Consider the following 110,030-nt stretch of genomic DNA (forward strand, 5'->3'; position numbering starts at 1 on the left):
GACTTCCGACCTGGAGATGACACGATGACCACCATCGAGGGCAAGAACATCCTGGTGACCGGCGGGGCCGGCTTCATCGGCAGCCACCTCGTCGACGCCCTGCTCGAACACGCGCCCGCGCGCGTGGTGGCGCTGGACAATCTCGCGACCGGCTCCCGCGCCAACCTCGAGCAGGCGCTGCGCGACCCGCGGGTCATCCTGGTCGAGGCCGACGCTCGCGAGCGCGAGGTCTTGGACGTGCTCCTGGCCGAGGCGGATATCGTGTTCCACCTCGCGTGCCTCGGGGTGCGGCACAGCCTGCACGACCCCCGCGAGAACCACGAGGTCAACGCGACCATGACCCTCGAGCTGCTCGAGGGCGCCATGCGTGCCGGCATCGAGCGGTTCATCCACGTCAGCTCGAGCGAGGTGTACGGCACGGCGCAGTACGCCCCCATGGACGAGGGGCACCCGACGTTCCCGGAGACCGTCTACGGGGGTGCGAAGCTGGCCGGTGAGGCGTATGCCCGCGCCGCGTTCCGCACGCACGGGTTCCCCGTCACCGTGGCGCGTCCGTTCAACGCCTATGGTCCCCGCAGCCACTTCGAGGGCGACAGCGGCGAGGTGCTGCCGCGCACGATCGTGCGCGTGCTGGCCGGCGAACCTCCGCTCATCTTCGGCGACGGCGAGCAGTCGCGCGACTTCACGCACGTCACCGATACCGCCCGCGGTCTCGTGGCGCTCGCCCAGTCGGACGACGCCATCGGCCGCACGGTCAACATCGGCTCGGGCACCGACGTCTCGATCAACGCGCTCGCCCGCGCGGTTCTCGCCGCGGCCGGTCGTGACGACCTCGAGCCGGTGCACCTGGACCCCCGTCCCGGTGACGTGCGGGAGCTGCTCGCCGATTCGCACCTCATGCGGGCGCTCACCGGCTTCGAGCCGCGAGTGGCCTTCGCAGACGGTGCGCGCGAGCTCTACGGCATCTTCCGCGACAGCGGGGTGTCGCCCGAGGCGATGCTCGCGCAGGTCGAAGACCGCAACTGGGAGCGTCGGAGCGTGGCGCATGTCTGATGTCATGAGCGTCCTCGCCCCGCCGGCCGCCGGCCGCCGGATCAACGTCATGGAGCCGTGGCTCGGCCAGGAGGAGATCGACGCCGTGGCGGCGGCGATCACCAGCGGCTGGGTCGCGCAGGGCCCGCGCGTGGCGGAGTTCGAGAGCGCCTTCGCCGAAGCCATGCAGATCCCGTATGCCATCGCGACCAGCAGCTGCACCACCGCGCTGCACCTCGCGCTCGTCGTGGCCGGCATCGGCCCGGGCGATGAGGTCATCGTGCCGTCGTTCTCGTTCATCGCCACGACCAACGCCGTGCGGTACGTCGGCGCCACGCCGGTGTTCGCCGACGTCGAGGCCCTCACCGGCAACCTCACCGCCGACGGCGTGCGCGCCGCCCTCACAGCCCGGACGCGCGCGGTGATCGCCGTGGACCAGGGCGGTGTGCCGGTCGATCTGACCGGCATCCGCGCCGTGACCGACCCGGAGAGCATCGTCGTCATCGAGGATGCCGCGTGCGGCGCCGGTGCGACCCACCACGGCCGTCCGGTCGGGGCAGGCGCGCAGTTGACGGCATGGTCGTTCCACCCGCGGAAGGTGCTCACCACCGGCGAGGGCGGCATGCTCACGACCGACAACGAGGAGTGGGCCGCCCGCGCACGACGCCTCCGGGAGCACGGCATGACCGTGTCGGCCGCCGACCGTCACCGCGCCGTGCTGGCGCCCGCGGAGGAATACGGCGAGATCGGATTCAACTTCCGGATGACCGACATGCAGGCCGCCGTGGGACTGGTGCAGCTGCGGAAGCTCCCCGCGATCGTCGCGCGCCGCCGGGAGCTCGCCGCGCGGTATCAGGACGCCATCGCCGGCATCCCGGGCCTTCGCGCGGTGACCGATCCCTCGCACGGGACCGGCAGCTACCAGTCGTTCTGGGTCGAGGTGGAGGACTCCTACCCGCTGGATCGGGATGGACTCCTCACCGCACTCGCGAACGCGGAGATCTCCGGACGGCGCGGCATCATGGCGGCCCATCGCCAGCCGCCCTACCGTGAGATCGTGACCGACCGCGAACTGCCCGTCACGGCTCGGCTGACGGACCGAACGCTCATCCTCCCGCTGTTCCACGCGATGACCAGCGCCGACCACGACCGCGTCCTCGCGGTGCTGCGCGACCCGGAGGGGTGATCCGCATGGGGGAAGGAGTGCTGCTCGTGGGCGCGAGCGGCCTCGCGCGCGAGGTGCTGGCGGCCGGTATGTCCGGGGTCACCGGCATGCTCGATGACGACACGTCGTTGCACGGCACCGAGGTCGGCGGAGTGCCGGTGCTCGGGTCCGTCGCGGATGCGGCGGAGCGGGATGAGCAGCTCCTCGTCTGCATCGGACCCAGCGGCAGCCGCTGCGAGGTCGTCCGCAGTCTTGGCCGGCTGGGCGTCGAGGCGGGCCGTTACGCGACGTACGTCGCGCGGTCGGCCCGGGTCGGTTCCACGAGCGATGTCGGGCCCGGGAGCATCCTGCTCGACGGCGTCGTGGTGACCGCGGACGCGCGGATCGGCTCCCACGTCGTGGTGATGCCGAACTGCGTCATCACGCACGACGACGTCCTGGAAGACTTCGCCACGCTGACCTCGGGGGTCGCGCTGGCGGGCGGTGTGCGGGTGGGGGAAGCTGCATACATCGGAATGAATGCGGCGGTGCGGCAGGGGTTGTCGATCGGAGCCGCCGCGACGGTGGGGATGGGAGCAGCAGTGCTCTCCGATGTCCCCGCCGGTGAAATCTGGGCCGGTGTGCCGGCCCGCAAACTGGCGGAGAAGAAATGACCGAGAACGTGCCATTCCTGGATCTGTCCGCGCAGCAGGCGGAGATCATCGACGAGGTGCTGCCGAAGTGGCGCGAGCAGTTCCGCTCGGCCGCATTCATGGGCGGGCCCGAGGTCGCCGCCTTCGAGGAGGAGTACGCCGCGTATCTCGGCGTGAACTGCGTGGTCGGGGTGTCCAACGGCACCGACGCGCTCGAACTGGCGTACCGCGCCGCCGGTGTCGGCCCGGGCGACGAGGTCATCATGCCGGCCAACACCTTCATCGCCACCGCCGAGGCCGCCTCGCGCATCGGCGCGGTCCCGGTGTTCGTCGACGTCGAGGACGAGCACCTCCTCATCGATGCCGACGCCGTGGCGGCAGCCGTCACCGAGCGCACGCGCGCCATCGTTCCCGTGCACCTGTTCGGCCAGACCGCCCCGATCGAGCAGCTTTCCGCGATCGCCGAACGCCACGGCATCCCGATCATCGAGGACGCCGCGCAATCGCAGGGCGCCGCATCCGCCGAGGGCCGTGCCGGCTCGCTCGGCAGCGTGGCCGCCACGAGCTTCTACCCCGGCAAGAACCTCGGCGCCGCCGGCGACGGCGGGGCCGTCATGACGAACGACCCCGAGATCGCCCGCACCGTGCGCGACATGGCGGCACACGGCAGCGCCGTGAAGTACGTGCACCACCGGGTGGGATTCAACGCCCGCCTGGATGCGGTGCAGGCCACCGTGCTGCGGGCCAAGCTGCGGCGCCTGGACGCGTGGAACTCCGCGCGCCAGGAGGCAGCGGCCTGGTACCAGCAGATCCTCGGCGGCATCGAGGGCGTTCGCCTCCCGTCGGTGCGACCGGGCAACTCCGATGTGTGGCACCTCTACGTGATCCGCGTGGAGGGGCGCGACCGGGTGCTCGCCGAGCTCACCGCCGACGGCATCGGCGCGGGCATCCACTACCCGACGCCCGTGCACCTGAGCGAGGCCTACGCGCACCTCGGATACCGCCGCGGGCAGTTCCCCGTCGCCGAGGCCGCCGCCGACCGCATCCTGTCGCTGCCGATGTTCCCGCACCTGCTCGAGGAGCAGCAGGAACGGGTTGCCGCGAGCCTGGCCCGCGCCGTCGTGCGCGAGCCGGCCATCGTCGGGGTGTGACCGTGTCCGCGCGCCCGCTGCGGGTGCTGGTGTGCCCGCACGAGCTCGTCACCGGCGGAAGTCAGCTGACGGCGATCTCGGTCGCCGAGCGGCTGCGCGACCGGGGGCACGTCGTGGAGGTGTACGCACCGCGCGGCCCGCTCGTCGAGCTTCTCGAGCAACGAGGGCTTCGCTATACGGCGGCGCCGGCCACCGGCGCCGCCGGACCGCGCGCCGTCCTGTCGATGACGCGCGCGATCGGCCGGTTCGCCCCCGATATCGTCCACACCTTCGAGTCGTCACCCGCGGTGTCATCCGCGGCCGCGTCGCTCTTGCGTCCCCACCGGGCCGTGGCGACGATGCTGTCGATGGATGTCCCCGACTTCCTGCCCACGCACCGTCCGCTGATCGTCGGTACGGCGGCGCTCGCGACGGAGGCAGGCGCTCGCCGCGGCGACGTCCACCTCATGGAACCGCCCATCGACCTCGACGTCGACGCGCCCGGTGATCCCTCCGCAGCCCGCGCATTGCTCGGCATCGCGGAGGACGCGTTCGTGGTGTCCGTGGTCGGACGTCTCTCCGCCGAACACCACAAGGCACGCGGGATCGCGGAGGCCATCGACGCGATGGCCTCCGCACCCGACCTCCCCGCCACCGTGCTGCTCGTGGCCGGCGACGGTGACGAGGCCGAACGCGTCCGGGATGCCGCCACGCGTGCGGGCGCGGCATCCGACCGTCTCGACATCCGGCTGCTCGGAAACGTCGCCGACCCTCGGGCGGTCTACGACGCCGCAGATGTCGTCTTCGGCATGGGTGCCTCCGCGCTGCGGGCGATGGCCCACCACACGCCCCTCATCGTGCAGGGCCGCGAGGGGTTCTGGAAGCTCCTCACCCCCGAGACGGCATCGGTCTTCTTCGCGCAGGGGTTCTTCGGCGAAGGATCCACGGGCGAGGGGTTCCTCGACATCCTCGACGGGCTGCGCGATGCCGACCGTCGCGCCGGGCTGGCCGCCTTCGGGACCGCGCTCGTGCGCGACCGGTACGCGCTGGAGGCCACGGTGGACCGGCTCGAAGCGCTCTACGCCGACGAGCTCGGCCGCCGCCGTCCGCGGATGCGCTCCTTTCCTCCGGTGGCGGCGTCGCTGCTGCGCTTCGGGCGGTACCGGGTTGCCCTCGCGGCCCCCGGCGTCCGGCGCAGCTACCGACGTCTGAGGGGGCGCGCAGCATGACCGTCACGGTGGGGTGGGCAGCCCGCGCCACACGGGGCGCTATGTGGAGCGGGCTCAACACGATCATCCTGCGGCTGGGCGGACTGGTCGTCGGCATCGTGCTCGCCCGACTGCTGACACCGGAACAGTTCGGTGTGTACGCCGTGGCGCTCACCGTGCAGGCGATCCTCATGACCGTCGCCGACCTCGGACTGTCCGCCGACATCATCCGCACCGAAGACCCCGACCGGATCGCGCCGACCGTCGCCACCCTCGGGCTCGTCAGCGGCGGCGTGCTCACTCTCGTGGCCGCCTCCTCCGCCGGCCTGCTCGCCGACGCGATGGGGAGCCCGTCGGCGGCACCGGCCATCGCGATCCTGTCGGTCACCCTGCTCCTGGGGGGACTGACCGTCGTGCCGTTCGGGATGCTGCAACGTCGCTTCCAGCAGCGCGAGCTGTTCATCATGGGTGTCGTCGACTTCGTCATCTCGACCACCGTGACCCTCGCCCTGGTCGCCGCCGGCTTCGGGGTGCTGGGTCTCGCGATCGGACGCGTGTCGGCACAGGTCGTCTCCAGCATCCTGCTCTTCGTCCTGGCCCGTGTTCGCCCCCGGTTCGGAATCGACCGCGGGCAGCTGGGTCCTGTTCTCGCGTTCGGGCTGCCGATCGCGGCCGCGAACCTCCTGTCCTGGGCGCTGCTGAACGTCGACAACGTCGTTCTGGCACGGGTGGCGGGGGCCACAGCGCTGGGGTTCTACGTGCTCGCCTTCAACGTGTCGAATTGGCCCATGAGCGCGCTGTCCCAGGTGGTGCGCTCCATCGCGCTGCCGTACTTCTCGCGCGTCGAGCGGCCCGCAGACGGCCTGCCGCAGGTCGTCTCCTTCGCGTGGGCGGGCGCGCTCCCGGCGGGGGCGGTTCTCGCTCTCCTCGCGGCGCCGGTGATCGAGATCCTGTACGGGCCGCGGTGGCTTCCCGCTGCGGCGGTGCTGGCGGCCCTGGGCCTCTACGGCGGGCTCCGCGTCGTCTTCGACGTGTTCGCCGGGTACCTCTACGCGCAGGGCCGTTCGCGTCCGGTGCTGTGGGTGCAGCTGTCCACGCTGCTGCTGCTCACGGCCACGATGATCGTGGCAGTGAACCTGTGGGGGATCGTCGGTGCGGGGTGGGCGCACCTCGTCGTGGGAGTGGTCGTCATCCTCCCCGCCTACCTTCTCGTGCTGCATCGGTCAGGGGTGGCGGTGGCGCCCATCCTTCGCGCGGCGGTCCCGCCGACCCTGGCCGTCATCCCGGCGGCGGCGGTCGCGCTCGGTGCGCGGGTGCTGCTTCCCGACCCGCTCAGCGCTCTGCTGGTGGGTGGGGCAGGATTCGGGGTGATGTACCTGCTGGTGCTGGGTCCGTGGATACTGCGGCGCGTTCGCACGCTGCGAGCGGGAGACATCCGAGAGCCGGGAGAGGCCTGACATGCGAGAACGTCGCCCGGCCGTCACAGCGGCCACCGCGCACGCTCCCCAGCCTCCCGTGCCGGGCGCGCGGGTGAGCGTGGTGATCCCCTGTTACAACTACGCGCGCTTTCTGCCGCAGGCGGTCGCGAGCGTGCTGACCCAGTCCGGCGTCGAGGTGGACGTCGTGGTGGTCGATGACTGTTCGACCGATGACAGCGTCGCCGTGGCCGAGCGGATCGCCGCGGAGGATCCGCGGGTGCGCGTGCTGCGAAACGCGGGCAACCGCGGGCCCGTCCACACCTTCAACAGAGGGTTGGCCGAGTCCACGGGGGAGTACCTCGTGCGACTGGATGCGGACGATCTCCTGACCCCCGGTTCACTCGAGCGCGCGGTGTCGGTCATGCAGCGGTTCCCTGGGGTCGGCCTCGTGTACGGGCACCCCCTGCACTTCACGGGGGATCAGCTTCCGCCCGCACGGACGCGGGCGACCTCGTGGATCGTCTGGGCGGGCAGGGAATGGCTGGCGGCGCGAGCTGCGGCGGGGACCAATGCCATCACCTCGCCGGAGGTCGTGATGCGGCGAAGCGTCGTGGATGTCGTCGGCGGGCAGCGGCCCCTCGCGCACACGCACGACATGGAGATGTGGCTGAGGATCGCGACCCGCGCCGACATCGCTTATGTGGCCGGGGCCGATCAGGCGTGGCATCGCGACCACGTCGCGAGTCTGTCGATGAAGGCCGCCGATCCCCTGGTCATTCTGGGGGAGATCCGCGACGCCTTCGACATGCTCTTCATCGACGGCGGCGCCCCCGGAGACCGGCCGCTGTGGCTGGCAGCCCGGCGAGCCGTGGCCATGCAGGCACTGGACCAGGCCGCGCGCTGGATCGACCGCGGGATCGGCGGGGACCAGGCCGGCGCCCTGCTGGCCTTCGCTGCCGCGACGGATGCGACGATCGAGCGCACCCGCAGCTGGCGCCGGTTGACGCAGGCACGGGGGAAGACGCTCGCGAGGTTGTCCGGGGCGGTGGCCCGGCTGGAGCGGCGCGTGCAGTTCGATCGCGCGCAGAGACGCTGGCACCGTACCGGTGTCTACGAGCGCGTGCTCCTGGCGAACCGCTGACCCTGACGCGGTCTCGTCACGAAGCCCGCAGCACGGAGGGCGACCACGCGTGCTCGAGGAACAGCTCGGGAGCGCCGGAACCGTCGGCTCTCAACGCCCACACATCGCTGTCGCCGGGGTCACCGGGGCGCGGCATCCCATACAGGATGGTGTCGTCGTCGAGCCACTCGATCTGATCGTCGATCGAGCGCGACTCGGCCAGGAGCTCGATCCCACCCGTCGCGATGTCGTAGACCGCCGGGGTCCAGTGAAGGTCGGTCCCGGCGCCGCCGGTGACCCGCTTGAAGGCGATCCGCGTCCCGTCCGGTGAGATCGACGGGCACTCGACGTTCTCGGCGAGCGCCGTCAGGGTGCGCGAGGTGATGTCGCCACGGACGAGGTAGGTCTTCCCCGCGCTGGTCAGACCGGCGGTGGCGTAGAACGAGCCGTCGCCGACGAAGGTGACGCCCCAGTAATTCCGGTCGACGGGCGTGCTGGGCTGGCCGTCGATCAGCAGCGTCCACTCCTCGAGATTGCCGAAGCTCTCGCCGGATCGGGATCGGATGACCGTCTCGGTGGAGAATCCGATCGTCGCGTAGGAGTGGCCGGTCACGAAGGAGGTCGACGCGACCATCGATCCGTCGGGAGACAGCCGCGTCCGGCTCGGGATGCCGGGCAGCGGCCACTGGGCGACCTCGCCGGCGTCGGCGTCGTGCACCGTGGCGCTGTAGGAGGGGACGATGCCCCGTTCGGTGCGCAGGCACGCCAGCTCGTCCATCGTGGCGTCCACGCGATCGCACACGATATCGGCGACGTCACGCGGTCCCGCGGGGTCGGCCAACGGGACGCTCGCCACATGGCCGTAGCCGGCGCCGGAGGCGGTGTTGCGGAACACGAGGCGCTCGTCGCCGGTCCAGGAGACGGTTCTCGTTATCTCGGCCTGACTCGGTGCGGCGCTCCGGGCCTGATACTGCTGCCACGCGACCACCCCGACGACGGCGGTGGCGCCCAGCGCGAGCGCCGAGATGAGCGCCACGATCACCCACTTGAGCCGATCGGTCACGAGGCCACGTGTGCAGGCCGGGCCATCAGGGGGCGCAGGAGCACCGCCACGAGCGGGATGGCGATCGCCAGCAGGATGGCGACCACGATCATCGACTGCTCACGTCCGATCGCGAACCACAGCACGCCGAATCCCGCCGCGGAGAAGAACCGCGTGGCCGCGACGACGGTCTGCGCCGCGGCGATGCCCGTACCCCGCGTCTCCGGCGTCGTCAGCTGCGACGCCAGGGCCGCCAGAACTCCGTCGGTGGCCGCGTAGAAAGCGCCGAGGAAGACCAGGCACAGGATCGTCGCGGCGATGTCGGCGAGTGGGAGGAACGCGACCACATACGCGCCCAGCAGGGCGAGGTGGCCGAAGACGAAGACGCGCGTGCGTCCCACCCGGTCGGCGAGCCTCCCGAGCGGGATCGCGAAGGCGAGGAACGCGACGTTGGTCCCGACGTAGAGCAGCGGGAACCACTGCGCGGCGAAGTCGCTGCGCGACTGCAGGACGAGGTAGACGAACCCGTCGCCGATGGTCATCAAGCCGAGGATTCCGGCGGCGGCCAGAACGCGACGCATCGGCCCGGCGCTGATGACCTTCCAGTCGAACTTCCGGCGCCGCGGCCGCATCGCGCCCTCTTCGCGGGCGACCTTCGCCCGCGTGCGGACGTTGGGCACGACGAGCCCGAGGATCACGACGCCGACCAGGGCGAAGGCGAGGGACGCCACGAACACCGTGTGGAAGCCGTCGGGGATGACCAGGAGGATGAAGAAGGCCAGCAGCGGCCCGATCGCCGCGCCGATGTTGTCGAGCATGCGGTGCACACCGAACGCGGTGCCGAGCCGCTCGGGGTCGCTCGTGGCGGTGATGAGAGCGTCGCGCGGCGCCGTGCGGATGCCCTTGCCGATGCGGTCGGCGGTGATCACGGCGGAGAGGGCGGCGAAACCGGAGCCGAAGAGGAGCCCCACCCGGGCGACGGCAGCCAGGGCATACCCGGTGAACGCGACCCATTTGGGCTGGTCCATCCGGTCGGAGGCGTAGCCTCCCGCGATGCGGACGAGAGCGCTCACCCCCTGGTACAGGCCGTCGAGCACCCCGAAGGCGATGGTGGAGAGGCCGAGAACGCCCGTGATGTAGAGGGGCAGGATCGCGGCCACCGACTCCGACGAGATGTCGGTGAGCATCGAGACGACGCCCAGGGTGATGACGGTGGAGGAGACCGTCCGCGTGCCGGCAGAGCCGCGCCGGCCCCGACGCGCCTCGCTCGTCCGCCCGTCTGTCTCAGGGTTGCCCAGGGAGATGTACATCCCGGCTCACCCGGCTCTCAGGACGCCGTGGATCGTGTACACGGTGCCGGTTCCCGAGGATTCGATCGCGAGCGAGAGCGAGGTGAACGCGTCGGAGAACGCGACGGCATCGGTGCCGGTGCCCGGTGCCACCAGACCCGCGCCCGCCCACGCGCCGGCGTAGTGCGCGCGCACGTCGTCGGCGGCCGCATCCGTCCGCGCCGAGAGGGTGAATTGGAGAGTCACGCCTTCAGACGCGACCGAACTGTGGAGCACCTCGGAACCGGAGGTGGGCGCGGCCAGCTCCGTGGGGTAGCCCTCGACCAGCGTGCCCTGTGCGCTGGCCGGCACGGGCAAGGGGAGGGTGATGCGCGGCGCCGTGTTCTCACGGGCGGGAAGGCGGTCCAGCGGCGCCTCGGGATCGGGTGCCTGCACCTCGCTGCCCGTGGTCGGTTGCGCTCCGGCCACCGGGCCCGGCGTGGATGCTGCCGTCTGCCCGGCCGGCGATGAGCCGGCCTCCGGAGCCGGGGTCGGCGACATGATGACCACCGCAATGGCTATCAAGCTCGCAACGACGACGAGAGCCGTCCCGGCCAGGACCCCGCGCATGCGCGGGGTCAACGTGCGCCACAGCGCTGACTTCCCCATGAGCCATCCCCAGATCCCACGACGAACTGCTCAGGCCCGCCGTGATTCCCCCGGTGTCGGCGTCGCTTTCCCCAGGACGCCTTCCACCTCTTGCACTGCACTCTACCCGCTTTCCTCCGTCAGGAGAATGGCTGTCAGGTGCTCCGGTCCACTTCGCTGCGGAGGATGTCCACGACGGCCTCTTCGGTCTCTCCCCACCCTCGCCCGGAGACCGACGCGGCGGCCTGCACGGCGTGCGCGTGCCGGTCGGGTCGGTCTACCGCCTGGCCGAGCGCGTCGGCGAGGCCTCGCGGAGTCGGCCGCGCCCAGACCGCGGACGGGTTCGGCAGGTCGGCGCGGGCGTGCGTTGAATCGTTCACGACCGGCACGACGCCGGCGGCGAGCATCTCCTCCGCGACGAGGGAGATGTTCGTGAACGACAGCGCCAATCCCGCCACCACCTCGTTGTAGAGGCGGTTCAGGCGTTCCGGCGAGACGCTGCCGTGGGAGATCGTCGGGAAGGGTGCATCCGACACGTCGTCTCCGCACACATGGATGGGTTCGTCCGGGTGCTCGGTATGGAAGTGCGCCAGGGCCCGCATCGCCAGGTCGAACCCGCGACGGTCGTTCCCGCGCTTGGCGTAGAAGACGACGCCCGACCGTGGAGCGGCGGGCTCCAGCAGCCGGTAGGTCTCGGTGTCGCACCCGAACGGTACGAGCTCGCTCGCGACGCCCGTCTCCCCGGCCAGACTGGCATGCACCATCGCGCCGAGGGCGATGTTGCGGAACCCGAACCGGTAGGTGTCTTCGGCCAGGGCGTAGGTCGCGCCTCGCGGGAAGAAGTACGGCTCGAAGTCCTGAATGAAGTAGAGCCGCCGATCGCTCGGCTGTGAGCGGGCCGCGAGGACATGGGCCGTCGGCCATGACGACGCCACATACGCGTCGAACCCGCTCAGCCGGTCGCGAACCGGGGCGATGTCACAGGTCAGCCAGGGCCACGCCGAGCGCACCGTGGCGGCGTTGGCTGCGAAGTCGCCGTTGTAGCGGTCGTAGAGGAGGAGGGTGTTGTCATATCCGGCGTCCTGCGCGGCGCGGATCATCCGGAAGAGGGTCGTGTGACCGCCCGACCCGGCGCGCGGAGGGACGGTCAGCCACCCGATCCGCGGGCGTGCCGCGGGGGGCGCGAACGGACGCTCGCGCGGCGGCAGCGCAAGCGAATCGGCGACGTCGGACGGCAGCAGCGGGAAGTCGAGCTCGGCGGCGCCGGTGAGATGCGTCAGCCGCAGTGCTGCGTACTGGGCCACCTGCCGTGGCGTCTTCGCCCGGAGTTTCTTCGCCCACGACGACACCGTGCTCATTCGTCCCCCGCTTCCTGATCAGCCGGCCGCATCCAGCGCGATCCGGTACACGCGATAGTCGTGCTCGTTCTCGAACACGTCGACGAAGGCGCCGCGCGTCACATCGATCGTGCGGCCCTCTCCGATCACTTCCACGACCGTCCCATCGATGTCCGGTGGAAGCTCGAAGGCGCGCTCGCCGGTCGTCCCATCCGACATCGCGAACACATAGGCGGATCCGTCGTGAGTCTTCAGCATGGTTCGGAGGTTCGGGCCGAACTCCCACCGGTAGGACTGCGTGTTGATCACGGGGGCGAGGTCGGAGATGAACCGGTTGACCGCGCCCATCGCCTCGATCTGGGCCGCCCCGCACCACTGCGGCCCGTCGACCTGCGCCGCGCGTATCGCGTTGCTCGTCTGGCACTCGCCGGTGAACGACTGGTTGAACCACACGAGCCCGCGGGCTTCACTGATCACGGAGGCCATTGCGGCCCCGGCGATCTGCTCCGGCCGGATCTCGGCGATGTGCTCCTGGCCGGACAGCCCGTTGAGATTCTCAATGAACTGCCATCGGGGCTGCATCCGGCCGTCGACGGCGTCCCGCAGGGTGAGCGCCTCCAGGCTCCTCCCGTAGCTCGAGGCCGTGCGACAGGTCTCCTCCGGAACGGGCACCGCGTAGCCGTCGCCCCGGTAGGGCTGCCAGTCGCAGAACGGCACGGTGTACCAGTACATGTCCAGCGAGACCGCATCGGTGAACGTGTTGACGTAGCGCTCCTGGACCTCGCGATCCAGATCCGAGCCGATCACCAGCTGGGTGAAGTTGGCGTAGCGGAATTTGCCCTGCCCTGCGGCGTCGTCGCTGAGCTGCTGCAGGTACGCCAGCCCTTCGTCCGGTTCGAACCGGCCGTCCACCTCGTCGTCGAGGACGACGCCGGGCCAGTGCGGCGAGTCGGGGTCGAAGGTGTCGTTCAGGCGCGCACCGATCCAGTACGCGTCGTTGTCCTCGAAGAGCGAGAACGGCGTTCCTTCCCACATGCCCATGTACGTGTTGATGCCGTGCCGCCGGTCCCACTCCACCTCCTCGGGCGAGCTGATCCCCGCGTACCAGATGCTGATCGGGAAGAACGACGGGTCCGTCCAGTCCGACGCGTTCTCGAACTGCGACCAGTACTCGGGCCCGCCCTCCCACGGAACGCGGGGGAGGTCCAGCTCGCCCGTCGCCTGCGGACTCTGCGCCGCACGCACGACGAGCAGGCCCGCGCCGGCGACGACGAGCGCGAGCACGATGGCCCCGACGAGGGTGAGGCCGCGGCGGCGGATCTCAGTCGACATAGGCGTCCCTCGTCCGAGTGGACTCGCGGGAGAGCGTCCGAGCGATGTTCCAGGCCGCCCCGCAGAGCCCCGGGATCAGCGCCAGCAGGCCGAACGCCTTCGGAAAGGAGAAGGAGTCGAAGAACACCGAGAGGGACACCGCGACCAGGCACCCCGCGGCGAGGGCGGCCGCGATGCCCGCGATCGCCGGTGGCGCCGTGCGGCACGCCGCGACACACGCGATGGACACGACGTAGAGACCCAGGAAGGCGACCGTCCCGACGATCCCCACTTCCAGAAGCAACGCGAGGAACTGGTTGTCGAAGATGCGATAGGCGGGCAGGAACGTGCCGAGACCGCGCCCCAGCCATGGACTCAGCGGGAACAGGGCCTCGAACACGCCGAAGCTGTCGGTACGCGACAGGATGCTCGTGTCGCTCCCGGCGTTCTCGAACATGTTCCGGAGGGTTCCCAGCATCCCGGGCACCGTGACGTAGACGAGCACGATGCTCGCCGCGCCCCCCAGGAGTGCGAGGAGACGTTCGCGCCGGCCGAGGACGACCAGGAGCGGCACGGCGCCGATCACGAGGCCCACGACCGCCGAGCGCGACCCGGCCAGCAGGAGGGCGACGCCGATGGCCGCCGCGCACGAGATCATGACCGCACGGATCCGGCCGTGGCTGCGGAGGGCGAGCATGAGGGCCACGGGGAACGCCACGGAGAGCATCGTGGCGTATTCCAGCGGGTGGATCGCGGTCGCCGAGGGGCGGAGGAACCCGGCGCGTTCCACGGCGCCGCCGCCACCGGTGGAGACCAGGCCGGGAATGACCACCGATGAGGCCAGCGGCATCCGCATCACGAACTCCGCGATTCCGAGGACCGCGATCAGGCCGGTGAGAACCGACAGTCGCCGAAGGAGCACGATGAGGCGCGAGAATCGGCCGATGCCGTCAGCGGCGACGAGCACCACGCCCAGGAACGACACCATCCGGAGCAGCCCGCGGTCGGCCGGCATGATCTCGTCCGGGGGGATCGCCCGGAGCATCCCGAAGACGTAGCAGAGCAGGACGGTGCCGAAGAAGACGAGCGCGGCGACGCTGACGGGCGACACCCAGGAGCGGGCGGCGGCGCGCTGACTCAGGACATGCCAGACCCACCACAGGAAGCACGCGAAACCCCACAGCACCGCAGGAGCGCCGAGGTTCCCCATGCCGGGGACGACCCGGTCGGAGGGGATGAGCAAGAGAAGGGCGAGGTAGACCGTCAGCACCGTGACTGCGTCGAAGCCGCGCCGGGGAGTCCCGTCGCCAGCGTATTCGCGCGCGTCGTAGGTGGAACGGGCCGCCTCAGCGCCCCGCGGCACCGCTCGCTGCGGCATGTGCCGGTCGCTTCCGCGCGGGAGTGCGTCGTGGGGATGCGGGGGCGTCAGCCGGCGCGTCGTCGTTGTCCACATCGTCAGGTGCCGCCGCGGGCCGCGGGAGGGGGAGTGGCTCCCGACCGACGATGTCGCTGGCGCGCAGCGGCTCTCGTCGTCCGCGCACGGGCGCCGTGGGGGCGTTCGCTTCCGCTCGGCGCCGCGAGCGAGCCGCGAGCAGGCCGTCCAGGGCTGCGGTGATGGCCACGGTGGCGACGAGACCGCCACCCAGAGCGGCGATCGTGACCTGGGTTCGCGTGGACGTGAGCGCGGTGGCCTCGATGTCGGTGGTCACGCCCATCATGCCGATGATCGATTCGGCGGGGATCGCGAGCTCCTCCTGCATCCGGGTCAGCTCCGCTGCCGCGACATCCTCGATCTCGCTCAGCAGGCGAAGCGCTGACGCCTCGCCGCCGGCCTGCGTGGTGATGACGAGAAATGGCGCCCCGGATGCGGTTTCCGCGGTGACGCCGTAGTCGAGCGAGTCGTCGTCGCCCAGCAGGGCATCCTGCGTCTCCGGCGCGTTCACCCGCGTGGCGAGCACGGCCAGAGCTTGGCCCATCCCGCCCAGCACCAGGTATGGGTTGCTTCCCTCCACCAGCAGCGTTTCCTGCGGTGGCAGGAGCATCATCGTCGCGTGCGCCTCGTGGCGGATCGGTACCGCCTGGAACACCGCATACGCGGCGGCCGCCGTGATGAGCGCGCCTGCCGCAAGAACATACCAACGGCGCAGCAACCCGCGAATGAGATCACTCAGATACATGGCTCCCCCTGCCAATGCTCGGCCATTTCCCCAGGACCGAACCCAGCTAGTCTCACCGGTCGGGGTCCCGCTGTCAATCCACGGTAGGATGCTGCAGTCACACGGAGGGGGCCGATGATGACGCTCTTGCAAGCACTGCGCGCCGTGGGGAGGCGCTGGTACGTCGTCCTGGTGGGCGTGATGCTCACCGCCGCCGCGGCCGCCGCTGCCGCCCAGGCAGGCGGGGTGTACACCGCGCGCACTTCCGTCACACTGATGCCGCCCGTCGGCTGGGCTGTGGCGGGCAACACCTTCACCGACAGCGCCGCCTCACTCGTGGGGTTCGCCAAGCTGGTGGAGGAGACGCTCACGGACGGCGACGGTGGCCAGGTCTTCGCCGCGGCGAGCACCCCGCTCTACGGTGGCGGGATGCGGGACGACGAGCTCGTCTACGTCCCGAACTTCGGCGGTCAGTGGGCGCCGAACTACAACCAGCCGGCTCTCATCGTGGACGTCGTCGCCCCCTCGGCCGCGGAGGTCGACGAGCGGGTGCGGGATCTGACGAGTCAGATCGAGGTGGTGGTCGCCGAGCGCCAGGACGAGATGGGCGTCTCGCCGGAGCAGCGCATCACGACCTACGCGAACCCGGCCGTTCCCGAGGTGACGTACGTGGCGCCCAGTCGGACGCGCGCGCTCGCCGGAATCGGGGCTCTCGGACTCGGGATCAGCGTGGCCGCGGCGCTCATCGTGGACGCAATTGCCACGCGCCGGCGCGAACGGAACCACACCTCTCTATAGGGGTCGCCGCCGGCGCCTTACTGCAGCGCCGCTGCGCGAATCACTCCGAACGGCTGAGGAGCAGCTTCATCCGGTCCAGGCCGTCCTTCCCCATGACGCCCAGCACCACGGTCTTCCCCATCGCGCGGACGCTCTCCTTCGCCCCGCGCGCCGGCGACCGCAGGTAGCGGTCGGCGGCGAGTTCGGCGGGGGACGGGTCGCGCAGGTCGCGAAGGAGCGAGGCGAAGCGTGCCCGGTAGGGCGCCGGCGCCACCCGGGTGCCGCGCACGCGGTTGCTCACATTGCCGCCGTGCACCACCTGCAGCCATGCGGGGCGCCCGTGCTCGACCACCACCGGGAAATGCGTCCCCAGCAGCGTGTGCCAGTCGCGCCACGCCGTCTGCGGGTTCTCCCACGGCTCGGCCACGCTGCAGAACGCGTTGTGGTCGTCGCGCCGACGGTACAGGGCCTCGCCGCTGGCGATGAGGCCGGAGCCGAGGTAGATCGCCGCCGATCCATGACGGCGAGCGAGATCCTGCAGGCGGGCGACGAAGTCGTCCGCGATCCCGTCGTCGTTGTCGAGGTTGGTCGTCAGCAGCACGTCGCGCGTCGCGCCGGTCTGCTCGCGGACATCCCGTGCCACGTCTTCCCACGTCGCCGTCTCGCGGTACAGGGGCATGAACACTCCGTCCGCGATGTACGGCTCGAGCCGGTCGCGGAGCCATGCAGGACTCTGCGGATCGAGGTAGACGATCCAGGTGAAGTCCTGAACCGACTGCCGGCGTACCGACGGGACGGTGTACTTCTCGAAGAGGTCGACCCGCTCCCGGAGCCACCCGTCCCGGGCGCGCACCAGGCTCTCCGGGCCCGGCGTGGGCAGGTTGAACCGGGTGAGCAGCACGTGGTCGACGGTCCTGGCCTCCGGAGCGGCCGCACGGGTGGACTCATCGCGCTCCCAGGACGTGGTGCCCCGAACGCTCGTCCGAGCCGCGCGACGCCGGGCCAGGATCGCGTACATCCCGTAGACGGCGGCATCGACCAGCGACACCGGCCCGCGCACGGTGCGGGCGAGTTCGCGGAGGCTCGAGGTGCCGGTGTCAACGCCCTGCTCCGCCGGCCCGCGGCGCGCTCGCGCGAGCACGCTGAGCAACGCCCGCGACTCGCGCGGCGCTGCCACGATGACGGGAGGGGTCTCCGGCAGCACCTTCTCCTCGGCGGAGAACAGCCGGTCGACGTAGAGGTCGTCCGCCGTGACCGATGGGAAGCTTCCCAGCCGCTCATGCCCCGCGCGACTGAGTGCATAGACGCCGGCGCCCCACAGGGCCTCCTTCGTGGAGGGCATGCGGTCGCGGGCGCGATGGTAGGAGCGGACCGTCGCCGACGCCCCCTGGAGGTCGGTGCGGAACGACGGCCGACCCGCCAGGGCCGTCCCCTCGGAGAGCGTCCGGATGACCGGTTCGAGCGCCGATGGATCGGCAGTGATGTCGGCGTCCAGATAGATCCGCGGCCACAGCGTGGCGTGGGCGTCTCCGAGGTTCAGTGCAGCGGTCTTGGAGGCCACGGCCGTCTCGACCACGCGGATGCCGGGAATCGCCCGGGCGCGCTCCGCCGTGTCGTCGGTGCACCCGTTGCACGCCACGATCACTTCGAGCCGGTCGGCGCGCACGAGCGGCGCGAGCTGATCGAGGGTCCGCTGGATGACGGCGGACTCGTTGTGGGCGGGGATCACGACGGACGCTCGCGGGAACGTCGACAGCGCCACCGGATCGCGTCGCGGCTGCGGGAGCTCTGACCACCGCGACCGCCGCCACAGCGCCCAGCGGGCTCGCGCATGCGTCGCGTCCCCCCGGCGGAGCTGTTCGCCGATCAGCACCGCGCCCCGGAACAGCCCCGCGCGGTGCGGCGCGTACTTGTCCATGTACCGGACACGGTTGACGACGGTGAGCGCGACGAGGTCGCCGCTGACGCCTGATCCGCCCTGCCGGTGCGTCGCGGCAGCGGCAGGGTCGAACCAGATGGACCAGCCGAGATCCCGCAGCCGCCGCTGGAAGTCGGTCTCCTCCGAGTACAGGAAGAAGCGTTCATCCCACGCGCCGACAGAGGCTGCTGCACGGGCGGAGATGAGGAGCGCTGCCCCTGTCGCCCAGTCGATGGGATGCGCCCACGCGTAGGCGCGAGGGTTGCGGACGTACTCCGACAGCGGCCGCGGCCGTTCCACCCAGCGGCGGCCGAGCACCGCGTCGGCGAAGGCGCGCAGCACGCCCGGTTCCCGGCGCAGCGACGGATAGAGCGCGCCCTCGGCGTCGCGCAGCAGCGGGACGACGGCGCCGATGCGGCGGTCGCTGCGGAGCCTGCGGAGCATGCGCGCGATCGCGTCCGGGTCCAGGCGCAGATCGGGGTTGAGGATCAGGATGGACTCCGTCTCGCCCACGCGGGTCATCGCGACGTTGATCGCGCCGGCGTAGCCGAGGTTCCCCCCGGTGGGGATGGCGATGACGTCGGAGTGGTCCGCCAGCCGATCGAGCGTGCCGTCGGACGAGGAGTTGTCGGCGATCACGACGCGGATCGCGGTGGATCGCGCCTCGCGGCGAAGGTCGGTGAGGAGGGCCTGCACATCGTCCGAGCTGTTGTAGGAGACCACGACCACCGCGACCTCGACGTGGCCTTCGCGATGGAAGGTGCCCCCGCGGACCTGCGGAATCTGACCGGTCATGATGAAACCTCTCGACGTGGGTTCCCCGAACGGGGAAGTGGGCGTGCCAGTGTGGTGGCATGAGGCGAGCCGTGCGACCGTGGGCCGCGTGGGCTTTGGCCGCCTACCTTCTGGCAGCTGTGGTGGTTCTGCTCGGTCCGGTCTCTCCCGGCTGGGTCGTCGAGCGGCTCACGGCGTGGATGCGGGACGACCTCGCCTGGACGGCGGTGCGCCAGGGGTGGGTCGAGTTCGGCGCGAACGTCGTCCTGTTCGTGCCGTTCGGCTTTCTCGTCACGGCGTTGGCGCAGCGCCTGTGGGTGGGTTTCGCGGCAGCTCTCGCGCTGTCGGTCCTGGCCGAAGTCGTGCAGATGCTGCTTCCGCAGCGGACGGCGAGCCTGCGTGACGTGGTGGCCAACGTGGCCGGGGCTGCGATCGGGGCGGCGGCAGCATGGATTCTGCTGCGGGCGCGGCGCGGACGGCGTGCCCGTGCCGCGACGTGACCCTCGGGTCTCATTCACGATCGCTGTCCCTTTCATCGGTACCAGAGCCGCTGTGCCGGCGTGGCGGATATCGCGCCTCTGTCGATCGCACGCGCTCTCGCGGGCCATCCGCGCTCGCCTGCTCCCCTGAGGAGGTCCGGGCGGGTGAGGGGCGCACCCGCCCGGACATTGAGCACCCCGGGTGGGTGAGGGGGACACCCACCCGGGGAGTTTCGTGGGCCCGTGCGGAAATCCCCTGCACGGGCGTGACGAGTGGCGGCTCACACCCGAGTGGGGAAGTGCGACCGCCGCACGGCCAGATAAGCCGGTGGTCCCTCGATGAGATACCGGCGGGCCAGTCGCCGTGGCTCGAGCATGAGCCGCCACATCCACTCGAAGCCGGCCTTCGCCACCCAGCGCGGGGCGCGCGACACGCGCCCGGCCAGGAAGTCGACGACGGCTCCGAAGGCCAGCAGCGTGCCTGCGCCGGTGGCCAAGCCATAGGTGTCGATCCATTGCTCCTGCCTCGGTTTGCCGAGGCAGACGATGAGGATGTCGGTGCCGGCGAGCCGGATTTCGGTCGCGATCGCCCGTGAGGCCTCCGCGTCATCCAGCACCTCGCGCGGAGGAGTCCAATGGCCCGCGAAGCGCGCGTTCGGCCAATCCCGGGCCATGCGGCCCCGCAGCGGCGTCGTCACGTCTTCGGACCCGCCGAGCACGGCGACCGAGAGTCCGCGTCGGTGGGCGTCGTCGAGGATCGCGGAGATGAGGTCGCTGCCGGCCAGGCGCGGCACGTCGGTGTGCACCAGACGCTCCGCGTGATGGGCGATCGGTGCACCGTCGACGAGGTGCAGCCACTCCACCCCCCTGCCGCCCAGCCGCCTCGGGCCGGAGCCGAAGTGGTGCACGTGGTCGAGGTTGATCGAGGAGACCGCCAGGGGCGCGGGATGCGGCCGGACGGCGGCCTGCGTGATGACGCGCAGCGCCCCGGCCTCGTCCGTGATGTGCACGGCGCACCCCGCGATGTCGATGCGCAGCAGATCGTCGAGCCGGTGTGAGGGAGCGACGGGTGCCGAACGCATCCCGCCGACGACGGAGCGGGAGCGATCCGTGGCAAGCGACCGTCTGGTCGCGAGCGGCGTGGGCTTTTCCAGCGTCATGTCAGTACGCTCCCGTTCCGCGCAGCATGACCTTCGCCGTACGGACGATGATCATGAGATCGGTCATGACCGACCAGTTCTCGACGTAATGGAGGTCGAGCCGCACGCTCTCCTCCCAGGACAGGTTGCTGCGTCCGCTGACCTGCCAGAGCCCCGTGATGCCGGGCTTGATGTACAGCCGTCGGAAGACCGGCTCGTCGTACGCGCCCACTTCGCTGGGCAGCGGTGGCCGGGGCCCCACGACGCTCATGTCGCCGCGCAGGACGTTCCAGAACTGCGGCAGCTCATCGAGCGAGTACTTCCGCAGCACCGCACCCACGCGGGTCACCCGCGGGTCTTTGCGGAGCTTGAACAGCGGCCCCGCGCCGTCGTTGACGGGAGTGAGCGCCCGCAGTTCGTCCTCCGCGGTGGTGCGCATCGTGCGGAACTTGACGATGTCGAATTCGCGTCCGTCCTGACCCACCCGGCGCTGACGGAAGAACACGCTGCCGGGCGAGTCGAGCGTGATCAGCAGCGCGACCAGAGGCGTGACCAGTGCGATCGGGATGAGCGCGAGGCCCGCCACGATGATGTCCAGGGCGCGCTTGTACGCGTGACGTGCGCCGTCGAAGGACGGGATCCGCACCGAGATCAACGGCAGCCCGACGACCTGGCGGAGCGAGATCCGTGGCCCCGCCACGTCGGTGAGCTGGCTGGACAGCACCAGATCGGCCGCCGTCCCCTCCAGCTGCCAGCCGAGCCGGCGGATGAAGTCGGGATTCTCGAGGTGACTGGCCACGATGATCGTGTCCGCGCCGAGGTCCCGGGCCACCTGGGCGGCCGTCTCCGGTGTGCCGAACGTGCGGTAGGTACGCGCGCTGACGACCAGCTCGGCGGCGGAATCGCCATCCAATGCCGTCCCCACGACCTGGAAACCGAGCTGACCGTCCCGTTCGAGGGTTCCGATGACGTGAGCGACGTCGGCGCGGCGGCCGACGACGATCGCGCGGGATACGTACCGGCCGGAGCGACGCTGCGCAACGAGCCAGCGACGCCAGCGCCACCGCGCCACCAGGAGGGCGATCAGGCCGACGGGCAGCGCGATGATCAACTGGCTGCGCAGGCCCTGCCATTGGAACAGGACGAAAGCGATCGCGATGATGCCGAAGGCGAGGCCGGTCGCGTGCGCGACCCGCTTGTACTCGCTGCTCCCGGCCCCGGTGGTGCGCGGCTCGCGGGACTGGAAGGCGGCGAGCATCAGCAGCCACACCGCGGCCGTGGCCAACGGGATGCGCGCCAGGATCCACGGATCCTGGGCGAGCGCACCGGCCGGAAGAGCCGAGACCTGCAGCACCGAGGCCAGGCCCGCGGCCGTCGTCACGACGATCGTGTCGGTGACGGCGAGGCGTGTGCGGTAGGCCCGCTCCCACGTGAGCCGGCGCTCCAGCGCCGGAGTCGCACGCGGTCCGACGGCCAGCCGCCAGGCAGGCGGTTGCAGCACCGAGAGGTCCGCGATGCCGGTGATGGATGCGGGCAGTCCGCTGCCGCGCGTGCCGATCTCCAGCGCGGTCATGATCGCGCCCCGATGCGGCGCGGTGACCCCTGTACGCGTTCCCGCGCACCGTCGACGGCGCACTGTCGCGCACCTCCGACGGTGCGCGGGTACGCCAAATAACGTCTCCCCATGGACGTCGTCCCCAATTTTCCCCAGTGAGCGGGCCTAATCCCGCTGTGTGCACCAGAGGTGACCGTGCTTCCGACCCCAGATCGGACAGTCCTCTACCGCCGACCCCTCGGCGGTACGACCTCGACATCTTTCGATGCCTGGTGCGGGATGAATACAACCACAGGTTCGGCCTCGGCGAAAGTCCCCCGCGATCATCGGCGTGTCGCGAAGGTTTGCATTCCGCCGGTTTCCCGGTACAGTCTCGTTCTTGCAGGCACTCCGCTGGGGAGTTGAGAGCCTGCGAAGCCTATTGGGGAGGGCAATCCGCATGCGAACAATCGCAGCGGCCATGCTCGTCGGGGTGCTCATGGGAGCACCGCTGGCGGCTGGCGTCGCATCAGAATCGAGATACACACCGGTCGACCCGTCGGCGGCAACGCTGGCCGGTTCGACCTTGGTGACCGAATGCCGGGCGGGCGATCCACGGATCGACTACCGCGTGCAGGTCACCGATCCAACCGGTCAGATCGTGAGCGGCAACGCCGTGCTCGATCTCGAGGTCGGAAGCCGCTCGACCACCGTGCCCCTGGGCGCGCTGGCCGACGGAACGGTTTCCGGCAGCGTGGCATGGCCGGCAGGCGCGGCGGTCGAGCCCGCTTCGGACCCGTCGATCACGGCGGTGCTCCGAGTCGAGCCCTCTGTCGCACCGCCGCTCAGCGTGCCGCTCACGGTGAGCGACTGCGAGCCCGCCGCGTCAGCGGCGACTCTGCCGCTCACCGGCCTCGCGGCCTGGGTGCCGGCACTCGGCGTGGTCGGCGGCGCCCTCGTGGCAGCCGGCGTCGCGCTCGGTGTCGTGCGCCGTCGACGCGCAGGCTGACGGCCGTGGCATCCGTCGCACCTCGACGGAGGCGACGGGCGGTGATTCTCACCTGCGGCGGCGCGGCGGCTCTGGTCGCCGTCGCCGTCGCAGGGGTGAGCACGCAGGCCTGGCAGGCGAAGGACGAGCTCACCGCCGTGGCTTCGCTGGCCGATGACCTCGCTGCTGCCGCCTCCGCCCGAGACCTCGACGCCGCTCAGGACGTCGCCGGCCGAATCCGCGCGCATGCCGATCGTGCCGAGCAGCTCACGGCCGGTCCGCTGTGGACCGCTGCGGGCGCCGTGCCCGTTCTCGGCGCCAACCTCACCGCCGTGCGCACCGCGTCGGTGCAGCTGGCGGTGCTGGGGGAGTCGGTCCTCCAGCCTGTCCTCAAGGTCGCGGGGTCGCTCGGCGACACCGTCGACACCACCGTTCTCACCGGCGCGCGCGAACCGCTCGCCGGGGCCGCAGCAGCCCTGACCTCTGCCCGCGACGCGATGCGGACGGTGGATGCCGACGGCGTCCTTCCGCCCGTCGCCGAGGGCATCACCCGCCTGCAGTCCGTCCTGGATGGCGCGGTCCCGGTGCTGGACGGGATCGCGCAGGCAAGCGCCGTCCTTCCCAGCCTGCTGGGCGCCGAGGGCCCGAGGGAGATCCTCGTGATGCTGCAGAACAACGCGGAACTGCGGACGGGCGGCGGAATCACCGGAAGCTTCGTGCAGCTCCACGCGGAGGCCGGAGCCATCTCGCTGGTTCAGCAGGCCGACTCCACTCGCTTCCCGATCCAGGCCGCGCCCATCGCGCCGGTGCCGGATGCGGCCTCCGCGCTGTACGGCGATGTCGTCGGGCGCTTCGTCCAGAACGCGACGATGACCTCCGACTTCGCCGCATCCGCCGGCCTCGCTTCGGCGTGGTGGCAGTCGCAGTACGGCGTCGCGCCCGACGCGGTGGTCGCGATCGACCCCCTGGTGCTGCGCGCCCTGCTCGCCGCCCACGGACCGATCCCGCTGCCCGACGGGGCGCCGCTGGGGGCCGACGACCTCGTGGAGCGGCTCCTCATCCACCCGTACCTGAACCTGGGCACCGATGAGCAGACGGCCTACCTGCAGCGGGTCACCTCTCTCGTGCTCGACGCGCTGCTGGCCGACGTCGATCCGGTGGCGTGGACCGAGGCGCTCGCACCCGTGGTCGCCGAAGGTCGCGTGTCGGTATGGAGCAGCGTGCCCGCCGAGCAGGCGGTGCTGGAGAACTCTGCCGTGGGCGGGCCGCGTGCGCGGCTGGACGCGATCGGAGACGCCGGTTACGGCGTGTATCTCAACGATGCGACCGGCGGGAAGATGGACACGTACCTCGACGTCGCCATCGAGGTGGGCCACGTCCGATGCGACGCGGGACCGCAGGAGGCGGTGGTGCGAGTGACGCTCTCGAACACCGCCCGCGCCGAGGGGATCGCCGAGCTGCCGATCAGCATGACCGGCGGGGGGCTGTTCGGCACGGCGGTCGGCGACATCGGCACCAACGTCACCGTCGCCGCTCCCGAGGGTGCAGCCTTCGGCGGGGTGACGGATGCGGATGGCTCGGTGGCATCCGCGGAGGCCATCGACGACGGTCGGCCTTCCACGGCGGTGCGGGTCAACGTGTCACCGGGTGAGAGCGAATCGGTCGAATTCCGCTTCCTGCTGACCGGTGAGGCTGCCGAACCCCCGACCGTGGTGCACACGCCCCTGCTGGAGCCGGTGCCCGTCTCCGCCCTTGCCGACGCGGCCTGCCGCGTCTGAGCAGCCCCGGCCGGTCCCCACGAGACAGGCGGCCGTCCGTGTCCGCCAGGGGGGACAGAATCCGTTCCCGCCGCGACGGGAAATTGCGGGGCGATTCTGCAGACACGCCGCATTCAAAGCTCCCGATCTCGCGAGAACAGTGTGCAGTACACTGGTCTCGCCTCCGGTACGGCGTCCGGGCTGTCCCCAGCAGTCTTTCTTCGGGTCGTTTCCCCAAGCGATTCCGCGGATCCGTGCCGGAGTAGTGGGCCCTCTCGTGTCACCCAGTCCCTAATGGGAAACTCGAGAGGGCCCGCGCCCTTCTCACCGGCGCCCCGTCTCCTCCGGAATACGCGCGCCGCGGTCGCCGTTGTCCCACCCCGTGCGCGCACTTTCACCCGGGGGAGGGATATGAGTCTCCCGCTCGTCCCCGCCGGTACGGCGCCTGACCCGGATGCGCGCGTCCGCACCGCGGTCCGCGTCCCGATGCGATCGCCCGACGGCTTCGCAACGGTCGCCGACATCCACACCTTCGACGGCCTGGTCGACGGCAAGGAGCATCTCCTCCTCGGCCTGGGCGACTGGCGAGGTGCGCTCGAACGCATGAGTGCCGGTGGCGAGGCGCCCCTGGTGCGCTTGCACAGCGAATGCCTCACCGGGGACGTCTTCGGGTCGCAGCGATGCGACTGCGGCCCCCAGCTGCAGGAAGCGGTCCAGCGGATCACCGCCGAGGGCGGCTTCCTGCTGTATCTCCGCCAGGAGGGACGCGGCATCGGGCTGTACGCCAAACTCGACGCGTACGCGCTGCAGGACGCCGGGCTGGACACCTACGAGGCCAACGTGGCGCTGGGACACGGCGAGGACGAGCGCGACTACTCCGCCGCCGCCCAGATGCTGCAGGCGATCGGCGTCGACCGCCTCCGACTGCTCAGCAACAACCCCGACAAGGCCGCGCAGCTGGAGGCGCTGGGGGTGCGTGTGGCGCAGAAGGTGCCCACCGGAGTGCACCTCTCCGCGGCCAACGCCCGCTATCTCGCGGCCAAGCGCGACCACACCGCGCACACCATCGTCCTTCCCGCGGCGTGATCCCCACGGGGCGCGGCCTGAGCCCCGCGGGCGCACGCCACGCACGCGGGCTGTGCTCAGCATCCGCCGTTTAGGATGAGGTCTCATGTGCGGAATCATCGGGTATGTCGGGCCGAGACAGAGTCAGGACATCCTGCTGGCAGGTCTGGCGCGACTGGAGTACCGCGGGTACGACTCGGCGGGCATCGCCGTGATCGACGGCGACGGAAGCCTCGGGATGCGCAAGCGCGCGGGCAAGCTCGCCGTGCTGCGCGACGACCTGGTGGACGAGCCCCTGCCCGACGGCACCACCGGCATCGGCCACACGCGGTGGGCGACGCACGGCGGCCCCACCGACGGGAACGCGCACCCGCACCTGGCCGATGACGACAAGCTGGCCGTGATCCACAACGGCATCATCGAGAACTTCGGCGAACTGAAGTCCGAACTGCTCGGGGAGGGCTACACCTTCCGCAGCGACACCGACACCGAGGTCGCCGCCGTCCTGCTCGGCCGCGCCTACGCCGCCTCCGGCGACCTCGCAGAGGCATTCCGCTCCGTGGTGGCGCGGCTGGAAGGCGCCTTCACGCTCCTCGCGATGCACCAGGACCAGCCCGGCGTCGTCGTGGGCGCGCGGCGCAACTCGCCCCTGGTCATCGGACTGGGCGACGGCGAGAACTTCCTCGGCTCCGACGTGGCCGCCTTCGTCGAGCACACCCGCAACGCCCTCGCCATCGGTCAGGACCAGATCGTCGTGATCACCCCCTCCGACGTGAAGGTGACCGACTTCTCCGGCATGCCGGTCGAGGTCGAGCCGTTCGAGGTCACGTGGGATGCGGCGGCCGCCGAGAAGGGCGGATGGTCCTCATTCATGGCCAAGGAGGTCTCCGAAGAGCCCGAGGCCGTCGCCAAGACCCTGCTCGGCCGCATCCGGGACGGCCGGGTCGAGATCCCCGAGCTGGACGGCATGGACGACCTGCTGCGCGGCATCGACCGCATCCTCGTCATCGCCTGCGGAACGGCCGCGTATGCCGGCATGGTCGGGAAGTACGCGATGGAGAGCTGGACCCGCGTTCCGGTGGACGTCGAGCTGGCTCACGAGTTCCGCTACCGCGATCCGGTGCTCTCTCCCTCGACGCTGGTCGTCTCCATCAGCCAGTCCGGCGAGACCATGGACACTCTCATGGCCGTGAAGTACGCGCGCGAGCGGGGCGCGAAGACGCTGTCGATCTGCAACACGCAGGGCGCCACCATCCCGCGGGAGTCCGACGCGATCGTCTACACGCACGCCGGTCCGGAGGTCGCCGTGGCCTCCACGAAGGCCTTCGTCGCGCAGATCACGGCCCTCTACCTCCTCGGACTGCACGTCGCGCGGCTGCGTGGATCGCTCACGGCCGATCAGATCGCCGACAATGCCGCCGAGCTCGAAGCGATCCCCGCGAAGATCTCGCGGGTGCTCGAGACCGAACAGGAACGCATCGAGCAGCTCGCGTACTGGATGGGCGACACCCGCTCGGTGCTCTTCCTCGGCCGTCACGTCGGATACCCCATCGCCCTCGAAGGCGCGCTCAAGCTCAAGGAGCTCGCCTACATCCACGCCGAGGGGTTCGCCGCCGGTGAGCTCAAGCACGGCCCGATCGCTCTCATCGAGGCGGGGCAGCCCGTCTTCGTGATCGTCCCCTCCCCGCGTGGCGCGGGCGACATGCACCGCAAGGTGATCTCCAGCATCGAGGAGGTCCGCGCGCGTGGCGCCCGGGTCATCGCGATCGCGGAGGAGGGCGATGTCGCGGTGCTCCCGGTGGCCGACGAGGTTCTCCGCATCCCCCTCGCCTCGCCGATGCTGGAGCCGCTGCTCGCCGTCGTTCCGCTGCACATCTTCGCGATGGGGCTCGCCACGGCAAAGGGTCTTGATGTCGACCAGCCGCGCAACCTCGCCAAGTCGGTCACCGTCGAGTAGGCGGGCGCGGGTCGCGGTGCCGCGGTGCCGTCGTGCCGCGGTGCCGTGCGGCGGTGCGGGGCGGGCGGATCACGCCGCGTGCGGGACGCGGCCCGGCCCTAACTCAGTCTGGATCGGGCGCGCTCCGGAGAGTGCCGCGGAATTCCGCGGCTCGCGCGCAGGCCGCGCCCGACGAGACTGAGTACGGTCCGCCCCGAGGCGCGTGCGTTGACCCCCGGACTAGGCTGAATGCGGGCGATTCGGGCGGGGGAGGAGACCGGATGATCGAGGGAATCGGCGTCGACCTGGTCGACGTCCCGCGGTTCGAGCGGTCGATCGCGCGCACGCCCAAGCTGCTGCCGCGCCTGTTCTCGCCGGCCGAGCGGATGCTGAAACCCCGGTCGCTCGCGGCCCGATATGCCGCGAAGGAAGCGCTCATCAAGGCGCTCGGCGGGTCGGACGGCGTGCACTGGACGGAGATCGAGATCGTATCGGAGTCCTCCGGGCGTCCGCGCTTCGCGCTTTCGGGGTCGACAGCCGCCGCGGTCGCGGCACGCGGCATCACGCGCGTGCACCTCTCGCTCAGCCACGACGCCGGCCTGGCCACCGCCTACGTCATCGTCGAGTCCGTCGACTCGCCACAAAACGTCGGGTTCCGGGCCGAGAACCCGACGGAAGATGGCGAGTCGACGGGGGCGGGGGCGGCATGAACGGGCTGCCGGACGGCGTCATGCGCGAGGCGCGCATCGACGTGACGGCGATCGCCGACAACGTGCGGCACCTACGCCGGGTGACCGACTCCGAGATCATCGCCGTCGTGAAAGCCGACGGGTACGGCCACGGGGCGCTCCGCTCGGCCGTCGCGGCGCTGGAAGGCGGCGCCGCACGCCTCGGGGTCGCCGACATCGACGAGGCGGTGCAGCTGCGCCGCGCCGGTATCAGCGCTCCCATCCTGGCGTGGCTGCACGCGCCGGGCTCCTCGTTCAGCGAGGCCGTCGCCCACGACATCGAGCTCGGCATCTCCGGCATCGACCAGCTGCGCCAGGCTGCGGCCGCAGCATCCGCCGACCATCCAGCCGCGGTGCACCTGAAGATCGACACCGGCCTCTCCCGCAACGGCATCCCTGTGGCGGAATGCGGCGCCGTCTTCGCCGAGGCCGCGCGCATGGAGAACACCGGCACGATCCGGGTGGTGGGCCTGTTCTCGCACCTGTCCAACGCGTCACCCGACGACGATCGGGCGGCGCTGCGCGTGTTCGAGGAGACGATCGGCCTGGCCGCATCCCTCGGGTTGAACCCGCCCCTGCACCACATCGCCGCGACGCACGCCGCGATCGCGCTCCCCGAAGCGCGGCTGGGGTGCGTGCGCATCGGCATCGGCATGTACGGCCTGTCGCCCTTCGACGACCGCTCCTCGGCCGACCTGGGGCTCCGACCGGCGATGACGCTCAGCGCCGCGGTCGCCGCCGTGCGTCGCGTCCCGGCGGGGCGGGGCGTCTCGTACGGGTACGACTTCCGCGCCGGACGCGACACCACGCTCGCCCTCATCCCCCTGGGGTACGCCGATGGTGTGCCACGGCAGGCCTCCGGCGCGGGATCGGTGTCGATCGCCGGGCGTCGGTTCACGGTGGCCGGCCGCATCGCGATGGATCAGTTCGTCGTCGACGTGGGCGACGAGCCCGTGGCCGTGGGTGACGAGGTCGTGCTCTTCGGCGATCCCACCCTCGGTGCTCCGGCCGCCAGGGACTGGGCGGATGCGGCGGGGACGATCGACTACGACATCGTGACGCGCATCGGATCCCGCGTACCCCGACGGCAGGTGACGGGATGAGCGTTCCCGACGCCCTCCTCGGCACGCGCGAGATCACGTCGCCCGACGGGATGCACGAACTCGGGCTGACCCTCGGCCGGGCGCTGCAGGCGGGTGACGTGGTCGTGCTCACCGGCGGGCTCGGCGCGGGGAAGACGACCCTGACCCGCGGCATCGGCGCGGGCCTCGGCATCCGCGGGCCGGTGCAGAGCCCGACCTTCGTTCTCGCGCGGACCCACCCGTCGCTGGTCGGAGGTGCTCCTCTCGTGCACGTGGATGCGTATCGGCTCGGGTCGGCGGCCGAACTCGACGACCTCGACATCGACGTCGCGCACTCCGTCGTCATCGTGGAGTGGGGTCGCGGCATGGCCGACCGCCTCGCCGACGCGTGGTGGGAGGTCGAGATCACGCCGCAGACCGGCGGGCGTGGGCTCGACTCGGCCTGCGGCACGATCGCCCGCCACACCGCCGAACTCGACGACGACGCCCCCCGCACGGTCACCATCTCCCGCCGCCCCTAACCCCGCCGCGTTCCTGTCGCGGGTTCCCGGTCCGGGTCCGATGCGGGGGATGGATGGGGGCTTGGGGCGCTTCCGGGCGGGGTTTGGGGCGCGACCGGTGCTTCAGGGCGCACAGTGCGCGCCGCCGGGTGCGGGATGTGCCCCCAACCCGCGGGGAGCTGAGCCGTATGCCTGGGGGCGCTGGTCGGGGGCGCCGGTCCAGGGGCCGCCGGTAGGGGGCCGCCGCTAAAGGCGCCGCGGTAGCGGGACGCACGGCCGCCACCGGACGCGCACCGGATTACGCTGGGAGGGTGTTCCTCGGCATCGACACCTCCCTCGGCACGGCCGTCGCCGTCGTCCACGCCGACGGCTACGTCGAAGCCGAGGCATCCAGCGAGAATCCGCTCGGCCATGCCGAGGTGATCGGCGAGCTGCTCGCGCAGGTGGATGCGGCGGGGCTCACGCACGTCGCGGTCGGCATGGGTCCGGGGCCCTTCACCGGCCTGCGGGTCGGGATCGCGGCCGCGCGCGCCTTCGCCCTCGGCCGCGACCTGAGGGTCGTCCCCGTGGTCAGCCACGACGCCGTCGCGCTCGGAATCCTGATGGACGCGGCCCTGACCGGCGCCCCCGAACCCGACCGGTTCGCGATCGTCACCGACGCCCGGCGGCGCGAATTCGCCTACACGGTGTACGCCGGGCTCGGGGATGACGGCCTCCCCGTCCGCGATACCGAGCCGGCGTTGATCCGCCGTGACGAGCTCGACGCGCGTCTGACCGAGCTCGGCGCGACCCGGCGGGACGCGGCATCCGTGCCTGCGGCGATGGTCGCGCTCGCGGCAGCCCGCGCGGTCGCGACCGGGCGCACGATCGGCCCCGCCGAGCCGCTTTACCTCCGCGCCCCCGACGTCACCCTCGGCCACACGCCCAAGAAGGTGCGCACGTGAACCTCCGCGCCGCCGACCTCTCCGATCTCGACGCGATCATGGCGCTCGAGCGGGCCTCGTTCCCCACCGACGCGTGGAGCGAGGCGATGATGCGCGAGGAGTTGTCCTCGCGCCACGGTTGGTACGTCGTGGCCGAGGAAGCCGGCCGCCTCGCCGGGTACGCGGGGCTCCGCGCGCCGAAGGGGGCGAAGGACGCCGACATCCAGACGATCACGATCGCCGAGGGCTTCCGCGGACGCGGCCGGGGGCGGATGCTGCTCACCGCGATGCTCGAGGAGGGCTCCCGCCGCGGGGTGCGCGAGGTGTTCCTCGAGGTGCGCGCCGACAACCCGGTCGCCCAGGCGCTGTACGCGTCGGAGGGCTTCACCGAGGTCGGCCGCCGCCCCCGGTACTACCAGCCCGACGGTGTCGACGCGCTCGTGATGGCGCTCGACCTCACCGGGTGGGCGCACGCCCGGGTCGCCGCAACGTCGGAGAATCGCACCAAGATCGGAGGATCCGGGCAGGATGCTCCGACATCGGGTGCATCCTCCGACATCGGGGCCGCCGCCGGCGGGCTGACGCCGCTCGGCGGGGCCGGAGTGACATGCGACGCGCGGACGGGGTGGTGCACGTGAGCGACGGGCCACTCGTCCTGGGCATCGAGACCAGCTGCGACGAGACCGGGATCGGCGTCGTGCGCGGGCGGACGCTCCTGAGCAACACGATCGCCTCGAGCATGGCGGAGCACGCCCGATACGGCGGCGTGGTACCCGAGGTCGCCGCGCGGGCGCACCTGGAAGCGCTGCGGCCGTCGATCGAGGCGGCGCTGGCCGAAGCATCCGTCCGCCTGCACGAGCTCGACGCGATCGCGGTCACGAGCGGGCCGGGGCTCGCGGGTGCGCTCATGGTCGGGATCGGCGCGGCCAAGGGGCTCGCCGTCTCCCTCGGCAAGCCCCTGTATGCGGTCAATCATCTCGTCGGGCACATCGCCGCCGACATCCTCGACGCCGATGCCGGACCCCTGGAATACCCGACGGTGGCGCTGCTGGTGAGCGGCGGCCACACGTCGCTGCTCCTCGTCCGCGACCTCACGAGCGACGTCGAGCTGCTCGGGGAGACGGTCGACGACGCCGCTGGTGAGGCGTTCGACAAGGTGGCCCGCATCCTCGGTCTGCCCTACCCCGGCGGTCCCGAGATCGACCGTGCCGCAGCCTCCGGCGACCCGCGCGCCATCCCGTTCCCCCGCGGGCTCTCTCGCGCGTCGGACATGGAGCGGCACCGGTACGACTTCTCGTTCTCGGGCCTGAAGACGGCCGTCGCGCGGTGGACCGAGCAGCGCGAAGCCGCCGGTGAGACCGTGCCGGTGGCGGATGTCGCTGCATCGTTCCGCGAGGCCGTCGTGGACGTGCTCGTGACCAAGGCCCTCGACGCATGCGCGCGACACGACGTGCCGCGACTGCTCCTGGGCGGCGGTGTCGTCGCCAACCGCCGGCTGCGCGATGTCGCGCTCGAACGTGCCGCAGCCGCGGGCGTGAGCGTGCGGATCCCGCCGCTGCGGCTGTGCACCGACAACGGTGCGATGATCGCCGCGCTCGCGGCCGAGCTGATCGCCTCGGGCCGCCGTCCGTCCACGATCGCATTCGGGGCGGACTCGACCCTGCCGGTCACCGAGATCCAGGTCGCCGAGGAGGCCGCCGGATGAGCGACGTCGCGCCCGGCCGCGCTCCGCGCAGCGCCGACGAACCCGACGCCCGGCCGATCGAGGAGAGCGCGGAGGCCGCGGTGCAGCCGGCGGCAGCCCCTGACCTCCGGGGCGTGGATGCTGCGCTCGACACGCCACCGGCGACTCTTCACCCACCCGTGGTCGAGCCGCCGTCGCCCGACGTGATCGTCGCGCCCGCGGCATCCCGTATCCCCGGCGCCGCGCGCGAGGGCTATCGCGAGCTCCCGACCGCTCCGGTGATCGTGGCGGCGGAAGGACCCGTCGAAGGGGAGCACCTCGAGTGGGCGCCTCCTCCGGCACGGCGACGCGCGCGGGTCGGTCCGTGGGCGCTCGGGCTCGCAATCGTCGCCCTGACGGCATCGATCTTCGTCGGGTGGATGCTGCCGGCCGGCGTCGCCGGCGTCGTCGTGGCGATCATCACCCTGTGCCGGGCGGGGGAGTCCCGGGCGATCGGGGTGTGGGCGCTGGTGCTGAGCCTCGTGTCGATCGTGTACAGCGCCGGGTGGCTCGTGTGGGCGATGCCGCAGCTTTCCCTCTCCTGACCCGCGCTTCCCTCTCCTGACCCGCGCTTGCCGCCTGACCCGCGCTTCCCTCTCCTGACCCGCGCTTCCCTCCGGACCGACGTCGCGTCGCGACGGCTCAGGAGACGCGGTCGGCCAGCACGGCGAGCCGGCGCTTGCCGACCCGCGTGAGGATCAGCGTCGCCGAGTCCTCGCCGCGCAGGCCGAGCTTCGTGCGCAGCACCGCGGGGTCGACATCCACGCCGCGCTTCTTGATCTCCAGCGTTCCGATCCCACGCTCGCGCAGCACCCGGGCGAGCGCCCGGGTTTCGAACGGCACCTCCTCGCGCACGCGGAAGGACGACACGAAGGGGCTCGTCAGTGCTTCGTCGGAGGTGAGGTAGGCCATGCCGGGCGCGAGCATCCCGGCGTGGAGCGCCCGGGCGACGTCGCCGATGAGTCGGGCCCGGATGACCGCGCCATCGGGTTCGTGCACGTACGCCCCGAGCATCCGCACCGGTTCGTCCTCCGTGTCGGCGCCCGCCGTGAGCTCCCACGCGTCATCCCCGCGGGTCACCAGCGCCGCGCGGCGCACGCCGTCCCGCGCGAGCGCACCCGTCCACAGCACGAGCTCGACCGTCGATCCGTCGGCGCTCACCCACTGCGCTTCGGCATCGGCGGGGATCGCGTCGCGGTCGAACGCCGGGCCGAGCTTCATCCCGCCGGGCATGCGCGCCAGAACCCCGAAGGCCCACTCGAGCGGGGGCGAGTAATCTCCGGCGCCGACCCGCACCGTCTCGGTGTGCCCCGCCGTGCGCCGCGCGGGGTCCAGCCACACGGCCTCGACGCCCGCCAGATCGGATGCCTCGGCGCTGCCGTGCTGCACCGTCACCGCGTCGCCGAACGGGGCGAGGTTGTACGCCGCGATCGCGGCGGTCACCTCGTCGGCGTCGACGGCGAGCACGCGGAGGCCGAGCGCGGCGAAGCCCAGGGCATCGCCGCCGATGCCGCACCCGAGGTCGGCGACGCTCTCCACGCCCGCGGCACGGAACCGTCCCGCGTGGCGCGCCGCGACCGACAGCCGCGTGGCCTGTTCGAGCCCGGCGCGGGTGAACAGCATCCGCTCGGCGAAGTCGCCGAACTTCGCGCGGGCCCGTGCACGCAGCCGTGCCTGCCCGACCACCGCGGAGACCAGGTCGGGGGAGTGCCCTGCCGCCCGCAGCCGAGAGACGGTCCGGGCGACCTCGGCGGTGGAGGTGATCTCGCCGGCCTCGTCCAGCAGCCGAAGCCCCTCGCCGGTGAGCAGCGCCGTCAACTCCGCCATGTCCACCACCCCACCCTAGGCGCGACCCTCAGTCGTACGGAGTTGGCACTCGCGTTGCGGGAGTGCCAACTCTTTCCGTACACTGGCGTTAGCACTCGCCATGCGTGGGTGCTAACGAGTCTTCTGTACCGAAGCGTCAAGAAAGAAGAGGTAGACCGTGTCGGTTTCCATCAAGCCGCTCGAGGACCGCATCGTCATCCAGCAGGTCGAGGCAGAGCAGACCACCTCCAGTGGTCTCGTCATCCCTGACACTGCCAAGGAGAAGCCCCAGGAGGGCGAGGTCGTGGCCGTCGGGCCGGGCCGCATCGACGATAATGGCAACCGCGTCCCGCTGGACGTCGCCGTCGGCGACCGCGTCATCTACAGCAAGTACGGCGGTACCGAGGTCAAGTTCGGTGCCGACGAGTACCTCGTGCTCTCCGCGCGCGACGTGCTCGCCGTCGTCGTTCGCTGACGCCACAGCTCTCACCGGAAGGCCCCGGATGCTTCGGCATCCGGGGCCTTCCGCGTTCCCGGCGGGCGTCCCCGGCCGAGGAGCGCGGCATCCGGCGCTCGCCGTCGGCATCCGACCGTAGGCTGGGGGAGTGGATCGGACGACGCCCAGCACCCCCGCCGCATCCACCGCCTCGGACGCCCGGGAGAGGCTGCTCGGCGTCGGCTACGCGTTCGCCGCCTACCTGCTGTGGGGCGTCCTTCCGCTGTACTTCGTCGCGCTCCTGCCGACCGGTCCGTGGGAGCTCGTCGCCTGGCGGATCGTCCTGTCGCTGGTGTTCTGCGTCGTGCTGCTCGCCGTCACCCGCGCGTGGCGGCCCCTGCTGGCGATCATCCGGCAGCCGCGTCTGCTCGGCTTGACGGCGCTGGCCGGCGCCCTGATCTACGTCAACTGGCAGGTGTACGTCCTCGCGACCCTCACCGGCCACGTCGTGGAAACGAGCCTCGGGTACTTCATCAACCCGCTCGTGACGGTCGTGCTCGGGGTCGTCGTCCTCCGCGAACGCGTGCGGGTCACGCAGTGGGTGGCGCTGGGCATCGCGGCGGTCGCCGTCGGGGTGATCGTCGTCGGATACGGCGCGTTCCCGTGGATCGCGCTGGGCCTGGCGTTCTCCTTCGGGCTGTACGGCCTGGTCAAGAACAAGATCGGGGGTGCCGTCGACGCCGTCAGCGGGCTCACCCTGGAGTCGGCGTGGCTCACCCCCGTCGCGCTCGTGCAGCTGGCGATCGTCGGCGCCACGTCCGGTCTGACGCTGGCGACCGCCGGCGTCGGGCACGGCATCCTGCTCCTCCTGGCCGGCGCGGTCACCGCAATCCCGCTGCTGTTCTTCGCGGCCGGCGCCCGTCGAACGCCGCTCACCGTCATGGGGATGCTGCAGTTCGTGGCCCCGATCCTCCAGTTCTCGATCGGAGTGTGGGTGCTGAGCGAACCCATGCCGCTCGAACGATGGATCGGATTCGGTCTCGTGTGGGTCGCGCTCGTGCTGCTCACGATCGACTCGCTCCGCGCGGCGCGGCGCGGACGCCGCACCGCCTCCGACGTGGCTGACCTCACCTGAGCGCGGGTTTTCCGGCATCCGGACCCACCAGATAACGATTGGGTCCCGTTACACATCGTTAACGAACGGGAACCTCGACGAGACGCGCACGCCGTTAGGTTGGTCACAATCGACGCGGCGAAACCCGTTTCCCCGCGTTCCCGACTCATCAAGGAGCACTACATGAGCGTCCTTACACGTTCACGCACCACGAAGGCCATGGGGGGATTCGCCATGGTCGGCGCGGCTGCGCTCATCCTCGCCGGATGTACCGGTGGCGGCAGCACGCCCGAAGCATCCGAGGGGGGATTCGAGTTCCCCATCGACTGCGATGAAGCAGCACCGGCGTCGTACACGCCCGAGTACGTCGAGACGACCGGTGGTCCGGGGACTGACCTGACCTACACGATCGGTACAGCGCTCCCGGTCACCGGAAACCTCGCCTTCCTCGGACCGCCGGAGATCTCGGCCACCGACTTCGCCGCGTCGCAGATCAACGCCGCCGGCAAGGGCATCACGATCGACCTCATCCAGGGCGACTCGGGCGACACCGACAACAAGGCGTACGAGACCGAGATTCCGCGTCTGCTGGGCGAGGGAGCCACCGCCATCGTCGGTGCCGCATCGTCGGGCACGTCGCTGCAGTTCATCGACCAGGTGATCGCCGCCGGCGCCATCCAGTTCTCGCCGGCCAACACCTCGGCCGCCTTCACGGGCTACGAGGACAACGGCCTGTACTGGCGCACCGCTCCCTCGGACGTGCTCCAGGGCGAGGTGCTCGGCAACCTGATCGCCGGCGACGGCAACGAGACCCTCGGCATGATCGTGCTGAACGACTCGTACGGCACCGGACTCGCGTGCTTCACCAGGGATGCCTTCGAGGCGGCCGGTGGCGAGGTCGTCGCCGCGTCGCTGTACAACACGGGTGACACGAACTTCTCGGCCCAGGTCGAGGACGTTCTCGCCGCCGACCCCGACTCGATCGCCCTCATCACCTTCGAAGAGGTCACGACGATGATCCCCGAGCTGGTCGGCGCGGACTACCCGGCAGACAAGCTCTACATGGTGGACGGCAACCTCGCGAACTTCGGTGACGAGTTCGAGGAGGGAACCCTGGAAGGCACCAAGGGCACCTACCCGGCGGTCGACCCCGCGGCCATCGAGACGTTCCGCACCGAGCTGCAGGCGTACTGGACGGGTCAGGGTCAGCCTGAACTGGCCGACTTCACCTACGCACCGGAGTCGTACGACGCCGTGGTCCTGCTCGCCCTGGCGGCGCTGCAGGCCGGCTCGACGGCGGGTCCGGATGTGGCGGCGAACCTGCAGTCCGTCTCGGGTGCCGACGGCGGCACGACCTGCACGACGTTCGCGGAGTGCGCCGACATCATCATCGCCGGCGAGACCGCGGACTACGACGGTGTCTCCGGGCCGATCACCTTCAACGAGGTGGGCGACCCGACCGAGGCCACGATCGGTGTCTTCGAGTACGGCGCCGACAACAACTACGAGTTCCTCAACATCGGCTGAGCGATCCTGTAGCGGAAGGGCCCCGGTCTTCGACCGGGGCCCTTCTACGTGCCCGGCCGCCCGGGGGCCTTCGGGGGACGGCTTCTGCCGGCTCACGCTGTCCCCAGGCGGCGGATGCTGTCCCCCGGGGTGAGCGACATCTCCTGCACAGGCGGGGGCAGCGGGAGATTTCGCACCGGGGGCCCTGCCTGGGCGATCGCCCGCCGGCGCGCCCGGGATGCTGGGGTCCATGCCCGTGCCGCCGCGACCGCTGCCCGGAGTGCTGGGGGAGAGCTTCGGCGTCGCCGAGGCGCAGCGCGCCGGCGCGACAGCGAAGCGGCTGCGTGCGAGCGACCTCGAGGCGCCGTTCTGGGGTGTGCGTCGTCGCGTCGCCGACCCCGCGCAGCCGGACGACACTCCGCTGGCGCGCGCCCGCGCCACCCGAGCGCGTGTCATCCGGGATGCCGTCACGTTCGCGCCCCTCCTGACCCCCGGGGCGTTCTTCGCCGGTCGCACCGCCGCGGTCCTCCACGGCGGCACGGTCGCGCACGCGGAGCTCGAAGTCGCCGTGGTCGCGCCTGAACGGACGCCCCGCCGCCGCGGCATCCGCGGACGCACGGTTGCGCCGGCCTTCGCGAGCGTCAGGATGCTCGATGGGATGCCGGTGGCGAGTCCGGCAGCGACGTGGGCCATGCTGGGCGCCGAGCTGACGATGCACGAGCTCGTCCGGCTCGGCGACGAGCTCGTCCGCATCCCCCGCGACCGCTACGGCCGCCCGTGCCCGCACCTTCAGGTTGCGACGCCGGCGGAACTGCACGCCGTGACCTCGGCCGGTCGGCGCCCGGGTGCCGGCAGGCTGCGGTCAGCCCTCGCGAGCATCCGGGTCGGCAGCATGTCGCTGCTGGAGACCGACTGGCGCATCCAGGCGGAGGATGCGGGCCTCCCGGAGCCTGAGCTCGACGCCGAGATCCGAGATCCCGACGGCCGGCTCCTCGGCATCGCCGACGCCGCGTATCGGGCGTGGCGGGTCCTCGTCGAGGTCGAGGGCGATCACCACCGTACCGATGCCGCACAGTGGAGCCGCGACATCCGCAAGCACTCCGACTATGTCGCCGCCGGCTTCGAGGTGGTGCGGATCACTCGCGCCCACATCCACGGCCCCGACCCGGTCGCACCCGGTCTGCTGCGGGGAGCGCTCCGCCGCCGCGGGTGGCGCTGCTGACCGTCCGCCGAGTCCTCGAGGGGACGACTTTCGCCGCCTCCCCGGGGCGCGAGGCGGCCGATCCCGTCCCCTGAACGGCGGCGAGGCGCGCGAGGCGCGCGAAGCTCAGGCGCCGAGGGTTCCGAGGTAGAGCCCGATGACCTTGGGGTCGTTGAGCAGCTCGCGCCCCGTGCCGGTGTAGGCGTCGCGCCCCTGGTCCAGGACGTAGCCGCGGTCGCAGATCTGCAGGCAGCGGCGCGCGTTCTGCTCGACCATGATGGTCGTCACGCCGGCCTTGTTGATCTCCGAGACGCGCAGGAAGGCCTCATCCTGGCGCGAGGGCGACAGCCCGGCCGACGGCTCGTCGAGCAGCAGCACGTGCGGGTCCATCATGAGCGCGCGGCCCATCGCGACCATCTGACGCTCGCCGCCGGAGAGGGAGCCGGCGCGCTGCTGCAGGCGCTTGCCGAGGTCGGGGAAGATCGAGGTCACGAAGTCCGTGCGCTCGGCCACCGACTTCGGGCTCTGGTAGGCGCCCATCTGGAGGTTCTCGGCGATCGTCAGGCTCGGGAAGACGTTGTTGGACTGCGGTACGAACCCCACGCCCTTGGCGACGAGCTTGTTGGCCCGGAGCCCCGTGATGTCGTCTCCGTTGAGGGTCACCGTGCCCTCGCGCACCTTCACCTGGCCGAAGATGGCCTTGAGCATCGTGGACTTGCCGGCGCCGTTGGGGCCGATGATGCCGATCAGCTCGCCCTTCGCGGCGGTGAGGCTGGCCCCGTTGAGGATGTTGACCCCCGGGATGTAGCCCGCCACGACGGACGTGACCTCGATGACGTTGTCGCTCACTTGCTGTCCTCCGTGCCCGCGGCGCGCTGCGAGTGGCCGTGCGCCTCCGCCTCGATGGCCTGGTCGAGCTCCTGCTTGGTCTCGAGCAGTTCGGCGGCCTCGGCGCTGAGCGTTCCGGCGTGGCGGCCCGTGACGACACCGAGGTCGACGTCCTGATGCGCGCCGAGATAGGCGTCGATCACCGCCGGGTTGTTCATGACGGCGTCCGGCGGACCCTCGGCGACCACCTTGCCCTCCGCCATCACGACCACCCAGTCGGCGATGTGACGCACCATGTGCATGTCGTGCTCGACGAAGACCACCGTCATCCCGAGGTCCTTGAGGTCGAGGATGTGGTCCAGCAGCGACTGCGTCAGCGCGGGATTCACACCCGCCATCGGCTCGTCGAGCATCACCAGTACCGGGTCGCTCATGAGGGCGCGGGCCATCTCGAGGAGCTTGCGCTGCCCGCCCGACAGGCTCGCCGCGTAATCCTTCTCCTTGGCGTCGAGCTTGAAGCGCTGCAGGAGCCCGCGGGCCTTCTCTTCGATCTCCGTCTCCTGCTTGCGCCACAGGAACGGCAGGATGCCGGTGAAGATCCGCTCGCCGGACTGCTTGGGCGCGCCGAGCTTCATGTTCTCCAGCACGGTGAGCAGTCCGAGCGACTTCGTCAGCTGGAACGTGCGCACCTGACCCATGCGCGCGGTCTTGAAGGCGGGAATGCCCGCGAGGTTCTTGCCGTCGAACGACCAGTTGCCCGCGTTGGGCTTGTCGAATCCGGTGAGGAGGTTGAACAGCGTGGTCTTGCCGGCACCGTTGGGCCCGATGAGCGCGGTGATGGCTCCGCGGGGGATCTCCAGGTGCCCGACATCCACGGCGGTGAGGCCGCCGAAGACGCGCGTGACGCCGTCGATGACGATGATCGGGTCGACCTTCTCCACGCCCGGGCGGATCTCGCCCTTATGCAGGCCGGTGCTCTTCGGGCGCGGGGTCGGGGGTACGACGTCAGCGGACAAAGGTCAGCTCCTTCTTGCTTCCGAGGATGCCCTGCGGGCGGAAGATGACGATCAGCATGAGCGCGACGCCGACGAGGACGAAGACCAGCATCTGGCTCTGCTCCGTCGTCAGGAACGGCAGCCACCCGATGTTCACGAGAGCGGGCAGGAGGTTGGACAGGAAGGCGCGCACCACCCAGAACAGCACTGCGCCGAGCACCGGGCCGAAGATCGTGGCCGCGCCGCCCAGAAGCAACGCCGTCCACACGAAGAAGCTCTGCGACGTCACGTAGACGTTCGGGTTGACGTTCGTTCCCATCGCCGTGACGATGCCGCCCGCGGCGATGATCACGCCGCCGACGATGAGCGCCTGCATCTTGAACGCGAAGACGTTCTTACCCAGCGCGCGCACGGCGTCCTCGTCCTCGCGGATGCCGCGGATGACGCGCCCCCAGGGGCTCCGCATCAGCAGCCAGACGAACAGCACGACGACCGCGGTCGTGATCGTCCCGACGAGGATGACCCACCACTGGTCGGACTGGTACGTCCAGGGACCGATGCCCCATCGGCCAGGAGGGAGCGGGTTGCTCGCGCGGAAGCCCGCCTGGAAGCCCGACAGCCCGTCGGCCGACCCGGTGTAGGCGCGCCAGGTCGAGGTGAGGAACAGCAGGCGCAGCACCTCGGCGGCCGCGATGGTGACGATCGCGAGGTAGTCGCCGCGCAGTCGCAGGGTCGGGATGCCGAGGATGAGAGCGAACACCACCGCGGCGAGGAGGCCGATGAGCGCGGCCACCGGCCAGGGCAGGCCGAAGCTGAGGATCGAGATCGCGAAGCCGTACGCGCCGATCGCCATGAACCCCGCGACGCCGAAGTTGAGCAGTCCGGCGAAGCCGAAGTGCACGGAGAGCCCGATGGCGGCGAGGACGTAGCCGAGCGTGGCGGGCGCGAGGATCTGCGCCGCGGTGTTCGACAGGATCTGAAGGAAGTTCACGGTGCCCACCTATCCGATTCGCTCGCGTCGCCCGAGGATGCCCTGGGGACGGAACAGGAGGATGACGATCAGGACGACCAAGGCGCCCACGTACTTGAGATCCGACGGGATCCACAGGGTCGAGACCTCGACGAGCATGCCGACGATGAGCGATCCGACGAGTGCCCCGAGGGCGGTGCCGAGTCCTCCGAGTGTCACCGCGGCGAAGATCAGCAGCAGGATGCTGGTACCCATGTCCCACCGGATGCCCGGACGGAAGTAGGCCCACAGCACGCCGGAGAGGCCGGCCAGCGCTGCGGCGATGACCCAGACGATCCGGACGACGCCGTCGACGTCGATTCCGCTGGCCGCGGCGAGGGAGGGGTTGTCGGACACGGCCCGGGTGGCGCGACCGATGCGCGTGCGCATGAGCCACCACGCGAAGGCGGCGATGACCACGACCGACACCGCCATGCTGACAACGTCGGTGATCGAGAGGCGCACCGGCCCGAGCCCCGCGATCGATGAGGTGACGCGACCGGGAAGCTGCACCGTGCCTCCGCCGACGAACATCTGGTAGACGTAGCGCAGCGCCAGCGAGAGACCGATCGAGACGATCATCAACTGGACGGTGCCGAGCCCCTTGCGTCGGAGGGGCCGCCACAGCCCCGCATCCATCCCCAGCCCGAAACCGGCGGAGACGACGACGGCGAGCGGGATGGCGAGCCAGATCGGCATCGAGAACCCGGCGGAGAACAACAGGGCGGCCAGCGCGCCAAAGGTCACCAACTCGCCGTGGGCGAAGTTGGACAGGCCGGTCGTTCCGAACACCAGCGAGACGCCGATCGCCGCCAGCGCGAGCATGAGGCCGAAGTTCAGGCCGTTGACCGACCGCGACAGCAGCTGGTCCCAGAAGCCCACCGTCACCCGCTCGGCCGCTTCGAGGGTGAAGTTGCGCGTGATCGTATTGGATGCGCCGAACGTCACCTCGACCGTGGTCTCGAACCCTTCGGGCACGTCGACGCCGGAGGGAAGGCTGTCGGCGTCGAGTTCGACGGTGTAGGTGTCGTCCTTCGTAGGGACACCCACACGCCAGCCGCCGTTCTCGGCGGTTTCCGTCTCGGCCTCGAAGTCCTGACCGGTCACGGTGATGGTGGCGCCCTCGACGGGCTCGCCGCCGGTGCGGACGTTGCCGCCGATGCCGAACGGGAACTCCTCTTCGGCGGCCGCGACGGCGGGAGCGGCTCCGGCGAATACGCCCATCAGCGTCAGAAGGAGCGCGAACAGGGCGGGCAGGGTTCTCGCGCGGGTTCGACGCGCCGCAGTGCTCGTGGGACTCACAAATCCTCCAGTCGGCGGCAGCCGCCGAGATCGGTCGCATCGGCGGCGATCAACGACGCTACGAGCGTAATGTGTCGGTCGTGTTTCACCTACCGAACGGCAAGCGCGTGTGACCGGATCGGAATACTACGCACACCGGGCCCGATTGCAAGCATCGCGGGAACAACCCGTGCTCCCGGCGACTTAGAATTGAGTACGGCGTGAGTGTCGCGCCCCGGCCGTCGTCGTCCCTCGAGCAACGCGCGGTGCGCGCAGGAGAACCATGGAGAACCACGACCCCTTCGGCTTCGTCGGCCTTACGTACGACGATGTCCTCCTCCTTCCGGGCCACACGGACGTCATCCCGAGCGAGGCCGATACGTCCTCGCGCGTGACGCGGCGGATCACCGTGGCGACGCCCCTGCTGTCGGCGGCCATGGACACCGTCACCGAGGCGCGTCTGGCGATCGCGATCGCCCGCGAGGGGGGCCTGGGCATCCTGCACCGCAACGCCTCCATCCAGGAGCAGGCCGCGATGGTCGACCGCGTGAAGCGCAGCGAGTCGGGCATGATCACCGATCCGATCACGACGACTCCCGACGCATCCATCGAAGAGGTCGACGGGCTGTGCGCGAAGTACCGCATCTCGGGTCTGCCGGTCATCGACGACGACGGGCGCCTCGTCGGCATCATCACCAACCGCGACATGCGGTTCGTCTCGAGCTTCGAGCGCCAGTCCACCAAGGTGCGCGACGTCATGACCACCGAGGGCCTCATCACGGGCCGCGTCGGCATCGGCGCGAACGAGGTCATCGCGCTGTTCGCGCAGCACCGCGTGGAGAAGCTGCCGCTTCTGGACGACGACGGCAAGCTCGCCGGACTCATCACCATCAAGGACTTCGACAAGAGCGAGAAGTACCCGCTCGCCACGAAGGACGAGCACGGCCGGCTGCGCGTGGGCGCGGCCATCGGGTTCTTCGGCGACGCGTGGGAGCGGGCCGAGGCCCTCCGCGATGCGGGCGCGGACGTGCTCGTCGTCGACACGGCGAACGGCCAGTCCGCGGGCGTCATCGACATGGTCCGCCGGCTGAAGGCCGATCCGACCTTTGCGCACATCGACGTCATCGGCGGCAATGTCGCCACCCGGGAGGGCGCGCAGGCGCTCATCGACGCCGGGGCGGACGCGGTCAAGGTCGGCGTCGGGCCGGGCTCGATCTGCACCACGCGCATCGTCGCGGGCGTGGGTGTGCCGCAGGTGACCGCGATCTGGGAGGCCTACCAGGCGGCTCGGGAGGCCGGCATCCCGGTCATCGCCGACGGGGGCCTGCAGTACTCCGGCGACATCGCCAAGGCGCTCGTGGCCGGGGCCGACACGGTCATGCTGGGGTCGCTCCTGGCCGGCACGGACGAGTCTCCGGGCGAGATCGTGTTCCAGGGCGGCAAGCAGTTCAAGCAGTACCGCGGGATGGGATCCCTCGGTGCCCTGCAGACGCGCGGCAAGAAGACGTCCTACTCCAAGGACCGCTACTTCCAGTCCGACGTCCCCAACGACGACAAGCTCATCCCCGAGGGGATCGAGGGGCAGGTCGCGTACCGCGGTCCGCTCTCGGCGGTGGCGTACCAGCTCGTCGGCGGACTCCGGCAGTCGATGTTCTACGTCGGCGCCCGCACGATCGACGAGCTCAAGGCCAAGGGCAAATTCGTGCGGATCACCTCCGCCGGACTGAAGGAGTCGCACCCGCACGACGTGCAGATCGTCGTCGAGGCGCCCAACTACAAGAGGTAAGCGGTCGACTCGCCACAAAGCGTCCGATTTCTGCGGGGATTGCGACGTTTGCTGGCGAGTCGACGGCGTTTGGGGGAGGGATGACGCTGCTCCCCGATAGCGCTCCTTCGCCGCCGGAGCCGCCGGAACCCGCGAGTAGGCTGGAGGGGTGACCATGGAGATCGACCTCGGCCGCGCGAAGCGCGCACGCCGCGCCTATACCTTCGACGACATCGCCGTCGTTCCGTCCCGGCGCACCCGCAACCCCGAGGACGTCTCGACGGGGTGGACCATCGACGCGTTCCCGTTCGCGATCCCGGTCCTGGGCGCCCCGATGGACTCGGTCGTGAGCCCGCGCACGGCCATCATGCTCGGCCAGCTCGGGGGACTCGGCGTCCTCGACCTCGAAGGTCTGTGGACCAGATACGACGACCCGGAGCCGCTGCTCGACGAGATCGCCGGCCTCGAGGACGCGGATGCCACGCGGCGGATGCAGGAGCTGTACTCGGAGCCGATCAAGCCCGAGCTCGTCCGCGACCGCCTCGCGGAGATCCGCGCGGCTGGCGTGACCGTCGCCGGGGCACTGACGCCCCAGCGCACGCAGGAGCTCTACGAGACCGTGGTCGCTGCGGGCGTCGACCTGTTCGTCATCCGTGGAACGACCGTCTCGGCCGAGCACGTGTCCAGCGTCAGCGCGCCGCTGAACCTCAAGAAGTTCATCTACGACCTCGACGTGCCCGTCATCGTGGGTGGCGCCGGCTCGTACACCGCCGCCCTGCACCTCATGCGCACGGGAGCGGCGGGCGTGCTCGTCGGATTCGGCGGGGGAGCAGCATCCACGACGCGTGCGACGCTCGGCATCCACGCGCCGATGGCTACAGCCGTGGCCGATGTCGCCGGCGCCCGCCGCGACTACCTCGACGAATCGGGCGGCCGCTACGTCCACGTGATCGCCGACGGCGGCGTGGGCACGTCGGGTGACATCGTCAAGGCGCTCGCGATGGGCGCGGATGCCGTCATGCTCGGTGTGGCCCTGGCGCGGGCGACGGATGCCCCCGGCCGCGGGTTCCACTGGGGCCCCGAGGCTCACCATCCGCAGCTCCCGCGCGGACGTCGCGTGCGCGTTCCCCAGGTGGGCACGCTCGAGGAGGTCCTCTACGGCCCGGCACCCGTCTCGGACGGCACGGCCAATCTCATCGGTGCGCTCCGGAAGTCTCTGGCCACCACGGGGTACTCCGACCTCAAGGAGTTCCAGCGCGTCGAGGTGGTCGTCGCGCCCTACGGCTCCTGATGCCCGACGTCCCGCCCCGCGACCCCGCATCGGAACCCGCCGACCCGCAGCCGGTCGCGGAGCCTGTCGAAGCGCGTCGCACTGAGCTTGTCGAAGAGCGTCGCACTGAGCTTGTCGAAGAGTTCCCCCCGACGCTGCGCGAGGTGATGCTGCGGCCGCAGTGGCTGGCCATGCTGGCGCTGTGCCTCGCGGCGGCAGGGGTATTCGCGTGGCTCGGCCAGTGGCAGCTGGGAAGCGCCATCGACAGCGACCCGCCCCCGCCGGGGATGACCGAGGAGATCCGGCCGCTGGCGGAGGTCGCCCAACCCGGCGAATACCTGCCCGAGCCGCTGGTGGGTCAGCGCGTGGAGACCCGCGGCACCTGGGTGCCGGGCGACTTCCTCGTCGTGGCCGACCGGTACAACGACGGCGTCGCGGGGTTCTGGGTGACGGGCCAGCTCCGCCTCGCCGACACCGCGCAGCCCACGTCCCTGGCCGTCGCGGTCGGGTGGACCGACGATCGCGCGGAGGCCGAGGCCGCCGCATCCGCACTCTCGGCGGCGGCCGCGGAGAACCCCGGCGAGATCGTCGAGGTGACCGGGCGGATCATCTCCGATGAGGGCCCTGCCCTGCCCCCCGCCGGTGCGGACCCGTACGAGATCACGCGGATGTCGCCCCCGGCGCTCCTCTCCCGCTGGCACGACATCGACGGGCTCGATGTGTACCGGCCGTACCTGACCTCCTGGGAGCCGCTGGGGGGCCTCGACCCGATCTCCTCGCCCGCGCCCGAGGAGGGTGCCACGGTGAACTGGCTGAACCTGTTCTACGCCGCCGAGTGGGCGGTGTTCGCCGGGTTCGCGTTCTACCTCTGGTACCGGCTCTCCCGGGATGCCTGGGAGAAGGAGCTCGAGGATCTCGAGGATGCTGCCGCGGACGGGGCCGGCGAACCGCGCGGGTAGAATGGAGCCATGCCCGCAGCCCCGAAACTCGCCACTTTTCCGGCGATCCGTGGAGCGCTGAAGTTCTACCAGATCTGCTCGATCATCACCGGCATCGGCCTGCTCCTGCTGCTGGCGGAGATGATCCTCAAGTACACCCCGCTGCACCTCGAGCTGTTCGCCGGGGGGTCCGGCGGTGCGCTGTGGCTCGCCACGGTGATCCCCGGCCCCGGGTGCGGATGGTGGTCGCTGTTCCTCCCGCAGACGAACTCGTGCGAGATGATCTCGGCCGGCGACGGCTTCAACATCTCGCTGTTCATCCTCGTGGCGCACGGCTGGTTCTACGTCGTCTACCTCGTCTCGTGCTTCCGCCTGTGGAGCCTCATGCGCTGGCCGCTGCCGCGTCTGGTGCTCCTCGCCCTCGGTGGCGTCGTGCCGCTGCTGTCCTTCTTCCTCGAAGCGGCCACCGCCACGCAGGTGCGCACCTACCTCGCCGAGCGCGAGGCGGCCGTGGCATCCGCCGCCGTTCCCGCATCCTCCGTGGAATCCGCCCCGAAAGGCACCCGATGACCGAACAGACCGAGACATCCCAGCGTCCCGTCCTCGTCGTCGACTTCGGCGCGCAGTACGCGCAGCTGATCGCCCGCCGCGTGCGCGAGGCGGGGGTGTACAGCGAGATCGTTCCGCACACCGCCACCGCGGCGGAGATCGCCGCCAAGAGCCCGGTCGGCATCATCCTCTCGGGCGGTCCGTCATCGGTGTACGAGGAGGGTGCCCCCTCGGTGGACGTGGGCGTGTTCGACCTCGGCGTCCCCACCCTGGGCATCTGCTACGGCTTCCAGGTCATGGCTCAGGCGCTCGGTGGCGAGGTCGCGCACACGGGCCTTCGTGAATACGGGGCGACGGATGCGACGGTCGTGACCGAGGGCACCCTGCTGGAGGGGCAGCCTCCGGAGCAGAACGTCTGGATGAGCCACGGCGACCAGGTGTCGAGGGCCCCCGAGGGCTTCGACGTGCTCGCCCGCACCGCCGCGACGCCGGTTGCCGCGTTCGGCAACGACGCGCGGCGCATGTACGGGGTGCAATGGCACCCCGAGGTCAAGCACACCGACCACGGCCAGGCCGTGCTGGAGAACTTCCTGCACCGCGCCGCGGGTCTTCCCGCCGACTGGAACAGCGGCAACGTCATCGCTGAGCAGGTGGAGAAGATCCGCGCCCAGGTGGGCGATGCCCGCGTGATCTGCGGCCTGTCGGGCGGTGTCGATTCCGCCGTCGCCGCGGCCCTCGTGCACAAAGCCGTCGGCGACCAGCTCGTGTGCGTATTCGTCGACCATGGGCTCCTCCGCAAGGGCGAGCGGGAGCAGGTCGAGAACGACTACGTCGCCTCCACGGGCGTGCGCCTGGTCACCGTCGACGCGCGCCAGCAGTTCCTCGACGCCCTGGCCGGAGTGAGCGACCCCGAGCAGAAGCGCAAGATCATCGGGCGCGAGTTCATCCGTGTCTTCGAGGCGGCAGAGGCCGACCTCGTCGCCGAGGCGGCTGCCGACGGGGAGCCCATCCGCTTCCTCGTCCAGGGGACGCTGTACCCCGACGTCGTCGAATCCGGGGGCGGCAGCGGAACGGCCAACATCAAGAGCCACCACAACGTCGGCGGGCTCCCCGAAGACCTGCAGTTCGAACTCGTCGAGCCGCTGCGCACCCTCTTCAAGGACGAGGTGCGGGCGATCGGGCGCGAACTGGGCCTGCCCGAGGTGATCGTCGGCCGCCAGCCGTTTCCGGGCCCCGGCCTCGGCATCCGGATCGTCGGTGAGGTCACCGCTGACCGCCTCGAGATTCTGCGTGACGCCGACGCGATCGTCCGCGCCGAGCTGACCAAGGCAGGCCTGGACGCGGCGATCTGGCAGTGCCCCGTCGTGCTCCTCGCCGATGTCCGCTCGGTCGGCGTGCAGGGCGACGGCCGCACCTACGGGCACCCCATCGTGCTGCGCCCGGTCTCCAGCGAGGACGCGATGACCGCGGACTGGACCCGCCTGCCCTACGACGTGCTCTCGCGTATCTCGAACCGCATCACCAACGAGGTGCGCGAGGTGAACCGGGTGGTGCTCGACGTCACGTCCAAGCCCCCGGGGACCATCGAATGGGAGTGAGCCCCAGGTGCCGCGTCGCTCGGTGACGCCCCGCGGTTCGCTCCGGGCTCCGCGATGTGCCCCTCAGGCAAGAGCGGGGACCCCTGCACCCCGATTGCCTGAGGGAGCACATCGCTGCGCCCTGCGCGCCCCTCGCCGCTCCCGGACTGCGTGACATCCCCCTCCGGTCAAGAGCGGGGACCCCTGCGCCCCGATTGACCGGAGGGGGATGTCACTCCGTCCTCGGCGGTGCCGGGATGCGGCTCGGTCATGCCGCCCGCGCGTGGGGAGGGGAAGGCCGTCGTGGCCTGCCCGTCGGGCAGAGGTGCGCGACGAAGGGCAGCAGCGGGGGCGGGGCCGGGGGAGGATGGACGGGTGAGCGACTTCCCGGACGCGTGGTACCTCGTGCTGTCGAGCAGGCTCGTGCCCGACCTGGACGGCGGGTACACGATCGCCGCGCTCGCGCGCGCCCGGCAGATGGCCGAGGCTGGCGTGGCGGACGGGGAGGGGCCGCTCCTCCTCACCGTCGACCCGGGGAGCCCGGCCGACCATGCCGCGCACCGGGAGGAATTCGTCCGGCGGGGAGCAGTCGCCGATCCCGGCCGCATGCGGAACCTCTTCGACGAAGCCGCCGACCCGCACGGCGGCGCGGCGGCGTGGCTGCGGTCAGCCGGGCACCCGGGTGAGCCCGACCCGGCGCTGGCCTACCGCACGATCGACGACGCCCTCGGCAGGCCCGCGGTCGACGTTCCGGTGATCGCCGGTGATCCCGACTGGCACATCAGCACGGCGCCCGTGGTGATCCGCGGACGCGACGGGTCGGTCGCCGGGATCGTGGACGGGTTCGGGGCGCTGTACCGCGCGTGGCTCGCCGCTGTCGTGGCGGAGCTCCGCGCCGCAGCGGACAAGCCCGTGGTCGTCCTGTGCGAATCGCGTCAGCTCGGCGAGCTCCTGGCCGGGTGGGATGACCCGGACATCCGGCTCGTGCACGCGATCCATACGATCCACCTCGAGCCGCCATACGAGACGGATGCCGCGCTGAACCCGCTGTGGTCGCGGTGGTTCACCCTGGCCGAACGGTTCGATGCCGTGCTGTGGCCCACCGCATCGCAGCGCGCCGACGTGCAGGACCGGTTCGGGGCATCCGACGTGCATGTCCTGGCGCCGCACGGCATCGCCGCGGCCGAGTCGGTGGTGCCGCCGGGCGATCGAGACCCGGGGCGCGTGGTGATGCTCGGCCGGCTGGCGCCCGGGAAGCGCGTCGACGTCGCGATCCGCGCCTTCGCCCGCGTGGTCGAGGCCGTTCCCGCCGCGCGCTTGGACATCTACGGCGAGGGGGCGGAGCGGTCGCGCCTCCAGGCGCTGATCGACGAGCGTGGCCTCGCGGCGCACGTGGTGCTGCGCGGGGCGACGGATGATCCCGGCCGTGTGCTGGATGACGCGTCGGTGTACCTGCAGACCTCAGCGTTCGAGGGGCAGGGCCTCGCCCTCGGCGAGGCCCTCGTGCACGGCTGTCCGGCGGTGGTCTTCGACATCCGTTACGGGCCGCGCGACCTGCTCGCCTCCGGCGGCGGCATCCTCGTGCCCGACGGCGACGAGGAGGCGCTCGTCGCAGCGCTCGCGGAGGTGCTGTCGGATGCGGCCCTCCGCGAGCGGCTCGCGACCGAGGCGGTTGCCGCCTCCCGGGCGGTCGACCCGGCGCGCGCCATGTCGGCGCTGTCGGCCGCCGTGCGCGACGTGCTCGCCCGGCCCTCCCGGCGGATCTGACCCGCCGCCCCCTCCCGCTACGTCCGACCGGGCACCGGCACCCGGTGGGCCCGTGCACGTAATCAGTCTGAACGGACGCCGTAGCGGTGAGAGCCCGTGCGAATTCGGGCGTCGCAACCGGGACGGCGAGTGTTCAGGCTGATTACGGCTCGCTCAGGCGTTGCTCCGCCCCACGGGTGTTCCGGGAGACTCAGCCGGCGACGGAAGCCGCCGCGCGGACTGCCGCGGCGGCATCCGCGGGCGATCCGCGGTAGGGCGCGCCGTGGCCAGGCACGACCCACGACGCCTCGAGCCCGGCGAGGCGGTCGAGCGAGGCGAGGGCCTGCGCGGGCTCGTCGGTGAAGGGCGCCGGCTGGAGGCCCGTACGTCCGGTGAGCACGTTGCGCGTCGTGAGGGCGTCTCCCACGAAGAGGGCTCCGGCCACCGCGGAGTACACCGCGATGCTGCCGGGGGAGTGCCCGGGCAGCGCGATGACCCGCGGGGCCCCGGGAAGATCCAGCACCTCACCGTCGGCGACCTCGGTGACCTCGGTGAGATGCTGCGGCCGCATCCCGCCCTTGCGCAGGGTGTAGGCGGCGAACCCGAGCGTCGGGCCCAGGCGCATGGCGCCCATCGCCGTCTTTGGCTTGTCGCCGCCGCGGGCGCGGTCCGCGTCCGCGGAGTGGACGAACACGGGGACGCCGTGCTCCCGGCGCAGACGCTCGGCGAAACCGATGTGATCACTGTCGCCATGGGTCAGCACGACGCCGCGGATGTCGCCCAGCGAGCGTCCGAGCGCGCCGAGCTCGGTCTTCAGGTCGCGCCAGTGGCCGGGGAGGCCCGCGTCGATCACGGTGATCCCCTCGGGGGTGTCGATGAGGTGGGCGGCGACGATGTCGTTCCCGATGCGGGAGAGATGGGGTGCGAGTCGCATGATGCGTGTCCTTGTCTACCAGTGATGGCTATGCTACGTAGCTATGATAGCTTATGTCAATAGCCATGAGGGGATCCGATGCCGACACCGGAACGCACGAGTCTCGACGACATCGTCGGGGCGGCCCGCCACCTGCTCGAGGCGGGGGGCCCCGCTCGCGTGACCATGCAGGCCGTCGCCGAACGCGTGGGCGTGCGCGCGCCGTCGCTGTACAAACGTGTCCGCGACCGCGAGGCGCTCCTCGTCCTCGTCGGTGCCGCCATCGCGGAGGATCTGCAGGTGCGCCTGGAGACCTCCGCCGACAGCATCGAAGGGCTCGCGCGCGCGTACCGCGCCTTCGCGCACGATCAGCCCGAGGGCTTCCGCTTCCTGCTCGCCGGACCGACCGACCCCGAGCTCCTCGCCCGGGCGAGCGCACCGGTGCTGCGGGTCGCCCGCGCCGCCGTGGGAGACGAGCACGCCCTGGATGCGGCGCGGCTCCTCACGGCCTGGGTGGCCGGCTTCCTCACCATGGAACTGGCGGGTGCCTTCCGGCTGGGCGGAGACATCGACGCGGCCTTCGAGTACGGGCTGTCGCGCCTGGGCGCTGCGCTCTAGGCCCAGGGGTCGTACGTCGCGAGCAGTTCGCCCTGCTCCGGTCGCTCGGCCTCGGGAACGTGCTGCAGGTTCACCCGCACGCGGTACCACAGCGAGCTCGACCCGCGCATCCCGTCCACGAGCACGTCGGCCGGATGCAGCATCCCGGAGACCTCCGGATGCTCCGCCTTCCACCGGTCGAGGAGTTCGAGCGCCTCGGGCTTGGTCTTCGTGCGCGCGATCTCGATGAGCGGCATGGTCGATGCGCGCCGGCCCGAGCCGTCGGAGTCGCGGGGCGGCTTCTCGGCCGGTCCGAGCCGCTCCGCCAGTTCGAGCAGACCATCCAGCGAGCCGACCGCCTCGTCGATGCCCCGATGCGGGTCGCCGAGGGCGGCGAAGCGCTCGAGCACCGTCGCGACCGTGAACTCCTCCGGCCGACGTGTTCGCACCTCGTCCCACGTGAGCGGGGTGGACACCCGCGCATCCGGAAGCGGACGGATCGAGTACGCCGACGCGACGGTGCGGTCCTTGGCGTTCTGGTTGAAGTCGACGAAGACACTCTCGCCCCGCTCCTCCTTCCACCACCGCGCGGTGGCGAGCCCCGGGGCGCGGTTCTCCACCTCGCGCGCGAGGGTCTCGGCAGCCAGTCGCACCTGCGTGAAGTCGCACTGGGGTGCGATGCGCACGAGGATATGCAGCCCGCGCGACCCGCTCGTCTTGGGCCAGCCGACCAGGCCGTAGTCGCTCAGCACGTCGCGGGCGATGAAGGCGACGTCGACGATCTGCGTCCAGTCCACGCCGGGCATGGGGTCCAGGTCCACGCGCAACTCGTCGGGATGATCGAGGTCCTCGGCACGCACGGGATGCGGGTTGAGGTCGAGGCATCCGAGGTTCGCGATCCAGGCCAGGCCCGCCGCATCCCGCACCACCGTCTCCTCCGCCGACGTTCCGCGGGCGTAGTGCAGCGTCGCCGTGTCGATGAAGTCGGGGTGGTTCTCCGGCACGCGCTTCTGGAAGAACGCCTCTTGGTCGATGCCCTTCACGAAACGCTTGAGCACCATCGGGCGCCCGCCGGCCCCGCGGAGGGCGCCCTCGGCGACGGCCACGTAGTAGCGCACGATGTCGAGCTTCGTGATGCCGGGTGCGGGGAAGACCACCCGGTCGGGGCTCGTGACGCGCACCTCGTGCCCGCCGATGTCGAGGATTTCCGCGGGCGTCTTCGACGGGCTCATGCCGCGAGGTTAGCTGTGCGACGGGCGCGGCGGCGAGGGGTTGCGAGCCGACGCCGTTCAAAACTCAGGAGATTCCGCACTCCGGAGCCCGGTTGGGGGTGGTTCGGCCGCGGATCTCCTGAGTTTTGAACGCAGGCCGGCGTCCGGGTCCGGCGGGCGTGGCGGACACGACGGGCGTGGCGGATACGGCGGGCGTGGCGGATACGGCAGGCGTGGCGGATACGGCGGTGCGCGGTGCAGCGGGAACGACGAAGGGGGCCGCCCGGATGGGCGACCCCCTTCGGGAAGCGGTGGGTCAGTTGTTGCCGCGCAGGATGGCGAGGATGCGGAGGATCTCGACGTACAGCCACACGACGGTGACCATGATGCCGAAGGCTCCGACCCACGCGTACTTGCGGGGGGCACCGGCGCGGACGCCGCGCTGGATCTGGTCGAAGTCGAGCACCAGCGAGTAGGCGGCCATGACGACCACGAGGAGGCCGATGATGACGCCCAGCGGGATGCCGAAGATCTCGATCGAACGGAGACCGAAGGCGCCGCCGGCGATCGGGACGTTGAAGAGCATCAGACCGACGTTGATGAGGCTGAAGACGAGGTAGCCCACCATGGCGATGAGGAAGATCTTCGTCGCCTTCGCCGAGGCGCGGATCTTGCCGCTGGCGAACAGCGCGAGGGTCACGCCCACGACCGAGAGGGTCGCGAGGGTCGCCTGGAAGACGATGCCGGGGTAGATGAACTCGAAGAAGGCCGAGATGCCACCGACGAACAGACCCTCGAACGCCGCGTACGCGACGATGAGCGGCACCGACGGCTGCTTCTTGAAGATGTTGACCATCGCCAGCACGAAGCCGCCGATGGCTCCGATGAGCATCGGCGCGACCGACGGGTTGGGGTTCTGCGCCGTGACGCCGGCCATCGTCCACATCCAGCCGGCCACGGCGGTGACCACGAGAACGCCGAACAGGGCGAGGGTCTTGTGGACGGTGTCCTCCACCGTCATGCGACCGGTCTCGCGGGCGCCGGCGGGCGGGGCGGCGTACATGCCGTCCAGCTGTGCGGCTTCGGCGGCGGGCGGCGGCGCGTACTGCGTCGCGGCGGGACCGCCCGGGTACGTCGAAGCGGCGCGGGAGTCCTGGAACGCCGGGTTGTTGAAGGCCGGGTTGTTGAGGGCCACTTGCTCTCACACTCCAAAGAATGTCTGGGATCACAGCACTGTGCTGTGCATCAACGATAGCCGACCGCGTGCGCACCCCGGCAGAACGGCGCTGAAGGTTCGCTATGAGCGCTACCCGCCCGATCGGGTGCCGTTCGCGCGGGTAGCGTGGGGCCGTGAGTCGCCCCCATCCGCTCGTCATCGGCCATCGCGGTGCGCCCGGATACCGTCCCGAGCACAGCCGCTCGTCGTACGAGCTGGCGCTGGCCCTCGGGGTGGATGCTGTCGAGCCCGACATCGTCGTCTCCCGGGACGGCGTGCTGGTGGTGCGCCACGAGAACGAGATCGGCTCCACGACCGATGTCGGCCGGCATCCCGGGTTCGCCGATCGGCGCACGACCAAGACGGTCGACGGCGCAGAACTGACCGGCTGGTTCACCGAGGACTTCACGTGGGACGAACTGAGCACCCTCCGCTGTCGCGAGCGACTGCCGAAGATCCGGCCGTCGAGCGCCTCGTTCGACGGCACGCAACCCGTCCTGCGCCTGCGCGACGTCCTGGATCTCGTCCGCGAGGCGTCGCTCGAACAGGGCCGCGAGATCGGCGTGGTGCTCGAGATCAAGCACGCCACCTACTTCGGCGAGCTGGGCTTCGACGTGGCCGCACTCATCGCAGCGGAGCTGCACGCGGCGGGGTGGGCGCGCGGCGAGCTGCCGGTGGTGTTCGAGTCGTTCGAGTCCACCGTCATCGAAGACCTCCGCGCCCGTGGTCTCCCCGGCACCTACATCTACCTGCTGGAGGCGGCGGGGAGTCCGTACGACCTTGTCGCCCGCCACGGATCGTCGGCCCCGACCTACGCCGCGACGGCCGCGCCCGCCGGGCTGGACGCACTGGCCGGACGCGTCGACGGGATCAGCGTCGACAAGCGCATGATCCTCGCCCCCGACGGCCGCGGGCGCACCGCGGGGCCGAGTCGTGTGGTCGGCGACGCGCACGACCGCGGCCTGCAGGTCTATACGTGGACCTGCAGGCCCGAGAACACGTTCCTCCTCCCGCAGTTCCGCGGTCGCGGGGGTGCCGGGGCGTTCGGCGACTTCGCCGGCGAGTGGGCGGTGATCCGCGACTCCGGCGTCGACGGGGTGTTCGTCGACCACCCCGACCTCGGGTTGAGCTTCTTCCGGGAGTGAGCACGGCGCTGGTGCCCTCACTCGCACCGCCCCTAGGCTGACCGCATGCCTGCGCCCGGAATCGCCGCCGACGGCGTCCGGCGGTCGTTCGGCCGGGTCGAGGCGGTGCGCGATGTCACCCTCCGGGCCGAGGAGGGACGCGTCACCGGGCTCGTCGGCCCGAACGGCTCCGGAAAGACCACCCTGCTGCTCATGCTGGCGTCGCTGCTGCGACCGGATGCGGGGGAGATCCGACTCAACGGGGTCGACCCGGTGACCGATCCCGCCGCCGTACGGGCGCAGCTCGGCTGGATGCCCGACACGCTCGGCGCCTGGCCGACGCTCACCTCTCGCGAGACGCTCGTGATCACGGGGCGGCTGTACAGCCTGTCGCGGGCCGACGCGGAGTACCGCGCCGACGTCCTGCTGGCGGAGGTGGGGCTCAGCGACCTCGCCGGCTCTCCGGCGCGGGTGCTCTCACGCGGGCAGAAGCAGCGCCTGGCCCTCGCCCGCGCTCTCGTGCACGACCCGCGGATCCTGCTGCTGGACGAGCCCGCGTCGGGCCTCGACCCGCAGGCCCGCATCGACCTGCGGTTGCTGCTGCGCCGCCTCGCGAGCGACGGCCGCACCATCCTGGTGTCCAGCCACGTGCTGAGCGAGCTCGAAGAGCTCGTCGATGACGCCGTGTTCCTCGTCGCCGGCGAGACGGTCCCGCCCGACCGCGTGGCACAGGCGGCGGGGCGCTCGCGGGCGTGGCGCATCCGGGTGCTCGCGGGGGCACCCGGATTCACAGGGTCGGAGACGGATGCCGCGCCCGACGGTCCGCCCGACGCGCTGGCCCGCGTGGCCGCGGCGCTGGGCCGGCGACCCGGCGACCTCTCGGTCGACCGGCGCGACGTGCTCGTGCCCTTCGCCTCCGACGCCGACGCCGCCGGCGCCCTCCGCGCGCTCGTGACGGCGGGGGTCGCGGTGGCCGAGTTCGCCCCGGCCACGGGCGACCTGGAGCACACCTTCCTCGACCTGCGGAGGGGCGACGCATGAGCCCGTCGCGGCTGGGCACCGTCATCCGCCTCGAACTGACCCAGCGGCTGCGCTCGGTCGCGTGGTACGTGCTCCTGGGGATCTTCGCCCTCGTGCTGCTCGTCGTCACGGCCCTTGCCATCACCGCGTCCGCGCTGAACGACGACAGCGGCGGATGGTTGTTCTCGCTGCTGATCTTCCTCGTGCTGCTGCTCGCGCTCCTGGTCTCCCCGACGCTCAGCGGCAACAGCATCAACGGCGATCGCGACGCCGCGACACTGGCCCCCATGCAGGTGACCCTGGCGACCACCGCAGAGATCCTGCTCGGCAAGTTCCTGGCGGCGTGGATCGCGGGCCTCGCCTTCCTCGTCGTGGCCCTGCCGTTCCTCGTCGTCGCCACCCTCGCCGGCGAGCTGCAGCCGGCCACGATCCTCACGTCCCTGGCGATCCTGGTCGTCGAGGTCGGTGTCGTGGCCGGGATCGGCGTGGGGTTGAGCGCGATCATCGCGCGACCGCTGTTCTCGGTGGCGGCGACGTACCTCGTCGTGGCGGCTCTCGCCGTCGGGACGCTCATCGCCTTCGGCCTGGGAACGGCGACCGCGCGGGTCGAGGTGACCGCGTACGAGCGCAGCTTCGACCAGGAGGGCGTGTACGTGTGTGGGCCGGGGGAGGACCCCGACGACACCGGGTGCGTGGAGGACGTGCCGCCGAGCACGTGTTCACCGTGGCGCGAGTACACCTACGAGTCGGCGCGGTCCGACCACGTGTGGTGGCTCCTGGCGGCCAACCCGTTCGTCATCCTCGCCGACGCGACGCCGACGACCTACACGCAGGAGGGCTACCCGGAAGACCTGTTCGGCCAGGTGGCATGGGGGGTGCGGGCCGCGCAGATCCCGCCGGAGACCGAGGTGCGCTACGACTACTGCGACACTGCCACGTGGCAGAACCCCGGGCCCGTGCCGCGGGATCAGATCGGCGACACCGCCCCCAGCTGGTTCGTCGGACTGTTCGTGCAGTTGCTGTTGACGGCGGGACTCCTCGTCTGGGGATGGCAGCGCACGCGCACGCCGGCCCGGCGGCTTCCTCCCGGCACGCGTATCGCGTGAGGAGAGCCGCGTTCAGCCCCGCCACCGCCGGGGCCGTGCAGGAGTGGATGCGCTGCCGGTGGCGACAGCCCGGGCGGCAGCATCCACCGCTTCCTGCACGCGCGCGAAGCGCGCCGGGAGCCCCCTGCCTCGCAGCCAGATGACGTCGACGTGATCGGGTCCGCGCGGCCGCACGCACGCGACGAGGCGGCGTGCGTCATCGGCGGGGAACCGGGTGTCGTGGATCAGCCATTCTTCGGTCCCCACCGGCACGAGGATGAGGCGGCTGCCGGGGGCCGACGCGGCGTCCTCGCCACAAGCCGGGATGTTGTCTGCGATCGTCATCGTCGTCCTTTCATCCGCGAACCAGGGGACCGTACGACGGCCCTGTGGCACCTGCTCAGGGGCTTGACTTCGGGCGGATCACCCCTTCAGCCCGGAGGTACTGATCCCCTGGATGATCTGCTTCTGGCCGATGAAGAAGACGATGATCATCGGGACTGTGGCGATGACGCTCGCCGTCACGATGAGCTCCCAGTGCCACTCCCCGCCGAAGCCGAAGGCGTCCACGAGCGACTTCAGGCCGCGGGGGATCGTGAACGTCGACGAGTCGCGCAGGTAGATCAGCGCCCGCATCAGATCGGTCCAGACCGCCTGCACTTCGAAGACCAGTGTCACCGCGAGAGCCGGACGCAGGAGCGGCAGGGCGATGCGCCAGAACACGCCCCACTGCGTCGCCCCGTCCACGCGCGCCGCGTCGAAGAGCTCGCGGGGGAGCCCGAGCATGAACTGCCGGAGCAGGAAGACGTAGAAGGCGCTCGCGAACAGGTTCCCGGCCCACAGCGGAACGAGGGTGCCGACGAAACCGAGCGAGTTCCAGATGAGGAACGTCGGGATCATGGTCACCGCCCCCGGAAGCATCATCGACGCCAGGACGAAACCGAAGAGGACGTTGCGCCCGCGGAAGCGGAAGTGCGCGAAGCCCCATGCGACCATCGCGCTGGAGATGGTGACCGTCACGGCGGCGAGCACGGTCACGAGCACCGTATTGAACAGCCACAGCGCCAGGGGGGCCTCCTGCCACACCTGCACGTAGTTGTCGAGGGTGAACGTCTCGGGGATGAGGCGGTTGTCGAAGACCTCTCCCCGTGGCTTGAACGACGCGGAGACGAGCCAGATGAACGGGTAGGCGAAGGCGACCGTCACGAGCGTCAGCAGCACGATGACGATGGCGCGGGTCAGCGGCACGCGCTTCCTGCGGGCCCGCGGCGTCGGGTCGGAGGCGACCGACAGCGCCGCGGGACCCCGCGGGTGAGCGGGGTTCTGACCGGCGGCCCCCGCCGCGCCCGTTCCGGGGGAGAGGATGCCGGTCATTTCGGGGCCTCGCCCTCGTAGTACACGACCCGTCGCGACACGATCAGCTGCACGGCCGTGACGGCCATGATCAGGAAGAAGAGGATCCACGCCATCGCGGAGGCGTACCCCATGTTCAGGAACTGGAACGCCTGCTGGAAGAGGTAGATGACGTAGAACAGGGCCGCATCGTTGCTGTAGGTCGTGTTGCCGGCGCCGAAGAACGCCGTGTAGGCCTCGTCGAAGGTCTGCAGGCCGGCGATCGTGTTGACCACCACGATGAAGAACAGGGCGGGGCTGATGAGGGGAAGCGTGACGTTGGTGAACTGCCGCCAGCGCCCGGCGCCGTCGATGCGCGCCGACTCGTACAGCTCCTCGGGCACGCTCTGCAGTGCCGCGAGCAGGATGATCACGGTGGACCCCACGGTCCACACGCTCATGATGATCAGCCCCGGCTTCACCCACGACGGATCGGTCGTCCACGCCGGACCGCTGATGCCGACCGAACCCAGCATCGCGTTGATGAGCCCGTTCTGGCCGTTGAACAGCAGCAGGAAGAGGATGCCGATGGCCACCGGCGGCGTCATCTTCGGCAGGAACACCATCGTCCGGAAGAATCCGGACGCGCGGCCCGCGCGGTGCAGGAGCACCGCGAGGGCGAGGGCGACGATCACGTACACCGGCACCTGCACCAGCGTGTAGAAGAACGTGTTCCCCAGGGCCAGGCCGATCTTGGGGTCGTCGAACAGTCGGGTGTAGTTCTCCCACCCGACGAAGGACGGGTCGTTGATGACGTCGTAGTCGGTGAAGGACAGGTAGGCGCTGTACAGCAACGGCCATGCCGTGAAGACGGCGAAGCCGATGAGCCAGGGCGAGAGGAACAGCAATGCCGACCGGGCATTGCGACGGGCCGCGCGGCGCCGAGACCGCTGGCGGGCCGGGTCGACGGTCGCGGCGGAGACGGCGGTCACCTCAGTCCCCGTCGTCGATCTTCGCCCACGCGGCGTCGAGCGCTTCCTGCGCGGTCTCCTGCGCGGAGGCGAGCGCCTCGGCCGCCTCCGCCTGGCCGTTGAGCACGCTGTTGACCGCGTCCTGCATCGCCTGGGTGAACTCCGCGTCGGCGGGATTGGCGGGGAGGGTGAAGCTGGCGTCGTTCGCTTCGTACATCGCCGTCACGGCGGAGTCCCACGGCTCTCCGCCGGCGGTGACCATGCCGCGGAGCAACTCATCCGCCTCGGTGTTGGCAGTGAGTAGGCCGAGGAAGGGCTTCCCCTCCTCCGAGCGGGTTTCCACGCGGGCGGTTCCGGCCGCCTCCCAGGCGTCGACGGAGGTCATCACGCGGGCCCAGCGGCACGCGGCCTCGGGATTCGGGCTTCCGGAGGGGATGGCCCACGCCGAGCCGGAGGCGTACGCCAGCGGTGCGCCGTCGCGTGCGCGCACCGTGTCGAAGGCCATCGGGGCGTCGGGCGACACGTCGCTCAGGACATTGACGTACCACTGCTCCATCGGCATCGCCCCGAGCACGCCGGTGGCGAACTGGTTGTCCTCGCCGAAGAAGTCCGCCGAATCCCGGTACGCCTTCACGGCGCTGAAGCCGCCCTGCTGGTCGTAGATCGACACGGCCCATTCGAGGGCCTCCACGACCGCGGGGTCGTCGAGCTGCGCCGTACGACCGTCCTCCGAGATCAGGTCGGCGCCGTTGGCCTTCGCCCACAGGGGGAGGAATTCGGGCAGCTTGCTGTCGTACCCGATGACGGTGAGCCTCCCGTCCTCGGTCCTGGTGAGAGCGGCGTTCGCGGCGCTCACTGCCTCCCAGCTCGAGCCGTTGACGTCGTCGATCGTGAGGCCGGCGCCGGCGAGGAGGTCGGCGTTGGCCATGGTCATCTGGATCGAGTTGAACTCGGGGATGCCGTACACCGAACCGTCGAAGGTCACCTGCTCCAGCGCCTCCGGTACGTACATCGCGGTGTCGATGCCTTCGCCCTCGATGCATCGGTCCAGTGGCAGGATCGCCCCCCGTGCGGCGAGCGACCCGATCTGGTTGCGGTTGGCGTAGACGACGGCGGGCGGTTCGCCCGACGCGACGGCCGAGAGGAACTGCTGAAGGTCGAGTTCGCCCTCGATGAGGCTCACCTCGACGTCGCCGAGCTCCTCCTCGGCCAGATCCATGCGGGCTGTCGCGATCTCATCGACACCGGAGAATCCCATCACCGACAGGTCGCCGCTGAGCTCGGTGGCCGAGTCGTACTCCGCGTCCGCGTCGTCGGCGCCGCCCGTGCCGACGGCGCATCCGGCCAAGCCCATGCTCGCGATCCCCGCGACTGCTGTTGCGGCCACCCAGCGACGAATCCCGTGCATCTCGCATCCTCCCGTACGACCGCCGCCGGAGAAGTGGGCGGTGGGGAGAACGTAAGAAGCGCTCGCCCGGCGCGCTAGGGGGCTTGACGGGAGAGACGGAACCGTTCTCTTTCCCGCGCCCGTGTTCCGATGCCTCGCGCGGCTAGCGCGGAGACAGATCAGGCATCGCGCGAGTGCCGAACTCGTGCGTCAGAGCGCTCAGCGCGGCGCGCCATCCGGCGAGCCCGTGCACGCCCGGCCCCGGGCTCGTCGACGCAGAGCAGAGGTACACCCCCGGCGCCGGCGTCCGCCATGGGTCGGGCGACAGGGTCGGGCGGCGTACGAGCTGGAGCATGGTGGCCGCTCCGGCTGCGATGTCGCCGCCGGGGTAGTTGGGATTCTCCTCCGCGATTTCCACGGCCGTGCGTGACCGGGACGCGAGGATCGTGTCGCGGAATCCGGGGGCGAACCGCTCGATCTGTGCAGTGATGACCTCTTCCCGGTCGGCGTCGCTCCCGGCGGGCACGTGCGTATAGGTCCACAGCGTGTGCGCTCCTGAGGGGGCGCGGGTCTCGTCGAACACCGACGGCTGAGCTACGAGGACGTAGGGCCGGTCGGGGAGTTCCCCCCGGCCGATGAGGTTCTCGGATGCGGCGATCTCGGCGCGCGTCCCTCCCACGTGCACCGTGCCCGCCTCACGAACACCCGGGTCGGCCCACGGGACGGGTTCGGACAGGGCGAAATCGACCTTCGCGACGCCCGCGCCGTAGCGGAAGGCGGCGAGGGCTGCCCGGTAGCGCGCGGGAAGCGCGTCGCCCGCGATCCGGAGGAGCGCGTCGGGGGTGACATCCAGCAGTACCGCCCGCGCGGACGGCAGCTCCGCCAGCGAGCGCACGTCGGTGTCGAGGACGATCTCGCCCCCGAAGGCGCGGAGGTCATCGGCCATCGCATCCACGATCGCCTGGCTGCCGCCCACCGGGATCGGCCAGCCGAGAGCGTGCGCGTACGTGCCGAGGGCCAGTCCTGCACCGGCCGCGGCAAGGCTCGGTTGCGACAGGATGGTGTGGGCTGCGACGCCGGTGATCAGGGCGGGCGCGGCCTCCTCGGAGAACCGGGCATTCCACGCCGGCGTCCCCTGCTCGAGGGCGCGCAGGCCGAAGGCTATCGCGGTCGCGGGCTGCCGCGGGATCCGCAGCAGGGTGTCGCCGGTGAACTCGGCGACGTCGCTCGCGTGCTCGACCAGCGGCCGCATCAGGCGTCGATAAGCGTCGCCATCGGCGCCGAGAGTGTCGGCCGTACGGTCGAGATCCCGGTAGGCGACGGCCGCGGGGCGCCCGTCCAGGGGGTGGGCGTAGGAGGCTTCGGGCACGACGAAGTCCACCCGGCGGGAGAGCCCGAACTCCCGGAAGAAGCGCGACTCGAAGGCCAGCGGATGCACCGCCGAGCACACGTCGTGGCGGAAGCCGGGCAGGGTCAGTTCAGCAGTCCCGGCACCGCCGCCGATGCGTGATGACCGTTCGTAGAGGCGCACGGACAGACCCGCACGCGCGAGGGTCACCGCCGCGGCCAGGCCGTTCGGGCCGGAGCCGACGACGACCGCGTCGAACTCGGTCATCGCGTGTCGTCGGACTCGCGAGTGGACGCGTCCTCATCTTCGGCGGTGGTGCGCACCGGGACATCGGCCATCCCCTCGGCCAGGTAGGCCAGTCGATGAAGCGTCTCCGTGTTGCGCAGCTGCAGCGGGATGTCGAGGATCGGCGCCGGAATCAGCGCCCCCGGCCCCGCCACCGCCTCCTCCTGGATGCGGACGATCGATCCGTCGGGGTGGGGCTTGACGTGGATGGTGACCCGGGCTTCGCCGATCGGCCAGCCACGGGCCTTCAGGACGAACCGGCGGGGCGGGTCGTACTCGAGGACCTCGGTGGCGTCATCGATCAGGATCGGCCAGGTGCCGAAGGAGTGATGCAGCTGGCTGCCGGCGCGCGGCCAGTCCTCCCCGACATCCCTCATCCGCGACGCGCCGACGACCCACGAAGGGAAGAGCCAGCCGTTCTCCAGCACCCGGAATACGTCCTCCGGGGTGCACCGCAGCACTCGTGTGTTTCGCGACATCCGTCAGCCTCCTCGTTTCCGCCACGCTAGCGGCGGGAGAGGGTCAGGACCCAAGGGGTTGCGCGACCAGGCCGGCGGTGTCAGCCGCGCGAACGCTCAGGAGCGGTCGAGTCCGACGGGGAAGGGGTGAGATCGACGGACATGCCCGCGGCGGTTGCCGCCTCGTTCGCGAGCTGCTGGAGCAGCTCCGGGTCGAGCATCTCGGGTTCGGGGGAGGCGAAGACGAAGCGCAACTCGATCGAGGGGTGCAGCCAGATGGTCGAGCGACCCTGGTCGCGCCACGACAACGTGAAGCTCTCGCTGCGGCGGAGCTTCGTCGCGATGACCACCTTGAGGTGCGCGAGCAGGCGGTCGGGGATCTCGATGGGATTCGTGGTGCCGCCGTAGTACAGATGACCCATGGCGAGCTCCTTCGGTTGACCCCAGCGTTTCAACCTATCAGTTGGTACACATTTTTAGATAAGTATGTGTGACAGGGTGCCCCGCCGGGTACTGTTCCGGGATGGCAGGAGACGAGCAGGGGAACGCGGTGCGACGTTTCTCCCTCGCAGACCCGTCGCCACTGCTTCAGGCGCTGCAGCGCTACGTCGACGCCCGGCAGGCCTCCCTCATCGAGGCGCGCCACAAACTGGGAGTCAACGAACTGGATGCGCGCGCCCTCCTGTTCGTCGCCGCCCACCCGGGTGCCCGGCCGACCTCGCTGCGCGACTACCTGGGGATCACCTCGGCCGGAGTGACGGCGCTGGTCGATCGGCTCGAGCAGCGGGGCGCTGTGCGCCGCGACGTCGACGACGAGGATCGACGGGTCTACCGCCTGGGGGTCACGGTCGACCTCACTGTCGAACCATGGTCGGCCCTCACCCGCTTCGACACCGAGTTCGAGAGTGCGCTGGCCGCCTCCGGCTCCGGCGACGCGGAGCGGCTCGCCGCCACGCTCGACGCGATCACGTCCGCCGTCGTCGACACCCCGCGCTGACACGCGGACGGCGCTGCCGGGAAATCGGTGAGTCATCCTGTGCATTCGGGCGGCTCGGGTCAACCCCCTACGTCGATCACCGCCGACCCGATGAGGTAGAGCCGGAGGACGCCGCACCCGCGGCGCCGCGACGTGAGGAGACCGACATGAGCGATTCCCTTCCCGACAAGCCGAGCCAGGCCGAGGGCGACGTGGGCGACGACGACGTGACCGAGGCGCAGGAGTCCGGCCAGCTCGACGCCGACCCCACCGGCGATAAGAGCTCCGACGACGACGCCTGACCGGCAGCGGCCAGGCGAGGGAGAGAGCCCATGAAGGCGATGGTTTACCGCGGTCCGTACAAGATGCGCGTCGAGGAGAAGCCCGATCCGAAGATCGTGCATCCCAACGACGCCATCGTGCGGGTCGAACTGGCCGCGATCTGCGGCTCGGATCTGCATCTGTATCACGGCATGATGCCCGACACCCGCATCGGCCACACGTTCGGCCACGAGTTCATCGGGCGCGTGGAGCAGGTCGGTCCGTCGGTGCAGAACCTCAAGCGCGGCGACCGCGTGATGGTGCCGTTCAACATCTTCTGCGGCACGTGCTTCTTCTGCGCCCGTGGGCTCTACTCCAACTGTCACAACGTCAACCCCAATGCCACGGCGGTGGGGGGCATTTACGGCTACTCGCACACCACCGGCGGCTACGACGGCGGGCAGGCGGAGATGGTCCGCGTGCCCTTCGCCGATGTCGGGCCGACCACCATCCCGGAGTGGATGGACGACGACGATGCGCTGATGCTCACCGACGCGTTCACCACCGGATACTTCGGCGCGCAGCTGGGCGACATCGCCGAGGGTGACACGGTCGTCGTGTTCGGCGCCGGTCCCGTGGGTCTGGCAGCGGCGCGCTCGTCGTGGCTCATGGGCGCGGGGCGTGTCATCGTCATCGACCACCTCGACTACCGCCTGGAGAAAGCGCGCGAGTTCGCCTTCGCCGAGACGCACAACTTCACCCACCACCGCGACATCGTGGTGCTGCTGAAGAAGCTCACCGGGTACCTCGGGGCCGACGTCGTGATCGACGCGGTGGGCGCCGAGGCCGACGGCAACCTCACCCAGCACATCACGTCCGTCAAGTTCAAGCTCCAGGGCGGATCCCCGATCGCGCTGAACTGGGCGATCGATGCCGTGCGCAAGGGCGGCAACGTCTCCGTCGTCGGCGCCTACGGACCGCTGTTCAGTGCCGTGAAGTTCGGCGACGCCCTGAACAAGGGACTCACGCTGCGGATGAACCAGGCCCCCGTCAAGCGGCAGTGGCCGCGGCTGTTCGAGCACATCCAGGCGGGCTTCATCAAGCCCGGCGACATGATCAGCCACCGCGTGCCGCTCGAGCACATCGCCGAGGCGTACCACATGTTCTCGTCCAAGCTCGATGACTGCATCAAGCCGGTCATCGTCCCCTCGGCCGCGTAGCCCGCAACGGAGAAGCCATGCCTTACACGCCGAAGAAGCCCGTGACGCCCCCCAGCGCCGACGAGCTGCGCGCCCGCATCCCCGGATGGGGTGCCGACCTCGATCCGGCCGACCGGCCGTCCTTCCCGAAGGAGCGCTTCGATCCGGAGGCGACCGGGGCGCACTGGGAGGTGCCGGACCGACAGCCCGACGACCCCCGGCGCGAGCGCTCCATCGAGCACGCGCACCTCACCGCGGCATACGGAACCGCCCAGCCCCTGCACGGGGTTTCCGGCGCCATCCGCCGCCTCGCGTACGCGCGGTTCAGCGAAGGACGCGCCGCGCACTGGTTGCTGCTGATCCTCGGCGACCGCGTCGACGCGACGGGCGCCCACGTGCGCTCGCTGTTCACGCTGCGGCCGGACAACCCCATCACCGAGACCGGGATTCTCGCCGAGCCGCGCTTGAAGCCGATCGCGTCGCGTCGCGGCCGGGTCGACATCCGCCACGCGTGGATGGATCCGATCATCGTCGCGGGGCCGTGGCTGCTCGGCGGATGGGCCGTGCTGCGGGTCGGGCGCCGTCTGCTCACGCGGCGCAGCTAGCGCCCGGGTGGCCCAGGCTCGCGCGCTCGAATACGCGGGCTCACGGCGTGGCAGCCCGTCAGCTCTCGGTGTCAGCGGAGGGCGCGGCTGCATGCCAAAATGATTCTTGGGACTCGCCTGACGGGGTGGGCGAGCCGTTGAGAAAGGCACATCTCATGCCGTACCGCACGCAGGCCGTGCTGCAGGACTGGCTGGACGAGTTCCGCAGCGAAGGGCACGAGGTCCGCGGGCATGTGGCCCTTCAGGATGGCAGCGACGGCCGCGACACCGGGTTGGTGATCCTGCGGCTCGTGAATGCGACGACAGAGATGTTCATGCAGCCCGTCGCGCCGGGCGAACAGCACTGGGAGATCACCCTGCAGGCCCGTGCCAACGATCTGGTGATGAGCCCCGAGAAGCTCGAAGACCTCAGTGGCGAGCTTCAGCGGGCCGCCGCTCTGTGCCGGTTCCTGCAGGAGAAATCCGCCCAGCACGACAGGGAAGCCGAAGAGGCGCGCGCCTGACCCGCGCCTCGAGAGGCCTGCCGCTTCAGCCGGATACCCGGTGGGAGGCCGAGCGGATGGCGGCCAGCAGCGCGCGGTCGGCCGGTGGTGCGATGCTGCGCTGGGCGCGGGCACCGTATGCGGCGAGCCCCCGATACGCCGCGGCGCGCAGCGGGTCGGTGCCGCCCGCGGCCCAGAGGATCGCCAGCAGCATGCACGGCAACGGTTGCGTGCGGAGGGTCAGGGGCGACACTGTCCGGAAGAGTTCCCGCACCTCGCCGGCGTTGCGGAACAGGTCATCCCAGTGCGCACGGACGACGTCGCTGACGAGATCACCGTCGCGAGACCGCACGGCCGACTGAAGAGCGGGAAACGCGCGTGCACGGTTGAGGTTCCATCGCGCTATCCGCGCGTCCAGCTCCCGTGTCACGCGACCGGGCACGCGTCGACGAAGGGCTGCGCCGAGGATGGGGCGGAAAACGGGCGCGGGGATGAAGAGCGTGCCCGTGCGATCAGCCGACGGCGGGTAACGCCAGTACCCGAATCCTTCCGCCTCCGCCCGCTCCAGCAGCGTGCCGGGGGAGGGGTCGCCGGTCAGCTGGTGGGCCAGCTCCGCGTCGACCGCCTCGGAGAGCGCGATGCGCTCCAGGAAGGAGCGGAAGCGCTCGTCGCGCGACGAGGAGCGCAGCCGGAACAGCGACGCGACCGCCGCCTCGACCGCATCCTCGGCCGCCTCGGACGGCGTGCACCGGGCGAGTCCGACGATGCGGGCGAGGGCGGGGCTCCCGCCATGCTCGAGCACGTGCATCACGGTGTCGGGAGAAGCGTCGGAGCCGAGAACGTCGACCGCTTCGGTCTCCGTCAGAGCCAGGTCGTCGGGGCCGACGCGCTCGACATCCACGCCGAGCGCGACGCCGGGTTCGGTGAATCGGCTGGGCGTGCCGGTGGCGACACGCAACGACAGGCCGGGGTGCTCCTCGGCGAGGCGGGAAATCGCGGCGATCGTGGCGTCGTCCAGGTGCTCGGCCTCGTCCAGGACGAGCGTGAACGCGCCGGGGATGAGTCGCAGGGCGCGGTGAAGCAGACTCCACGCGTCGCCCCTGGGCGCGAGGCCTTCGTCGGACATGTCCCGCGCGTCCGCCTCATCCAGCAGGCCGGCATCCGCGAACGCGGCCGACACGTCGTGGACGAAGGCGTCGGGTTCGCTCATGCCCTCGCCCACGCGGAACCAGAGTCCCGACCGCGCGGTGCTGGTCGCCCACTGCGTCAGGGCGGTGGTCTTTCCGTAGCCGGAGGGTGCGTGCAGGACCACGACCGCGGCGTCTGCCTCGAGCCGCTGCATGAGACGAGGGCGCGCGGCGAGGCCGCGAGGGAGGCGGGGAACGGCGTGGATGCTCATCGGCGAGGAAGGCGGGGACGGCAGATTCGGATTCTGACCTGTTCCCGCGACTTACACTAGGCCGTCGCCGCGGCAGAGCGCTCACGACGATCTGTCCTCTGATGACATCCGCTCGACCTCGGCGAGCACGCGCGGGTGGGCCAGGATGCGGAAGTGGCCGCCCGTCTCCAGCAGCACGTTGCGCCCCCCGGGCAGGGTGCTGCTTTCGGGGATGTGGGGATCGAACAGGCCGTACACCGATGTGATGCGCCCGTTCACCTCCCGCTGCGCGGCGAGGGCGAGGATCGTTCTGTCGCGCGGCGAGAAGCTGCGGAGCGTCGGTGTGAGCATCATCCGGGCGTACCGCGAGCCGCCGAACGGCGCCGCGACGGCGACCATCCCCCTCACCCTCGTTCCCGCCGGTCCGATCATCACCTGTTTGCCGATGAGCCCGCCCTTGCTGTGAGCGACCAGGATCACATCTCGCAGGTCCTGTGTCTCGAGGTACGCGCTGACATGCGCGGCCATCTCGACGACAGGACGCTGATTGCGGTGCAGCAGGTCGATGACGTGGATCGGGTGACCGCGCGCGTGCAGGTGCTCGATGAGGGGTTGCAGGAATTTCCAGGTCTCGTACACGCCCGGGAGGATGATCAGCGGCACCCCCGGTCCGGTCCGGAACGTCTCCGGGCGTGTGCGGTTCGCAACCGCGCGCACTTGCCACGTCGTCGCGTAGGCGTAATCCGCCACCCACCACGCCGCGACCTGGAGCGCGTTCCTCATGTGCGCTCGTGCGCGGGTGCGGCGGTGGTGGTGGTAGTGGTGTGGAAGACGATGGCGTCCGCCACGGCGCGCGGTGACGAGAACTGGGCGACGTGGTACCGACCGGGAATCGTCACGAGCGCCGCCGCCGGCGCTCGGCCGCGGAGTCGCCGGCACCACTCCACGCCGGCGACGGGATCGCGCTCGCCGCGGATCACGAGGAGCGGCATCCTGAGACCGGCGACGCGATCTTCGATCGGGTAGGCGATCATGTGACGCACCTGGGTGAGGTACCACGGGATGCCGCAGCGGATGTAGTCGGTGAAGACGATCGCGTTGATCCGAGGGGTCTCGCCGAGGGTGTCTTTCCCCAGCGCGATGGCTTGCGCGACCACGCTGCGGTGCTCATCGTCGGTGACCGGCCCCACGGCGACCACGTGAGCGACGAGGTCCGGACGTTGCGCGGCGACCTCCACCACCCACTGGGCTCCCATCGAGTGCCCGACGAGGATGACGGGGCCGACGTCGAGGGATTCGATCACCCCGCCGAGGGCTTCCGCCATGGCGGCGACGTCCACGTCGAAACCGGGCTTGGGGAGCCCCGCGAATCCCGGAAGGTCGATCGAGAACACGGTGTGGTCTTCGGTGAGCACATCCTGCAGGCGCGACAGGTAGCGGTGCGACATGCCGATGCCGTGCACGAGCACGACCGGGGGCCGACCCGAGTCCTGTTGCGCCGTCGTCGCGAACACCTGGAACGCGAGCGGACCGCGATCGTGCCGCTGCACCGTGCGTGGCGGGGGCGGCGTCATGCGGCGTCGGGGGAGAAGTCGGTCATGGCGCAACGCTAACCCGCCAGGGATGCGGTGCCCCAACCCTGGACGGAAGCGGTGCTTCCCGCTAGATCTCACGCGCCGGCGGATCGGTGGAGTCTTGACAACGGCATCGAAACAGTGAGAACGTTTACACAACCTAGTGGAATCGTTTACACCGCTCGAAGGGGAGCCATGGCTCGCGTCACGATCACGCAGGTCGCCGCCCGCGCGGGTGTCTCCGTCGCGAGCGCGTCACGGGCCTTGAACGGGCTGATCGCGAGCGCCGAGACGGTGTCGAAGGTGCGGGACGCCGCGCGTGAGCTCGGCTACGTCGCCGACGCGACCGCGCAGTCGCTCAAGCGGGGACGCACCCTGCAGCTCGGCTACGCCGTCGCCGACATCGGCAACCCGGTGTACGTCGAGATGATGGCCGCCATCGAACGCGTCGTGTCGGCATCCGGCTACCGCCTGCTGCTGTCGTCGACCGGCACGGCATCGTCGTCGGTCGACGTCGTGCGCGATCTCGGCCGCGGCTACGTCGACGGCCTGATCCTGTCGCCCCTCCGCGTGACCGACGAACTGCTCGCCGCGCTCGCGGCCGCTCCCATTCCGCTCGTGGTGCTCGGGCGCCTTCCCGACTCCGCCGCATTCGACACCGTGCGTGCCGACTCCCGCACGGCCATGCGCCTGGTCGTCGACCACCTCGTCGCGGCAGGGCGGCGCGACATCGCGTTCGTCAACGGCCCGGCCGACACGACGCCCGGTGGGATGCGCCGGGAGGGTTTCATCGCGGCGGCGGCGAACCACCGCGACCTGCGCACCCAGCACATCGACGCATCCGACTTCACCATCGCGGCGGGCTACGACGCAGCGCTTCCGCTCCTGGACCGCTACGACCGGCCGACGGCGGTGGTCGCCGCGAACGACCTCATCGGCGTCGGCGTCCTGCGCGCCGCCGAAGATCTCGGCCTGAGCGTCCCGACCGACCTCGCCGTGACCGGTGTGGATGACACCGAACTCGCCGAGGTCGTGCGCCCGGGACTCACGAGCGTCGACCTGGGCGCGAAAGAGCGCGGGCGGGCCGCCGCAGAGATGCTCCTGGCGCGCATCGCCGAACCGGCCCGGGCGACGCACACCGTCACCGTGCCCCCCTCGTTGGTCGTCCGCGGCTCGTCGTCGGCGTCCGCACCCTCCGCCCTACGCCGACCTGAGCTCATCGATGAAGAGAAGGCCCACGGATGACCACGCTCGAGAAGACGAAGAAGTCCTCGCCGCCGCCGCGCGTCCGGCAGATCGGACCACGCGCCCGCGCCCAGCGCAGAGAGGCCATCGCCCTGGTCGGGCCGGCGCTCCTGCCGATCATCATCTTCTCGGTGGTCCCGCTCATCAGCGGTGTCGCCCTCGGATTCACGGATGCGACGCTCGCCCGCAACGCCGAGGTCACCTTCATCGGCCTCGGCAACTTCATCGACCTGGCAGGCAACCGGCGCTTCTGGGAGTCGTTCGGCATCGGCATCGTGTGGGCAGGGTCCGTCGCGCTCCTCACCCTGGTCAGCGCCACGGGGCTCGCCCTGCTGCTCAACAGCGACCTGCGACTGAAGGGCCTCACCCGGGTGCTCGCCCTGATTCCCTGGGCGATGCCGCCGGTGGTCATCGCGATCGTCTGGCGCATGATCTACAACCCCAACTCCGGGCCCCTCAACGGCACGCTCAGCTGGCTCGGCATCCCCGGAGTCAACTGGCTCGGCGACTTCTCGACCGCACTGCCGGCGGTCATCGTCGTGGGCGTCTGGGCCGGCATCCCGCAGACCACCGTGCTGCTCCTGGCCGGGATGCAATCCATCGCGCCCGAGCAGCACGAAGCGGCCGCCGTCGACGGCGCCGGTGCGGTGCGCCGGTTCTGGCACGTGACCCTGCCGGCGTTGCGGCCCGTGATCATCGCGGTCACGGCGCTCGATTTCATCTGGCAGTTCAACTCGTTCGGCCTCATCTACGTGCTCACCGAGGGTGGTCCGGGAGGCCGCACGATGATCCCGCCGCTGTTCACCTACCTCGAGGCGTTCCGCAACCGCGAGATCGGGTACGCCTCGGCGATGGGCAACGTCCTGGTCGTGGCGATCCTGCTGATCCTCTCGCTGTACCTGATCAATCAGTTCCGGCAGAACAAGGCGGTCAGTAAATGACCACGAAACGGCCCCTCTACGCCACTGTGCTGATGTACCTCGCGCTGGCGGGGTACCTGATCTTCCTCGGCTTCCCGCTGCTGTGGCTGCTGTCGGCATCGTTCAAGTCGACGCAGGAGCTCAACTCCCTCGCGGTGAACCTCATCCCGCAGCAGTGGGACTTCAGCAACTACGCCTCGGCGCTGGAGCGGCAGAACCTGCTCACCGCCGCGGGCAACTCCATCGTCGTCGCGGTCGTGACGATGATCATCTCGGTGCTGCTGTCGATGCCGATGGCTTACGCCCTCGCGCGGCTGAAGGGAAAGCTGCGCGCCGCCGGCACGGTGTGGATCCTCGTCAGCCAGGTGTTCCCGACGATCCTCATCATCATCCCGCTCTTCCTGGTGCTCCGGAGCCTGCAGCTGAACGACACCCTGTTCGGCCTCATCCTCGTCTACGTCACGTTCACGATGCCGTTCACGCTGTGGATGCTGCAGGGCTATGTCGCCGCGATCCCGCCCGACCTCGAGGAAGCCGCCGAAATGGATGGCGCGGGGCGATTCACGATCCTCCGCACCGTCATCCTGCCGCTGCTTGCCCCGGGCCTCGTAGCCACCGCGATGTTCACGTTCGTGTCGGCCTGGAACGAGTTCTTCCTCGCGCTCGTGCTCATCCAGAGCCCGGAGCTGTACACGCTGCCGATCGCGCTGCGCTCGTTCCTCGGCGCCGAGGGGCAGACGCAGCTGGGGCCCCTGGCCGCCGGCGCGATCCTCGCGACGATCCCGTCGCTCATCATCTTCGGGATCCTGCAGAAGAAACTCACCGGCGGCATGCTCGCCGGTGCCGTCAAGGGCTGACCCTCCCGAGACGGAGAACCAAGAGAAAGAGAAAGGCGATCATCATGAGAAGAATCCGGGGCATCGGCGCCGTCGCATTCGCGGGCGTCGCAGCCATCGCGCTGGCGGGGTGCCAGCAGGGCAGCGCCAACAACGACGGCGGGGGAGACGGCGACGCCGTCACGCTGCAGTTCCAGTCGCTGTCGGACCAGCCGGCGACCCAGGCGGCGATCGAGGAGATCGTCGACGCCTGGAACGCCGAGAACGACGACGTTCAGGTCGAGATCGTCCAGGCCGGGTGGGACGGCATCTACGACAAGCTCATCACCCAGTTCACCGGCGGCACCGCCCCCGACATCATCCACTTCGACGCGAGCTCGATCGTCTCGTTCGCGGCGGACGGATACCTGGCGGACCTGACCGACCTCATCGACCCGGAGTTGACGTCCGATGTCTCCGAGAGCATCTGGGATTCCGTGACCCACGACGACCAGATCGTCGCGTACCCCTCGACGCTGCAGTCGTACATGGCGTTCGCGAACACCGACCTGCTCACGGCGGCGGGCGTGGAGGTCCCGACCGGCGACACGATGACGTGGGATGAGCTGCAGGAGATCGCCCAGGCGACCACCACCGGTGACCAGTACGGTCTCGGCTGGGGCCTCGGTTCCCCCACCGCCACGATCATGAGCCTGTCGCTCGGTTTCGACGGCGGGTACTTCGAGGGCGAAGGCGACGAGGCCACGATCGAGGTGGGCGACGATGAGCTCGCGGTGGCTGAACGCATCCACGAGATGGCATACACCGACAGGTCACTCGAGCCGACGTCGCTGACCCAGTCCGGTTCGGACGTGCTGCCCTCGTTCTACGGCGGCAAGGTCGCCATGACCGTGCAGGGTTCCTTCCAGGCGACGAACATCGCCAACGACGCCCCCGAGGGCTTCAACTGGGTCGCCCTGCCGCCGCTCGAGGGCTCGGCCGGTGCGCTCCAGGCCGGACCCCCGCAGACGTATTCGGTGAACGTCGACTCGGAGTACGTGGAGGAGTCGGCAGACTTCCTCAACTACTTCATGAGCGGTGAGAACCTGGGGAAGATCGCCTTCGCCGACGCGCTGATCCCGTCGTCGGGTGCGGCGCGCGCCGAGGTCGAGACGCTCGCCGGTGACGACCAGGCGTGGAAGCAGGTGCTCGCCTCCGGTGAGGGCCTGGTCGGTCCGCCGTTTCTGAAGGTGTCGAAGTACGCCGAATGGAAGGACACGATCGCGACGCCCGCCTTCCAGCAGTACCTGGCCGACCAGATCAGCAGCGAGGAGCTCGCGACGCAGCTCACCGACGGCTGGGCCGACGTCGCCGGCTGATGACATCGACGGGGGCGGGTCGATCGACCCGCCCCCGTGACACACACGCGTGAACGAAATGAGGGAATGCATGGACGTGTTGCACGATCGGGTGGCGGCAGTACTGGCGGGTGCCGCCGTGGGCGATGCGCTCGGCGGGGCGACCGAGGGCTGGACGCCCGAACAGATCGAGGAGCGGCACGGCGGACGTGTCGAGGGGATCGTCGGTCCGTTCCTGCCCGACTGGCGTACGGCGCGGCCCATCGCGCCGTACCACAAGGGCGATGGGCACGTGACGGATGACACCCTCATGACGCACGCGCTCATCGAGGTGTACGCGAAGCAGCGGCGCCACCTCGACGCCTACGACGTCGCGAGCGACCTCGTCCCCCTCATGATCGGCGAACGCCGCTGGATCCCCGAGCTGGAGGACGAGGCGCTCATCCTGCAGCGCGTCTTCCTGGCCGAGAAGTGGCTCGTCATGAAGCTGCACTACGGCCACGCCGACCCGCGCGAAGCGGGCGTCGGCAACGTCGTGAACTGCGGCGCCACGATGTACATGGCACCCGTCGGGCTCGTCCACATCGGCGACCCGCGTGGCGCTTACGCCGAAGCGATCGACATCACCGGCGCCCACCAGTGGTCGTACGGTCGCGAGGCGGCCGGCGTGTTCGCCGCCGCGGTCGCCGCCTCCGCCGCCCCCGGCGCCACCGTCGCCGACGTGCGCCGCGCGGTGCTCGATGTCGCCCACGACGGCACTGCCGCCGCCATCCGCGCCGTCTTCGACGCCGTCGACGCTTTCCTCGCAGCAGGCGGCTCGGACGACCCGCGCGAGCTCGGCCGCATCATCCGGCGGGCGGTCGCACCCTTCGACACGGTGGGGGAGCAGTACCGGTCGCCGGCGATGGACGCTCGGCTTCCGTCACGTACGAAGGCGATCGAGGAGCTTCCCGTCGCCCTCGGCTTCGTGGTGGCGCACGACGGCGACTTCCGCGCCGCGGTGCTGGATGCGGTCAACTACGGCCGCGACGCCGACTCGATCGCGACGATGGCCGGCGCCATCTGCGGTGGCCTGCGCGGCAGCGCCGATGTCCCGAGCGAGTGGGTGAGCGGGGTCACCACCGCGAGCCGCCTCGACCTCGACGGCGTCGTGACGGCGATGGTCGAGGTGGTCCGTGACGTCGCACGGGCCGACGCGGAGCGCGCGGCCGCGCGTGCCACGGCACTGTCGACGCTGCTGGCCCCGGAGGCCGTGGAGTGAGACTGACGTGGGCCCAGCCGGAAGACCTCGTCCCCGCCGAGTTCGCGGCGCTGCGGGAACAGGGTGTGAGCGAGGACGAGCTCCTGCCGATCGAACGCCGATGGGCCGAGGCCGGTGGCGCCACCCGGCTGGCACCGTCGGGCGCGAGTGCCACGCCGGCGCCCGCGGCGCTGCGCGCACTGGCGCGGACCATCCTGGACGAACTGCAGGGGCTGCAGCGCCCGAGCGCGGACGAACCCGACGAGTGGGACGCGATCGAAGCGCTCCTGCCGCCCGCGCCGGGCGCGTCCGCCGGGGGTGCCACCTTCGAGCGCGTCCACGGGGCATGGCTCGGGCGGGCGGCGGGGTGCCTGCTCGGCAAACCCGTCGAGAAGATCCCGCGCGAGGGGATCGAGGAGATCGCCCGCGCGACCGGTAACTGGCCGATCCACGGCTACTTCACCGCCCGGGGTCTGCCCGCCGAGGTCGCCGAGCGGTGGCCCTGGAACCGGCGCTCCGCGCCGACCTCCCTCGTCGAGAACATCGCCGGGATGCCCGAGGACGACGACCTGAACTTCCCCATCCTGGCCCTCGACCTGCTCGAGCAGCACGGCGCGGGCCTGCAGACCGACCACGTCGCCCAGGCGTGGCTCGCCGCCCTCCCCGCGGGCCGGGTCTTCACGGCCGAGCGCGCCGCGTACCGCAACATCCTCGACGCGCGCCCCGTGCCCGAGACCGCGACCCACCACAACCCCTTCCGGGAGTGGATCGGCGCGGTCATCCGCGCCGACGTCCACGGGTGGGCCCACCCCGGCGACGTGCGCGCCGCTGCCCGCTCGGCGTGGGTCGACGCACGGCTGAGTCACACGCGAAACGGCCTCTACGGCGAGATGTGGGCCGCCGCCCTGTGCGCGGCATCCCTCGTCGCAGACACCCCCGACGCCGTCCTGGATGCTGCGGACGCCGTCGTCCCGCCCGCCTCGCGCCTTGCGCACGCCGTGCGGTTCGGGCGCGAGACCGGTCGTGCGCTCGCCGACGGCCGCCTCAGCACGGCGGATGCGCTCGACGCCCTGCACGCCGAATACGCCGGCATGCACTGGGTGCACACCCTCAACAACGCCGCCCTCATCGCGTGCGCGCTGCAGGCCCACGGCCGCGACTTCGGCGCCGCCGTCGCGTTCGCCGTTGCCGGCGGCTGGGACACCGACTCGGGCGGCGCGACCGTCGGCTCGGTCGCCGGCGGCCTCGTCGGCGCGGACGGCATCGGCCCCCAGTGGACGACGCCGCTGCAGGACCGGATCGCCACCTCCCTGCCCGGCGGCGCTCACCGCTCCATCCGTGAGCTCGCCGAGCGTACGTGCGGGCTGTGGGAGGCGTCATCGTGACCGTCGTCGTCGTCGGCAGCATCAACCAGGACGTCGTCGCCCGCGTCGCCCGCATCCCCGCCCCGGGCGAGACGCTGCTCGCCTCCTCCCTCGTGCGCACCGGCGGCGGTAAGGGCGCGAACCAGGCCGTCGGCGCCCGTCGCGCCGGTGGCGCCACGGTCGCGTTCGTCGGAGCGGTGGGCGCGGATGCCGAGGGCGAGACGCTGCGCGCAGCGCTCGCCGCCGACGGCATCGACGTCTCCGGTCTCGTACGGATCGAGGGAGTGACCGGCACCGCGCTCATCTCCGTCGACGCCTCCGGCGAGAACGCGATCGTCGTGGCCGCCGGCGCCAACGCGGCCCGCGAGACGCTGACCGACGTGCAGCGCGAGGTCGTCGCGGGGGCGACGGTCCTCCTGACCCAGCTGGAGATCCCGGTGCCGCTCGTCCAGGATGCGGCGGCATCCCGCGCCGCCGGTGCGTGGCACGTCCTGAACGCGGCTCCTTCGGCGCCCTTCGCGTCGGCGCGCGACGCGCTGCTGGCCGCGACCGACGTGCTCGTGGTGAACGAGCACGAAGCCCTCGAGGTGGCGGGAACCCACGAGCTGGACGCGGCCATCGCCGCACTCGCACCGGCCGTGCGCGCGCTCGTGGTCACCCTCGGCCGCCGCGGGTGCCTCGTCGTCTGCGGCGCCGAGCGGGCGGAGGTTCCCGCGCACGTGGTGACGGCTGTGGACACCACCGGCGCCGGTGACACCTTCTGCGGAGTCTTGGCCGCGGCCCTCGCTGCGTCCGGACGGCGACCCGACACCGTCGACGTCGCTCTGCTCGTCGACGCCGCGCGGGCCGGGGCCGCCGCATCCGCCCTCGCCGTCACGCGCCCCGGTGCGCAGGACGCGGTGCCCACCACCGGCGAGGTCGCTGCCCTCATGAAGGAGAACCCGACGTGAGCGGTGGATTCGACCCCCTCGTCCCCCGCGAGATCGACCGGCCGACGCCGGTGCCGCTCGACGTCGACGTCGCCGTGGGTGATGCGGCGACCACGCTCGACGACGCGAAGATCTTCGTCGCCCCGACCGATCCCGCCGAGCTCGACGCGTGGCGCGCGCAGCTGGGCGCGTGGCGCGAGGGCGCCCGTGCCCGGCACGGCGCGCCGACCCGGTACGACGACCCCGCATCCGCATGGGCGAGCCGCTGCTTCACGGTGGCGCAGGTGTGGCTGTGGGACGAACTCTTCTTCGACTTCGAGGCGCAGCGGTTCACACCCGAACGCTTCCTCGACGACGCGCAGCGCCGGTTCGGCGGCTTGGACGGCATCGTGCTGTGGCACGCCTATCCCGTCATCGGCATCGATGACCGCAACCAGTGGGATTTCTACGCCGTGCCGGGGCTGGCCGAAGCCGCCGACGCGCTACACGCCGCGGGAGTCGCGGTGTTCGTGGACTACAACCCGTGGGACGTCGGCACGCGCCGGGACGGCGACGACGCCACCGAGCTCGCCGCGACGGTCCGCCGCCTCCGCGCGGACGGCGTCTTCCTCGACACGCTGAGGAAAGCCGACCCCGACCTCGTCGCCGCGCTCGACATCGCGCGCCCGGGCATCGGGCTCGAGGGGGAATCGAAGCTCGCCACCGAGCGGATCGCCGACCATACGCTGTCGTGGGCGCAGTGGTTCGCCGATTCCGAGGTGCCGGGCGTCCTCCGGGCCCGCTGGTTCGAGCGGCGCCACATGCAGCACCACATCCGCCGCTGGCACCGCGACCACGCCGAGGAGCTGCGCTCGGCGTGGCTGAACGGCGTCGGCATCATGGTGTGGGAGGTCGTCTTCGGCGTGTGGGTGGGGTGGAACGACCGCGACGCGGCGACGCTCCGCCGCATGCTGCCCGTGCAACGGGGCCTGCACCGCTGGCTCGTCGCGGGGGAGTGGGCGCCGCTCGCGGTGCACGACGCCCCCGTCTTCGGCTCGGCCTTCGAGCTCGACGGCGTGACCCTGCTGTGCCTGGTCAACACGTCCGACGCCGATATCGTCCACGAGCTTCCCGGCGACGGGCGGTACGTCCCGCTGCACGAACCCGGTGACGGGGTCTCGACGGTGACGGTGCCGGCCGGCGGCATCGCGGCCGTCGTGAGGCTGCCGGCGGATGCGGCCGTCCCGGCGCTCGTCGACGGGGTGCGCGCCGCGCTCCTCGCCGAGCCCCCGGTGGCGGACGCGTCCTTCCCGCACCGCCGGGCTCGGCGCCTTCCCGCGCCGGAGTGGACGGGACCCGTCCGGGGCGAGGCCGAGGAGGCCCCCACCGTGACGGTCGCCGCCGGCACGCACGTGCTGACGGTGCGGTTCCGCGCCCGGGAGACCGGCATGTACGAGGGTGCGCCGTACGTGGACGAGTGGAAGCCGCTGCCCCCGCGCCTGCACGATCAGCGCACGCTCGAGCGCGTCGCCGAGGTGCCGCAGCCGGTGCGGGTCGCTGGCGCCGAAGTGAGCGAGGCGGAGTACGCCCGCTTCCTCGACGCGATCGAGGAACACACCGATGCCCGCGACCCCGAGCTCCCCGCGACCGGCATGACCTTCGCCCGCGCCCGCGAGTATGCGGCGTGGGTGGGCGGGCGGCTTCCGACGGAGGACGAGTGGCAGCTCGCCGCATCCGACCCGTCCTTCCGGCGGCGGGAACCGGAGGTGTGGAACTGGACCGAGTCGGAGCACTCCGACGGACGCACCCGGTTCGTCATGCTCAAGGGCGGCAGCGCGCACCGCAGCGACGGATCCGACTGGTACTTCGACGGCGGAGTCCAGGCGCCGGAGTTCGCCGCGAAGCTGCTGCTGCCGGGGCTGGGACAGGACGCGTCGCCGTCGATCGGGTTCCGGGTGTGCTGGGAGGAGCGCGCATGACCCCCCTCGACGGGCTCCGCGTGATCGACGCATCCACCCTGTTCGCCGGCCCCATGGCGGCCATGCACCTCGGCGACATGGGCGCCGAGGTCATCAAGGTGGAGCATCCCACCCGGCCCGACCCGGCCCGCGGGCACGGCCCGAGCAAGGACGGTCAGAACCTCTGGTGGAAGACGCTGGGGCGCAACAAGCGCACCGTCGCGATCGACCTGCACGCCGCGGACGGGCGTGACGCGTTCCTCCGCCTCGCCCGCAGCTCCGACGTCGTCATCGAGAACTTCCGCCCCGGCACGCTGGAGCGGTGGGGTCTCGGGTACGAGGAGCTGTCGGTCGACAACCCCGGTCTGGTGCTGGCCCGCGTGACCGGCTTCGGACAGATCGGGCCGTACCGCAGCCGGCCGGGCTTCGGCACGCTCGCCGAGGCGATGAGCGGGTTCGCCGCCGCCACGGGCGAGCCCGACGGGCCGCCGACCCTCCCGCCGTTCGGACTCGCCGACGGCATCGCGTCGCTGGCGACCGCCTACGCGATCATGACGGCCTTGCACGCCCGCGGGCGCGACGGCCGCGGGCAGGTCGTCGACGTGGCGATCATCGAGCCGATCCTCGCGATGCTCGGCCCGCAGATCACGCGGTGGGATCAACTCGGCTCTGTTCAGCCGCGCACCGGCAACCGCTCCACCAACAACGCGCCCCGCAACACCTACCGCACGGCCGACGGCTCCTGGGTGGCCGTCTCCACCAGTGCGCAGTCGATCGCCGAGCGCGTGATGGCCCTCGTGGGCCGCCCCGACCTTGCGGCCGAGCCGTGGTTCGCGAGCGGGTCGAGCCGGGCCGAGCACGCGGACGAGCTCGACGACGCGGTCGGCGGCTGGATCGCGCAGCACACGCGCGAGGAGGTGGTGGCCGCGTTCGAACAGGCGCAGGCCGCCGTCGCGCCGGTGTACGACCCGTCCGACATCGTCGCCGATCCGCAGTTCCAGGCGCTCGGGACGATCCACCGCATCCATGACCCCGACCTCGGCGACATGGCCATGCAGGGACCGCTGTTCCGCCTGTCGCGCGATGAGGCGACGATCGCGTTCGCGGGACGCGCGCACGCCGCCGACAGCGACGAGGTGCTCGAGTCGCTCGGCTACACCGCGGAGGACATCGCCCGCATGCGTGCGGAAGGATCGATCGCATGACCCGCCGCATCCTCGTCGCCCTCTATGCGCCCGCCGACCGTCCGGAGCGCTTCGGCAAGGCGCTGGATGCGGGGGCGGATGCGGTCATCGTCGACCTCGAGGACGCGGTGACGTTGTCGCGCAAGGCGCAGGCGCGAGCCGCGCTCGCCGACTTCGCCGCCGCCTGGACCGACCGAGGGGAGCACGCTCCCGCCGTGCAGGTGCGCATCAATGCACGAGGCGCTGCCGCCCACGAGGAGGATCTCGCCGCCGTCGCGGACCTGCCCGCATCCTTCGGCATCCGGCTCCCGAAGACCGAGTCGGCCGACGACGTCGCCGCGATCCGCTGCGCGCTGCCCGGCCGCGAGGTGCACGCGCTGCTCGAATCCGCGCTATCCATCGAGCGGGCGTTCGAGATCGCGGGAGCCGGGGTGTCTTCCATCGCGGCGGGAGAGGCCGACCTGCGCGCCGAGGTCGGCGTTCCCGCCGGGCCGGCCGGCGAACCGGGCCTCGCCTGGTCGCGGGGGCGCATCGTCAACGCCGCCGCGGCAGCGGGCCTGCCGCTGCCCCTCATGGCCGTGTGGGCAGACGTCGCCGACCTCGACGGCCTCGAGCAGAGCTGCCGCGCCGGGCGCGCGCTCGGGTACGCCGGCCGCACCGCCATCCACCCACGTCAGATCGAGGTGATCCGTCGGGTCTTCACCCCGGATGCCGACGAGGTCGCCCGCGCGCAGCGCATCGTCGACCGCGTGGCCGCCGCCGCCGCCGACGGCACCGGCGCGTTCGTGCTCGAGGACGGCACCTTCATCGACGTCGCGATGGTGAAGGCGGCCGAACGCGTGCTCGCCGCATCCGATCGCCCCCGCGCCTGAGCCCCTTCGCGGGGTCGGCTGACGGCACCCCGATGTTCGAGAGGGCCGGCTTCACCGTCGAGCGTCGCATCGGCCAGAGCAAGACGTGATGCGGAAGACGGTGACTCCCGCCGCCGTCCGCTGGCGCCGGGTTTCGCGCGGCCGAACGTCGTCGACGTGCGGGCAGAAGGGGCACTGCGAGACCGGGCGTGGGGTCCCGGCCGGTGCTCAGCTAGGCGGCGGAGATCTGCGGGGCGAGGGTGTCGATGCGGCGGCGCAGATCGGCGTACGCCGACTCGAAGGCCGCGAGGTCGCCGGCCGCGACGGGGTCAGGGACGGACCAGTGCAGGTCGCTGGTGCCGAGGTGTTCGTGGGCGTTGTCGCAGACCGTGATTCGAAGATCCCCCTCGGCCTCGATCTCGGACAGCAGACGCGGGTGCGCATCGGAGAGGTCGAGGCCATGCTTCGCGGCGACCTTCACGGCGCCGGGTGCGACCGAGGGCGCGGGAACGGTTCCGGCCGATGCGGCGGGAATGGAGCTCCTCTCCCGCCAGAGGTGTTCGGCGAGCTGGGAGCGCGCGGAGTTGGCGGTGCAGACGAAGATCACCCGGGATGCCGCCAGGTGCGCGTGCGTCCCGAGGTCGGTCAGGTCGCCGGCGTTCAGGTGCACGTAGTTGCGCCGCCGGTCACCCTCGGATCGCGATCGCGTGATCAGCGTCACGGACTCGAGAACCTTGAGGTGATGCGCGAGCAGGTTGGACTCCACCTCGAGCCGGAGCTGCAGCTCCCGCGGTGACAGATCGCCGAGCGTGAGCAGGTCGACGATCCGAAGTCGCGTGGGGTCGCCGAGCGCCGCGTGGCGCGCGGCGCGGGCCTCGAGGAATGTTCGCTCACTGTTCATTGACTCAATGCTGATTGAGCTAGGGTGTCGCTGTCAAGCTCTGGAGGACCATGAATCACTCGCACCTGATCCGACGCGTCGTCGCTGAGGCGCTCGGCGCGGCTTTTCTCGTCGCGGTCGTCGTCGGCTCCGGCATCGCTGCCTCCCGCCTGTCGACGGACGCGGGTATCCAGCTGCTGGCGAACAGCGTGGCGACGGCGATGGGCCTCACGGTGCTGATCCTCGTCCTCGGTCCGCTGTCGGGCGCTCACGTGAATCCGTTGGTCTCGTTCGTTGACGCCGCGCTCGGTCGCCGCGCACGCACCGGGCTGACGACCGCCGAGGCGATCCTGTACGCCGCGGCGCAGCTGACCGGCGCCATCGGGGGAGCGGTGCTCGCGAACCTCATGTTCGAGGTGCCGACGGCATGGTCGACAACGGAACGGGCCGGTGCGGGTGTCCTGCTCGGTGAGGTCGTCGCCACGGGCGGGCTGATCCTGTTGGTGGTCGGCCTGGCCCGCGGCGGCGCCGGGCTGATTGCTGCGCCGGCCGTCGGCGCGTACATCGGGGCGGCGTACTGGTTCACCAGCTCGACCTCGTTCGCCAATCCCGCCGTCACCGTCGGGCGCATGTTCACCCACACCTTCGCGGGCATCGCGCCGGCTTCGGTTCTCCCGTTCCTCGCCGCCCAGCTGCTCGGCGCCACCGTCGGCGCGCTGCTCGCCGCCTTCCTGTTTCCCCGCACCCTCGCGGGCCTGTCCGTCGCGGACGACGTCGTCGTTCCGCAGACCCTCCCCTGACCGGAAGGACGCCTCATGCACATCGTCGCCATCGGTGGCAGCGACGCCGGAATCTCTGCCGCGCTGCGCGCCCGCGAGCTCGACCCGACCGTGGATGTCACGGTGGTCGTCGCCGACGCGTACCCGAACTACTCCGTCTGCGGCATCCCGTACTTCTTCTCCGGCGAGGTGCAGCCGTGGCAGTCGCTCGCCCATCGCACCCACGCCGACCTCGAAGCGACCGGCATGCGCCTGCGCCTCAACACCCTCGCCACGGGCATCGACGTCACCGGTCGACGGCTCACCGTTCGCGACCAACAGGGGGTCGAGTCGACCATCGGCTATGACGCACTCGTCGTCGGCGCCGGTGCGCTGCCCACTCACGCCGGCATCGCCGGTCTCGACGAGCTCGGCCCCGACGACGGCGTGCACGTCATCCACTCGATGGGCGACACCTTCGCGCTGAACGCGCACCTCACCGAGCGGACGCCGCGCTCGGCGATCATCATCGGTGCCGGCTACGTGGGCCTCGAAATGGCCGAGGCGTTCACCGCCCGCGGCATCGCCGTCACGCAGCTGCAGCGCGGTGCCGAAGTGCTTTCCACCCTGGATGACGAGCTGGGCGCGCTCGTGCACGCGGAACTGGCCAGCCACGGTGTCGTCGTACATACCGGCACCACCGTCCGCCGCGTCGAGAAGACCGACCGCGGCCTGGTCGTGCACGCCAACCGCGCCGGCGGAGACGTCACCCACGCCGCGGATCTGGTCCTCGCCGTGGTCGGAGTCCGCCCGAACACCCGGCTGCTCGAGCACGCCGGCGCGGCCCTCGGTGCGGGGGGCGCCGTGGTGGTGGACGAGCAGATGCGCACGGGCCTGCCAGGTGTGTTCGCCGCCGGCGACGGGGTCACCACTCACCACCGCCTCCTCGGCGTCACCTACCTCCCCCTCGGCACCACCGCACACAAGCAGGGCCGCATCGCCGGGGAGAACGCCCTGGGCGGAGCTGCCCGCTTCGCCGGTTCGGTCGGTACCCAGGTCGTCAAGGTCTTCGACCTCGTCGCCGCACGCACCGGACTCCGCCAGCACGAAGCGCTCGCCGCAGGATTCCCCGCGGCCACCACGCAGGCCGTCGCCGACGACCACAAGCGGTACTACCCGGGCGCTCAGCCCATCAGCATCCGCATCACCGGCGACACCGGCACCGATCGCCTCCTCGGCGCACAACTCGTCGGGCGACTGGGCACCGAGACCGCCAAACGCGTCGACACCTACGCCACCGCCCTGTTCGCCGGACTCACCGTCGAGCAGATCAGCGACCTCGACCTGTCGTACACCCCGCCGCTCGGGTCGCCATGGGACGCCGTGCAGGTCGCGACCCAGTCCTGGTCGCGCGACACTCGACTGACGGGAACCCGCGCATGACCACCCCGCCGACCGTGGTGTTCATCTGCACGCACAACGCCGGCCGCTCCCAGCTCGGAGCGCACCTTCTCACCCATGTCGCCGGCGATCGTGTCTCATCGACCAGCGGGGGGATCGCCCCCGCCGACGTCATCAACCCCGCCATCGCACGCACCCTCGCCGAGCTGGGCATCGACACCTCGGCCGCCACGCCGCGCGCGGTCACCGCCGAGGACCTCGCCACCGCAGACATCGTCGTCACCATGAAGCCCGGCCTGGCGCTTCCCGGCCCGATCGCGGGAGAGCACGTCGAATGGGAGTTCCCCGACCCCGCTGCGTGGGAGGCCGACGGCGCGCGCGACCTCCGCGATGCCGTCCGCACCGCGGTCACCGCGCTCGCGGAACGGTTCGCCTAGACCTCGCGGCCGTCGCGCCGAGAGGCGAGAACTTCCCTGCCCTCCGGAGTGAGCGCGTACGTGTCCCCATCGCGCGCCACCCAGCCGAGGTTGAGAAGCCGCCAGACCGTCTCGTCCAGCATCCGGGGCAGTCGCTCACGGTGCGCCGTGGTCAACTCCGGGCGACGAGCCTCCCACCCGGCCACCATCTCGGCCTTCGAGAGGTGCCCGCCGACCGCCAGGATGTCGAGGACCAGTGCGCGCACCGCGGTGAGGTGGCGCCGCGCGATCGGATCGGTCATCAGGCGCCGCTCCCCGGGCGCCGATGCTCGATCAGGACGCTGTCCCGCCACTGGCCCGCCACCGGGTGACCGGCCAGGCGGTCGTACGCGACCTGACGTCGGGTCACGTCGATCAAGGTCACGGCATCCTCCGCAGATATCGATGAGCGTCGATCCCAGTATCGGATCATCCATCGGTCGCCGGCGCCCAGAGGACATTGCCCCGTTGCGCGCATCGGCGTGAGCGACGTTCGGGGGGCCCTCGAAGACGTACACGCGTGATGGCGACCGAGGTCCTGCGGATCGCTGATCTCGCTGAGAAAATATGTGGACGCGGCGGCGGGAGTCGAACCCGCAACGCACTCGGGTATGAACCGATGCCCGGGACCGCCCGGACCGCCGCGATGTCCTCCACGGTAGCCACCCCGGCGGGTGCGGTCGAGCGTGTGACGCCCCATGTCGAGGCCGAGTATCCATCGCTCCGGCGAGGATGCGGCACTCCGCGGGATTCTCGCCGTGCAGGTGGATTCTCGCGGGCGGGTCAGGGACGTGCAGGCGGAGCGCGCGGTCTTCGCCGGCCATCTGCGTGACCCCGCTGAGCTGTGGGGGCGGGTCTCCGCGATCGCGCTGGCCGCGGTGGGGCTGCTGGTGGGTATCTCGGCGCTGCGCTGGTCCCACTGAGCGGTGAGGATGACGGGCGCGGCGCGCTACCGTAAGGGGATGGCGACAACGGTGCGGAATTGGGCACTGGCCCTCCTCACCGCCGGTGCGCTCCTGGTGGTCGGAGCGGCCGTCGCGATCATCGGCGGGGGCGTGGTCGATGCCGGTGAGGGTGCGGCCCGCGCCGCCGAGCAGAGCGACCCGGCGCTGACGTGGATCGCACGGGCACTGCTCGTCCTTTCGGTCGCGTGGCTGATCATCGGGATGCTCTCCGCCCGCACGCGCATGGTGCGCCGCCCCGGCGCCGCAGGGGCACGGGCGGCCTGGCTGGCCTCGACTCGGCCGTGGCGTGCCGACGAATCCACCCTGGGGATGCTGCCACTGGACCGCTGGCTCATGGTCCTCGTCCCCGGCGCTCTGCTGGTGGCGACGCGGGCGGTGCAGACCGCGCTGCTCGGGTGGGTCGATCTGGTCGTCGTGCTCAGCGGCTGGCTCGTGTTCATCCTCGTCGTCCGAGCCCTCGTCGGCCGTCGCTCGCCGTGGCCGGTCATCGCCGCGGTCGGGGGTGTGATCGTGCTCCGCTGCGCACTGGCACTGGCGGCGGTGTCGGTTGCCGGTCCGGCGGCGTTCTGGGTGTCTTTCTGGACGGATCCGGCCGTGCGTTCGGCGTACGTGATCCCCGCCGTGGCGCTCGCGCTCTGGGTGTTCATCGCCGCCGCGTGGGCGCTGGTGGCGCAATTCGGCCGCCGGCGCGCGTGGGGCACCGTCATCGCGGGCGTCGGTGCCGGACTGGCTCTCCCGGGGGCGGGGGTCGCCCTGGCCGGGATCGATGTGGTCACCGACGCGTGGAGCGCCCAGCTGCCGGGCGTCCGGCTGGAGGTGGATGTGCTCCTGGGCGCTGCGGGAGCGGCGTGGGTGGTCGTCGCCGCGGGTGCCGCTCTCGTGGCGGCCGGGCTGGCGCTGCGGTTCGCGCCCGCCCGTCGGGTGCCATAAGTCCCTGGCGCGGAGGGTCGGGAGCGGGCATACACTGACCCCGAGTGCGAGCTGCCTCGATCCCGGAAGGGGATGCCATGAGCGATGCCACGAGTGCGGTGCCCGAGCGGCGCCTGCTGTCCAGCTTCTCCGACTATCTCGGTGCCCAGTCCGCGGTCGACCGGCTTTCGGACGCAGGATTCCCCGTCGAGCGCGTCGCGATCGTGGGGCACAACGTGCGGATCGTGGAGCAGGTGACGGGCCGCATGACGAACGCCCGCGCCGCCGGGTACGGCGCGGCCAGCGGCGCGTGGTTCGGGCTCCTCATCGGCCTGCTGTTCGGTCTGCTCGCCCCCGCCGAGGTGTGGCTGTGGCTCCTGCTCTGGGGGCTCGTCCTCGGCGCCGTGTGGGGGGCTGTCTTCGGGTTCGTCGGCCACTGGATCACGCGCGGGCGCCGCGACTTCAACTCGGTGCAGAAGCTGGAAGCCGAGCGCTGGGACGTCATGGTCGACGCGAACGAGCTTCTCCGCGCACAGTCCGTTCTGCAGACCACCGCGGCACCGTCCGCGACGCCGCCTGCTGCGCCGCCGTCGGCCGCGCCTTCGTCGTCCCCGCCGGCATCGCCGACCGCCGGTACGCCCGCCGGATCCTGACGGGCACCGAGCGCCGACCGCGGCTCGATGTCGGAGCCCCCGCCTAGACTGGAGGGGATATGACCGACGCATCCACGCCTGGGCCCACGCGCTCGGAGACTCCTCGCAGCGCGTCGGCGATCGGTGGCGGGAGCGTGGGGATCATCGTCGGCGGCGATCGCGGTCCGCAGATCCATGGGGGCGCCACCCGGCCCGACGACGATCTCCTCGAGGGCCTGAATCCGCCGCAGCGCGAGGCCGTCACCTATCGCGGGCCGGCGCTGCTCATCGTCGCCGGTGCCGGCTCGGGCAAGACCCGCGTGCTCACGCACCGCATCGCCTCGCTGCTGCGCAGCGGTGAGGCGTGGCCGAGCCAGATCCTCGCCATCACCTTCACGAACAAGGCCGCCGGCGAGATGCGCGAGCGCGTCCGGCAGCTCATCGGCGACCGCGCCGAGAGCATGTGGATCTCCACGTTCCACTCCGCCTGCGTACGCATCCTCCGGCGCGAGGCCCAGCAGTTCGGGTTCACCAAAGCCTTCACGATCTACGACTCGGGCGACTCGCGCGCCCTCATCAAGCGCCTGGTCAAGGAGCACGAGGGGGATGCGTTCGGCCTCACCCCGGCCGGCACGCAGAGCCGCATCTCCAAGCTGAAGAACGAACTCGCCGACGCGGAGTCGTACGCGCGTCAGGCCAACATGAGCGACCCGGTCGAACGGGTCTTCGTCGAGATCTTCGGCGCGTACCAGCGCGCTCTGCAGCGCGCGAACGCCTTCGACTTCGACGACCTCATCGCCCAGACGGTGTACCTCTTCCGGGCGTTCCCGCACGTGGCCGACGTGTACCGCCGGCGGTTCCGCCACATCCTCGTCGACGAGTACCAGGACACCAACCACGCCCAGTACGCCCTCATCCACGAGCTCACGCGGCCCCCTTCGACAGGCGCAGAGACCGGTACGGCAGGGAGCGGGTTCGAGTCGGGCGGGATGATGATCTTCGACGCCCCGTCGACAGGCTCGGGGACCGGGTCGGCGGACGATCCCGACACAGCGCCCGCCTCGCTCACCGTCGTCGGCGACTCCGATCAGTCGATCTACGCGTTCCGCGGGGCCGACATCCGCAACATCACCGAGTTCGAGCGGGATTACCCCGGCGCCAAGGTCGTGATGCTGGAACAGAACTACCGCTCCACCCAGAACATCCTGTCGGCGGCGAACGCGGTCATCAGCAACAACTTCGACCGCAAGGACAAGCGCCTGTGGACGGATGTCGGAGCGGGTGAGCCCATCGTCGGCTTCACCGGCTACTCGCAGCACGACGAGGCGCAGTTCGTCGCCGACGAGATCGAGGCGCTGCGCAAGGGCGGTATCGGCTACAACCAGATGGCCGTCTTCTACCGCACCAACTCCCAGTCCCGCGCGCTGGAGGAGATCTTCATCCGCTCGGCGATCCCGTACAAGATCATGGGCGGCACGAAGTTCTACGAGCGCGCCGAGATCAAGGACGCGATGGCCTATCTCATCGCCGTGGCCAACCCCGCCGACGAGCAGTCGGTGCGTCGCATCCTCAACCGGCCGCGGCGCGGCATCGGCGACGTGACGGAGACGGCGATCGCGCGCTACGCCGCCGACCAGCAGATCACTTTCCGCGACGCCCTCGCCAACGCCTCGGCGCTGGGGGTCGGGCCGAAGCTGCAGCAGGCCATCTCCCACCTCGACGCGGTGCTCGCCGAGGCGACCGAGATCATGTTGCCCGCCTCGGGAGAGCTTCCGCCGCCCACCGCGGTGGCCGAGGGGCTGACGCTCCTGCTGAACAAGAGCGGGTACTTCGATGCGCTCCGGGCCAGCCGCGACCCGCAGGACGAGGCCCGCCTGGAGAACCTCGACGAGCTGGTGGCCGTCGCACGCGAGTTCGCCCGCAACAACCCCGAGGGAACGGTGATCGACTTCCTCACCGAGGTCGCGCTCGTCTCCGACGCCGACGACCTCGTCGATGCCACGGGGTCGGTCTCGCTGATGACGCTGCACACGGCGAAGGGCCTCGAGTACGACGCGGTGTTCGTCACCGGCGTCGAGGAAGACCTCATCCCGCACCGGATATCGGCGGGCGAGCCCGGCGGGCCGCAGGAGGAGCGCCGCCTGTTCTACGTGGGCATCACGCGCGCGCGCAAGCGCCTTCACCTTTCGCTCGCCATGACCCGCGCGCAGTTCGGGGAGGTGACGGTGGCGATGCCGAGCCGCTTCCTGCAGGAGATCCCCCCCGACCTCATCGACTGGCGGCAGTCGCCCGGCGATGTCAATTCGCGCGGCGGGTCCCAGTCGCGGGCTCTCAATGCGCGCCCCCGCCGGCCCGGCTCCGGGGGACGGTACGGCGACGACCTCGTCCCCAAGTCGTCGGCGATCGACAAGTTCCCCAACCGGATTCCGGCCAAGGTCCGCGACAACGGCGACCTCGAGCTCGCGGCGGGTGACCGCATCCGCCACGACGACTTCGGCGAGGGGCTCGTCGACGCCATCACGGGGGAGGGCGCCAAGCGCGTCGCCCACGTCCGCTTCGATTCGGTGGGAGCCAAGAAGCTCCTCGTGAAGATCGCTCCCATCGCCAAGCTCTGATGCCGTCGCGCGGAGGCGGTTAGGCTGGCCGGGATGGCTCTGTTCTCCCGACGCAAGACCACACCGCCCGCCGATACGCCCGCGCAGGGCGTCGAGCCGGGCGAGCAGCCGATCGAACCCCCGCGCGAGAGCGAGGACTCTCCGGCGGCGGAGGGATCCGCCGGCGAGTCCGTGGACCCGTCACCCCAGGTCTCCATCTCGCTGTCGGAGTTCCGGGGCGTGGGCGCGGCACAGCCGCCCGCCGCCTCACCGGCAGACCCCGCTCGGCCCGGCGGCGCCGCATCCCCCTCCTCGCCGGATGCGGCGATGCCGCTGCCCCCGCGACGCGCGGTGCCTGCCGAGGCGCCGGCGCCCACCTCGACGCTGCCGGGGCTGCGCGACAACGTGCTGCTGGTGCAGGCTCTGGCTGCCCTTCCCGCCCGGCCGGGCGGGGCGGAACTGATGAATGTGGCCCGGCAGCTGCTGCAGGGCCATCTCTTCCTGCGCGTGCAGGGTGATGCCCGCGCCCTGCTGTCGGCCGGGAAACCGCTGCCGCTGTCGATTGCGACGCTCGGCGACAAGCGGTACGTGCTCGCCTACAGCGGCGGTGCCGCGATCCAGGCGAGCGTGCGCGCCGACGGTGACACGAAGACGTCCGCCATGGGTCAGCCGGTGCTGGCCGTGCTGGGGCACGTCCTCGCCGGCGACTACGAAGGCCTCATCCTCGACAACAACTCCGCTCCCGCCCGAGCGGTGCTGCCCCGCGAGATCCTCCAGCGGGCCGTGGAGCAGGCGGACAAGACGCTGCGGATCAAGACGCTGCTCGCCGAGCCCCGTACCGCGGTCACCGCGACGGAGATCGCCCTGGCGCTGACCGAGGCTCCGCTGTGGATCGCCGTCAAGCGCCCCACCGACGGCGGCCCCGTCGGCGTGGCCGAGACCCGCACGGCCGAGGGGGAGCGGTTCCTCGAGGTGTTCTCCCATCCGCTGGAATCGGTGGCGCTGGCCCGGGGGGATGCCGCGGCTCCCATCACCGCCGCGCAGCTGGCGACCGCCCTGAGCCGTGACGAGGCGCTCACCGGCCTCCTCGTGGATCCGGCGGGCCCGTGGATCCGCCTCACCCGCGACGACCTCGCCCCGCTGCTCGCCCTCGCACCCTAGAGGGATGACGCGAGAGTCGACCGCCGATAGCGTCGGTGCATGGCCTCCCCTCGCATCACCCTGACCGTCCCCGGCCCGCACGGCGATCGGGAGGTCGGCATCTCCAACCCCGACCGCGTGCTGTGGCCCGACGCGGGCATCACCAAGCGAGAGCTCGCGGAGTACTTCGTCGCCGTCGCCGACCCCTTCCTCGCCGCCAACGGCAACCGGCCCGTGTCGCTCGAGCGGTTCCCCGACGGCGTGGACGGCGAGAGCTTCTTCTCCAAGAACCCGCCCAAGGGTGCGCCCGACTACGTCGAGGCCGTGACGGTGACGTACAACAGCGGGCGGAAGCATCCGCAGCTCGTGCTCACCGAGATCGCTTCGGCGGTGTGGGCGGCGCAGATGAACACGGTCGTCTTCCACCCGTGGGCATCGCTCGCCTCGAACCCCGACAACCCCGTGGAGCTGCGCATCGACCTCGACCCGCAGCCGGGGACGGGCTTCGCCGAGGCGGTCGTCGCGGCGCACGCACTCCGCGAGGTGCTGCGTGAGGGCGGCCTCGAGCCGTGGATCAAGACGAGCGGCAACCGGGGCCTCCACGTGTTCTGCCCCATCGAGCCGACGCACGAGTTCCTCGACGTGCGCCACGCCGTGATCGCCGCCGCCCGCGAACTGGAGCGGCGGATGCCCGAGCAGGTGACGACGGCGTGGTGGAAGGAAGAGCGAGGCGAGCGGATCTTCGTCGACTTCAACCAGGCCAACCGCGATCGCACGATGGCCGGTGCGTACTCGCCGCGGCAGCTGGCGGCGGCGACCGTGTCGACCCCGGTGTCGTGGGACGAGCTCGACGAGGTGGATCCGCTGGCCTTCACGGTGCGCAGCATCCCGCAGCGCCTCGCCGAGGTGGGCGACCCGTGGGCCGGGCTCCTCGATCGGCCGGGGCGCATCGACACGCTCCTCGGCTGGTGGGAGCGGGACCTGGAGAACGGGCTCGGCGAGCTGCCCTTCCCCCCGGACTTCCCCAAGATGCCGGGTGAGCCCCCGCGCGTGCAGCCCAGCCGCCGCAACCCCGACAATTGGTCCTGACCCCCGGTCGACTCGCCACGACCTGTCGTGTCTCGCGCGAAAACCCGACGTTTTGTGGCGAGTCGACGGGGGAGGGGAGGGGGGGTCAGTCGAGGACGGCGGCGAGGTCGTAGGCGGTCACCGACTCGAGCTGGTCGAACGTGCACGAGGAGGCGTCCCGGTCGGGGCGCCACCGCTCGAACTGCACGGTGTGGCGGAAGCGCCGGCCCTCGAGCTGGTCGTAGCGCACCTCCAGCACGCGCTCGGGGCGCAGCCGCACGAAGGACACGTCCTTCGACCCTGAGAAGCGGGAGCGGTCGGTCTCGCCCGTGACGGCGCTCCCTTCGGCGTCGCGCTCCACCAGCGGCGCGAGCTCGTCGACGAGCTCGAGGCGGCGCTTGTCGCTCCACGCGGCGACCCCGCCGACGTTGAGCAGCCGGCCTTCGTCGTCGTACAGGCCGACCAGGAGCGACCCCACACCGCTCCCCGACTTGTGGATGCGGTAGCCCAGCGCCACGACATCCGCGGTGCGCGCGTGCTTGATCTTGAACATCGTGCGCTTGTTCGGCGCGTACGGCTGCGCGAGGGGCTTCGCCACCACGCCGTCGAGGCCCGCGCCTTCGAACTCCGTCAGCCACCGTCGGGCCACCTCGGGGTCGTGGGAGGTGCGGGTGACGTGCACCGGATGCGGGACGCCCGACAGCAGGTCGGCCAGTTGCGCACGGCGCTCGCCGAACGGCTCGGCCTGCAGGTCGCGGTCGCCGCGTGCGAGTAGGTCGAACGCGATGAACATCGCCGGGGTCTGCTCGGCCAGGAGGGTGACGCGGGATGCGGCGGGGTGGATGCGCTGGGACAGCGCCTCCCAGTCCAGACGCTGGGCGCCAGGGTCCCCCGTGGCAACGACGACCTCGCCGTCAAGGAGACACGGTTCGGGGAGGAGGCGCGCGAATGCCTCGACGAGCTCGGGGAAGTAGCGGGTCAGCGGCTTCGCGCCGCGACTGCCGATCTCCACATCGGTGCCGTCCCACGACACCAGGGCGCGGAAGCCGTCCCACTTGGGCTCGTAGCTCAGCCCGCCGGCAACGCGGTCGGGTGCGGGAATCTCCGGAACGGACTTCGCGAGCATGGGCGCGGGGATCTCGTGCGGCATGCTCTCATCCTGCCCTTCGGCTCGGGCGGACTCTCCACCCTTCATGTCTCGCCTCCGGCACTTCATGTCTCACTTTCTGCAGTTTTGGGGTCTGTTTTCTGCGGAAACTGAGACATGGTCGGGGACAGCGCGTGGGTGGGCGGGTGGCTGCGCGCGCTCAGGCCTCGAGGGTCTTCGGGCGCGCCCAGCGGGCGGGAAGATTCGGACCGTCCCACACCTGAACGACGCCCCATGCTGCGGCCGCGATCGGGACGGCGAGCACGGCTCCCACGATGCCGCCGACGACGGTGCCGACGACCAAGGCGACCAGGATGACGAAGGCGTGCAGCTTCATCGATCGGCCCATGAGCACCGGCTGCAGGAAGTTGCCCTCCAGTTGGTTGACGAGCACCACGATTCCCACGACGATGAGGGCGACGAACGGCCCGTTGGCCACGAGCGCGACCAGGGCGGCGAGGATGCCGGCCACGGTCGCGCCGACGATCGGGATGAAGGCGAGCAGGAACACCAGCACCGCCAGCGGGATCGCGAGGGGCACCCGCAGGATCAGCAGGCCGATCAGGATGCCGATGGCATCCACTGCGGCCACCGTCGCCGTGCCGCGCACGTACGCCCCGAGCACCGTGACCGTCTTGTCGCCGATGCGGCGGGCGCGAACGTAGTTCTCGCCGCGGAAGGGGCGCAGCAGGAACTCCCACATCTGCGGTCCGTCCTTCAGGAAGAAGAACAGGATCGTGACGAGGAGGACGAACCCGGTGACGAAGTTCGCCACGGCGCCGACGCCGGCCAGTGCGCCCGATCCGAACTGCGCGCTCGTGACGAAGTCGGTGACGGTGTTGACCAGTTCGTCGAGCTGGTCGGGCTGCACGAAGTCGAAGGGGAGGGTCTGCACCCACGCCACGAGCTTGCGGAAACCGTCCTCGGCCTGGGCGTAGAGCTCGTTCCACTGATCCCGCACCGCCCAGACGATCAGCCAGCCGAGCGCCGACAGGATGATCACGATCGCCAGCAGCGTCAGGATGGTCGCGAGGAGCGAGGGGACGCCGCGACGCCGCATCCAGCTCATCACCGGGTTGAAGGCGCACGCGATGATCAGTGCGATCACGAGCGGGATCGTCACCAGAGTCAGCGACTGGATCGCGAAGATGATCGCCGCGGCCACGATCACCACGACGATGATCTGGATGGCGCGGATGCCGAGCTTGCCGAAGGCATCGGACCACAGACTCCACGGAGCCGTGGTGGCCTTCAACTGGACGTCCTGCGACTCGAGCTGCACCCGTTGCGGGTCGTTACGGAACCATCCCATGGGGCGAGGCTAACCCTGATGCGCCGACGGCGGGGGAGCTTGCCGAGGCACCCCCGTCGGGGTATGCGGCCCGGTCGGCGTGCGGCGACGCCGGTTACGCGAAGGCGCTCACGCCGGTGATGTCGCGGCCGAGCAGCAGCGCCTGCACGCTCTCGGTGCCCTCGTACGTGTGGATCGCCTCGATGTCGGCCATGTGCTGCATGACGCCGTTCTCCAGCAGGATGCCGTTGCCGCCCAGGAGGTCGCGGGCCGACGCAGCGACCCGCCGGGCCGCGCGCGTGTTGTGGTACTTCGCCAGCGACGCCTGCGTGGGACGGAGCCCACCGGATGCTTCCAGATCGGCCAGGCGCCGGCAGTACAGCTGCATCGCGGTCAGCTCGTCGAGCATCTGGGCGAGCCGCTCCTGCACCATCTGGAACTTCGCCAGCGGTTTGCCGAACTGCACGCGTTCGGTCGCGTAGCTCAGCGCCGCCTCGTAGCAGGCGGTGGCGTGACCCAGCGCCGACCAGGCGACGCCCGAGCGCGTGGAGAAGAGCACGGTGGAGGCGTCCTTGAAGCTGCGCGTGCCGGGAAGCACCGCATCCGGGGGCACACGGACGTCGTCGAGGGCGATATGGGCCTGGTGGATGCCGCGCAGCGACGCCTTGCCGGTGATCACCGTGCCGGTGTAGCCGGGCGTCTCCTGCTCGACGAGGAAGCACCGCACGGCGCCGTGGTCGGGCGCTCCCTCATCGTCGACGCGCGCCCATACGAAGGTGACGCCGCCGGAGGCGCCGTTCCCGATCCACTTCTTGGTGCCGCGGAGCACCCATTCCCCGGTCCCTGAGCTTGTTTCCCCGGTCCCTGAGCCTGTCGAAGGGACCCGACGCGCGACGGCCTCCAGCGACACCGAGTCCGACCCGTGGTCGGGCTCGGTGAGCGCGAAGGATCCGAGCACCTCGCCGCGCGCGATCGGCCCGAGCCAGCGCGCCTGCTGCTCGGGGCTGCCGAAGAGCGCCAGCGTCCGCAGGGCGAGGCCGCCCTGCACCGCGACGACCGTGCCGAGGGAACCGTCCCCGCGGGAGATCTCCATGTTGACCAGGCCGGCGGCCAGGGGAGAGGAGGTGGGGAGATCGGGGTGGTCGATGCCGTCGGTGTACAGCTCGAGTTCGCCCATCCGGCGTACGAGGTCCAGCGGATAGGAGGCGGCATCCCACTCGGCCTGCATGCGCGGACCGACCTCGTCGACGAAGGTCTTCGCGCGTTCCCACGCGGCGCGGTCCGCCTCCGGGATGTCATCGAACACGGCGTAATAGTCCGTTCCGCGGCGTGCGGTGACGTCGTAGCGGGCGACGCGTTCGCCGGGCAGAGCAGCGGATGCGGAGTGGGAAGTCATGTACTCAGTATCACGCAACGCGAAACTGAGTGCCACCGGCGACGGGTGCTCAGGCGGAGCCGGAGAGCGCAGGCACCGACGTACCGCCGGCCGCCGACCAATCCAGGTCGGCCGCGGCCAGGACGAGCCCGCGGAGGTCGCGGCCGCCCGGGGCGGTGCGGCGCTGCCACGACGCCCCGTTCCCGGCGGTCAGCAGACGCTCGACACCGTCGTGGACGACCGCCGCGTCGCCGTGAGCGTGCAGTCCCGGCTCGGCGAACCGCACCATCGCCCGGACGACCTCGCCCGCCGGGGCGGGTCGCCCGGTGCGCGGGTCCAGGAGGGTGCCGCCCAGTCCGCGGAGCGCAGCGTCCCACGCGGCCAGCCGCAGGGCGTTGGCGGAGATCCGCGCGGGGGGTTCTCCCCGGTCGGCGGCGTCGGCGGCCGACGCGACCAGTCCGCGGACGAGGCCGGCCAGTACCGCGGTGGCCTCGGTGGTGAGCGGCACGTCGCACACCCGCACCTCGACCGTGGGGAAGCGGACCGAGAGCCGCGCGTCGGCGTACAGCATCCCTTCATCGAGGACCGCACCGGTGGCCAGCAGCTCGGCCGTGGCCCGGCGGTAGGAGGAGAGGTCACCGAACACGTCGGTCGGTCCACTGGAGGGCCAGAGGCTCCACAGCTGGAACCGGTAGCTGTCGTATCCGGTGTCGGCACCGCCGCTGAAGGGCGAATTCGCCGCGAGTGCGCGCAACGCCGGCAGCCACACGCGGATGCGGTCGAGGACCGCCACCCCCTCGGCGGGGGACGCGACCGAGACGTGCGTGTGCAGGCCGCACGTCATGCACTGCAGCGGCGTGATGCCGTAGCGTGCGGCGATGCGTCGGTACCGGCTTCCGGGGGAGGGGTGCGGCACCGTCGGCAACGGAGAGGCGGCGAGAGGAACCGCGCGGGCTCCCACCCCGCGCGCCAGGCGATCAACGGCCGCACGCGCGTCGCGGGCCTCGCCGCGCAACTCGTCGAGCAACCGGTGCGGCCTGCCGACCACTTCGATCATCTCCTGATGCATCTCGGGGACGACGGCCGAAGGGAGATCCTCGTAGGCGGCTGCAGCGATCACGCTGGGCGCCTTGGGCACCGGCACGCCGGTGGCAGCATCCACGAGCAGGAGTTCTTCCTCCACGCCGAACGTGCGGAGAGCCATCCGCGAACCCTGACGCATGCGCAGCCTCCTTGCCTCCCAGAAGAGGTTCTGCCGCTGCGTCGCGCACCCCTAGGGGCTTGACATCAGCGGGGCAGTGAAGCCCGCAGGCGCCGGGCGACTTCGGCCGCCGGCATCCGCCGCGGGAAGATCGCGACGGCCACGTCGTCGTCGGCGGGGTCGTCGCCGTCGGGGTGCACGCCGAACCGCCGAAGGACGTCGTTCAGGGCCCGGCGCAGGGTCGCCTGCCGCACGTGCTCGCCGCGCAGCAGCCGGCGCAGGACGTGGTTGTGCACGGCCGTCACGAGGGCGGCGAATCCGACGGCGTCGACGGGGTCGAGCCCCGGCAGGGCGCGCCGCAGGTACTCGTCGAAGAGCCGTTCGTAGCGGAACACGGTCACGATCTCGCGGTCGCGCAGCACCGGCACCTCGCGCACGACGGTGTACCGGCGTCTGGCCAGCTCCGGGTCGGCGGCGAAGTGCCGGAACACCTGCAGGGAGGCGTCGCACACCGCCGCCCAGGGATTGTCGTGGGGTCGTTGCAGATAGGCCTCGAGCGAGCGGAGCAGCTCCTCGTGGTCGGCGAAGACGACGTCTTCCTTGCCGCCGAACTGCCGGAAGAAGGTGGAACGCGACACCCCCGCGGCCTGCGCGATCTGCTCGACCGAGGTGGCGTCGAATCCCCGCGCGGCGAACAGCTCGATCGCGGCGGCGACCACGGTCGTCGGGGTGCTCCGCGGGGCGGCGTCGGTCATGGCCGGAAGCCTACCGGCCGGCGTCTGCACCGCTCGGCGGTGGATGTCAACCGCTGGGCGGTGCACCGCTGCGGGGGATTGACTGCGGGGATGACCTCCCTCTGGAAGCAGGATGCGACCCCCGTTCCCGGCACGCCGTTCGAGCCGGGCCGGTCGTACGACGTCGTGGTGGTGGGTGCCGGCATCACGGGCCTCGCCACCGCGTACACCCTCGCCCGAGCGGGTGTCGGCGTCGCCATAGTGGAAGCCGGGGAGGTCGGGAACCTCGCCACCGGGGGCAACACCGGGAAGGCATCCCTCCTGCAGGGGACCGTGCTCTCCACCCTCCGGGGCGGGCACCCCGCGGGGCTCGTCCGGGCTTACGTCGAGGCGAACCGGGCCGGCCAGGACTGGGTGGTGGACACCGCCGACCGGTTGCGCGTGCCGTACCTGCGGCGGACGGCGTTCACCTATGCGCAGACGGACGAGGGGCTCTCTTCCGTCGAGGCCGAGAAGGACGCCGCCCGTGAGGCGGGGCTGGAGGTGCGTCGCGCCACCAAGGACGAGATGCTCGCGACGCCGTTCCCCGCCGCCTCGGCGATCGCCCTCGACGATCAGATCTCGATCGACCCCCAGGCGTTCGCGACGGCGCTGGCACGCGCGGCGGTCGAGGCCGGTGCGGTCCTGCACACGGGCGTGACCGTCCGTGGCGCGAAGGTGCTCCCCCGGGCGCTCGTCCGCACCGACGCCGGCCCGCTCTACGGAGACAGCATCGTCCTGGCCACCGGCGTGCCGGTCCTCGATCGCGGGGCGTACTTCGCCAAGACGCACGGAACCCGGTCGTACTGCGTCGCCTTCCGCACCGACGGGGACGTGCCGGAGGGGATGTACCTGTCCGCCGATTCGCCGTCGCGGTCGGTCCGCGCCGTCTCCGCGGGAGATGGCCCCGCCGGATACGCCGGCATCATCGTGGGCGGCGCCGGGCACCCCGTCGGTCGCGGCGGCTCCGAGCGCGAGCGCGTCGACGAACTGGTCGCGTGGGCGCAGCGGTATCTGCCGGTGACACAGGAGTCGCACCGCTGGAGCGCTCAGGACTACCAGTCGCACAACCTCATCCCGTTCATCGGCGCGCTGCCTCGCTCGCTCGGCCGCATCCGCTTCGCCACCGGGTACGGCAAGTGGGGGCTCACGAACGGCCCCGCCGCCGCCCAGCGCATCACCGCCGAGATCCTCGGCGATCGCGACAAGCCGCGGTGGATGACGGCGCTCGGAACGCGCATGACGATGCCCGCCGACCTGGCCCGCGGTGCCAAGGAGAACGCCAAGGTCGGCCGGGCCGCCGTCCAGGGGTGGGTCGAGGCGGAGCGCACGCCGGTGCCGGTGCCCCAGCCCGCCGAGGGGGAGGGCGTCGTCGCCCAGCGCGGCGGGCATCCGGTGGGGATCTCCACGGTGGACGGCGTCACGCGGGCCGTGGATGCGGTGTGCCCGCACCTGGGCGGCGTGCTGTCGTGGAACGACGAGGAGTGCACGTGGGACTGCCCCCTGCACGCCAGCCGGTTCGAAGCCAACGGCGCGCGCATCGAGGGGCCGGCGCTGGGGGACCTCAAGCGGCTGCCCTGATGTCCCACCTCTGCAGGTTCCGGGCGCCTGTTTCCTGCAGAGATGGGACACGAGTGGGGCTCAGGCCACCGCGGCGATGACGCCCGTGACGATCAGCGTCAGGACGGTCGTCCACAGCACGATCGCTGCGGCCTGCCACGCGAGCACGCGAGACGCCGGTGGCCGACAGCGCGGCGGCCGTGAACTGCGCGCCGCCGACGCGCTGAGTGACCAGCGGAGCCCCCTGACCGATCGCGAGCTCGACGTCCTGCGCGCCGGCGAACGCGGCGAGACGATCGCGCAGATCGCCGCGTCGCTCCATCTGTCCCCGGGCACCGTGCGCAACCACGTGTCGTCCGTGCTGGGGAAACTCGCCCTGTCCACCCGCCAGCAGGCGGTGATCCTCGCCCGGGAGCGCGGTTGGATCTGACGCGCACCCGTCCGGCGCGCCCGGCCGTCAGTAGTAGGGTGGGGCATTGGTCGATCTCTTGATATCAAGACAATCGGCCCCCACCCACTGACCGTCCAGCGGAGGATTCCCTGTGGATCTGTACGAGTACCAGGCACGCGATCTATTCGAGAAGTACGAGGTGCCGGTGCTCGCCGGCATCATCGCCGACACCCCCGAGGAGGCGAAGGCCGCAGCGGAGAAGCTCGGCGGCGTCGTCGTCGTGAAGGCCCAGGTGAAGACCGGCGGCCGGGGCAAGGCCGGCGGCGTCAAGGTCGCCAAGAACCCGGATGAGGCGTACGAGGCCGCACAGGCGATCCTGGGCCTGGACATCAAGGGTCACGTCGTCCAGCGCGTCATGGTCGCCGCCGGCGCCCGCATCGCCAAGGAGTTCTACTTCTCCGTGCTGCTGGACCGCGCCAACCGCTCCTACCTGAGCCTCGCCAGCGTCGAGGGCGGCATGGAGATCGAGCAGCTCGCGGTGGAGAAGCCCGAGGCGCTCGCCCGGGTCGAGGTCGACCCGCTCGAGGGCATCACTCCGGAGAAGGCGCTCGAGATCGCCCGGGCCGGCGGCTTCGACGACGAGCTCGCCCCCAAGGTGGCCGACGTGTTCGTCAAGCTCTTCAACGTCTACAAGGGCGAGGACGCGACGCTCGTCGAGGTGAACCCGCTGATCCTGTCCGAGGACGGCGACATCATCGCCCTGGACGGCAAGGTCTCGCTCGATGAGAACGCCGCGTTCCGCCACCCCGAGCACGAAGCGCTCGAAGACACCGCAGCCGCCGACCCGCTCGAGGCGCAGGCCAAGGCGCACGACCTCAACTACGTCAAGCTCGACGGCCAGGTCGGCATCATCGGCAACGGCGCCGGGCTCGTCATGTCGACGCTGGACGTCGTCGCGTACGCCGGTGAGAACCACGGCGGCGTGAAGCCCGCCAACTTCCTCGACATCGGCGGCGGAGCATCCGCCACCGTCATGGCCGCAGGCCTGGACGTCATCCTCGGTGACGAGCAGGTCAAGAGCGTGTTCGTCAACGTCTTCGGCGGCATCACGTCGTGCGTCGCCGTTGCGGAGGGCATCGTGAAGGCGCTGGAGATCCTGGGTGACACGGCCTCGAAGCCGCTCGTCGTCCGTCTCGACGGCAACCAGGTCGAGGAGGGCCGCGCCATCCTCGCCGGCGCCAACCACCCGCTGGTGACCCTGGCCGCCAGCATGGATGACGGCGCCGACAAGGCCGCCGAACTGGCCAACGCCTGATCTTCGGGACGAAAAGGACTGAGCAATGTCGATCTATCTCAACAAGGACTCCAAGGTCATCGTCCAGGGCATCACGGGCGGCGAGGGCACCAAGCACACCGCACTGATGCTGAAGGCGGGCACGCAGGTCGTGGGCGGCGTCAACGCCCGCAAGGCCGGCACCACCGTGTCGCACCAGGATGCTGACGGCAACGCCGTCGAGCTCCCCGTGTACGCATCGGTGGCCGAGGCCATCGAGAAGACCGGCGCCGACGTGTCGATCGCGTTCGTGCCGCCGGCGTTCACGAAGGACGCGATGATCGAGGCCATCGACGCCGAGATCCCGCTGCTGGTCGTCATCACCGAGGGCGTGCCGGTCGGCGACACCGCCGAGGCGTGGGCGTACGCGCAGTCCAAGGGCAACACGACCCGCATCATCGGACCGAACTGCCCCGGCATCATCACCCCCGGCGAGTCGCTCGTGGGCATCACCCCCGCGAACATCACCGGCAAGGGACCCATCGGGCTCGTGTCGAAGTCGGGCACCCTGACCTACCAGATGATGTTCGAGCTGCGCGACCTGGGCTTCTCCACGGCCATCGGCATCGGCGGAGACCCGGTGATCGGCACGACGCACATCGATGCGCTCGCCGCGTTCGAGGCCGACCCCGAGACGAAGGCGATCGTCATGATCGGCGAGATCGGCGGCGACGCCGAAGAGCGCGCGGCCGACTTCATCCGCGCCAACGTCACCAAGCCCGTCGTCGGCTACGTCGCGGGCTTCACCGCCCCCGAGGGCAAGACCATGGGTCACGCCGGCGCCATCGTGTCGGGCTCGGCCGGCACCGCCCAGGCGAAGAAGGAGGCCCTCGAGGCCGCGGGCGTCAAGGTCGGCAAGACGCCGTCCGAGGCCGCCGCCCTGATGCGCGAGATCATCGAGTCCCTGTAACCGGGATTCTCCCGAAGGGCCCGGATGCGTCGCATCCGGGCCCTTCGTCCGTCCCGTCTCGGCACCCGCTCGCGCGAACCGAATCCGCGAGACCGCACGCTGCCGACGAGACCGCGACATTATGCGGCGGTCTCGACGGCAGCGTGCAGTCTCGCGGACTCGTGACGCCTCGCGGGCCCGGGCCCGGGGCCCAGGCCGGGGTCAGGCGAGGAGCTGCTCGAGGGGGCCGCGGGCGAAGTAGACGACGAAGCCTGCGGCCACGATCCACAGGAGCGGGCTGATCTCCCGCGCGCGGCCGGAGAGCGACCGGATGAGCACCCAGCTGATGAAGCCGGCGCCGATCCCGTTGGCGATCGAGTAGGTCAGCGGCATCACGGTGATCGTCAGGAACACCGGGATGAGGGCGGACAGGTCGCCGAGGTCCACATGGCGGATCTGCGCCATCATCAGCGCACCCACGATCACGAGGGCGGCGCCGGCGATCTCGGTCGGCACGATCGTCGTCAGCGGCGTGAAGAACATCGCCAGCAGGAACAGCACGCCTGTCACGACGTTCGCGAGGCCCGTCCGGGCACCCTCGCCGATGCCCGATCCGGACTCGATGAACACCGTATTCGACGAGGAGGAGGTCGCTCCTCCCGCGACCGCGCCGATGCCCTCCACGATCAGCGCCGAGCGCAGGCGCGGGAAGTTGCCCTTGTCATCGGCGAGGCCCGCCTCCCGCGACAACCCCGTCATCGTGCCCATGGCATCGAAGAAGTTGGTGAAGACCAGCGTGAACACGAGCATGGTCGCGGCGAGCCCGCCGATCCGTCCGAAGGCTCCGAGGAGGTCGACCTCTCCGACGAGGGCGAGGTCGGGGAGGCTCACCAGCTGGGCGGGCAGCTCCGGCACCGACAGGCTCCATCCGCCCGGGTTGTCGTCGGAGCGGCCGCCGAGGTTCCAGATCGCCTCGACGATCAGGGCGACGACGGTGCCGGTGAGCAGTCCGATGAGCAGGCCCGCCTTCACCTTGCGGGCCATGAGGATCGCGGTGACCACGAGCGTGAAGACGAACAGGAGCGTGGGTACGGTCGTGATCGACCCGGCCTCGCCCAGGCCCACGGGCGGTGAGCCGAGACCCGTCGAGGTGACGAACCCGCTGTCGACGAACCCGATGAAGGCGATGAACAGGCCGATGCCGACGGTGATCGCGGTCTTGAGGGCCATCGGCACGGCGTCGAAGATCAGGCGGCGGAGGCCCGTGGCCGCCAGGAGCACGATGATCAGGCCGTTGAGCACGACGAGCCCCATCGCCTCGGGCCAGGTGACCTGGCCCACGACGCTCACGGCGAGGAAGGAGTTGATGCCGAGGCCTGCCGCGAAGGCGAACGGCAGGCGTGTCACGAGGCCGAACAGGATCGTCATGACGCCGGCGGTGAGGGCCGTCACCGCCGCGACGGGGCCGAACCCGAGATTGTTCCCGGCGACGTCGGTGCCGCCCGAGAGGATGATCGGGTTCAGGATGACGATGTAGGCCATCGTCACGAAGGTCACCACACCGCCGCGCACCTCTGTGCCGACGGTGGAGCCGCGGGCGGAGATCTCGAAGAAGCGGTCGAAACCGTTCTTGGGGGCGGGCGTGGGTGTGGACCTCTCGGTCGCGTTGGTGCTCATGAGACCTCAGGGGTGTGGGGGGGGCTTGAACCTGATCGGATGCGCCGTAGGCTGTGAACATGCCGCTCCCAGGAGAATATCTGCCCGGGACCGACGACGGGGCACGCACGCAGGCCGAGACCTTCGAAGCCTCCTCCGGCGCCGAGGCGAACGAGCTGCGCGGAAAGCCGATCATCGTGCTCACCACCGTCGGTGCCAAGAGCGGCGGGCTCCGCAAGACCGCGCTCATGCGCGTCGAGCACGACGGGCGCTACGCGGTCGTCGCGTCCGACGGCGGGGCCCCGCGCCCGCCGGCGTGGTACTTCAACATCGTGAAGAATCCGCAGGTCCAGCTGCAGGACGGTGATCGGCTCGGCGACTACGTCGCCCACCTCGCCGAGGGGCCAGAGCGGGACGAGTGGTGGGCGAGGGCGGTCGAAGCCTGGCCCGAGTACGCCGAGTATCAGACGAAGACCGACCGGGTGATCGCGTTGTTCGTCCTCGATCCTCTCGACTGAGCCGCCGCTTCCACCGCGGTCGCCGTGGGGGAGCCCGGGGCGCCGTGCCGTTCCCGCCGCCTCCCGCAGGTAGGGTCGTTGGCGCATGAATCGCCTCCTCGTCGCCCTCCTCGCCGCCTTCGACGCCCTCGTGGCGGCCGCGGGCGGCCTCGCCATCGCTCTGGCCCCGCTCACCCTCCTGTGGGTGCTCGCCCTCGGCGGCGGTGCCGACTGGGCGGCCCTCTGGCCCGCCGGCGCGGCCGTATGGCAGTTCGGGCATCTGGTGCCCCTCAGCATCCACCTGCCGGGCACCTACGTCGCCGCGGCGGGTATCGACCCGGCGGCAGCCGACTTCGTCCTCTCCCTCGCCCCGCTCGGATTCGCCGTCTTCACCGCGCTGTTCGCTGCGCGGTCGGGCGGTCGGGCGGCCCGCGCCGGGGAGCCGCTCACGGGGGCCCTGTCCGGATCGCTCGTCTTCGCCGCCGTCACCGCCGCGGTGGCGTTCACCGGAGCCACCCCGTTCGCGTCGGTGGAGCTGTGGCAGGCTCTGCTGTTCCCCACGCTGGTGTTCGCCGTGCCGTGCGCCCTCGGTGCCGCCGTGGGTGCCTGGGTCGTCGCCGAGGGGCCGGCGGGGCGCCTGCGCGACCGCGTCGAGGCTCTGCCGGGTGGATGGGGCGGGGTGCCGGGGCTGCTCGTGCGCGGCACGGCGATCGCGGTGACGGCTCTCCTCGGGGTCGGCGCCCTCGTCTTCGGCGTCGCCGTCCTCGCCCGCGGCGGGCAGGTGGTCGCCCTCTTCGAGGCCGGCAACGTCGACGCGATCGGGGCCACGGTCCTGGCCCTGGGGCAGCTCGCGTACCTGCCGACGCTGATCGTGTGGGGCGCGGCCTTCGCCGCGGGGCCCGGATTCGCGCTCGGCACCGACAGCGCCGTCTCGCCCTCCGGTACGCAGCTCGGGGTGATCCCGGGCATCCCCGTCCTCGGGGCGATCCCCGAGTCGACGTCGCCCTGGCTGCTGCTGCTCGCCCTCCTGCCGATCGGTGTCGGGGTGCTCATGGGCTGGATGCTGCGCTCCCAGCTGGTCGCGGAGCATCCCGGCGCAGAACCCTACGGGCCGCGCCTCGTCCTCGTCGCGGGCACCAGCGTTCTCACCGGTGCGGTCTTCGCGCTCCTCGCCCTCTGCGCGCGCGGTGCGATCGGCCCCGGACGGCTGGCCGACACCGGCCCCGAGCCGGGCCCGGTGGCCCTGGCCGTCGCACTCGAAGTGGCCGTGGGCGCGGCCATCCTGCTCCTCTCTCCCCGCCGGGGCTCCGACACCCGGGATCCGGCACCGGCAGACCCGATCCCCGAGCGGCCCCCTTTCCCGACGCTGCCGGTGACGTTCCCCATCGACCCGGTCCTGCCGCCTCACCGCGACCGGGAGGACGGATCGTCCGGACCGCGCCCGGGCGCCTCGCTAGACTGACCGGGTGCTCACGGTCGCCGTTCTCATCTCAGGCACCGGCTCCAACCTCCGCGCCCTCCTGGATGCGGCGTCAGCGCCCGAGTTCCCCGCGCGCGTCGTCGTGGTGGGTGCCGACCGCGAGGCCGACGGATTCGCGCATGCCGAGGCCTACGGCATCCCGACCTTCCTCGTCCCCTGGAGCGGGTTCGATTCGCGTGAGGCGTGGGGGGCGGAACTCGACTCCCAGCTCGACGTGTGGCGGCCCGACCTGGTGGTGCTGAGCGGGATGATGCGCCTCCTCCCGGCGGCGGTGGTGGAGAAGTGGATGCCCCGCATCATCAACACCCACCCGGCGTATCTGCCCGAGTTCCCCGGCGCCCATGCCGTCCGCGACGCGATCGCCGCGGGAGTCTCGGAGACGGGGGCCAGCGTCATCATCGTCGACACCGGCGTGGACACGGGGCCGCTCCTCGCTCGGGAGCGGGTGGCCGTGCGCGACGGCGACGACGAGGCCACCCTGCACGAGCGCATCAAGCCCGTCGAGCGGCGCCTGCTGATCGACGTCGTTCGTCGCGTGGCCACCGGCGAGCTCGACCTTGCCGCGGTCGCCTTCCCCTCTGCCGGTACCACCCCCGCCCCCTGAACCCGCTTCCGCCTCGAAGGAGCTTTCCCATGGCCGGTCCTCGCCACGATCCGACGCTGTACCGCGAACGCGACATCGTCCCCATCCGCCGTGCGCTGGTGTCGGTGAGCGACAAGACCCATCTGCTGCGCCTCGCCGAGGCCCTCGCGGGCGCCGGCGTGGAGATCGTGTCCACCGGATCGACGGCGTCGACCATCCGCGAGGCGGGGTACGACGTCACCGATGTGTCGGCGGTCACCGGGTTCCCCGAGTCGCTGGATGGCCGGGTGAAGACGCTCCACCCCGGCGTGCACGCGGGGCTGCTCGCCGACCTCCGCCTGCAGGACCACGAACGCCAGCTCGACGAGCTGGAGATCGCGCCGTTCGAGCTCGTCGTGGTCAACCTGTACCCCTTCGTCGAGACCGTCGCATCCGGAGCCGCCGGCGACGACGTCGTCGAGCAGATCGACATCGGCGGCCCGGCGATGGTGCGCGCTTCGGCGAAGAACTACGCCAACGTCGCGATCGTCGTCTCGCCGGAGTCGTACCCGGCGATCATCGAGGCGATCGGGGAGGGCGGCACGACGCTGACGCAGCGCAAGCAGCTCGCCGCCCGCGCCTTTGCGCACACGGCCGCCTACGACGCGGCCGTCGCTGCGTGGTTCGCCGAAGGCACACTCGTGGAGGACGACCTGCCCGGGCACCTCACGATCAAGGCCGAGCGCATGAGCACGCTGCGGTACGGCGAGAACGCGCACCAGCGCGCCGCGATCTACACGCGCTCGGGCGGGCACGGGATCGCCCAGGCCACGCAATTGCAGGGCAAGGAGATGTCGTACAACAACTACGTCGACGCGGACGCTGCCCTGCGCGCCGCGTTCGACATGGTCAAGCCCGCGGTCGCCATCATCAAACACGCCAACCCGTGCGGCATCGCCGTGGCTGCGCCCAACGCACTCGACGAGATCGCCAGCGCCCATCTGCGTGCGCACGAGTGCGACCCGGTGTCGGCGTTCGGCGGGGTGATCGCCGCCAATCGCACCGTCACCCTCAAGATGGCCGAGAACCTCCGCGACATCTTCACCGAGGTGATCGTCGCCCCCGACTTCGAGCCCGAAGCGCTCGAGGTGTTCCGGCTGAAGCAGAACCTGCGTCTGCTGCGTCTTCCGGAGGACTGGCAGCAGGAACGGATGGACGTGCGGCTGGTCTCCGGCGGGCTCCTCCTCCAGGACGCCGACCGCTTCCCCGCCGACATCGAGTCGGTCGCGGCAGGGTGGGAGCTCGTGTCGGGCGAGCGCCCCGCCCCCGAGGAGATGACCAACTTGGTGTTCGCGTGGAAGGCCTGCCGCGCGGTGAAGTCGAACGCGATCGTGCTGGCAAAGGGCTCGGCCACCGTCGGGATCGGCATGGGCCAGGTCAACCGAGTGGACTCGTGCCGGCTCGCCGTCGAGCGGGCGGGGGATCGGGCGGCCGGTTCGGTCGCCGCATCCGACGCGTTCTTCCCCTTCGCCGATGGTCCGCAGGTGCTCATCGACGCGGGCGTGAAGACGATCGTCCAGCCGGGCGGATCGGTGCGCGACCAGGAGGTCGTGGATGCGGCACGCGCGGCAGGTGTCACGATGTTCTTTACGGGAGAGCGTCATTTCTTCCATTGATCAACGCGAAAACGAAAGGCGGTAACGGATGTCGGATGTCCTCGCGCAGCGGTGCGCTGTTCTTGCCCAGCCCGTGGTGGATCTCATGGCGGCCTCGATCGAGTGCCAGACCAAGAGCCCGGAGTCGTTCGCGAAGGTGATCGCGCTGGCCGGCGAGGTGCGTGCCATCGCCGAGCAGGGAGCGGACGGCATCTCCCAGCCCGACTACATCACGTGGGCCACCGGCGCTCCGGCGGTGCTGACCGCGATGGAGCAGGCGGCGGAGCGCCGCGACCCCGAGGGCGTCTGGGCGGCGTTCGCCGACCCCCAGGTGGGGCTCAACCGCCTCGGTTCGGCGTGCCAGGGCCAGCCTCGCTGGTGACCTGACCGCATTCAGCCGAGCGGGCAGCGGTCAGCAGGGGATGGGCGGGGTGATCTCGGCCTCGCTGCCCCACGCCGTGAAGCTCAGGTCCACGGCACCGGTCTCGTCCGCGCGCACCAGCCGGGCGGGAAGTGGCGCGCCCGACGTTGCGACCGTGAGCACGCCGGCGGTGCCCTCGTCGCCGAGCAGGAGATCGACGGCGCCGTCGGCCGGGGCGCTGAGCCCCGACGCGTCCGCGGTGAGCTGCGCGACGAGGTCGACGGGCTGGACGAGCGGCATCCAGCGCTGCACGGCCGGGTCGTCCGGGGACACGCAGGACCACTGGCCGGCGGTGAGGGCCAGGAGCCCGGCCGCGGCAGGGGAGGGGTTCACCCACGCGGTGCCGGCATCCACGACGATCGCCGTGGCAGCCCCATCCAGCGTGATCTCCGCCGTCCAGCTCTGCTCGCTCCCGGTCCGGCGCACCTGCATCTCCCGCCCGGTGGCGGCGTCGCGGTAGGTGCCGGCGACCTCGCCGCCCCCGGCCGCCCGCATCGCGGTCAGCACGCTGTCGCGCGCGGCCTCCGGCGGCAGGAGCGCGAGTCCGTTGCCGTCGCCCTCGGGTTCGTACGTCGACAGGTCAGCGGTGGTCGGTGTGGGGATCGGCTCCGGCGCGGTCCCCGAGCAGCCCACGAGCAGTGCGGCCGCCGTCGCGAGGACGGCGAAGGCGCGGATGCGGCGCTCAGTCATCCGCCACGCACGCGGACGCGCCGCCCTGCGCGGAGACGGTGGCGGCATCCAGGGCCACCGGGGCGGTCTCGTTCCCGGCGGCGGGACGAACGAGCACGCACGAGCGCTCGTCGATGAAACCCATCCCGACAGGAATCCACGCCTCGGTACCGCTGACGACCTGCGACATGTCCATCGCATCCCCGGCGGGTCCGCCCACGACGATCAGCTGATACGGGACGTCCGGACCCG

106 protein-coding genes, 1 tRNA gene and 1 pseudogene (2 of these 108 cut by a window edge) are annotated in these 110,030 nt (G+C 71.0%); 68 read left to right on the plus strand and 40 right to left on the minus strand.

The annotated features are described in order from the left end of the window. The 8 genes in view from AC2DFQ_RS09385 to AC2DFQ_RS09420 are tightly spaced (at most 5 nt apart) and all read left to right on the plus strand, a layout consistent with a single transcriptional unit that may run on beyond the window. Positions 1-28, plus strand: the 3' end of a protein-coding gene (locus AC2DFQ_RS09385; RefSeq protein ID WP_484533698.1) for a Gfo/Idh/MocA family protein. Its footprint begins 1,028 nt before the window's first position; the window shows 28 of its 1,056 coding nt (coding positions 1,029-1,056); its start codon lies beyond the left edge, outside the window; it ends in the stop codon at positions 26-28. Beyond that, complete coding sequence (locus AC2DFQ_RS09390; protein WP_484533699.1) at positions 25-1,053, plus strand: NAD-dependent epimerase/dehydratase family protein; 1,029 nt, start codon at positions 25-27, stop codon at positions 1,051-1,053. Before AC2DFQ_RS09385 ends, AC2DFQ_RS09390 begins: the two co-directional genes overlap by 4 nt. Continuing rightward, positions 1,046-2,218 (plus strand): DegT/DnrJ/EryC1/StrS family aminotransferase, encoded by a 1,173-nt coding sequence (locus AC2DFQ_RS09395; protein ID WP_484533700.1) that lies wholly within the window; start codon positions 1,046-1,048, stop codon positions 2,216-2,218. The genes AC2DFQ_RS09390 and AC2DFQ_RS09395 overlap by 8 nt, the downstream gene beginning before the upstream one ends. Positions 2,219-2,223: 5 nt before the next feature. Next, complete coding sequence (locus AC2DFQ_RS09400; protein ID WP_484533701.1) at positions 2,224-2,850, plus strand: NeuD/PglB/VioB family sugar acetyltransferase; 627 nt, start codon at positions 2,224-2,226, stop codon at positions 2,848-2,850. After that, positions 2,847-3,980, plus strand: coding sequence for a DegT/DnrJ/EryC1/StrS family aminotransferase (locus AC2DFQ_RS09405; RefSeq protein ID WP_484533702.1), 1,134 nt, complete (start codon positions 2,847-2,849; stop codon positions 3,978-3,980). Before AC2DFQ_RS09400 ends, AC2DFQ_RS09405 begins: the two co-directional genes overlap by 4 nt. Beyond that, positions 3,977-5,188: a glycosyltransferase family 4 protein gene (locus tag AC2DFQ_RS09410; RefSeq protein ID WP_484533703.1), complete on the plus strand. Its 1,212-nt coding sequence runs from the start codon at positions 3,977-3,979 to the stop codon at positions 5,186-5,188. Before AC2DFQ_RS09405 ends, AC2DFQ_RS09410 begins: the two co-directional genes overlap by 4 nt. Beyond that, positions 5,185-6,624 carry an oligosaccharide flippase family protein gene (locus tag AC2DFQ_RS09415; RefSeq protein WP_484533704.1) on the plus strand — a complete coding sequence of 480 codons (1,440 nt, stop codon included), beginning with the start codon at positions 5,185-5,187 and terminating at the stop codon, positions 6,622-6,624. The genes AC2DFQ_RS09410 and AC2DFQ_RS09415 overlap by 4 nt, the downstream gene beginning before the upstream one ends. Position 6,625: 1 nt before the next feature. Further along, a complete protein-coding gene (locus AC2DFQ_RS09420; RefSeq protein ID WP_484533705.1) occupies positions 6,626-7,726 on the plus strand; it encodes a glycosyltransferase family 2 protein in 1,101 nt (366 codons plus the stop codon). A gap of 16 nt (positions 7,727-7,742) precedes the next feature. Here the strand turns inward: AC2DFQ_RS09420 and AC2DFQ_RS09425 are convergent, their stop codons facing one another. The 7 genes from AC2DFQ_RS09425 to AC2DFQ_RS09455 form a co-directional block, all read right to left on the minus strand. Beyond that, entirely contained in the window at positions 7,743-8,768 is a 1,026-nt protein-coding gene (locus tag AC2DFQ_RS09425) for a TolB-like translocation protein (protein ID WP_484533706.1), read from the minus strand. Continuing rightward, the gene (locus AC2DFQ_RS09430) at positions 8,765-10,057 is read right to left on the minus strand and encodes an MFS transporter (RefSeq protein ID WP_484533707.1); all 1,293 of its coding nucleotides are present in this window, start codon (positions 10,055-10,057) and stop codon (positions 8,765-8,767) included. The genes AC2DFQ_RS09425 and AC2DFQ_RS09430 overlap by 4 nt, the downstream gene beginning before the upstream one ends. 6 nt (positions 10,058-10,063) lie before the next feature. After that, on the minus strand, positions 10,064-10,684 hold the full coding sequence (locus tag AC2DFQ_RS09435; RefSeq protein ID WP_484533708.1) for a hypothetical protein: 621 nt from the start codon (positions 10,682-10,684) through the stop codon (positions 10,064-10,066). A 134-nt stretch (positions 10,685-10,818) separates the two neighbouring features. After that, positions 10,819-12,021, minus strand: coding sequence for a rhamnosyltransferase WsaF family glycosyltransferase (locus tag AC2DFQ_RS09440; RefSeq protein WP_484533709.1), 1,203 nt, complete (start codon positions 12,019-12,021; stop codon positions 10,819-10,821). A gap of 18 nt (positions 12,022-12,039) precedes the next feature. Beyond that, positions 12,040-13,332, minus strand: a complete 1,293-nt coding sequence (locus tag AC2DFQ_RS09445) for a hypothetical protein (protein WP_484533710.1) — start codon at positions 13,330-13,332, stop codon at positions 12,040-12,042. Then, positions 13,322-14,689, minus strand: a complete 1,368-nt coding sequence (locus tag AC2DFQ_RS09450) for an O-antigen ligase family protein (RefSeq protein WP_484533711.1) — start codon at positions 14,687-14,689, stop codon at positions 13,322-13,324. The genes AC2DFQ_RS09445 and AC2DFQ_RS09450 overlap by 11 nt, the downstream gene beginning before the upstream one ends. Beyond that, positions 14,658-15,488: a hypothetical protein gene (locus AC2DFQ_RS09455; RefSeq protein ID WP_484533712.1), complete on the minus strand. Its 831-nt coding sequence runs from the start codon at positions 15,486-15,488 to the stop codon at positions 14,658-14,660. The genes AC2DFQ_RS09450 and AC2DFQ_RS09455 overlap by 32 nt, the downstream gene beginning before the upstream one ends. A 117-nt stretch (positions 15,489-15,605) precedes the next feature. Between AC2DFQ_RS09455 and AC2DFQ_RS09460 the strand changes: the two genes are divergently transcribed. Beyond that, positions 15,606-16,265: a hypothetical protein gene (locus tag AC2DFQ_RS09460; RefSeq protein ID WP_484533713.1), complete on the plus strand. Its 660-nt coding sequence runs from the start codon at positions 15,606-15,608 to the stop codon at positions 16,263-16,265. A gap of 40 nt (positions 16,266-16,305) precedes the next feature. Here AC2DFQ_RS09460 and AC2DFQ_RS09465 read toward each other — a convergent pair whose 3' ends face one another. Next, entirely contained in the window at positions 16,306-18,957 is a 2,652-nt protein-coding gene (locus tag AC2DFQ_RS09465) for a glycosyltransferase (protein WP_484533714.1), read from the minus strand. A 59-nt stretch (positions 18,958-19,016) separates the two neighbouring features. Here AC2DFQ_RS09465 and AC2DFQ_RS09470 point away from each other — a divergent pair, with 59 nt between their 5' ends. Then, positions 19,017-19,436 (plus strand): VanZ family protein, encoded by a 420-nt coding sequence (locus tag AC2DFQ_RS09470; protein ID WP_484510487.1) that lies wholly within the window; start codon positions 19,017-19,019, stop codon positions 19,434-19,436. Between the two features lie 260 nt (positions 19,437-19,696). Here the strand turns inward: AC2DFQ_RS09470 and AC2DFQ_RS09475 are convergent, their stop codons facing one another. After that, positions 19,697-20,575 carry a WecB/TagA/CpsF family glycosyltransferase gene (locus AC2DFQ_RS09475; RefSeq protein ID WP_484510488.1) on the minus strand — a complete coding sequence of 293 codons (879 nt, stop codon included), beginning with the start codon at positions 20,573-20,575 and terminating at the stop codon, positions 19,697-19,699. Between the two features lies 1 nt (position 20,576). Next, positions 20,577-22,127, minus strand: coding sequence for a sugar transferase (locus AC2DFQ_RS09480; RefSeq protein ID WP_484533715.1), 1,551 nt, complete (start codon positions 22,125-22,127; stop codon positions 20,577-20,579). Positions 22,128-22,548: 421 nt separating this feature from the next. On the opposite strand from AC2DFQ_RS09480, the gene AC2DFQ_RS09485 reads away from it, so the two are divergent. The 11 genes and pseudogenes from AC2DFQ_RS09485 to AC2DFQ_RS09535 all read left to right on the plus strand — a co-directional run bounded on the left by AC2DFQ_RS09485 (position 22,549) and on the right by AC2DFQ_RS09535 (position 33,335). Continuing rightward, a complete protein-coding gene (locus AC2DFQ_RS09485; RefSeq protein ID WP_484510490.1) occupies positions 22,549-23,097 on the plus strand; it encodes an LPXTG cell wall anchor domain-containing protein in 549 nt (182 codons plus the stop codon). A gap of 41 nt (positions 23,098-23,138) precedes the next feature. Next, positions 23,139-24,854 (plus strand): DUF4012 domain-containing protein, encoded by a 1,716-nt coding sequence (locus AC2DFQ_RS09490; protein WP_484533716.1) that lies wholly within the window; start codon positions 23,139-23,141, stop codon positions 24,852-24,854. A 390-nt stretch (positions 24,855-25,244) separates the two neighbouring features. Continuing rightward, positions 25,245-25,919, plus strand: coding sequence for a GTP cyclohydrolase II (locus AC2DFQ_RS09495; protein ID WP_484533717.1), 675 nt, complete (start codon positions 25,245-25,247; stop codon positions 25,917-25,919). A gap of 85 nt (positions 25,920-26,004) precedes the next feature. Beyond that, positions 26,005-27,855 carry a glutamine--fructose-6-phosphate transaminase (isomerizing) gene (gene glmS / locus AC2DFQ_RS09500; RefSeq protein WP_484510493.1) on the plus strand — a complete coding sequence of 617 codons (1,851 nt, stop codon included), beginning with the start codon at positions 26,005-26,007 and terminating at the stop codon, positions 27,853-27,855. Positions 27,856-28,115: 260 nt separating this feature from the next. Next, a complete protein-coding gene (locus AC2DFQ_RS09505) occupies positions 28,116-28,544 on the plus strand; it encodes a holo-ACP synthase (protein ID WP_484533718.1) in 429 nt (142 codons plus the stop codon). Continuing rightward, positions 28,541-29,665, plus strand: a complete 1,125-nt coding sequence (gene alr / locus AC2DFQ_RS09510; protein WP_484533719.1) for an alanine racemase — start codon at positions 28,541-28,543, stop codon at positions 29,663-29,665. The genes AC2DFQ_RS09505 and alr overlap by 4 nt, the downstream gene beginning before the upstream one ends. Next, positions 29,662-30,165: a tRNA (adenosine(37)-N6)-threonylcarbamoyltransferase complex ATPase subunit type 1 TsaE gene (gene tsaE, locus AC2DFQ_RS09515; RefSeq protein WP_484510496.1), complete on the plus strand. Its 504-nt coding sequence runs from the start codon at positions 29,662-29,664 to the stop codon at positions 30,163-30,165. The genes alr and tsaE overlap by 4 nt, the downstream gene beginning before the upstream one ends. A 290-nt stretch (positions 30,166-30,455) precedes the next feature. Further along, on the plus strand, positions 30,456-31,088 hold the full coding sequence (tsaB, locus tag AC2DFQ_RS09520; protein ID WP_484533720.1) for a tRNA (adenosine(37)-N6)-threonylcarbamoyltransferase complex dimerization subunit type 1 TsaB: 633 nt from the start codon (positions 30,456-30,458) through the stop codon (positions 31,086-31,088). Continuing rightward, a pseudogene (gene rimI, locus AC2DFQ_RS09525) lies at positions 31,064-31,705 on the plus strand (ribosomal protein S18-alanine N-acetyltransferase); the annotation flags it as partial. The gene tsaB and the pseudogene rimI, both read left to right, overlap by 25 nt. Further along, entirely contained in the window at positions 31,675-32,772 is a 1,098-nt protein-coding gene (gene tsaD / locus AC2DFQ_RS09530) for a tRNA (adenosine(37)-N6)-threonylcarbamoyltransferase complex transferase subunit TsaD (RefSeq protein ID WP_484533721.1), read from the plus strand. The pseudogene rimI and the gene tsaD, both read left to right, overlap by 31 nt. Then, entirely contained in the window at positions 32,769-33,335 is a 567-nt protein-coding gene (locus AC2DFQ_RS09535; protein WP_484510500.1) for a hypothetical protein, read from the plus strand. Before tsaD ends, AC2DFQ_RS09535 begins: the two co-directional genes overlap by 4 nt. Before the next feature lie 97 nt (positions 33,336-33,432). On the opposite strand, the gene AC2DFQ_RS09540 is transcribed toward AC2DFQ_RS09535, so the two are convergent. Then, entirely contained in the window at positions 33,433-34,623 is a 1,191-nt protein-coding gene (locus AC2DFQ_RS09540) for a class I SAM-dependent methyltransferase (RefSeq protein ID WP_484533722.1), read from the minus strand. Positions 34,624-34,774: 151 nt separating this feature from the next. Here AC2DFQ_RS09540 and groES point away from each other — a divergent pair, with 151 nt between their 5' ends. The 4 genes from groES to AC2DFQ_RS09560 all read left to right on the plus strand — a co-directional run bounded on the left by groES (position 34,775) and on the right by AC2DFQ_RS09560 (position 38,874). Then, positions 34,775-35,071: a co-chaperone GroES gene (groES, locus tag AC2DFQ_RS09545; protein ID WP_135063578.1), complete on the plus strand. Its 297-nt coding sequence runs from the start codon at positions 34,775-34,777 to the stop codon at positions 35,069-35,071. A 130-nt stretch (positions 35,072-35,201) separates the two neighbouring features. Further along, positions 35,202-36,167: an EamA family transporter RarD gene (gene rarD / locus AC2DFQ_RS09550; RefSeq protein ID WP_484510502.1), complete on the plus strand. Its 966-nt coding sequence runs from the start codon at positions 35,202-35,204 to the stop codon at positions 36,165-36,167. A gap of 162 nt (positions 36,168-36,329) precedes the next feature. Further along, the gene (locus tag AC2DFQ_RS09555; RefSeq protein ID WP_484510503.1) at positions 36,330-37,673 is read left to right on the plus strand and encodes an ABC transporter substrate-binding protein; all 1,344 of its coding nucleotides are present in this window, start codon (positions 36,330-36,332) and stop codon (positions 37,671-37,673) included. A 229-nt stretch (positions 37,674-37,902) separates the two neighbouring features. Continuing rightward, on the plus strand, positions 37,903-38,874 hold the full coding sequence (locus AC2DFQ_RS09560) for a hypothetical protein (protein ID WP_484533723.1): 972 nt from the start codon (positions 37,903-37,905) through the stop codon (positions 38,872-38,874). Between the two features lie 105 nt (positions 38,875-38,979). Here AC2DFQ_RS09560 and AC2DFQ_RS09565 read toward each other — a convergent pair whose 3' ends face one another. From AC2DFQ_RS09565 to AC2DFQ_RS09580, 4 genes are read right to left on the minus strand one after another with little or no spacing between them, the layout of a single operon-like run. Beyond that, positions 38,980-39,702: an ABC transporter ATP-binding protein gene (locus AC2DFQ_RS09565; RefSeq protein ID WP_484510505.1), complete on the minus strand. Its 723-nt coding sequence runs from the start codon at positions 39,700-39,702 to the stop codon at positions 38,980-38,982. Beyond that, positions 39,699-40,697 carry an ABC transporter ATP-binding protein gene (locus tag AC2DFQ_RS09570; protein ID WP_484533724.1) on the minus strand — a complete coding sequence of 333 codons (999 nt, stop codon included), beginning with the start codon at positions 40,695-40,697 and terminating at the stop codon, positions 39,699-39,701. Before AC2DFQ_RS09570 ends, AC2DFQ_RS09565 begins: the two co-directional genes overlap by 4 nt. Beyond that, positions 40,687-41,667, minus strand: a complete 981-nt coding sequence (locus tag AC2DFQ_RS09575) for a branched-chain amino acid ABC transporter permease (protein ID WP_484533725.1) — start codon at positions 41,665-41,667, stop codon at positions 40,687-40,689. Before AC2DFQ_RS09575 ends, AC2DFQ_RS09570 begins: the two co-directional genes overlap by 11 nt. Before the next feature lie 9 nt (positions 41,668-41,676). Beyond that, entirely contained in the window at positions 41,677-42,909 is a 1,233-nt protein-coding gene (locus AC2DFQ_RS09580; protein ID WP_484533843.1) for a branched-chain amino acid ABC transporter permease, read from the minus strand. A 340-nt stretch (positions 42,910-43,249) separates the two neighbouring features. On the opposite strand from AC2DFQ_RS09580, the gene guaB reads away from it, so the two are divergent. From guaB to AC2DFQ_RS09610, 6 genes are all read left to right on the plus strand, one after another. Then, positions 43,250-44,752, plus strand: a complete 1,503-nt coding sequence (gene guaB, locus AC2DFQ_RS09585) for an IMP dehydrogenase (RefSeq protein ID WP_484510508.1) — start codon at positions 43,250-43,252, stop codon at positions 44,750-44,752. 154 nt (positions 44,753-44,906) lie between these two features. After that, the gene (locus AC2DFQ_RS09590; RefSeq protein WP_484510621.1) at positions 44,907-46,022 is read left to right on the plus strand and encodes a GuaB3 family IMP dehydrogenase-related protein; all 1,116 of its coding nucleotides are present in this window, start codon (positions 44,907-44,909) and stop codon (positions 46,020-46,022) included. Positions 46,023-46,168: 146 nt separating this feature from the next. Beyond that, entirely contained in the window at positions 46,169-46,960 is a 792-nt protein-coding gene (locus AC2DFQ_RS09595) for an SURF1 family cytochrome oxidase biogenesis protein (RefSeq protein WP_484533844.1), read from the plus strand. A gap of 9 nt (positions 46,961-46,969) precedes the next feature. After that, entirely contained in the window at positions 46,970-47,509 is a 540-nt protein-coding gene (locus AC2DFQ_RS09600; RefSeq protein WP_484533726.1) for a DUF3817 domain-containing protein, read from the plus strand. After that, positions 47,506-49,086: a glutamine-hydrolyzing GMP synthase gene (guaA, locus tag AC2DFQ_RS09605; RefSeq protein ID WP_484533727.1), complete on the plus strand. Its 1,581-nt coding sequence runs from the start codon at positions 47,506-47,508 to the stop codon at positions 49,084-49,086. The genes AC2DFQ_RS09600 and guaA overlap by 4 nt, the downstream gene beginning before the upstream one ends. Before the next feature lie 354 nt (positions 49,087-49,440). Beyond that, positions 49,441-50,832, plus strand: coding sequence for a glycosyltransferase (locus AC2DFQ_RS09610; RefSeq protein ID WP_484533728.1), 1,392 nt, complete (start codon positions 49,441-49,443; stop codon positions 50,830-50,832). Between the two features lie 190 nt (positions 50,833-51,022). Here AC2DFQ_RS09610 and AC2DFQ_RS09615 read toward each other — a convergent pair whose 3' ends face one another. Then, positions 51,023-51,745, minus strand: a complete 723-nt coding sequence (locus AC2DFQ_RS09615) for an MBL fold metallo-hydrolase (protein WP_484533729.1) — start codon at positions 51,743-51,745, stop codon at positions 51,023-51,025. Between the two features lie 78 nt (positions 51,746-51,823). Here AC2DFQ_RS09615 and AC2DFQ_RS09620 point away from each other — a divergent pair, with 78 nt between their 5' ends. Beyond that, entirely contained in the window at positions 51,824-52,342 is a 519-nt protein-coding gene (locus tag AC2DFQ_RS09620) for a TetR/AcrR family transcriptional regulator (RefSeq protein ID WP_484510513.1), read from the plus strand. On the opposite strand, the gene ligD (AC2DFQ_RS09625) is transcribed toward AC2DFQ_RS09620, so the two are convergent. After that, positions 52,339-53,553, minus strand: a complete 1,215-nt coding sequence (gene ligD, locus AC2DFQ_RS09625) for a non-homologous end-joining DNA ligase (protein ID WP_484533730.1) — start codon at positions 53,551-53,553, stop codon at positions 52,339-52,341. The two genes, AC2DFQ_RS09620 and ligD (AC2DFQ_RS09625), sit on opposite strands and share 4 nt — an antisense overlap. 295 nt (positions 53,554-53,848) lie before the next feature. Continuing rightward, the gene (locus AC2DFQ_RS09630) at positions 53,849-54,727 is read right to left on the minus strand and encodes a Bax inhibitor-1/YccA family protein (protein ID WP_484510515.1); all 879 of its coding nucleotides are present in this window, start codon (positions 54,725-54,727) and stop codon (positions 53,849-53,851) included. Between the two features lie 155 nt (positions 54,728-54,882). Between AC2DFQ_RS09630 and AC2DFQ_RS09635 the strand changes: the two genes are divergently transcribed. Genes AC2DFQ_RS09635 through AC2DFQ_RS09645 form a run of 3 tightly spaced genes read left to right on the plus strand, consistent with a single transcriptional unit; the run spans position 54,883 to position 57,998 of the window. After that, entirely contained in the window at positions 54,883-55,893 is a 1,011-nt protein-coding gene (locus AC2DFQ_RS09635; protein ID WP_484510516.1) for a glycerophosphodiester phosphodiesterase family protein, read from the plus strand. A 45-nt stretch (positions 55,894-55,938) separates the two neighbouring features. Beyond that, on the plus strand, positions 55,939-56,913 hold the full coding sequence (locus tag AC2DFQ_RS09640; protein WP_484533731.1) for an ABC transporter ATP-binding protein: 975 nt from the start codon (positions 55,939-55,941) through the stop codon (positions 56,911-56,913). Next, on the plus strand, positions 56,910-57,998 hold the full coding sequence (locus AC2DFQ_RS09645; RefSeq protein ID WP_484533732.1) for an ABC transporter permease: 1,089 nt from the start codon (positions 56,910-56,912) through the stop codon (positions 57,996-57,998). Before AC2DFQ_RS09640 ends, AC2DFQ_RS09645 begins: the two co-directional genes overlap by 4 nt. Before the next feature lie 12 nt (positions 57,999-58,010). Here AC2DFQ_RS09645 and AC2DFQ_RS09650 read toward each other — a convergent pair whose 3' ends face one another. The 7 genes from AC2DFQ_RS09650 to AC2DFQ_RS09680 form a co-directional block, all read right to left on the minus strand. Beyond that, a complete protein-coding gene (locus AC2DFQ_RS09650; protein ID WP_484533733.1) occupies positions 58,011-58,322 on the minus strand; it encodes a hypothetical protein in 312 nt (103 codons plus the stop codon). A gap of 78 nt (positions 58,323-58,400) precedes the next feature. Further along, complete coding sequence (locus tag AC2DFQ_RS09655; RefSeq protein WP_484510520.1) at positions 58,401-59,351, minus strand: carbohydrate ABC transporter permease; 951 nt, start codon at positions 59,349-59,351, stop codon at positions 58,401-58,403. Then, positions 59,348-60,301, minus strand: a complete 954-nt coding sequence (locus AC2DFQ_RS09660) for a carbohydrate ABC transporter permease (RefSeq protein WP_484510521.1) — start codon at positions 60,299-60,301, stop codon at positions 59,348-59,350. The genes AC2DFQ_RS09655 and AC2DFQ_RS09660 overlap by 4 nt, the downstream gene beginning before the upstream one ends. Position 60,302: 1 nt before the next feature. Further along, positions 60,303-61,688: an ABC transporter substrate-binding protein gene (locus tag AC2DFQ_RS09665; protein ID WP_484510522.1), complete on the minus strand. Its 1,386-nt coding sequence runs from the start codon at positions 61,686-61,688 to the stop codon at positions 60,303-60,305. A 142-nt stretch (positions 61,689-61,830) separates the two neighbouring features. Then, positions 61,831-63,282 carry a phytoene desaturase family protein gene (locus AC2DFQ_RS09670; RefSeq protein WP_484533734.1) on the minus strand — a complete coding sequence of 484 codons (1,452 nt, stop codon included), beginning with the start codon at positions 63,280-63,282 and terminating at the stop codon, positions 61,831-61,833. Further along, on the minus strand, positions 63,279-63,779 hold the full coding sequence (locus tag AC2DFQ_RS09675) for an SRPBCC family protein (RefSeq protein WP_484533735.1): 501 nt from the start codon (positions 63,777-63,779) through the stop codon (positions 63,279-63,281). The genes AC2DFQ_RS09670 and AC2DFQ_RS09675 overlap by 4 nt, the downstream gene beginning before the upstream one ends. Before the next feature lie 80 nt (positions 63,780-63,859). Further along, on the minus strand, positions 63,860-64,180 hold the full coding sequence (locus tag AC2DFQ_RS09680) for a DUF7882 family protein (RefSeq protein WP_484510525.1): 321 nt from the start codon (positions 64,178-64,180) through the stop codon (positions 63,860-63,862). A 101-nt stretch (positions 64,181-64,281) separates the two neighbouring features. Here AC2DFQ_RS09680 and AC2DFQ_RS09685 point away from each other — a divergent pair, with 101 nt between their 5' ends. From AC2DFQ_RS09685 to AC2DFQ_RS09705, 5 genes are all read left to right on the plus strand, one after another. Beyond that, positions 64,282-64,755, plus strand: coding sequence for a MarR family transcriptional regulator (locus tag AC2DFQ_RS09685; protein WP_484533736.1), 474 nt, complete (start codon positions 64,282-64,284; stop codon positions 64,753-64,755). A gap of 146 nt (positions 64,756-64,901) precedes the next feature. Beyond that, positions 64,902-65,036, plus strand: coding sequence for a hypothetical protein (locus tag AC2DFQ_RS09690; protein WP_484510527.1), 135 nt, complete (start codon positions 64,902-64,904; stop codon positions 65,034-65,036). Positions 65,037-65,066: 30 nt separating this feature from the next. Continuing rightward, a complete protein-coding gene (locus tag AC2DFQ_RS09695) occupies positions 65,067-66,215 on the plus strand; it encodes a zinc-dependent alcohol dehydrogenase (protein ID WP_484533737.1) in 1,149 nt (382 codons plus the stop codon). A 17-nt stretch (positions 66,216-66,232) separates the two neighbouring features. Next, positions 66,233-66,799: a hypothetical protein gene (locus AC2DFQ_RS09700; protein WP_484533738.1), complete on the plus strand. Its 567-nt coding sequence runs from the start codon at positions 66,233-66,235 to the stop codon at positions 66,797-66,799. A gap of 155 nt (positions 66,800-66,954) precedes the next feature. Then, the gene (locus AC2DFQ_RS09705) at positions 66,955-67,302 is read left to right on the plus strand and encodes a hypothetical protein (RefSeq protein WP_484510529.1); all 348 of its coding nucleotides are present in this window, start codon (positions 66,955-66,957) and stop codon (positions 67,300-67,302) included. 25 nt (positions 67,303-67,327) lie between these two features. On the opposite strand, the gene AC2DFQ_RS09710 is transcribed toward AC2DFQ_RS09705, so the two are convergent. The 3 genes from AC2DFQ_RS09710 to AC2DFQ_RS09720 form a co-directional block, all read right to left on the minus strand. Next, positions 67,328-68,623 carry a MalT transcriptional regulator family protein gene (locus AC2DFQ_RS09710; RefSeq protein ID WP_484533739.1) on the minus strand — a complete coding sequence of 432 codons (1,296 nt, stop codon included), beginning with the start codon at positions 68,621-68,623 and terminating at the stop codon, positions 67,328-67,330. Between the two features lie 138 nt (positions 68,624-68,761). Then, positions 68,762-69,442 carry an esterase/lipase family protein gene (locus tag AC2DFQ_RS09715; RefSeq protein ID WP_484533740.1) on the minus strand — a complete coding sequence of 227 codons (681 nt, stop codon included), beginning with the start codon at positions 69,440-69,442 and terminating at the stop codon, positions 68,762-68,764. Continuing rightward, the gene (locus tag AC2DFQ_RS09720) at positions 69,439-70,233 is read right to left on the minus strand and encodes an alpha/beta fold hydrolase (RefSeq protein ID WP_484533741.1); all 795 of its coding nucleotides are present in this window, start codon (positions 70,231-70,233) and stop codon (positions 69,439-69,441) included. The genes AC2DFQ_RS09715 and AC2DFQ_RS09720 overlap by 4 nt, the downstream gene beginning before the upstream one ends. A 195-nt stretch (positions 70,234-70,428) precedes the next feature. Between AC2DFQ_RS09720 and AC2DFQ_RS09725 the strand changes: the two genes are divergently transcribed. From AC2DFQ_RS09725 to AC2DFQ_RS09770, 10 genes are all read left to right on the plus strand, one after another. Further along, the gene (locus AC2DFQ_RS09725) at positions 70,429-71,478 is read left to right on the plus strand and encodes a LacI family DNA-binding transcriptional regulator (protein ID WP_484533742.1); all 1,050 of its coding nucleotides are present in this window, start codon (positions 70,429-70,431) and stop codon (positions 71,476-71,478) included. Continuing rightward, a complete protein-coding gene (locus tag AC2DFQ_RS09730; RefSeq protein ID WP_484533743.1) occupies positions 71,475-72,419 on the plus strand; it encodes a carbohydrate ABC transporter permease in 945 nt (314 codons plus the stop codon). The genes AC2DFQ_RS09725 and AC2DFQ_RS09730 overlap by 4 nt, the downstream gene beginning before the upstream one ends. Continuing rightward, a complete protein-coding gene (locus AC2DFQ_RS09735) occupies positions 72,416-73,255 on the plus strand; it encodes a carbohydrate ABC transporter permease (RefSeq protein WP_484510535.1) in 840 nt (279 codons plus the stop codon). The genes AC2DFQ_RS09730 and AC2DFQ_RS09735 overlap by 4 nt, the downstream gene beginning before the upstream one ends. A gap of 44 nt (positions 73,256-73,299) precedes the next feature. Beyond that, complete coding sequence (locus AC2DFQ_RS09740) at positions 73,300-74,592, plus strand: ABC transporter substrate-binding protein (protein WP_484533744.1); 1,293 nt, start codon at positions 73,300-73,302, stop codon at positions 74,590-74,592. 70 nt (positions 74,593-74,662) lie between these two features. Further along, positions 74,663-75,832, plus strand: a complete 1,170-nt coding sequence (locus AC2DFQ_RS09745) for an ADP-ribosylglycohydrolase family protein (RefSeq protein WP_484533745.1) — start codon at positions 74,663-74,665, stop codon at positions 75,830-75,832. Next, complete coding sequence (locus tag AC2DFQ_RS09750) at positions 75,829-77,196, plus strand: ADP-ribosylglycohydrolase family protein (protein WP_484533746.1); 1,368 nt, start codon at positions 75,829-75,831, stop codon at positions 77,194-77,196. Before AC2DFQ_RS09745 ends, AC2DFQ_RS09750 begins: the two co-directional genes overlap by 4 nt. Beyond that, positions 77,193-78,125, plus strand: coding sequence for a ribokinase (locus AC2DFQ_RS09755; protein WP_484533747.1), 933 nt, complete (start codon positions 77,193-77,195; stop codon positions 78,123-78,125). Before AC2DFQ_RS09750 ends, AC2DFQ_RS09755 begins: the two co-directional genes overlap by 4 nt. Continuing rightward, the gene (locus AC2DFQ_RS09760; protein WP_484533748.1) at positions 78,122-80,062 is read left to right on the plus strand and encodes an SUMF1/EgtB/PvdO family nonheme iron enzyme; all 1,941 of its coding nucleotides are present in this window, start codon (positions 78,122-78,124) and stop codon (positions 80,060-80,062) included. The genes AC2DFQ_RS09755 and AC2DFQ_RS09760 overlap by 4 nt, the downstream gene beginning before the upstream one ends. Next, positions 80,059-81,246, plus strand: a complete 1,188-nt coding sequence (locus AC2DFQ_RS09765; RefSeq protein WP_484510541.1) for a CaiB/BaiF CoA transferase family protein — start codon at positions 80,059-80,061, stop codon at positions 81,244-81,246. Before AC2DFQ_RS09760 ends, AC2DFQ_RS09765 begins: the two co-directional genes overlap by 4 nt. Beyond that, positions 81,243-82,097, plus strand: a complete 855-nt coding sequence (locus AC2DFQ_RS09770; RefSeq protein WP_484533749.1) for an HpcH/HpaI aldolase/citrate lyase family protein — start codon at positions 81,243-81,245, stop codon at positions 82,095-82,097. The genes AC2DFQ_RS09765 and AC2DFQ_RS09770 overlap by 4 nt, the downstream gene beginning before the upstream one ends. A 211-nt stretch (positions 82,098-82,308) precedes the next feature. Here AC2DFQ_RS09770 and AC2DFQ_RS09775 read toward each other — a convergent pair whose 3' ends face one another. After that, a complete protein-coding gene (locus AC2DFQ_RS09775) occupies positions 82,309-82,977 on the minus strand; it encodes an arsenate reductase/protein-tyrosine-phosphatase family protein (protein ID WP_484533750.1) in 669 nt (222 codons plus the stop codon). A 50-nt stretch (positions 82,978-83,027) separates the two neighbouring features. On the opposite strand from AC2DFQ_RS09775, the gene AC2DFQ_RS09780 reads away from it, so the two are divergent. From AC2DFQ_RS09780 to AC2DFQ_RS09790, 3 genes are read left to right on the plus strand one after another with little or no spacing between them, the layout of a single operon-like run. Continuing rightward, the gene (locus tag AC2DFQ_RS09780; RefSeq protein WP_484533751.1) at positions 83,028-83,756 is read left to right on the plus strand and encodes an aquaporin; all 729 of its coding nucleotides are present in this window, start codon (positions 83,028-83,030) and stop codon (positions 83,754-83,756) included. 15 nt (positions 83,757-83,771) lie between these two features. Continuing rightward, positions 83,772-85,157: an FAD-dependent oxidoreductase gene (locus AC2DFQ_RS09785; RefSeq protein WP_484533752.1), complete on the plus strand. Its 1,386-nt coding sequence runs from the start codon at positions 83,772-83,774 to the stop codon at positions 85,155-85,157. Beyond that, positions 85,154-85,552, plus strand: coding sequence for an arsenate-mycothiol transferase ArsC (locus AC2DFQ_RS09790; protein WP_484533753.1), 399 nt, complete (start codon positions 85,154-85,156; stop codon positions 85,550-85,552). Before AC2DFQ_RS09785 ends, AC2DFQ_RS09790 begins: the two co-directional genes overlap by 4 nt. Here AC2DFQ_RS09790 and AC2DFQ_RS09795 read toward each other — a convergent pair. From AC2DFQ_RS09795 to AC2DFQ_RS09805, 3 genes are all read right to left on the minus strand, one after another. After that, on the minus strand, positions 85,549-85,833 hold the full coding sequence (locus AC2DFQ_RS09795; RefSeq protein ID WP_484533754.1) for a hypothetical protein: 285 nt from the start codon (positions 85,831-85,833) through the stop codon (positions 85,549-85,551). The genes AC2DFQ_RS09790 and AC2DFQ_RS09795 overlap by 4 nt on opposite strands. Continuing rightward, positions 85,833-85,955 carry a hypothetical protein gene (locus tag AC2DFQ_RS09800; protein ID WP_484533755.1) on the minus strand — a complete coding sequence of 41 codons (123 nt, stop codon included), beginning with the start codon at positions 85,953-85,955 and terminating at the stop codon, positions 85,833-85,835. Before AC2DFQ_RS09800 ends, AC2DFQ_RS09795 begins: the two co-directional genes overlap by 1 nt. Before the next feature lie 185 nt (positions 85,956-86,140). Further along, positions 86,141-86,216, minus strand: a tRNA-Met gene (locus AC2DFQ_RS09805). A gap of 52 nt (positions 86,217-86,268) precedes the next feature. Between AC2DFQ_RS09805 and AC2DFQ_RS09810 the strand changes: the two genes are divergently transcribed. From AC2DFQ_RS09810 to ligD (AC2DFQ_RS09835), 6 genes are all read left to right on the plus strand, one after another. Beyond that, a complete protein-coding gene (locus AC2DFQ_RS09810) occupies positions 86,269-86,493 on the plus strand; it encodes a hypothetical protein (RefSeq protein WP_484533756.1) in 225 nt (74 codons plus the stop codon). A 39-nt stretch (positions 86,494-86,532) separates the two neighbouring features. Then, a complete protein-coding gene (locus AC2DFQ_RS09815) occupies positions 86,533-87,465 on the plus strand; it encodes a hypothetical protein (protein ID WP_484533757.1) in 933 nt (310 codons plus the stop codon). 77 nt (positions 87,466-87,542) lie between these two features. Further along, a complete protein-coding gene (locus AC2DFQ_RS09820; RefSeq protein WP_484533758.1) occupies positions 87,543-88,097 on the plus strand; it encodes a general stress protein in 555 nt (184 codons plus the stop codon). A gap of 59 nt (positions 88,098-88,156) precedes the next feature. Further along, the gene (locus tag AC2DFQ_RS09825; protein WP_484533759.1) at positions 88,157-90,691 is read left to right on the plus strand and encodes an ATP-dependent helicase; all 2,535 of its coding nucleotides are present in this window, start codon (positions 88,157-88,159) and stop codon (positions 90,689-90,691) included. Between the two features lie 33 nt (positions 90,692-90,724). Beyond that, a complete protein-coding gene (locus AC2DFQ_RS09830) occupies positions 90,725-91,831 on the plus strand; it encodes an SseB family protein (RefSeq protein WP_484533760.1) in 1,107 nt (368 codons plus the stop codon). Positions 91,832-91,870: 39 nt separating this feature from the next. Beyond that, positions 91,871-92,899, plus strand: a complete 1,029-nt coding sequence (gene ligD, locus AC2DFQ_RS09835; protein WP_484533761.1) for a non-homologous end-joining DNA ligase — start codon at positions 91,871-91,873, stop codon at positions 92,897-92,899. Positions 92,900-92,984: 85 nt separating this feature from the next. Here ligD (AC2DFQ_RS09835) and AC2DFQ_RS09840 read toward each other — a convergent pair whose 3' ends face one another. The 5 genes from AC2DFQ_RS09840 to AC2DFQ_RS09860 form a co-directional block, all read right to left on the minus strand. Further along, positions 92,985-94,028 carry an ATP-dependent DNA ligase gene (locus tag AC2DFQ_RS09840; protein ID WP_484533762.1) on the minus strand — a complete coding sequence of 348 codons (1,044 nt, stop codon included), beginning with the start codon at positions 94,026-94,028 and terminating at the stop codon, positions 92,985-92,987. A gap of 157 nt (positions 94,029-94,185) precedes the next feature. Then, positions 94,186-95,337 (minus strand): AI-2E family transporter, encoded by a 1,152-nt coding sequence (locus AC2DFQ_RS09845; protein WP_484510550.1) that lies wholly within the window; start codon positions 95,335-95,337, stop codon positions 94,186-94,188. Between the two features lie 94 nt (positions 95,338-95,431). After that, positions 95,432-96,712, minus strand: coding sequence for an acyl-CoA dehydrogenase family protein (locus AC2DFQ_RS09850; protein WP_484533763.1), 1,281 nt, complete (start codon positions 96,710-96,712; stop codon positions 95,432-95,434). Positions 96,713-96,761: 49 nt separating this feature from the next. After that, complete coding sequence (locus AC2DFQ_RS09855; protein WP_484533764.1) at positions 96,762-97,895, minus strand: carboxylate-amine ligase; 1,134 nt, start codon at positions 97,893-97,895, stop codon at positions 96,762-96,764. A gap of 83 nt (positions 97,896-97,978) precedes the next feature. Continuing rightward, on the minus strand, positions 97,979-98,647 hold the full coding sequence (locus AC2DFQ_RS09860) for a TetR family transcriptional regulator (protein ID WP_484510553.1): 669 nt from the start codon (positions 98,645-98,647) through the stop codon (positions 97,979-97,981). A gap of 90 nt (positions 98,648-98,737) precedes the next feature. Between AC2DFQ_RS09860 and AC2DFQ_RS09865 the strand changes: the two genes are divergently transcribed. The 4 genes from AC2DFQ_RS09865 to sucD all read left to right on the plus strand — a co-directional run bounded on the left by AC2DFQ_RS09865 (position 98,738) and on the right by sucD (position 102,859). Beyond that, complete coding sequence (locus AC2DFQ_RS09865; RefSeq protein ID WP_484533765.1) at positions 98,738-100,246, plus strand: FAD-dependent oxidoreductase; 1,509 nt, start codon at positions 98,738-98,740, stop codon at positions 100,244-100,246. 85 nt (positions 100,247-100,331) lie between these two features. Next, positions 100,332-100,655: a response regulator transcription factor gene (locus tag AC2DFQ_RS09870; protein WP_484533766.1), complete on the plus strand. Its 324-nt coding sequence runs from the start codon at positions 100,332-100,334 to the stop codon at positions 100,653-100,655. Positions 100,656-100,767: 112 nt separating this feature from the next. Continuing rightward, entirely contained in the window at positions 100,768-101,931 is a 1,164-nt protein-coding gene (sucC, locus tag AC2DFQ_RS09875) for an ADP-forming succinate--CoA ligase subunit beta (protein ID WP_484533767.1), read from the plus strand. Between the two features lie 25 nt (positions 101,932-101,956). After that, a complete protein-coding gene (gene sucD, locus AC2DFQ_RS09880) occupies positions 101,957-102,859 on the plus strand; it encodes a succinate--CoA ligase subunit alpha (protein WP_484533768.1) in 903 nt (300 codons plus the stop codon). A gap of 201 nt (positions 102,860-103,060) precedes the next feature. On the opposite strand, the gene AC2DFQ_RS09885 is transcribed toward sucD, so the two are convergent. Then, a complete protein-coding gene (locus tag AC2DFQ_RS09885) occupies positions 103,061-104,515 on the minus strand; it encodes an NCS2 family permease (protein WP_484510560.1) in 1,455 nt (484 codons plus the stop codon). Positions 104,516-104,574: 59 nt separating this feature from the next. Between AC2DFQ_RS09885 and AC2DFQ_RS09890 the strand changes: the two genes are divergently transcribed. From AC2DFQ_RS09890 to AC2DFQ_RS09910, 5 genes are all read left to right on the plus strand, one after another. Continuing rightward, on the plus strand, positions 104,575-105,012 hold the full coding sequence (locus AC2DFQ_RS09890) for a nitroreductase family deazaflavin-dependent oxidoreductase (RefSeq protein ID WP_484510561.1): 438 nt from the start codon (positions 104,575-104,577) through the stop codon (positions 105,010-105,012). An 85-nt stretch (positions 105,013-105,097) separates the two neighbouring features. After that, positions 105,098-106,453: a cell division protein PerM gene (locus AC2DFQ_RS09895; protein WP_484510562.1), complete on the plus strand. Its 1,356-nt coding sequence runs from the start codon at positions 105,098-105,100 to the stop codon at positions 106,451-106,453. A gap of 4 nt (positions 106,454-106,457) precedes the next feature. Continuing rightward, positions 106,458-107,075: a phosphoribosylglycinamide formyltransferase gene (purN, locus tag AC2DFQ_RS09900; RefSeq protein WP_484533769.1), complete on the plus strand. Its 618-nt coding sequence runs from the start codon at positions 106,458-106,460 to the stop codon at positions 107,073-107,075. A gap of 29 nt (positions 107,076-107,104) precedes the next feature. After that, the gene (gene purH / locus AC2DFQ_RS09905) at positions 107,105-108,709 is read left to right on the plus strand and encodes a bifunctional phosphoribosylaminoimidazolecarboxamide formyltransferase/IMP cyclohydrolase (RefSeq protein WP_484510564.1); all 1,605 of its coding nucleotides are present in this window, start codon (positions 107,105-107,107) and stop codon (positions 108,707-108,709) included. Between the two features lie 28 nt (positions 108,710-108,737). Further along, complete coding sequence (locus AC2DFQ_RS09910) at positions 108,738-109,070, plus strand: hypothetical protein (RefSeq protein ID WP_484510565.1); 333 nt, start codon at positions 108,738-108,740, stop codon at positions 109,068-109,070. Between the two features lie 30 nt (positions 109,071-109,100). Here AC2DFQ_RS09910 and AC2DFQ_RS09915 read toward each other — a convergent pair whose 3' ends face one another. Together AC2DFQ_RS09915 and AC2DFQ_RS09920 are read right to left on the minus strand one after the other, a co-directional pair. Further along, positions 109,101-109,799, minus strand: a complete 699-nt coding sequence (locus tag AC2DFQ_RS09915) for a hypothetical protein (RefSeq protein ID WP_484533770.1) — start codon at positions 109,797-109,799, stop codon at positions 109,101-109,103. Continuing rightward, a protein-coding gene (locus tag AC2DFQ_RS09920; RefSeq protein ID WP_484510567.1) for a hypothetical protein crosses the window boundary here: on the minus strand, positions 109,792-110,030 show its final stretch. It continues 526 nt past the right edge of the window; 239 of the gene's 765 nt are visible here — the last part of the coding sequence; its start codon lies off the right edge, out of view — the gene reads right to left on this strand; the stop codon is at positions 109,792-109,794. Before AC2DFQ_RS09920 ends, AC2DFQ_RS09915 begins: the two co-directional genes overlap by 8 nt.

It is taken from the genome of Microbacterium sp. Z11_20, from assembly GCF_057197605.1.

What these genes read in the sequence shown, in the direction of transcription:
- AC2DFQ_RS09825 (WP_484533759.1), top strand. Translation starts at nt 88,157, where the DNA reads ATGACCGACGCATCCACGCCTGGGCCCACGCGCTCGGAGACTCCTCGC.
- AC2DFQ_RS09680 (WP_484510525.1), bottom strand. Translation starts at nt 64,180, where the DNA reads ATGGGTCATCTGTACTACGGCGGCACCACGAATCCCATCGAGATCCCC.
- glmS (WP_484510493.1), top strand. Translation starts at nt 26,005, where the DNA reads ATGTGCGGAATCATCGGGTATGTCGGGCCGAGACAGAGTCAGGACATC.
- AC2DFQ_RS09615 (WP_484533729.1), bottom strand. Translation starts at nt 51,745, where the DNA reads ATGCGACTCGCACCCCATCTCTCCCGCATCGGGAACGACATCGTCGCC.
- AC2DFQ_RS09450 (WP_484533711.1), bottom strand. Translation starts at nt 14,689, where the DNA reads ATGCCGCAGCGAGCGGTGCCGCGGGGCGCTGAGGCGGCCCGTTCCACC.
- AC2DFQ_RS09690 (WP_484510527.1), top strand. Translation starts at nt 64,902, where the DNA reads ATGAGCGATTCCCTTCCCGACAAGCCGAGCCAGGCCGAGGGCGACGTG.
- AC2DFQ_RS09700 (WP_484533738.1), top strand. Translation starts at nt 66,233, where the DNA reads ATGCCTTACACGCCGAAGAAGCCCGTGACGCCCCCCAGCGCCGACGAG.
- AC2DFQ_RS09445 (WP_484533710.1), bottom strand. Translation starts at nt 13,332, where the DNA reads ATGTCGACTGAGATCCGCCGCCGCGGCCTCACCCTCGTCGGGGCCATC.
- AC2DFQ_RS09720 (WP_484533741.1), bottom strand. Translation starts at nt 70,233, where the DNA reads ATGACGCCGCCCCCGCCACGCACGGTGCAGCGGCACGATCGCGGTCCG.
- AC2DFQ_RS09390 (WP_484533699.1), top strand. Translation starts at nt 25, where the DNA reads ATGACCACCATCGAGGGCAAGAACATCCTGGTGACCGGCGGGGCCGGC.
- AC2DFQ_RS09785 (WP_484533752.1), top strand. Translation starts at nt 83,772, where the DNA reads ATGCACATCGTCGCCATCGGTGGCAGCGACGCCGGAATCTCTGCCGCG.
- AC2DFQ_RS09400 (WP_484533701.1), top strand. Translation starts at nt 2,224, where the DNA reads ATGGGGGAAGGAGTGCTGCTCGTGGGCGCGAGCGGCCTCGCGCGCGAG.
- AC2DFQ_RS09665 (WP_484510522.1), bottom strand. Translation starts at nt 61,688, where the DNA reads ATGCACGGGATTCGTCGCTGGGTGGCCGCAACAGCAGTCGCGGGGATC.
- AC2DFQ_RS09645 (WP_484533732.1), top strand. Translation starts at nt 56,910, where the DNA reads ATGAGCCCGTCGCGGCTGGGCACCGTCATCCGCCTCGAACTGACCCAG.
- AC2DFQ_RS09455 (WP_484533712.1), bottom strand. Translation starts at nt 15,488, where the DNA reads ATGTATCTGAGTGATCTCATTCGCGGGTTGCTGCGCCGTTGGTATGTT.
- AC2DFQ_RS09470 (WP_484510487.1), top strand. Translation starts at nt 19,017, where the DNA reads ATGAGGCGAGCCGTGCGACCGTGGGCCGCGTGGGCTTTGGCCGCCTAC.
- AC2DFQ_RS09460 (WP_484533713.1), top strand. Translation starts at nt 15,606, where the DNA reads ATGACGCTCTTGCAAGCACTGCGCGCCGTGGGGAGGCGCTGGTACGTC.
- AC2DFQ_RS09890 (WP_484510561.1), top strand. Translation starts at nt 104,575, where the DNA reads ATGCCGCTCCCAGGAGAATATCTGCCCGGGACCGACGACGGGGCACGC.
- AC2DFQ_RS09695 (WP_484533737.1), top strand. Translation starts at nt 65,067, where the DNA reads ATGAAGGCGATGGTTTACCGCGGTCCGTACAAGATGCGCGTCGAGGAG.
- AC2DFQ_RS09650 (WP_484533733.1), bottom strand. Translation starts at nt 58,322, where the DNA reads ATGACGATCGCAGACAACATCCCGGCTTGTGGCGAGGACGCCGCGTCG.
- AC2DFQ_RS09655 (WP_484510520.1), bottom strand. Translation starts at nt 59,351, where the DNA reads ATGACCGGCATCCTCTCCCCCGGAACGGGCGCGGCGGGGGCCGCCGGT.
- guaB (WP_484510508.1), top strand. Translation starts at nt 43,250, where the DNA reads ATGGAGAACCACGACCCCTTCGGCTTCGTCGGCCTTACGTACGACGAT.
- AC2DFQ_RS09795 (WP_484533754.1), bottom strand. Translation starts at nt 85,833, where the DNA reads ATGACCGATCCGATCGCGCGGCGCCACCTCACCGCGGTGCGCGCACTG.
- AC2DFQ_RS09480 (WP_484533715.1), bottom strand. Translation starts at nt 22,127, where the DNA reads ATGACCGCGCTGGAGATCGGCACGCGCGGCAGCGGACTGCCCGCATCC.
- AC2DFQ_RS09675 (WP_484533735.1), bottom strand. Translation starts at nt 63,779, where the DNA reads ATGTCGCGAAACACACGAGTGCTGCGGTGCACCCCGGAGGACGTATTC.
- AC2DFQ_RS09595 (WP_484533844.1), top strand. Translation starts at nt 46,169, where the DNA reads ATGCTGCGGCCGCAGTGGCTGGCCATGCTGGCGCTGTGCCTCGCGGCG.
- AC2DFQ_RS09710 (WP_484533739.1), bottom strand. Translation starts at nt 68,623, where the DNA reads ATGCAGCGGCTCGAGGCAGACGCCGCGGTCGTGGTCCTGCACGCACCC.
- AC2DFQ_RS09765 (WP_484510541.1), top strand. Translation starts at nt 80,059, where the DNA reads ATGACCCCCCTCGACGGGCTCCGCGTGATCGACGCATCCACCCTGTTC.
- AC2DFQ_RS09815 (WP_484533757.1), top strand. Translation starts at nt 86,533, where the DNA reads ATGGCGACAACGGTGCGGAATTGGGCACTGGCCCTCCTCACCGCCGGT.
- tsaD (WP_484533721.1), top strand. Translation starts at nt 31,675, where the DNA reads ATGCGACGCGCGGACGGGGTGGTGCACGTGAGCGACGGGCCACTCGTC.
- AC2DFQ_RS09485 (WP_484510490.1), top strand. Translation starts at nt 22,549, where the DNA reads ATGCGAACAATCGCAGCGGCCATGCTCGTCGGGGTGCTCATGGGAGCA.
- AC2DFQ_RS09865 (WP_484533765.1), top strand. Translation starts at nt 98,738, where the DNA reads ATGACCTCCCTCTGGAAGCAGGATGCGACCCCCGTTCCCGGCACGCCG.
- AC2DFQ_RS09415 (WP_484533704.1), top strand. Translation starts at nt 5,185, where the DNA reads ATGACCGTCACGGTGGGGTGGGCAGCCCGCGCCACACGGGGCGCTATG.
- AC2DFQ_RS09620 (WP_484510513.1), top strand. Translation starts at nt 51,824, where the DNA reads ATGCCGACACCGGAACGCACGAGTCTCGACGACATCGTCGGGGCGGCC.
- AC2DFQ_RS09560 (WP_484533723.1), top strand. Translation starts at nt 37,903, where the DNA reads ATGCCCGTGCCGCCGCGACCGCTGCCCGGAGTGCTGGGGGAGAGCTTC.
- guaA (WP_484533727.1), top strand. Translation starts at nt 47,506, where the DNA reads ATGACCGAACAGACCGAGACATCCCAGCGTCCCGTCCTCGTCGTCGAC.
- AC2DFQ_RS09775 (WP_484533750.1), bottom strand. Translation starts at nt 82,977, where the DNA reads ATGAACAGTGAGCGAACATTCCTCGAGGCCCGCGCCGCGCGCCACGCG.
- alr (WP_484533719.1), top strand. Translation starts at nt 28,541, where the DNA reads ATGAACGGGCTGCCGGACGGCGTCATGCGCGAGGCGCGCATCGACGTG.
- sucD (WP_484533768.1), top strand. Translation starts at nt 101,957, where the DNA reads ATGTCGATCTATCTCAACAAGGACTCCAAGGTCATCGTCCAGGGCATC.
- AC2DFQ_RS09555 (WP_484510503.1), top strand. Translation starts at nt 36,330, where the DNA reads ATGAGCGTCCTTACACGTTCACGCACCACGAAGGCCATGGGGGGATTC.
- AC2DFQ_RS09600 (WP_484533726.1), top strand. Translation starts at nt 46,970, where the DNA reads ATGCCCGCAGCCCCGAAACTCGCCACTTTTCCGGCGATCCGTGGAGCG.
- AC2DFQ_RS09715 (WP_484533740.1), bottom strand. Translation starts at nt 69,442, where the DNA reads ATGAGGAACGCGCTCCAGGTCGCGGCGTGGTGGGTGGCGGATTACGCC.
- AC2DFQ_RS09505 (WP_484533718.1), top strand. Translation starts at nt 28,116, where the DNA reads ATGATCGAGGGAATCGGCGTCGACCTGGTCGACGTCCCGCGGTTCGAG.
- AC2DFQ_RS09395 (WP_484533700.1), top strand. Translation starts at nt 1,046, where the DNA reads ATGTCTGATGTCATGAGCGTCCTCGCCCCGCCGGCCGCCGGCCGCCGG.
- AC2DFQ_RS09420 (WP_484533705.1), top strand. Translation starts at nt 6,626, where the DNA reads ATGCGAGAACGTCGCCCGGCCGTCACAGCGGCCACCGCGCACGCTCCC.
- AC2DFQ_RS09790 (WP_484533753.1), top strand. Translation starts at nt 85,154, where the DNA reads ATGACCACCCCGCCGACCGTGGTGTTCATCTGCACGCACAACGCCGGC.
- AC2DFQ_RS09855 (WP_484533764.1), bottom strand. Translation starts at nt 97,895, where the DNA reads ATGGCTCTCCGCACGTTCGGCGTGGAGGAAGAACTCCTGCTCGTGGAT.
- AC2DFQ_RS09895 (WP_484510562.1), top strand. Translation starts at nt 105,098, where the DNA reads ATGAATCGCCTCCTCGTCGCCCTCCTCGCCGCCTTCGACGCCCTCGTG.
- AC2DFQ_RS09705 (WP_484510529.1), top strand. Translation starts at nt 66,955, where the DNA reads ATGCCGTACCGCACGCAGGCCGTGCTGCAGGACTGGCTGGACGAGTTC.
- AC2DFQ_RS09475 (WP_484510488.1), bottom strand. Translation starts at nt 20,575, where the DNA reads ATGACGCTGGAAAAGCCCACGCCGCTCGCGACCAGACGGTCGCTTGCC.
- AC2DFQ_RS09830 (WP_484533760.1), top strand. Translation starts at nt 90,725, where the DNA reads ATGGCTCTGTTCTCCCGACGCAAGACCACACCGCCCGCCGATACGCCC.
- AC2DFQ_RS09435 (WP_484533708.1), bottom strand. Translation starts at nt 10,684, where the DNA reads ATGGGGAAGTCAGCGCTGTGGCGCACGTTGACCCCGCGCATGCGCGGG.
- AC2DFQ_RS09810 (WP_484533756.1), top strand. Translation starts at nt 86,269, where the DNA reads ATGTCGAGGCCGAGTATCCATCGCTCCGGCGAGGATGCGGCACTCCGC.
- AC2DFQ_RS09910 (WP_484510565.1), top strand. Translation starts at nt 108,738, where the DNA reads ATGTCGGATGTCCTCGCGCAGCGGTGCGCTGTTCTTGCCCAGCCCGTG.
- AC2DFQ_RS09780 (WP_484533751.1), top strand. Translation starts at nt 83,028, where the DNA reads ATGAATCACTCGCACCTGATCCGACGCGTCGTCGCTGAGGCGCTCGGC.
- AC2DFQ_RS09885 (WP_484510560.1), bottom strand. Translation starts at nt 104,515, where the DNA reads ATGAGCACCAACGCGACCGAGAGGTCCACACCCACGCCCGCCCCCAAG.
- AC2DFQ_RS09730 (WP_484533743.1), top strand. Translation starts at nt 71,475, where the DNA reads ATGACCACGCTCGAGAAGACGAAGAAGTCCTCGCCGCCGCCGCGCGTC.
- AC2DFQ_RS09580 (WP_484533843.1), bottom strand. Translation starts at nt 42,909, where the DNA reads ATGGGCGTATTCGCCGGAGCCGCTCCCGCCGTCGCGGCCGCCGAAGAG.
- AC2DFQ_RS09770 (WP_484533749.1), top strand. Translation starts at nt 81,243, where the DNA reads ATGACCCGCCGCATCCTCGTCGCCCTCTATGCGCCCGCCGACCGTCCG.
- AC2DFQ_RS09670 (WP_484533734.1), bottom strand. Translation starts at nt 63,282, where the DNA reads ATGACCGAGTTCGACGCGGTCGTCGTCGGCTCCGGCCCGAACGGCCTG.
- AC2DFQ_RS09850 (WP_484533763.1), bottom strand. Translation starts at nt 96,712, where the DNA reads ATGACTTCCCACTCCGCATCCGCTGCTCTGCCCGGCGAACGCGTCGCC.
- AC2DFQ_RS09465 (WP_484533714.1), bottom strand. Translation starts at nt 18,957, where the DNA reads ATGACCGGTCAGATTCCGCAGGTCCGCGGGGGCACCTTCCATCGCGAA.
- ligD (WP_484533730.1), bottom strand. Translation starts at nt 53,553, where the DNA reads ATGAGCCCGTCGAAGACGCCCGCGGAAATCCTCGACATCGGCGGGCAC.
- AC2DFQ_RS09430 (WP_484533707.1), bottom strand. Translation starts at nt 10,057, where the DNA reads ATGTACATCTCCCTGGGCAACCCTGAGACAGACGGGCGGACGAGCGAG.
- AC2DFQ_RS09440 (WP_484533709.1), bottom strand. Translation starts at nt 12,021, where the DNA reads ATGAGCACGGTGTCGTCGTGGGCGAAGAAACTCCGGGCGAAGACGCCA.
- AC2DFQ_RS09860 (WP_484510553.1), bottom strand. Translation starts at nt 98,647, where the DNA reads ATGACCGACGCCGCCCCGCGGAGCACCCCGACGACCGTGGTCGCCGCC.
- AC2DFQ_RS09590 (WP_484510621.1), top strand. Translation starts at nt 44,907, where the DNA reads ATGGAGATCGACCTCGGCCGCGCGAAGCGCGCACGCCGCGCCTATACC.
- AC2DFQ_RS09405 (WP_484533702.1), top strand. Translation starts at nt 2,847, where the DNA reads ATGACCGAGAACGTGCCATTCCTGGATCTGTCCGCGCAGCAGGCGGAG.
- AC2DFQ_RS09845 (WP_484510550.1), bottom strand. Translation starts at nt 95,337, where the DNA reads ATGGGATGGTTCCGTAACGACCCGCAACGGGTGCAGCTCGAGTCGCAG.
- tsaE (WP_484510496.1), top strand. Translation starts at nt 29,662, where the DNA reads ATGAGCGTTCCCGACGCCCTCCTCGGCACGCGCGAGATCACGTCGCCC.
- AC2DFQ_RS09745 (WP_484533745.1), top strand. Translation starts at nt 74,663, where the DNA reads ATGGACGTGTTGCACGATCGGGTGGCGGCAGTACTGGCGGGTGCCGCC.
- AC2DFQ_RS09735 (WP_484510535.1), top strand. Translation starts at nt 72,416, where the DNA reads ATGACCACGAAACGGCCCCTCTACGCCACTGTGCTGATGTACCTCGCG.
- AC2DFQ_RS09740 (WP_484533744.1), top strand. Translation starts at nt 73,300, where the DNA reads ATGAGAAGAATCCGGGGCATCGGCGCCGTCGCATTCGCGGGCGTCGCA.
- AC2DFQ_RS09820 (WP_484533758.1), top strand. Translation starts at nt 87,543, where the DNA reads ATGAGCGATGCCACGAGTGCGGTGCCCGAGCGGCGCCTGCTGTCCAGC.
- purH (WP_484510564.1), top strand. Translation starts at nt 107,105, where the DNA reads ATGGCCGGTCCTCGCCACGATCCGACGCTGTACCGCGAACGCGACATC.
- AC2DFQ_RS09685 (WP_484533736.1), top strand. Translation starts at nt 64,282, where the DNA reads ATGGCAGGAGACGAGCAGGGGAACGCGGTGCGACGTTTCTCCCTCGCA.
- AC2DFQ_RS09915 (WP_484533770.1), bottom strand. Translation starts at nt 109,799, where the DNA reads ATGACTGAGCGCCGCATCCGCGCCTTCGCCGTCCTCGCGACGGCGGCC.
- AC2DFQ_RS09535 (WP_484510500.1), top strand. Translation starts at nt 32,769, where the DNA reads ATGAGCGACGTCGCGCCCGGCCGCGCTCCGCGCAGCGCCGACGAACCC.
- AC2DFQ_RS09495 (WP_484533717.1), top strand. Translation starts at nt 25,245, where the DNA reads ATGAGTCTCCCGCTCGTCCCCGCCGGTACGGCGCCTGACCCGGATGCG.
- AC2DFQ_RS09640 (WP_484533731.1), top strand. Translation starts at nt 55,939, where the DNA reads ATGCCTGCGCCCGGAATCGCCGCCGACGGCGTCCGGCGGTCGTTCGGC.
- AC2DFQ_RS09725 (WP_484533742.1), top strand. Translation starts at nt 70,429, where the DNA reads ATGGCTCGCGTCACGATCACGCAGGTCGCCGCCCGCGCGGGTGTCTCC.
- ligD (WP_484533761.1), top strand. Translation starts at nt 91,871, where the DNA reads ATGGCCTCCCCTCGCATCACCCTGACCGTCCCCGGCCCGCACGGCGAT.
- AC2DFQ_RS09840 (WP_484533762.1), bottom strand. Translation starts at nt 94,028, where the DNA reads ATGCCGCACGAGATCCCCGCGCCCATGCTCGCGAAGTCCGTTCCGGAG.